Source organism: Enterobacter sp. ENT02 (assembly GCF_019219165.1).
Lineage (GTDB): Bacteria > Pseudomonadota > Gammaproteobacteria > Enterobacterales > Enterobacteriaceae > Enterobacter > Enterobacter mori.
The window spans coordinates 1-113,435 of sequence record NZ_JAHUWD010000009.1; the positions used below are offsets into that span (position 1 = coordinate 1).

General features: G+C 56.7%; 110 protein-coding genes, 1 pseudogene and 1 other annotated feature (1 of these 112 running past the window's edge). Of the genes and pseudogenes, 66 read left to right on the forward strand and 45 right to left on the reverse strand.

Annotation, left to right across the window (positions count from 1 at the left end; genetic code table 11):
- Window positions 1-421 precede the first annotated feature (421 nt).
- Together KW829_RS20110 and mdtD are read left to right on the forward strand one after the other, a co-directional pair.
- Window positions 422-1,129, forward strand: a complete 708-nt coding sequence (locus tag KW829_RS20110; RefSeq protein WP_010426614.1) for a FadR/GntR family transcriptional regulator — start codon at window positions 422-424, stop codon at window positions 1,127-1,129.
- Complete coding sequence (mdtD, locus tag KW829_RS20115; RefSeq protein WP_010426613.1) at window positions 1,126-2,559, forward strand: multidrug transporter subunit MdtD; 1,434 nt, start codon at window positions 1,126-1,128, stop codon at window positions 2,557-2,559. Before KW829_RS20110 ends, mdtD begins: the two co-directional genes overlap by 4 nt.
- On the opposite strand, the gene rbsR is transcribed toward mdtD, so the two are convergent.
- The 7 genes from rbsR to kup form a co-directional block, all read right to left on the reverse strand.
- The gene (rbsR, locus tag KW829_RS20120) at window positions 2,525-3,517 is read right to left on the reverse strand and encodes a ribose operon transcriptional repressor RbsR (RefSeq protein WP_108417221.1); all 993 of its coding nucleotides are present in this window, start codon (window positions 3,515-3,517) and stop codon (window positions 2,525-2,527) included. The genes mdtD and rbsR overlap by 35 nt on opposite strands.
- A gap of 3 nt (window positions 3,518-3,520) precedes the next feature.
- Entirely contained in the window at window positions 3,521-4,450 is a 930-nt protein-coding gene (gene rbsK / locus KW829_RS20125; protein ID WP_089598353.1) for a ribokinase, read from the reverse strand.
- A gap of 106 nt (window positions 4,451-4,556) precedes the next feature.
- Entirely contained in the window at window positions 4,557-5,447 is an 891-nt protein-coding gene (gene rbsB, locus KW829_RS20130) for a ribose ABC transporter substrate-binding protein RbsB (protein WP_010426610.1), read from the reverse strand.
- 27 nt (window positions 5,448-5,474) lie between these two features.
- Window positions 5,475-6,440 carry a ribose ABC transporter permease gene (rbsC, locus tag KW829_RS20135; RefSeq protein WP_006808742.1) on the reverse strand — a complete coding sequence of 322 codons (966 nt, stop codon included), beginning with the start codon at window positions 6,438-6,440 and terminating at the stop codon, window positions 5,475-5,477.
- Window positions 6,441-6,444: 4 nt separating this feature from the next.
- A complete protein-coding gene (gene rbsA / locus KW829_RS20140; protein ID WP_218308904.1) occupies window positions 6,445-7,950 on the reverse strand; it encodes a ribose ABC transporter ATP-binding protein RbsA in 1,506 nt (501 codons plus the stop codon).
- A 7-nt stretch (window positions 7,951-7,957) separates the two neighbouring features.
- A complete protein-coding gene (rbsD, locus tag KW829_RS20145) occupies window positions 7,958-8,377 on the reverse strand; it encodes a D-ribose pyranase (protein ID WP_218308905.1) in 420 nt (139 codons plus the stop codon).
- 196 nt (window positions 8,378-8,573) lie between these two features.
- On the reverse strand, window positions 8,574-10,442 hold the full coding sequence (gene kup, locus KW829_RS20150; RefSeq protein ID WP_172701403.1) for a low affinity potassium transporter Kup: 1,869 nt from the start codon (window positions 10,440-10,442) through the stop codon (window positions 8,574-8,576).
- Between the two features lie 222 nt (window positions 10,443-10,664).
- Between kup and ravA the strand changes: the two genes are divergently transcribed.
- Complete coding sequence (gene ravA, locus KW829_RS20155) at window positions 10,665-12,161, forward strand: ATPase RavA (protein ID WP_218308906.1); 1,497 nt, start codon at window positions 10,665-10,667, stop codon at window positions 12,159-12,161.
- The gene (viaA, locus tag KW829_RS20160; RefSeq protein WP_042719057.1) at window positions 12,155-13,606 is read left to right on the forward strand and encodes an ATPase RavA stimulator ViaA; all 1,452 of its coding nucleotides are present in this window, start codon (window positions 12,155-12,157) and stop codon (window positions 13,604-13,606) included. The genes ravA and viaA overlap by 7 nt, the downstream gene beginning before the upstream one ends.
- Here the strand turns inward: viaA and asnA are convergent, their stop codons facing one another.
- Entirely contained in the window at window positions 13,607-14,599 is a 993-nt protein-coding gene (gene asnA / locus KW829_RS20165) for an aspartate--ammonia ligase (protein ID WP_089598342.1), read from the reverse strand.
- Window positions 14,600-14,750: 151 nt separating this feature from the next.
- Here asnA and asnC point away from each other — a divergent pair, with 151 nt between their 5' ends.
- The 20 genes from asnC to phoU all read left to right on the forward strand — a co-directional run bounded on the left by asnC (window position 14,751) and on the right by phoU (window position 34,669).
- Window positions 14,751-15,209, forward strand: a complete 459-nt coding sequence (gene asnC, locus KW829_RS20170) for a transcriptional regulator AsnC (RefSeq protein ID WP_218308907.1) — start codon at window positions 14,751-14,753, stop codon at window positions 15,207-15,209.
- A 90-nt stretch (window positions 15,210-15,299) separates the two neighbouring features.
- Window positions 15,300-15,749 carry an FMN-binding protein MioC gene (mioC, locus tag KW829_RS20175; RefSeq protein ID WP_089598341.1) on the forward strand — a complete coding sequence of 150 codons (450 nt, stop codon included), beginning with the start codon at window positions 15,300-15,302 and terminating at the stop codon, window positions 15,747-15,749.
- Between the two features lie 374 nt (window positions 15,750-16,123).
- On the forward strand, window positions 16,124-18,013 hold the full coding sequence (gene mnmG, locus KW829_RS20180) for a tRNA uridine-5-carboxymethylaminomethyl(34) synthesis enzyme MnmG (RefSeq protein ID WP_010426601.1): 1,890 nt from the start codon (window positions 16,124-16,126) through the stop codon (window positions 18,011-18,013).
- Between the two features lie 107 nt (window positions 18,014-18,120).
- Window positions 18,121-18,744, forward strand: a complete 624-nt coding sequence (gene rsmG / locus KW829_RS20185; protein ID WP_218308908.1) for a 16S rRNA (guanine(527)-N(7))-methyltransferase RsmG — start codon at window positions 18,121-18,123, stop codon at window positions 18,742-18,744.
- 616 nt (window positions 18,745-19,360) lie between these two features.
- Complete coding sequence (gene atpI, locus KW829_RS20190; RefSeq protein ID WP_008500194.1) at window positions 19,361-19,741, forward strand: F0F1 ATP synthase subunit I; 381 nt, start codon at window positions 19,361-19,363, stop codon at window positions 19,739-19,741.
- An 8-nt stretch (window positions 19,742-19,749) separates the two neighbouring features.
- Window positions 19,750-20,565: a F0F1 ATP synthase subunit A gene (gene atpB, locus KW829_RS20195; protein WP_100167517.1), complete on the forward strand. Its 816-nt coding sequence runs from the start codon at window positions 19,750-19,752 to the stop codon at window positions 20,563-20,565.
- A gap of 49 nt (window positions 20,566-20,614) precedes the next feature.
- Complete coding sequence (atpE, locus tag KW829_RS20200; RefSeq protein WP_000429386.1) at window positions 20,615-20,854, forward strand: F0F1 ATP synthase subunit C; 240 nt, start codon at window positions 20,615-20,617, stop codon at window positions 20,852-20,854.
- A gap of 48 nt (window positions 20,855-20,902) precedes the next feature.
- Window positions 20,903-21,373: a F0F1 ATP synthase subunit B gene (gene atpF / locus KW829_RS20205; protein WP_003862370.1), complete on the forward strand. Its 471-nt coding sequence runs from the start codon at window positions 20,903-20,905 to the stop codon at window positions 21,371-21,373.
- A 14-nt stretch (window positions 21,374-21,387) separates the two neighbouring features.
- Window positions 21,388-21,921 (forward strand): F0F1 ATP synthase subunit delta, encoded by a 534-nt coding sequence (gene atpH, locus KW829_RS20210; RefSeq protein ID WP_010426590.1) that lies wholly within the window; start codon window positions 21,388-21,390, stop codon window positions 21,919-21,921.
- 12 nt (window positions 21,922-21,933) lie between these two features.
- Window positions 21,934-23,475, forward strand: a complete 1,542-nt coding sequence (atpA, locus tag KW829_RS20215; RefSeq protein WP_010426588.1) for a F0F1 ATP synthase subunit alpha — start codon at window positions 21,934-21,936, stop codon at window positions 23,473-23,475.
- A gap of 51 nt (window positions 23,476-23,526) precedes the next feature.
- Window positions 23,527-24,390 carry a F0F1 ATP synthase subunit gamma gene (gene atpG / locus KW829_RS20220; protein ID WP_010426586.1) on the forward strand — a complete coding sequence of 288 codons (864 nt, stop codon included), beginning with the start codon at window positions 23,527-23,529 and terminating at the stop codon, window positions 24,388-24,390.
- A 26-nt stretch (window positions 24,391-24,416) separates the two neighbouring features.
- Window positions 24,417-25,799, forward strand: a complete 1,383-nt coding sequence (gene atpD, locus KW829_RS20225; protein WP_003862362.1) for a F0F1 ATP synthase subunit beta — start codon at window positions 24,417-24,419, stop codon at window positions 25,797-25,799.
- A gap of 20 nt (window positions 25,800-25,819) precedes the next feature.
- Window positions 25,820-26,239 carry a F0F1 ATP synthase subunit epsilon gene (locus KW829_RS20230; protein WP_006177560.1) on the forward strand — a complete coding sequence of 140 codons (420 nt, stop codon included), beginning with the start codon at window positions 25,820-25,822 and terminating at the stop codon, window positions 26,237-26,239.
- 136 nt (window positions 26,240-26,375) lie between these two features.
- A complete protein-coding gene (gene glmU / locus KW829_RS20235; protein WP_218308909.1) occupies window positions 26,376-27,746 on the forward strand; it encodes a bifunctional UDP-N-acetylglucosamine diphosphorylase/glucosamine-1-phosphate N-acetyltransferase GlmU in 1,371 nt (456 codons plus the stop codon).
- 225 nt (window positions 27,747-27,971) lie between these two features.
- Window positions 27,972-29,801: a glutamine--fructose-6-phosphate transaminase (isomerizing) gene (gene glmS / locus KW829_RS20240; RefSeq protein ID WP_010426581.1), complete on the forward strand. Its 1,830-nt coding sequence runs from the start codon at window positions 27,972-27,974 to the stop codon at window positions 29,799-29,801.
- Between the two features lie 276 nt (window positions 29,802-30,077).
- A complete protein-coding gene (gene pstS / locus KW829_RS20245; RefSeq protein ID WP_218308911.1) occupies window positions 30,078-31,118 on the forward strand; it encodes a phosphate ABC transporter substrate-binding protein PstS in 1,041 nt (346 codons plus the stop codon).
- Window positions 31,119-31,246: 128 nt separating this feature from the next.
- Window positions 31,247-32,206: a phosphate ABC transporter permease PstC gene (gene pstC / locus KW829_RS20250; RefSeq protein ID WP_023309793.1), complete on the forward strand. Its 960-nt coding sequence runs from the start codon at window positions 31,247-31,249 to the stop codon at window positions 32,204-32,206.
- The gene (gene pstA, locus KW829_RS20255; protein WP_010426576.1) at window positions 32,206-33,096 is read left to right on the forward strand and encodes a phosphate ABC transporter permease PstA; all 891 of its coding nucleotides are present in this window, start codon (window positions 32,206-32,208) and stop codon (window positions 33,094-33,096) included. Before pstC ends, pstA begins: the two co-directional genes overlap by 1 nt.
- Window positions 33,097-33,143: 47 nt before the next feature.
- Window positions 33,144-33,917 carry a phosphate ABC transporter ATP-binding protein PstB gene (gene pstB / locus KW829_RS20260; RefSeq protein WP_010426574.1) on the forward strand — a complete coding sequence of 258 codons (774 nt, stop codon included), beginning with the start codon at window positions 33,144-33,146 and terminating at the stop codon, window positions 33,915-33,917.
- A 26-nt stretch (window positions 33,918-33,943) separates the two neighbouring features.
- Window positions 33,944-34,669 (forward strand): phosphate signaling complex protein PhoU, encoded by a 726-nt coding sequence (gene phoU, locus KW829_RS20265; protein ID WP_008500182.1) that lies wholly within the window; start codon window positions 33,944-33,946, stop codon window positions 34,667-34,669.
- 85 nt (window positions 34,670-34,754) lie between these two features.
- Here phoU and yieH read toward each other — a convergent pair whose 3' ends face one another.
- Entirely contained in the window at window positions 34,755-35,420 is a 666-nt protein-coding gene (gene yieH / locus KW829_RS20270) for a 6-phosphogluconate phosphatase (RefSeq protein WP_218308912.1), read from the reverse strand.
- Window positions 35,421-35,585: 165 nt separating this feature from the next.
- Here yieH and adeP point away from each other — a divergent pair, with 165 nt between their 5' ends.
- The gene (adeP, locus tag KW829_RS20275; protein WP_143350046.1) at window positions 35,586-36,923 is read left to right on the forward strand and encodes an adenine permease AdeP; all 1,338 of its coding nucleotides are present in this window, start codon (window positions 35,586-35,588) and stop codon (window positions 36,921-36,923) included.
- Window positions 36,924-37,017: 94 nt separating this feature from the next.
- On the opposite strand, the gene KW829_RS20280 is transcribed toward adeP, so the two are convergent.
- The 9 genes from KW829_RS20280 to rpmH form a co-directional block, all read right to left on the reverse strand.
- Window positions 37,018-37,584: an NADPH-dependent FMN reductase gene (locus KW829_RS20280; RefSeq protein ID WP_218308913.1), complete on the reverse strand. Its 567-nt coding sequence runs from the start codon at window positions 37,582-37,584 to the stop codon at window positions 37,018-37,020.
- A 36-nt stretch (window positions 37,585-37,620) separates the two neighbouring features.
- Window positions 37,621-38,367, reverse strand: a complete 747-nt coding sequence (locus KW829_RS20285; RefSeq protein WP_218308914.1) for a 4'-phosphopantetheinyl transferase superfamily protein — start codon at window positions 38,365-38,367, stop codon at window positions 37,621-37,623.
- A gap of 122 nt (window positions 38,368-38,489) precedes the next feature.
- Window positions 38,490-39,461 (reverse strand): HTH-type transcriptional regulator YidZ, encoded by a 972-nt coding sequence (yidZ, locus tag KW829_RS20290; protein WP_218308915.1) that lies wholly within the window; start codon window positions 39,459-39,461, stop codon window positions 38,490-38,492.
- Window positions 39,430-40,605 carry an MFS transporter gene (locus KW829_RS20295; protein WP_218308916.1) on the reverse strand — a complete coding sequence of 392 codons (1,176 nt, stop codon included), beginning with the start codon at window positions 40,603-40,605 and terminating at the stop codon, window positions 39,430-39,432. Before KW829_RS20295 ends, yidZ begins: the two co-directional genes overlap by 32 nt.
- Before the next feature lie 111 nt (window positions 40,606-40,716).
- Window positions 40,717-42,081: a tRNA uridine-5-carboxymethylaminomethyl(34) synthesis GTPase MnmE gene (gene mnmE / locus KW829_RS20300; RefSeq protein ID WP_218308917.1), complete on the reverse strand. Its 1,365-nt coding sequence runs from the start codon at window positions 42,079-42,081 to the stop codon at window positions 40,717-40,719.
- A 72-nt stretch (window positions 42,082-42,153) separates the two neighbouring features.
- Complete coding sequence (gene yidC / locus KW829_RS20305; protein WP_218308919.1) at window positions 42,154-43,794, reverse strand: membrane protein insertase YidC; 1,641 nt, start codon at window positions 43,792-43,794, stop codon at window positions 42,154-42,156.
- Between the two features lie 2 nt (window positions 43,795-43,796).
- Window positions 43,797-44,054, reverse strand: coding sequence for a membrane protein insertion efficiency factor YidD (gene yidD / locus KW829_RS20310; protein WP_001307474.1), 258 nt, complete (start codon window positions 44,052-44,054; stop codon window positions 43,797-43,799).
- Window positions 44,018-44,377 (reverse strand): ribonuclease P protein component, encoded by a 360-nt coding sequence (gene rnpA, locus KW829_RS20315; protein ID WP_010426559.1) that lies wholly within the window; start codon window positions 44,375-44,377, stop codon window positions 44,018-44,020. Before rnpA ends, yidD begins: the two co-directional genes overlap by 37 nt.
- 16 nt (window positions 44,378-44,393) lie before the next feature.
- Entirely contained in the window at window positions 44,394-44,534 is a 141-nt protein-coding gene (rpmH, locus tag KW829_RS20320) for a 50S ribosomal protein L34 (RefSeq protein ID WP_000831330.1), read from the reverse strand.
- 601 nt (window positions 44,535-45,135) lie between these two features.
- Here rpmH and dnaA point away from each other — a divergent pair.
- Genes dnaA through gyrB form a run of 4 tightly spaced genes read left to right on the forward strand, consistent with a single transcriptional unit; the run spans window position 45,136 to window position 51,148 of the window.
- Window positions 45,136-46,530 (forward strand): chromosomal replication initiator protein DnaA, encoded by a 1,395-nt coding sequence (gene dnaA / locus KW829_RS20325; RefSeq protein WP_010426558.1) that lies wholly within the window; start codon window positions 45,136-45,138, stop codon window positions 46,528-46,530.
- Between the two features lie 4 nt (window positions 46,531-46,534).
- Entirely contained in the window at window positions 46,535-47,635 is a 1,101-nt protein-coding gene (dnaN, locus tag KW829_RS20330; RefSeq protein WP_010426557.1) for a DNA polymerase III subunit beta, read from the forward strand.
- Window positions 47,635-48,708 carry a DNA replication/repair protein RecF gene (gene recF, locus KW829_RS20335; protein WP_218308920.1) on the forward strand — a complete coding sequence of 358 codons (1,074 nt, stop codon included), beginning with the start codon at window positions 47,635-47,637 and terminating at the stop codon, window positions 48,706-48,708. The genes dnaN and recF overlap by 1 nt, the downstream gene beginning before the upstream one ends.
- Window positions 48,709-48,736: 28 nt before the next feature.
- Window positions 48,737-51,148 (forward strand): DNA topoisomerase (ATP-hydrolyzing) subunit B, encoded by a 2,412-nt coding sequence (gyrB, locus tag KW829_RS20340; RefSeq protein WP_109081950.1) that lies wholly within the window; start codon window positions 48,737-48,739, stop codon window positions 51,146-51,148.
- Between the two features lie 34 nt (window positions 51,149-51,182).
- Here the strand turns inward: gyrB and KW829_RS20345 are convergent, their stop codons facing one another.
- On the reverse strand, window positions 51,183-52,118 hold the full coding sequence (locus tag KW829_RS20345; protein ID WP_218308921.1) for a LysR family transcriptional regulator: 936 nt from the start codon (window positions 52,116-52,118) through the stop codon (window positions 51,183-51,185).
- Window positions 52,119-52,228: 110 nt separating this feature from the next.
- On the opposite strand from KW829_RS20345, the gene KW829_RS20350 reads away from it, so the two are divergent.
- The 8 genes from KW829_RS20350 (at window position 52,229) to KW829_RS20385 (ending at window position 60,424) form a co-directional block, all read left to right on the forward strand.
- Window positions 52,229-53,254, forward strand: a complete 1,026-nt coding sequence (locus KW829_RS20350) for an NAD(P)-dependent alcohol dehydrogenase (RefSeq protein WP_218308922.1) — start codon at window positions 52,229-52,231, stop codon at window positions 53,252-53,254.
- A 115-nt stretch (window positions 53,255-53,369) separates the two neighbouring features.
- Window positions 53,370-54,182 (forward strand): sugar-phosphatase, encoded by an 813-nt coding sequence (gene yidA, locus KW829_RS20355; RefSeq protein ID WP_172701413.1) that lies wholly within the window; start codon window positions 53,370-53,372, stop codon window positions 54,180-54,182.
- Between the two features lie 226 nt (window positions 54,183-54,408).
- Complete coding sequence (dgoR, locus tag KW829_RS20360) at window positions 54,409-55,098, forward strand: D-galactonate utilization transcriptional regulator DgoR (protein WP_003861109.1); 690 nt, start codon at window positions 54,409-54,411, stop codon at window positions 55,096-55,098.
- Window positions 55,095-55,973: a 2-dehydro-3-deoxygalactonokinase gene (locus KW829_RS20365; protein WP_218308923.1), complete on the forward strand. Its 879-nt coding sequence runs from the start codon at window positions 55,095-55,097 to the stop codon at window positions 55,971-55,973. The genes dgoR and KW829_RS20365 overlap by 4 nt, the downstream gene beginning before the upstream one ends.
- Entirely contained in the window at window positions 55,957-56,574 is a 618-nt protein-coding gene (locus tag KW829_RS20370; RefSeq protein WP_218308924.1) for a 2-dehydro-3-deoxy-6-phosphogalactonate aldolase, read from the forward strand. The genes KW829_RS20365 and KW829_RS20370 overlap by 17 nt, the downstream gene beginning before the upstream one ends.
- Window positions 56,571-57,719: a galactonate dehydratase gene (gene dgoD / locus KW829_RS20375; RefSeq protein WP_089598326.1), complete on the forward strand. Its 1,149-nt coding sequence runs from the start codon at window positions 56,571-56,573 to the stop codon at window positions 57,717-57,719. Before KW829_RS20370 ends, dgoD begins: the two co-directional genes overlap by 4 nt.
- 86 nt (window positions 57,720-57,805) lie before the next feature.
- Complete coding sequence (locus KW829_RS20380) at window positions 57,806-59,143, forward strand: MFS transporter (RefSeq protein ID WP_108417245.1); 1,338 nt, start codon at window positions 57,806-57,808, stop codon at window positions 59,141-59,143.
- A 51-nt stretch (window positions 59,144-59,194) separates the two neighbouring features.
- A complete protein-coding gene (locus KW829_RS20385) occupies window positions 59,195-60,424 on the forward strand; it encodes a DUF3748 domain-containing protein (RefSeq protein ID WP_218308926.1) in 1,230 nt (409 codons plus the stop codon).
- On the opposite strand, the gene KW829_RS20390 is transcribed toward KW829_RS20385, so the two are convergent.
- The gene (locus KW829_RS20390) at window positions 60,421-60,753 is read right to left on the reverse strand and encodes a YceK/YidQ family lipoprotein (protein WP_010426547.1); all 333 of its coding nucleotides are present in this window, start codon (window positions 60,751-60,753) and stop codon (window positions 60,421-60,423) included. The two genes, KW829_RS20385 and KW829_RS20390, sit on opposite strands and share 4 nt — an antisense overlap.
- 248 nt (window positions 60,754-61,001) lie before the next feature.
- Window positions 61,002-61,073 (forward strand) — a sequence feature (ROSE (Repression Of Heat Shock gene Expression) occurs in the 5'-region of heat shock genes and acts as an RNA thermometer to modulate expression.).
- Here KW829_RS20390 and ibpA point away from each other — a divergent pair.
- The 3 genes from ibpA to KW829_RS20405 all read left to right on the forward strand — a co-directional run bounded on the left by ibpA (window position 61,067) and on the right by KW829_RS20405 (window position 64,328).
- A complete protein-coding gene (gene ibpA / locus KW829_RS20395; RefSeq protein ID WP_010426546.1) occupies window positions 61,067-61,477 on the forward strand; it encodes a small heat shock chaperone IbpA in 411 nt (136 codons plus the stop codon). (Overlaps the previous feature by 7 nt.)
- Before the next feature lie 136 nt (window positions 61,478-61,613).
- Entirely contained in the window at window positions 61,614-62,042 is a 429-nt protein-coding gene (ibpB, locus tag KW829_RS20400) for a small heat shock chaperone IbpB (protein ID WP_010426545.1), read from the forward strand.
- Window positions 62,043-62,666: 624 nt separating this feature from the next.
- Window positions 62,667-64,328 carry a putative transporter gene (locus tag KW829_RS20405; RefSeq protein WP_218308928.1) on the forward strand — a complete coding sequence of 554 codons (1,662 nt, stop codon included), beginning with the start codon at window positions 62,667-62,669 and terminating at the stop codon, window positions 64,326-64,328.
- On the opposite strand, the gene KW829_RS20410 is transcribed toward KW829_RS20405, so the two are convergent.
- On the reverse strand, window positions 64,296-65,042 hold the full coding sequence (locus tag KW829_RS20410) for a GntR family transcriptional regulator (protein ID WP_218308930.1): 747 nt from the start codon (window positions 65,040-65,042) through the stop codon (window positions 64,296-64,298). The two genes, KW829_RS20405 and KW829_RS20410, sit on opposite strands and share 33 nt — an antisense overlap.
- A 221-nt stretch (window positions 65,043-65,263) precedes the next feature.
- On the opposite strand from KW829_RS20410, the gene KW829_RS20415 reads away from it, so the two are divergent.
- The 4 genes from KW829_RS20415 (at window position 65,264) to KW829_RS20430 (ending at window position 68,982) form a co-directional block, all read left to right on the forward strand.
- Window positions 65,264-66,886 carry an alpha-glucoside-specific PTS transporter subunit IIBC gene (locus tag KW829_RS20415; protein WP_218308932.1) on the forward strand — a complete coding sequence of 541 codons (1,623 nt, stop codon included), beginning with the start codon at window positions 65,264-65,266 and terminating at the stop codon, window positions 66,884-66,886.
- Window positions 66,883-68,205, forward strand: a complete 1,323-nt coding sequence (locus KW829_RS20420; protein ID WP_108417248.1) for a 6-phospho-alpha-glucosidase — start codon at window positions 66,883-66,885, stop codon at window positions 68,203-68,205. The genes KW829_RS20415 and KW829_RS20420 overlap by 4 nt, the downstream gene beginning before the upstream one ends.
- 92 nt (window positions 68,206-68,297) lie before the next feature.
- Window positions 68,298-68,645: a YidH family protein gene (locus tag KW829_RS20425; protein ID WP_010426540.1), complete on the forward strand. Its 348-nt coding sequence runs from the start codon at window positions 68,298-68,300 to the stop codon at window positions 68,643-68,645.
- Entirely contained in the window at window positions 68,635-68,982 is a 348-nt protein-coding gene (locus tag KW829_RS20430) for a DUF202 domain-containing protein (RefSeq protein ID WP_010426539.1), read from the forward strand. The genes KW829_RS20425 and KW829_RS20430 overlap by 11 nt, the downstream gene beginning before the upstream one ends.
- Window positions 68,983-69,014: 32 nt before the next feature.
- Here the strand turns inward: KW829_RS20430 and dsdA are convergent, their stop codons facing one another.
- Both dsdA and dsdX read right to left on the reverse strand, forming a co-directional pair.
- On the reverse strand, window positions 69,015-70,301 hold the full coding sequence (gene dsdA / locus KW829_RS20435) for a D-serine ammonia-lyase (protein WP_172701420.1): 1,287 nt from the start codon (window positions 70,299-70,301) through the stop codon (window positions 69,015-69,017).
- A gap of 17 nt (window positions 70,302-70,318) precedes the next feature.
- Entirely contained in the window at window positions 70,319-71,656 is a 1,338-nt protein-coding gene (gene dsdX / locus KW829_RS20440; RefSeq protein WP_032662040.1) for a D-serine transporter DsdX, read from the reverse strand.
- 204 nt (window positions 71,657-71,860) lie between these two features.
- Between dsdX and dsdC the strand changes: the two genes are divergently transcribed.
- Both dsdC and KW829_RS20450 read left to right on the forward strand, forming a co-directional pair.
- Complete coding sequence (gene dsdC, locus KW829_RS20445; protein WP_218308933.1) at window positions 71,861-72,787, forward strand: DNA-binding transcriptional regulator DsdC; 927 nt, start codon at window positions 71,861-71,863, stop codon at window positions 72,785-72,787.
- A gap of 84 nt (window positions 72,788-72,871) precedes the next feature.
- Window positions 72,872-73,960 carry a cellulase family glycosylhydrolase gene (locus KW829_RS20450; RefSeq protein ID WP_218308935.1) on the forward strand — a complete coding sequence of 363 codons (1,089 nt, stop codon included), beginning with the start codon at window positions 72,872-72,874 and terminating at the stop codon, window positions 73,958-73,960.
- Here KW829_RS20450 and emrD read toward each other — a convergent pair.
- The 4 genes from emrD to tisB all read right to left on the reverse strand — a co-directional run bounded on the left by emrD (window position 73,863) and on the right by tisB (window position 76,719).
- On the reverse strand, window positions 73,863-75,047 hold the full coding sequence (emrD, locus tag KW829_RS20455; protein ID WP_218308937.1) for a multidrug efflux MFS transporter EmrD: 1,185 nt from the start codon (window positions 75,045-75,047) through the stop codon (window positions 73,863-73,865). The genes KW829_RS20450 and emrD overlap by 98 nt on opposite strands.
- Before the next feature lie 175 nt (window positions 75,048-75,222).
- A complete protein-coding gene (locus tag KW829_RS20460; protein WP_010426533.1) occupies window positions 75,223-76,056 on the reverse strand; it encodes an EamA family transporter in 834 nt (277 codons plus the stop codon).
- Window positions 76,057-76,118: 62 nt separating this feature from the next.
- Window positions 76,119-76,565, reverse strand: a complete 447-nt coding sequence (locus KW829_RS20465; RefSeq protein WP_089598314.1) for a GNAT family N-acetyltransferase — start codon at window positions 76,563-76,565, stop codon at window positions 76,119-76,121.
- A gap of 64 nt (window positions 76,566-76,629) precedes the next feature.
- Window positions 76,630-76,719, reverse strand: coding sequence for a type I toxin-antitoxin system toxin TisB (tisB, locus tag KW829_RS20470; RefSeq protein ID WP_023309830.1), 90 nt, complete (start codon window positions 76,717-76,719; stop codon window positions 76,630-76,632).
- Window positions 76,720-77,241: 522 nt separating this feature from the next.
- Here tisB and ivbL point away from each other — a divergent pair.
- From ivbL to KW829_RS20510, 8 genes are all read left to right on the forward strand, one after another.
- Window positions 77,242-77,340, forward strand: a complete 99-nt coding sequence (gene ivbL / locus KW829_RS20475; protein ID WP_057979964.1) for an ilvB operon leader peptide IvbL — start codon at window positions 77,242-77,244, stop codon at window positions 77,338-77,340.
- A 106-nt stretch (window positions 77,341-77,446) separates the two neighbouring features.
- The gene (ilvB, locus tag KW829_RS20480; RefSeq protein ID WP_089598313.1) at window positions 77,447-79,135 is read left to right on the forward strand and encodes an acetolactate synthase large subunit; all 1,689 of its coding nucleotides are present in this window, start codon (window positions 77,447-77,449) and stop codon (window positions 79,133-79,135) included.
- A 3-nt stretch (window positions 79,136-79,138) separates the two neighbouring features.
- A complete protein-coding gene (ilvN, locus tag KW829_RS20485; protein WP_010426528.1) occupies window positions 79,139-79,426 on the forward strand; it encodes an acetolactate synthase small subunit in 288 nt (95 codons plus the stop codon).
- 82 nt (window positions 79,427-79,508) lie between these two features.
- Window positions 79,509-80,102, forward strand: a complete 594-nt coding sequence (gene uhpA, locus KW829_RS20490; protein ID WP_042714360.1) for a transcriptional regulator UhpA — start codon at window positions 79,509-79,511, stop codon at window positions 80,100-80,102.
- Window positions 80,099-81,604, forward strand: coding sequence for a signal transduction histidine-protein kinase/phosphatase UhpB (gene uhpB / locus KW829_RS20495; RefSeq protein WP_172701428.1), 1,506 nt, complete (start codon window positions 80,099-80,101; stop codon window positions 81,602-81,604). Before uhpA ends, uhpB begins: the two co-directional genes overlap by 4 nt.
- The gene (locus tag KW829_RS20500) at window positions 81,597-82,916 is read left to right on the forward strand and encodes an MFS transporter (protein WP_218308939.1); all 1,320 of its coding nucleotides are present in this window, start codon (window positions 81,597-81,599) and stop codon (window positions 82,914-82,916) included. Before uhpB ends, KW829_RS20500 begins: the two co-directional genes overlap by 8 nt.
- 132 nt (window positions 82,917-83,048) lie before the next feature.
- The gene (gene uhpT / locus KW829_RS20505) at window positions 83,049-84,446 is read left to right on the forward strand and encodes a hexose-6-phosphate:phosphate antiporter (protein ID WP_172701430.1); all 1,398 of its coding nucleotides are present in this window, start codon (window positions 83,049-83,051) and stop codon (window positions 84,444-84,446) included.
- Between the two features lie 162 nt (window positions 84,447-84,608).
- Window positions 84,609-85,613 (forward strand): alpha/beta fold hydrolase, encoded by a 1,005-nt coding sequence (locus KW829_RS20510; protein ID WP_172701431.1) that lies wholly within the window; start codon window positions 84,609-84,611, stop codon window positions 85,611-85,613.
- Here KW829_RS20510 and KW829_RS20515 read toward each other — a convergent pair.
- Window positions 85,601-86,503, reverse strand: coding sequence for a LysR family transcriptional regulator (locus KW829_RS20515; RefSeq protein ID WP_100167488.1), 903 nt, complete (start codon window positions 86,501-86,503; stop codon window positions 85,601-85,603). The genes KW829_RS20510 and KW829_RS20515 overlap by 13 nt on opposite strands.
- Before the next feature lie 99 nt (window positions 86,504-86,602).
- Here KW829_RS20515 and KW829_RS20520 point away from each other — a divergent pair, with 99 nt between their 5' ends.
- The 3 genes from KW829_RS20520 (at window position 86,603) to nepI (ending at window position 88,937) form a co-directional block, all read left to right on the forward strand.
- Window positions 86,603-87,055, forward strand: a complete 453-nt coding sequence (locus KW829_RS20520) for a DUF1198 domain-containing protein (RefSeq protein ID WP_126545754.1) — start codon at window positions 86,603-86,605, stop codon at window positions 87,053-87,055.
- A gap of 98 nt (window positions 87,056-87,153) precedes the next feature.
- The gene (locus tag KW829_RS20525) at window positions 87,154-87,681 is read left to right on the forward strand and encodes an SRPBCC domain-containing protein (protein ID WP_218308941.1); all 528 of its coding nucleotides are present in this window, start codon (window positions 87,154-87,156) and stop codon (window positions 87,679-87,681) included.
- 65 nt (window positions 87,682-87,746) lie between these two features.
- Window positions 87,747-88,937, forward strand: a complete 1,191-nt coding sequence (gene nepI / locus KW829_RS20530; RefSeq protein WP_089598307.1) for a purine ribonucleoside efflux pump NepI — start codon at window positions 87,747-87,749, stop codon at window positions 88,935-88,937.
- A 111-nt stretch (window positions 88,938-89,048) separates the two neighbouring features.
- On the opposite strand, the gene KW829_RS20535 is transcribed toward nepI, so the two are convergent.
- The 6 genes from KW829_RS20535 to KW829_RS20560 all read right to left on the reverse strand — a co-directional run bounded on the left by KW829_RS20535 (window position 89,049) and on the right by KW829_RS20560 (window position 94,970).
- Window positions 89,049-89,954: a DMT family transporter gene (locus KW829_RS20535; RefSeq protein WP_120158990.1), complete on the reverse strand. Its 906-nt coding sequence runs from the start codon at window positions 89,952-89,954 to the stop codon at window positions 89,049-89,051.
- 145 nt (window positions 89,955-90,099) lie between these two features.
- Complete coding sequence (locus tag KW829_RS20540; protein WP_033144328.1) at window positions 90,100-91,479, reverse strand: carbohydrate porin; 1,380 nt, start codon at window positions 91,477-91,479, stop codon at window positions 90,100-90,102.
- Between the two features lie 137 nt (window positions 91,480-91,616).
- Window positions 91,617-91,919: a PTS lactose/cellobiose transporter subunit IIA gene (locus KW829_RS20545; RefSeq protein ID WP_010426515.1), complete on the reverse strand. Its 303-nt coding sequence runs from the start codon at window positions 91,917-91,919 to the stop codon at window positions 91,617-91,619.
- A gap of 5 nt (window positions 91,920-91,924) precedes the next feature.
- Window positions 91,925-93,301, reverse strand: a complete 1,377-nt coding sequence (locus KW829_RS20550; RefSeq protein WP_218308943.1) for a glycoside hydrolase family 1 protein — start codon at window positions 93,299-93,301, stop codon at window positions 91,925-91,927.
- 17 nt (window positions 93,302-93,318) lie between these two features.
- Entirely contained in the window at window positions 93,319-94,644 is a 1,326-nt protein-coding gene (locus KW829_RS20555; protein WP_010426512.1) for a PTS cellobiose transporter subunit IIC, read from the reverse strand.
- Window positions 94,645-94,655: 11 nt separating this feature from the next.
- A complete protein-coding gene (locus tag KW829_RS20560; RefSeq protein WP_010426508.1) occupies window positions 94,656-94,970 on the reverse strand; it encodes a PTS sugar transporter subunit IIB in 315 nt (104 codons plus the stop codon).
- A gap of 293 nt (window positions 94,971-95,263) precedes the next feature.
- Between KW829_RS20560 and KW829_RS20565 the strand changes: the two genes are divergently transcribed.
- Entirely contained in the window at window positions 95,264-96,214 is a 951-nt protein-coding gene (locus KW829_RS20565) for a LacI family DNA-binding transcriptional regulator (protein WP_063957966.1), read from the forward strand.
- A 48-nt stretch (window positions 96,215-96,262) separates the two neighbouring features.
- Here the strand turns inward: KW829_RS20565 and KW829_RS20570 are convergent, their stop codons facing one another.
- The 5 genes from KW829_RS20570 to KW829_RS20590 form a co-directional block, all read right to left on the reverse strand.
- Window positions 96,263-96,559: a YicS family protein gene (locus KW829_RS20570; RefSeq protein ID WP_010426504.1), complete on the reverse strand. Its 297-nt coding sequence runs from the start codon at window positions 96,557-96,559 to the stop codon at window positions 96,263-96,265.
- Between the two features lie 120 nt (window positions 96,560-96,679).
- Window positions 96,680-98,044, reverse strand: coding sequence for an efflux transporter outer membrane subunit (locus KW829_RS20575; RefSeq protein ID WP_218308944.1), 1,365 nt, complete (start codon window positions 98,042-98,044; stop codon window positions 96,680-96,682).
- Window positions 98,044-101,154, reverse strand: a complete 3,111-nt coding sequence (locus KW829_RS20580) for an efflux RND transporter permease subunit (RefSeq protein ID WP_218308946.1) — start codon at window positions 101,152-101,154, stop codon at window positions 98,044-98,046. The genes KW829_RS20575 and KW829_RS20580 overlap by 1 nt, the downstream gene beginning before the upstream one ends.
- Complete coding sequence (locus KW829_RS20585; protein ID WP_029484915.1) at window positions 101,154-102,275, reverse strand: efflux RND transporter periplasmic adaptor subunit; 1,122 nt, start codon at window positions 102,273-102,275, stop codon at window positions 101,154-101,156. Before KW829_RS20585 ends, KW829_RS20580 begins: the two co-directional genes overlap by 1 nt.
- A 148-nt stretch (window positions 102,276-102,423) precedes the next feature.
- A complete protein-coding gene (locus tag KW829_RS20590) occupies window positions 102,424-102,993 on the reverse strand; it encodes a TetR/AcrR family transcriptional regulator (RefSeq protein ID WP_010426497.1) in 570 nt (189 codons plus the stop codon).
- 186 nt (window positions 102,994-103,179) lie between these two features.
- On the opposite strand from KW829_RS20590, the gene KW829_RS20595 reads away from it, so the two are divergent.
- A complete protein-coding gene (locus tag KW829_RS20595; RefSeq protein WP_218308949.1) occupies window positions 103,180-103,599 on the forward strand; it encodes a GNAT family N-acetyltransferase in 420 nt (139 codons plus the stop codon).
- Here the strand turns inward: KW829_RS20595 and KW829_RS20600 are convergent.
- Entirely contained in the window at window positions 103,596-104,243 is a 648-nt protein-coding gene (locus KW829_RS20600; RefSeq protein ID WP_218308951.1) for a TetR/AcrR family transcriptional regulator, read from the reverse strand. The two genes, KW829_RS20595 and KW829_RS20600, sit on opposite strands and share 4 nt — an antisense overlap.
- 93 nt (window positions 104,244-104,336) lie before the next feature.
- On the opposite strand from KW829_RS20600, the gene KW829_RS20605 reads away from it, so the two are divergent.
- The 4 genes and pseudogenes from KW829_RS20605 to KW829_RS22970 all read left to right on the forward strand — a co-directional run bounded on the left by KW829_RS20605 (window position 104,337) and on the right by KW829_RS22970 (window position 107,355).
- Window positions 104,337-105,821, forward strand: coding sequence for an MDR family MFS transporter (locus KW829_RS20605; RefSeq protein WP_218308954.1), 1,485 nt, complete (start codon window positions 104,337-104,339; stop codon window positions 105,819-105,821).
- Between the two features lie 188 nt (window positions 105,822-106,009).
- On the forward strand, window positions 106,010-106,810 hold the full coding sequence (gene nlpA / locus KW829_RS20610) for a lipoprotein NlpA (protein WP_010426489.1): 801 nt from the start codon (window positions 106,010-106,012) through the stop codon (window positions 106,808-106,810).
- A 95-nt stretch (window positions 106,811-106,905) separates the two neighbouring features.
- A pseudogene (locus KW829_RS20615) lies at window positions 106,906-107,208 on the forward strand (MBL fold metallo-hydrolase); the annotation flags it as partial.
- Window positions 107,209-107,229: 21 nt separating this feature from the next.
- Window positions 107,230-107,355 carry an AraC family transcriptional regulator gene (locus KW829_RS22970; RefSeq protein WP_256350693.1) on the forward strand — a complete coding sequence of 42 codons (126 nt, stop codon included), beginning with the start codon at window positions 107,230-107,232 and terminating at the stop codon, window positions 107,353-107,355.
- A gap of 28 nt (window positions 107,356-107,383) precedes the next feature.
- On the opposite strand, the gene KW829_RS20620 is transcribed toward KW829_RS22970, so the two are convergent.
- The 4 genes from KW829_RS20620 to KW829_RS20635 form a co-directional block, all read right to left on the reverse strand.
- Window positions 107,384-108,472 carry an AAA family ATPase gene (locus tag KW829_RS20620; protein ID WP_218308957.1) on the reverse strand — a complete coding sequence of 363 codons (1,089 nt, stop codon included), beginning with the start codon at window positions 108,470-108,472 and terminating at the stop codon, window positions 107,384-107,386.
- Window positions 108,473-108,618: 146 nt separating this feature from the next.
- Window positions 108,619-109,578: a DUF523 and DUF1722 domain-containing protein gene (locus tag KW829_RS20625; RefSeq protein WP_010426475.1), complete on the reverse strand. Its 960-nt coding sequence runs from the start codon at window positions 109,576-109,578 to the stop codon at window positions 108,619-108,621.
- A gap of 102 nt (window positions 109,579-109,680) precedes the next feature.
- Window positions 109,681-110,091 carry a hydroxyisourate hydrolase gene (uraH, locus tag KW829_RS20630; RefSeq protein ID WP_042714413.1) on the reverse strand — a complete coding sequence of 137 codons (411 nt, stop codon included), beginning with the start codon at window positions 110,089-110,091 and terminating at the stop codon, window positions 109,681-109,683.
- A 99-nt stretch (window positions 110,092-110,190) separates the two neighbouring features.
- Complete coding sequence (locus KW829_RS20635) at window positions 110,191-110,916, reverse strand: MerR family transcriptional regulator (RefSeq protein ID WP_010426471.1); 726 nt, start codon at window positions 110,914-110,916, stop codon at window positions 110,191-110,193.
- A 117-nt stretch (window positions 110,917-111,033) separates the two neighbouring features.
- On the opposite strand from KW829_RS20635, the gene KW829_RS20640 reads away from it, so the two are divergent.
- From KW829_RS20640 to KW829_RS20650, 3 genes are all read left to right on the forward strand, one after another.
- Complete coding sequence (locus KW829_RS20640) at window positions 111,034-111,558, forward strand: lipocalin family protein (RefSeq protein ID WP_182401966.1); 525 nt, start codon at window positions 111,034-111,036, stop codon at window positions 111,556-111,558.
- Window positions 111,559-111,636: 78 nt separating this feature from the next.
- Complete coding sequence (locus KW829_RS20645; protein WP_218308958.1) at window positions 111,637-112,635, forward strand: class I SAM-dependent methyltransferase; 999 nt, start codon at window positions 111,637-111,639, stop codon at window positions 112,633-112,635.
- 102 nt (window positions 112,636-112,737) lie between these two features.
- Complete coding sequence (locus KW829_RS20650) at window positions 112,738-113,193, forward strand: GNAT family N-acetyltransferase (protein ID WP_218308961.1); 456 nt, start codon at window positions 112,738-112,740, stop codon at window positions 113,191-113,193.
- Here KW829_RS20650 and KW829_RS20655 read toward each other — a convergent pair.
- Window positions 113,183-113,435, reverse strand: partial view of a virulence RhuM family protein gene (locus tag KW829_RS20655; protein WP_218308963.1) — the 3' end only. Its footprint extends 776 nt past the window's final position; only the last 253 of its 1,029 coding nucleotides appear in the window; the start codon falls outside the window, past its right edge; its stop codon occupies window positions 113,183-113,185. The genes KW829_RS20650 and KW829_RS20655 overlap by 11 nt on opposite strands.

Sequence of the window (113,435 nt, forward strand, 5' to 3'; positions counted from 1 at the left end):
GAATTACGTATGTTCACTCAGAGACTTGGTATTCATTTATTGTCCGAAGACATTAAGAATCCATGTCACTTTGAGTGCCCACACAGATTGTCTGATAAATTGTTAAAGAGCAGTGCCGCTTCGCTTTCGCAGCGGCGCGGGGTGTGCATATTACGCTTTCCCGCTTCAGAGTCAAGCGTTTATTTTCGCTTTTCTCTGCTGACCCGGCGGCGTGTGTGCCGTTGTTCCGTGTCAGTGGAGGCGCATTATAGGGAGTTATTCTGAGGTGACAAGAGGAAATTTAAAAAAAGTTTCTGTCCGTGCTTTTTTTCACCAACGCAGGTGAAATCAAGCTACAAATTGTTCTATTTGATGTATCTGCAACCACAATCACACCCGAGGTGGCATACTTATCAGCATGAATCATTAAGGAATAAAAGCGATGCCCTTAAGCGCACAACAGCTGGCAGCCCAAAAAAACTTGTCATATGTACTGGCAGAGAAGCTGGCTCAGCTGATTTTAGCGGGTAAATATGCCCCGGGTAGCATCCTGCCGGGCGAAATTGAACTGGGAGAACAGTTTGGGGTTAGCCGCACAGCCGTTCGCGAAGCTGTGAAAACGTTAACGGCAAAAGGCATGGTGCTTCCGCGTCCGCGCATTGGCACGCGAGTGATGCCTCAGGCAAACTGGAACTTCCTCGATCAGGAACTACTCTCCTGGTGGATGACTGAAGATAATTTCCATCAGGTCGTCGATCATTTTCTTGTGATGCGCAGCAGCCTCGAACCTCAGGCGTGTCTGCTCGCCGCCACGCTCGGAACTGCCGAACAAAAAGCCCAGCTTAATACCTTAATGGCAGAGATGGCCTACCTGAAAAAACACTTTAACCGCGAACGCTGGGTTGAAGTCGACATGGCCTGGCATGAACATATTTATACGATGAGCGCCAATCCATTCCTGACCTCCTTTGCTTCATTATTCCATTCGGTGTACCACACTTACTTTACCTCTATTACCCAGGATGAAGTGGTGAAGCTGGAGCTGCACCAGGCAATTGTAGACGCCATTCAGGAGAGCGACGGGCAGCGGGCCCTGAGCGCGTGTCAGACATTGCTGGCCGCACCCACCCACCAGCAGGTGACTAAATGACAAAGAAAAAAGCGCGCAGCATGGCCGGATTGCCGTGGATTGCAGCCATGGCGTTTTTTATGCAGGCACTGGATGCCACTATCCTTAACACCGCACTTCCCGCGATAGCCCAAAGCCTCAACCGTTCCCCACTGGCGATGCAGTCCGCTATCATCAGTTACACCCTGACGGTCGCGATGCTGATCCCCGTGAGCGGGTGGCTGGCTGACCGTTTCGGCACCCGTAAGATATTCATGCTGGCCGTGACGCTTTTCACGCTCGGCTCTCTGGCCTGCGCGCTCTCAACCTCCCTCACGGAGCTGGTTATCTTCCGCGTGCTTCAGGGGATCGGCGGCGCGATGATGATGCCCGTCGCGCGTCTGGCTTTATTGCGAGCCTATCCGCGCAGCGAATTACTCCCGGTGCTGAATTTCGTCACTATGCCAGGTCTTGTCGGCCCGATACTGGGTCCGGTACTCGGTGGGGTGTTTGTCACCTGGGCAAGCTGGCACTGGATCTTCCTGATTAATATTCCGATTGGTGTGGCGGGCCTGTTTTATGCCCGCAAATATATGCCGGACTTCACCACGCCAAGACGCAGCTTCGACATGGGAGGCTTTTTCCTGTTTGGCCTGAGCCTGGTGCTGTTCTCCAGCGGGATGGAGCTATTTGGCGAGAAGATCGTCGCGACGTGGATGGCACTCTCCGTTATCCTCGGCGGTATTCTGTTATTCCTTCTTTATATACGTCACGCGCGCCGTCACCCGACACCGTTAATCTCCCTGGGGCTCTTTAACACCCGAACGTTTTCCGTAGGGATAGCAGGCAACATTGCATCACGTCTGGGGACGGGTTGCGTACCGTTCCTGATGCCATTGATGCTGCAGGTCGGTTTCGGCTACCCGGCCCTGATTGCTGGTTGCATGATGGCCCCCACGGCGATGGGTTCGATCCTGGCAAAATCAACCGTCACGCAGGTGCTGCGCTGGTTTGGCTATCGTAAGACGCTGGTTGGGGTGACGGTGTTTATCGGGCTGATGATTGCGCAGTTCTCATTACAGTCCGCCGCGTTGCCGGTCTGGATGCTGATCCTGCCGCTGTTTGTGCTGGGCATGGCGATGTCGACGCAGTTCACGTCGATGAACACTATCACCCTCGCCGACCTGACTGACGAGAACGCCAGCAGCGGCAACAGCGTGCTGGCCGTCACACAGCAATTATCGATAAGTCTGGGCGTTGCCGTGAGTGCGGCGGTGCTGCGGTTTTATGAAGGCTTCGACAGCGCGAATACCGTTGAGCAGTTCCACTATACCTTTATTACCATGGGCGCACTCACCGTGGTGTCGGCACTGGTCTTTATGCTGTTAAAACCGAAAGACGGCCGAAACCTGATTAAAGAACGCCACAAAGAGAAAGCTAAACCGAACCGCGTTCCATCAGAACAGGAGTAAGCTGCAGACGTTGCTGCTGCAACGAGGGCTGCGCCATCCGGTGAATCAACACATCGATGGCCAGCTCGCCCAGTTCATCTTTTGGCTGATGGATCGTGGTCAGCGGCGGCGTCATGTAGCTGGCCAGTTCGATATCGTCGTAGCCAATCACCGCCATATCGTCCGGCACGCGTAGCCCCGCCTGATACAACGCCTGGTAGGCACCAAACGCCATCGCGTCGTTACCAATAAACACCGCCTGCGGGCGCGGCTTTTGCGCCAGCAGTTTCTGCATCGCCTCGAAACCGCCGTTAAATTCAAAATCACCGGTGATCCGATAGCCATCAGGAATAGCAAGCCCCGCCCGTTCCATGGCCGAGAGATACCCTTCCAGACGCAAACGCGCCGGAGTTTTATCCAGCGGCCCCGTAATACAGGCAATGCGAGTGTGGCCTTTATCAATCAGGTGCTGAGTCGCCATATCGCCGCCCAGCAGGGAGTTATCCTGAATCAGATCGCTGGTGCCGTCGAACGGCGCCCAGTCCATCATCACCGTTGGGATAGAAGGATAACGCTGGATGATCTCTTTCGAGGGCTGGTGCGTTTCGGTGCAAAGCAGCAGTAGCCCGTCGACGCGTTTTTGCATCAGCGTTTCCAGGTTGCGGTTCATGCGCTGCTCATCGCCTTCGGTATTGCACAGCACCAGGCTGTAGCCACGCTCGAAGCAGCTGCGCTCCACGCCGCGTACAAGTTCAGAATAAAAAGGGTTGGTACTGGCGGTGATCAGCATACCGATGGTGCGCGTCTGGTTAAGCTTGAGGCTGCGCGCCAGCGCCGACGGCGCATAGTTGAGTTCTTTTATCGCCGCGTCGACTTTTTCCCGGATCGCCTCGCTGACGAAGCGATCGTTATTGATGACGTGAGAGACCGTCGAGGTAGAAACGCCCGCCATGCGGGCGACATCTTTCATTGTGGCCAAGCGTTACCCCTGCTGACTTAAAAATTCATCGATCTCTTTACGCCACGGAACGGAAGGCTGGGCACCCTTACGCGTCACCGCAATCGCGGCGGCGGCATGTGCGAAGCGGATGGCCTCATCCATTGCTCTCCCTTCCAGCAGCGCCGTCACCAGCGCACCGTTAAAGGTATCTCCCGCCGCAATGGTATCGATGGCTTTAACCTTAAAGCCCGGCACGCGACGGCCTTCGCCATTGGCACTTACCCACACCCCGCGGCTACCAAGGGTGATAATCACGGTGCCGATGCCTTTATCATGCAGTGCACCCGCGGCTCGAGCAGCATCGTCATCATTTTCTACGCGGATGCCCGTCAGCTTTTCGGCTTCGGTTTCGTTCGGCGTAATGATGTCCACCAGCGCCAGCAGCTCGTCTGATAATACACGGGCTGGAGCCGGGTTAAGTACGACAGTGGTATGATTTTCATGTGCAATTTTGGCGGCAGCCAACACGCTTTCAACCGGTGACTCCAGCTGCATCAGCAGGGCGTCGGCTCCGCTAATGATTGCACGTTGCGCTTCTACACGCTCCGTTGTCAGCGCAGCGTTAGCGCCAGCATGAATACCGATGACATTCTCACCTTCCGCATTGACGAAAATCAGCGCCACGCCCGTAGATTCCCCTTCGACTACGCTCACTGGCGAAACATCAATGTTGTCGCTCGCCAGCTGTTTGCGTACGCGCTCACCGGTATCGTCATCGCCGGTACAGGCGATAAACGCGATATTCGCCCCGCTGCGTCCGGCGGCGACGGCCTGGTTTGCGCCTTTACCGCCGAAGGCCACCTGGTACTGGTTACCCGTGACGGTTTCACCCGGTGTCGGGAAGGTTTCAAGGTTAAGAATGTGATCGGCATTGATACTGCCAAGGACGACGAGGTTGCCTGCGGTTTTCATGGTTGGGTTGTCCATCTGAGAGCGCCACCGGTGTTACCCGGTGGCGTATGCCACACTTTTCTTTATTGGTGTCCCTCAGGCAGCCAGCGACTGCCTGATTCGCCTTTTACTGCTTGATGACCAGCTTCAGGTCAACCGGGTATTTGGCCTGAACTTTTTCGCCCTTCAGCACTTTGTCGGCAGTTTCAACGCCAGTCGCGCCAATCTGCTCAGGCAGCTGAGCGATGGTCGCAGCCAGTTTGCCATCATTTACTGCTTTTTCACCATCCGGCGTGCCGTCAAATCCGACAACCATCACATCAGATTTACCTGCAGTCTGCAGAGCACGCAGCGCGCCCAGCGCCATTTCGTCGTTTTGCGCGAATACGGCCTGCACGTCAGGATGCGCAGTCAGCAGGTTCTGCATAACGTTCAGACCTTTAGTACGGTCGAAGTCTGCCGGCTGGCTCGCCAGCACGTTGAATTTGTGTGCCGCCACAGCCTGCTGGAAGCCTTCACCACGCTCACGGGCTGCGGAAGTACCGGCAATCCCCTGCAGTTCGATAACTTTCGCGCCTTCGCCGGCTTTCTTCGCGATGTAATCACCGGCGATTTTGCCGCCCAGCACGTTATCAGACGCAATGTGGCTCACTACTTCGCCTTTCGTTGCCTGACGGTCCAGAGTGATCACCGGAATTTTCGCCTGGTTTGCCATCTTCACGGCGTTACCTACGGCATCAGAATCAGTTGGGTTGATCAGCAGAATTTTGGTGCCACGGACGGTTAAGTCCTGAACGTTCGCCAGCTCTTTCGCCGGGTTGTTCTGTGAATCCAGCACCACCAGGTTGTAGCCCAGTTTGTCCGCTTCTTTCTGCGCGCCATCCTTCAGGGAGACGAAGAACGGGTTGTTCAGGGTAGAGACAACCAGCGCGATGGTATCTTTCGCCATGGCGTTAGCACTTACGGTTGCGCTCAGCGCGACTGCAGAAACCAGGGTAGCCAGTTTTTTCATGTTCATATCTAAGATGTCCTGTAGTGTCGTCAGTTACTGTTTTTTGTTGTCTACCAGTACCGCCAGCAAAATCACCACTGCCTTAACGATCATCTGGTAATAGGAGGAAACACCTAACAAATTCAAACCATTATTCAGGAAACCAAGAATCAGTGCGCCGATCAATGTCCCAACAATGCGACCTTTACCGCCCGCAAGACTCGTACCGCCCAGAACCACTGCCGCAATGGCATCCAGCTCATACCCCGTACCTGCCGTCGGCTGCGCAGAAGAGAGGCGCGCCACTTCGATGATGCCCGCCAGTGACGCCAGAAGACCGCACAGGGAGTAAACGATAATTTTAACTTTATTCACGCTGATACCGGACAGACGCGTTGCCGCTTCGTTACCGCCCAGCGCATAGATATAACGGCCCAGACGGGTGTGATGCAGCATGTACCACGCCGCCAGGAAGACGATAGCCATGATCCAGACCGGGGTAGGAACACCCAGCGGGCGGCCGATACCGAACCAGCCAAACAGATCGGCGTTATCGGTAAAGCCGGTATTCACCGGGCTGCCGTTGGTGTACACCATGGTCACACCGCGCAGCAGCAGCATCATCACCAGCGTAGCGATGAACGCCTGAACGCGGCCTTTTGCCACAATCACGCCGGTTACGGCACCAATCGCTGCGCCTGCCGCCAGGGCAGCGGCCACGGCCACCAGCGCGTTGACCTCAATTCCTACAATTGAAGCGGCGATCGCACCGGTGAGCGCCAGCAGGGAACCGACGGACAGATCGATACCCGAGGTCAAAATCACCAGCGTCATGCCGACCGCCATAATGGCGTTCACCGACGTCTGCTGCAGAATATTGAACAGGTTATTAACGGTGAAGAAATTCGGGCTCATGGTCGACACAATCGCGATCAGCACCAGCAGGGCAATCAGCGATTTTTGTTCCATCAGCCATGCCTTCGTGAAATAGCGGCGACCAGAAACAGCCTGGGTAGTCATCTTCTTACTCCTGATTCACGCGATTAAGCTTGCCCACAGCGGCAGCCATCAGAACTTCCTGGGTGGCCTGCTCGCGAGTGAATTCACCGCCGAGATGCCCTTCATGCATGACGATTATGCGATCGCTCATGCCTAATACTTCTGGCATCTCGGAAGAGACCAGAATGATGCTCAGACCGTCGGCCTTAAACTGGTTAATCAGCTGATAGATCTCTTTCTTCGCGCCCACGTCCACGCCGCGGGTTGGCTCGTCGAGGATCAACACTTTCGGGCGCGTCATCAGCCCGCGCGCTATCGCTACTTTTTGCTGATTCCCGCCGGATAAGAGGCCAATCGCCTGCTCCATCGACGGGGTTTTGACGTTAAAGAGGCGGATAAAATCGCTCACTGCCTGCTGCTCGTCTTTATGCTTCAGCGTACCGCCGCTGTGGCTGAAATAGCGCAGCGCGGTCAGGGACATGTTCTCTTTTACCGACATGCCCAGCACCAGGCCGTCGCGCTTACGGTCTTCGGAGATATAGACGATGCCGTTCGCCAGACCATCCTGCGGAGAGCGAGTGACCACTTCATGACCGTCGAGGGTGACATAACCGCTGGTACGCGGCAGTGCGCCGTACAACACTTTCATCAGCTCGGTACGTCCGGCCCCCATCAGACCCGCCACGCCCAGGATCTCGCCCTGGCGCAGGGTAAAGGTCACGTCGTTCACGCCCGGACCACAGAGGTTATCCACCTTCAGGCGGATCTCACCCGGCGCTTTATCCAGATGCGGATACTGATCTTCCAGCTTACGTCCCACCATCATTTCGATAAGCGAATCTTCAGTCATCGTCGCCACTTCGCGCTCGGCAATAAACTGTCCGTCGCGGAAGACGGTGACGTCATCGCAGATTTCGAAGATCTCTTTCATACGGTGAGAGATATAGACAATCCCGCGCCCCTGCGATTTCAGCTCGCGGATCACGCGGAACAGGGATTCAGTTTCGGTATCGGTCAGGGCATCGGTCGGTTCATCCATAATGATGACCTTCGACTCAAAGCTCAGTACCTTCGCGATTTCCACCATCTGCTGATCGCCAATCGAGAGATCGCCCACCAGACGGTCGCTCCTAAAGCGCAGGTTCAGCTTCGCCAGCAGCTTGTCCGCTTCGGCATACATGGTTTTCCAGTCGATTTTGCCGAACCGGTTTACGAACTCGCGGCCCAGGAAGATGTTCTCCGCAATGGTAAGCTGCGGGATCAGGTTAAGCTCCTGGTGGATAATGCCAATACCGGCTTCCTGAGAAGATTTCGGGCCGTTGAAGGTGGTCTCTTTACCCAGCCAGACGAGTGAGCCGGCATCGCGTTGATAGATACCGGTCAGCACTTTCATCATGGTGGATTTGCCGGCGCCGTTCTCACCCACCAGCGCCATCACGCGCCCGGGGTAGACGTTCAGCGCCGCGCCGGAGAGGGCTTTTACGCCCGGGAACGACTTATCGATCCCTTTGAGTTGCAGTAATGCGTCCATGATGGCCTCAGAAGGTGACGCCAGCACAGAGAATGATATTCGCATACGGGGAACACTCCCCGCTGCGAATCACCGCCTGACTGTCTGCGGTTTGTTGTTTGAACTGTTCGTGCGTCGTGTAACGAATTTCTATGGTGTTTCCCTGGTGTTGTTGCAGTTGCTCAATGTGGCCGAGCAACGTTTCGTGGAGTTGCGGATTATATTGTTTGATTTCCGCCGCGAGAATGGCTGCCTCAACCTGCATCTCCGCCGTCACGACTTCCAGTACCTGCATAAACGAAGGAACACCCTGCGTTAACGCCATATCGATACGGGTTGTGCTGCGCGGAACCGGTAAGCCTGCATCGCAAACCACCAGCGTATCGGTATGCCCAAGACGGGAAATAACCGATGAGATTTCTGAGTTGAGAACCGTGCCTTTCTTCATTTTCTTGCTCCACTAGCGAAACGTTTCGCTAAAAATAGTGTAGACGCAAGAGTGTTCAGAAAACCATCATGACGTAACAGATTTGTGATCGACGTCGAAACGTTTCGCTAAATGAAATGTAAAGCAAATTTAGGCGGGGATATTGAGTGTGAGTAGGCCGGGTAAGCGAAGCGCCACCCGGCATTTTCAGCAGGGATTAGATCTCGACCTGCGTTCCCAGTTCAATCACGCGGTTAGGCGGGATCTCAAACTGGTCAGGCGCGCGCAGGGCGTTACGCTGCAGGATGAGGTACAGCTTGCCACGCAGGCGCAGATACCACGGGCGCTTGCCGATGATTAGCGACTCGTGCGACATAAAGAACGACGTCTCCATCATCCGGCAGCTCAGCCCTTCCAGACCGCAGCGGTGGAACACCTCTTCCACGTTCGGCGTTTCGCGCCAGCCGTAGCTTGCCACCACGCGCCAGAAAGTCGGCGACAGCTGCTCAATCTGCACGCGGCGCACGTTGTGGACATACGGCGCATCCTCGGTGCGCAGCGTCAGCAGGATCACCCGCTCGTGCAGCACTTTGTTGTGCTTGAGGTTATGCATCAGCGCGAACGGAATCACGTTCAATGCTCGAGACATATATACCGCGGTACCCGGCACGCGCACCGGCGGGGATTTCTCCAGAGAAGCGATCATCGCCTCAAGAGAATTCCCGTGCTCATGCATGCGGCGCAGCAGGCGGAAACGCTCGCTTTTCCAGGTGGTCATGACAATGAACATCACCAGACCCAACGTCAGCGGCAGCCAGCCACCGGACACTATCTTGTCGAGGTTCGCAGAGAACAGCGGCACGTCGATGCACAGGAAGCCCACAAGAATCATCGCCACGAGGAGTTTATTCCAGTGCCAGTTACGGTACGCCACCGTGGTGGAGAGAATCGAGGTCAGCACCATCGTACCGGTCACGGCAATACCGTACGCCGCCGCCAGGTTACTGGAGTGCTCGAAGCTAACGATGACGATCACCACCGCAAAATAGAGCAGCCAGTTAATGAAAGGAATGTAGATCTGGCCGGACTCCATCTCCGAGGTATGGATGATGCGCATCGGTGAGAGATAACCCAGGCGCACGGCCTGGCGCGTCAGAGAAAACACGCCAGAAATCACCGCCTGAGAGGCAATGACGGTCGCCAGCGTCGCCAGGATCAGCATCGGCACCAGCGCCCAGTCCGGCGCCAGCAGGAAGAACGGGTTCTTAATCGCCTCTGGGTTTGTAAGTAGCAGCGCGCCCTGGCCGAAGTAGTTCAGCACCAGCGACGGCAGCACCACAATAAACCATGCCACGCGGATAGGCAGTTTCCCGAAGTGCCCCATGTCAGCATACAGTGCTTCCACACCGGTAATGGAGAGCACGACGGCACCCAACGCCACGAAGGAAACCACTTTATATTCGAGGAAGAAATGCACCGCCCAGTAAGGGTTCAGCGCATGCAGCACTTCCGGGTTCGCGATAATGCTGCGCAATCCAAGCGCAGCCAGGATCAGGAACCAGGCCAGCATAATCGGCGCAAACAGTTTCCCCACCAGCCCGGTACCGTGCTTTTGGATCACAAACAGCAGCGTCAGAACGATAATGGCCAGCGGAACCACCCAGGCTTCGAGCTGTGGCGCAATAATCTCCAGGCCCTCTATCGCCGAGAGCACCGAAATAGCGGGCGTTATCACCACTTCCCCGTAGAAGAAACTGCCGCCAATCAGCCCGATGATCACGAGCACCGACGTCATTCTGGCAGAGGTATTGCGTCCGGCAAGGGACATCAGCGTCAGGATACCGCCTTCGCCCGCGTTATCTGCACGCATGACGAAAGAGAGATATTTAACGGAAACGACCAGAATCAGCAGCCAGAAGATGAGTGACAGGAAACCAAAAACGGCATCGCGTTCAACACCAAACCCAAACTGGCCGGACAAACATTCACGAAGCGTATACAGCGGGCTGGTGCCGATATCACCATAGACAACCCCGATCGCCGCAAGCGTAATTGCGGGTAACGATTGCTTATTATCAGTGCTCATAGACTAGTCTTTTCGTTTAAATAACAAATGTGTGCCTAGTCCCTTGGCCCACAAAAAGCGCACAGTATGCACGATTCACTGCAAAATCGTACCCCTAAATGCAACCGCATTAATGTAGCGCAAAGTAAATTGCGCCGCACTTCAGTCTATTACCAGCCCTGACCGAAACGTCTATACTCGCTTCAATTGGCCGCCACGACGGCGAAAGGATGCAAAACTATTATGGCTCACTCACACTTATTAGCAGAAAGAATTTCCCGCCTTAGCAGCGCGCTGGAGAAAGGCCTTTACGAGCGTAGCCACGCCATTCGCCTCTGTCTACTGGCGGCATTGAGCGGTGAAAGCGTGTTTTTGCTGGGTCCACCGGGCATTGCCAAAAGCCTGATTGCCCGCAGGCTCAAGTTTGCTTTTCAGAACGCCCGCGCCTTCGAATATCTCATGACCCGCTTTTCCACCCCCGAAGAAGTGTTTGGCCCGCTCTCCATTCAGGCGCTGAAAGATGAAGGGCGCTATGAGCGTTTGACGGCGGGGTATCTGCCAGAGGCTGAAATTGTCTTTCTTGATGAGATCTGGAAAGCAGGGCCGGCTATTCTGAACACCCTGCTGACGGCGATTAACGAACGCCGGTTCCGCAACGGTGCCAGCGAAGAGAAAATCCCGATGCGCCTGCTGGTGGCGGCCTCCAACGAACTGCCTGAAGCCGACAGCAGCCTGGAAGCGCTGTATGACCGCATGTTGATCCGCCTGTGGCTGGACAAAGTGCAGGATAAATCAAATTTCCGCTCCCTGCTGATAAGCCAGCAGGATGAGAACGAGAATCCGGTGTCTGCTTCGCTGCAGGTCACCGATGAGGAGTATCACCAGTGGCAACAGGACATCGGCAAAATCACCCTGCCCGACGCGGTCTTTGAGCTGATCTTCATGCTGCGCCAACAGCTTGATTTGCTGCCTGCTGCACCTTACGTCTCTGACCGTCGCTGGAAAAAAGCGATCCGTCTGTTGCAGGCCAGCGCCTTGTTCAGCGGTCGTGATGCCGTTGCGCCAATCGATCTCATCCTGCTAAAAGACTGTCTGTGGCACGATGCCGAAGGGATGAATTTGATGCAGCAGCAGCTTGAAATATTGATGACCGGACACGCCTGGGGGCAGCAGGCGATGCTCAACCAACTGGGGGCGATTGCCCAGCGGCGCATCCAGCTTCAGCAGCAGCAAAGTGATAAAACCGCGCTGAAAGTGAATCGCCTTGGCGGCATGTTCGCCCGCAAACCGCACTATGAGCTTCCTGCCGATCTGACTGGTACGACGCTCACGCTGCTGCTCCAGCAGCCGCTCAAACTGCACGATATGCAGGTGGTCCACATTACGATTGAGCGCGAAACGCTGGCGCAGTGGCTCGATAAGGCCGGTGAGATCCGCGGCAAACTCAACGGTATTGGTTTTGCCCAGCCGCTGACGATGGAAGTGGATAGCAGCCAGCATCTGGTGATCCGCGATGTCAGCCTGCAAGGTTCGCGTCTGGCGCTGCCGGGCACCGCTTCGGATAGCGTGCCGGAAGAGATCAAGCAGCAGCTGGAAGCGCTGGATACGGAATGGCACCAGCAGCACACGCGCTTCAGCGAGCAGCAAAAATGCCTCTTTATTCATAGCGACTGGTTAGGTCGTATCGAAGCCAGCCTGCAGGACGTCAGCGCGCAGATCAAACAGGCGCGTCAATGCTAACGCTGGACACGCTCAACGTGATGCTGGCAGTCAGCGAGGAAGGGTTGATTGAAGAGGTAGTCATTACCCTTCTGGCCTCTCCGCAGTTGGCGGCTTTCTTTGAAAAATTCCCCAGGCTCAAAAAGGCGATGACCGACGATCTCCCACGCTGGCGCGATAACCTTCGCCAGCGGTTTAAGGAGACGGAAGTTCCGCCTGAATTGACGGAGGAGGTCGCCAGCTATCAGCAGTGCCAACGGCTGTCGACACCGCAGTTTATCGTCCAGCTACCGCAAACCCTTACGCTGCTTGATAAAGTCCACTCTCCGTTTGCCAGCCAGGCGCGGGCGCTGGTTACGGATAACGCCACCTTTACCCCCGCGCTGCATACCCTGTTTTTACAGCGCTGGCGGCTTAGCCTGGTGGTTCAGGCCACAACGCTGAACCAGCAGTTGCTGGATGAAGAGCGTGAACAGCTGCTCAGCGAAGTTCAGGAGCGTATGACGCTGAGCGGCCAGCTTGAAGAGGTGCTGGTAGAAAATGAAAACGCCGCCGGACGCCTCTGGGACATGAGCGCCGGGCAGCTGAAGCGCGGGGACTACCAGCTGATCGTGAAGTACGGCGACTTTCTCACGCAGCAGCCCGAGCTGATGAAGCTTGCGGAGCAGCTTGGCCGCTCGCGGGAGGCAAAATCGGTCCCAAAGAAAGACGCGCCGATGGAAACCTTCCGCACGCTGGTCCGCGAACCGGCCACCGTGCCTGAGCAGGTGGATGGATTGCAGCAAAGCGACGACATCTTACGCCTGCTGCCGACCGAGCTAAGCACGCTGGGGATGACCGAGCTGGAATATGAGTTCTATCGTCGGCTGGTGGAAAAGCAGCTCCTCACCTATCGACTGCATGGGGAATCCTGGCGCGAGAAGGTAAGCCAGCGCCCAGTGGTTCATCAGGACTTTGATGAGCAGCCCCGCGGGCCTTTTATTGTCTGCGTGGATACGTCCGGATCGATGGGCGGGTTTAACGAGCAGTGCGCGAAGGCGTTCTGCCTGGCGCTGATGCGCGTCGCGCTCGCCGATCGGCGCCGCTGCTTCATCATGCTGTTCTCCAGCGAGGTGGTGGGCTATGAATTGACGAACCAGCAGGGGATCGAGCAGGCGATCCGCTTTTTGAGCCAGCGTTTTCGCGGCGGTACCGATCTGGCCAGCTGTTTTCGCAGCATTGTGGAGCGTATGCAGGGTGGTGACTGGTACGACGCCGATGCGGTAGTGATTTCCGATTTCATCGCCCAGCGGCTGCCGGATGACGTGGTGAATAAAGTGAAGGAGTTACAGCGGGTGCACCAGCACCGGTTCCATGCCGTAGCGATGTCCGCGCATGGAAAACCCGGCATCATGCGCATCTTCGATCATATCTGGCGCTTTGATACCGGGCTGCGTAGCCGTCTGCTCAGACGCTGGCGGCGTTAATTAAAGAAGAGAACCGACGCTTTCACGTACCTGCTGCGGCCATACGCCACACTGCACCTGACCGATATGTGGCAGTTGAAGCAGCAGCATGGTCAGACGGGACTGTCCGATACCGCCGCCGATGGTCTGCGGCATTTCACCGCGCAGCAGCGCCTGGTGCCACTCTAATTTGAGGCGATCTTCATCACCAGTAACCGCCAGCTGGCGCTTCAGCGCCTCCGCATCCACGCGGATCCCCATAGAAGAGAGCTCAAAGGCATCTTCCAGAACCGGGTTCCAGACCAGAATATCACCATTCAGACCGGCAAATTCAGATTCACCTGCAGTGCTCCAGTCGTCGTAGTCCGGCGCACGGACGTCGTGACGTTTGCCGTCAGACAATTTCCCGCCGATCCCGATCAGGAACACAGCACCTAACTCTTTAGCAATCGCACGTTCACGACCTTTGGCATCCAGACCCGGGAAGCGGCTCAGCAGTTCCTGACTGTGAACAAAGTGGATCGTTTCCGGCAGGAACGGTGCCAGTCCAAACTCTTTGCTCACTGCCGCTTCGGTGGCTTTGATTCCGGCGTAGATCGCTTCAACGGTAGATTTCAGCGTGCCAACGTGGCGCTCGCCGTCACCCATCACGCGCTCCCAGTCCCACTGGTCAACGTAGACGGAGTGAATTGGGGTGAGGCGGTCTTCGTCGGGACGAAGGGCTTTCATGTGCGTGTAAAGCCCTTCGCCCGCGCTGAAGTCGTGTTGCCCCAGAGTTTGACGCTTCCATTTCGCCAGGGAATGAACCACTTCGAACTGGGCGTCTGGCAGTGTTTTCACTTTCACCTGTACCGCTTTTTCGCATCCAGACAAGTTATCCTGCGTCCCGTCACCCACGCGGCTGAGAATTGGCGCCTGAACTTCAATCAGGCCAAGCTTCTCTTCCAGCTGGCGGGAAAAATGGGATTTAACGAAACTGATCTGGCGTTGTTTTGCAATGTAAGCGGTTTTCATTATTTATACTCCTGCGTCCTGTTGGTACTGATTAAGCAACAGAACCGGCACTTAATTCAATAACACATCAACAAAAAGCCAACTTCACTTTTGATTCGTTAAAATAAGACGCTAGAATAGAGTGATTCATTAATCTTCATAAGAAAAAGCTATGGAAAATTATCAGATCGACAATCTGGACCGCGGCATCCTCGAGGCCTTAATGGCCAATGCACGCACCGCCTACGCCGAACTGGCGAAACAATTTGGCGTCAGCCCTGGGACGATTCACGTTCGTGTAGAGAAGATGAAACAGGGGGGGATCATTACCGGCGCGCGCATTGACGTCAGCCCAAAGCAGCTGGGTTATGACGTCTGCTGCTTTATCGGCATCATTCTTAAAAGCGCAAAAGACTACCCGTCCGCGCTGGCGAAGCTGAACGCGCTGGATGAAGTCACCGAGGCGTACTACACCACCGGGCATTACAGCATCTTTATAAAGGTAATGTGCCGATCCATCGATGCCCTCCAGCAGGTACTTATCAACAAGATCCAAACAATCGATGAAATTCAGTCCACCGAGACGCTGATCTCCCTGCAAAACCCGATCATGCGTACCATCCGCCCCTGATCGGGCAAACTCATACCCACATTTTCCACAGGTAGATCCCAGCTCGCTCACAGCGTACAATGATCGCCTCTTTATCTGAGCGAGCGATCAATGGCGGACATTACCCTTATCAGTGGCAGCACCCTTGGCGGTGCGGAATACGTGGCGGAACATCTGGCTGAAAAGCTGGAAGATGCAGGCTTTTCGACAGAAACCTTGCACGGGCCGTTACTTGAAGATCTCCCGGCTGACGGGGTCTGGCTGCTGATTACCTCCACGCACGGCGCGGGCGATCTCCCGGATAATCTGCAACCTTTATATGACGAACTGCTGGAACAACAGCCTGACCTGTCAAACGTCCGTTTTGGCGCGGTGGGGATCGGCAGTCGTGAATATGACACCTTCTGCGGTGCCATAGAGAAAGTTGAAGCCGCTGTCACCGCGTGTGGAGCAAAACAGCTGGGTGAAACGCTCAAGATCAACATCCTCGATCACGACATTCCGGAAGATCCGGCTGAGATCTGGCTAGCAGATTGGAAAAATTTACTCAAAAACGATTAAAGATCGTGCGAACAGATGTGGATAACTCTGGTTAAAAGCTCGTATTAACCCGTAGTTATCCAAAGAACAACTCTGGTGATGTTTTTGGCCTGTGTATAAAGTCGCGATCTGATCCCAGCTTATACGTTTCAGGATCACCGATCATTCACAGCAAACGATCCTTCCTAACCTGATGATCTTATTTGCCGGATCGGACTTATCCACAACAGACCGCGATCCTAATAAGAGATCACAATAGAACAGATCTCTAAATAAAAAGATCTTCTTTTTAATAGCCCAGGATCCCAATGCTTTCTCGAAAGACTAAAGTTGAGTAGAATCCACGGCCCGGGCTTCAATCCATTTTCATACCGCTTTACGCGAGGCAGACCACCATGTTTTATCAGGATCCTTTTGACGTCATCATCATTGGCGGGGGTCATGCAGGCACTGAGGCCGCAATGGCCGCAGCGCGAATGGGTCAGCAGACCCTGCTTTTGACACACAATATCGACACGCTGGGACAAATGTCCTGTAATCCGGCGATTGGCGGCATTGGGAAAGGACACCTGGTAAAAGAAGTGGATGCACTTGGCGGCCTGATGGCGAAAGCGATCGATCATGCTGGCATCCAGTTTAGGATACTAAACGCGAGTAAAGGGCCTGCTGTTCGTGCGACCCGTGCACAGGCAGACCGCGTGCTTTACCGCCAGGCTGTGCGCACTGCGCTGGAGAACCAGCCGAACCTGATGATCTTCCAGCAGGCTGTTGAAGATCTTATCGTCGAGAACGATCGTGTCGTGGGTGCCGTGACCCAGATGGGTCTCAAGTTCCGCGCAAAAGCGGTTGTGCTGACCGTCGGGACATTCCTGGACGGAAAAATTCATATCGGCCTTGATAACTACAGCGGTGGCCGTGCTGGCGATCCGCCGTCTATCCCACTGTCACGTCGTCTGCGCGAACTGCCGCTGCGCGTCAGCCGCCTGAAAACCGGTACACCGCCGCGTATTGACGCGCGGACCATTGATTTCAGCGTGCTGGCGCAACAGCACGGTGATAATCCGATGCCGGTGTTCTCGTTCATGGGCAATGCGGCTCAGCATCCGCAGCAGGTACCGTGCTACATCACGCACACCAACGAGAAAACCCATGACGTGATCCGCAATAACCTCGATCGTAGCCCAATGTATGCTGGCGTGATCGAAGGTATCGGCCCGCGCTACTGCCCGTCGATCGAAGACAAGGTGATGCGCTTTGCCGATCGTAACCAGCACCAGATCTTCCTGGAGCCGGAAGGGCTGACCTCAAATGAAATTTACCCGAACGGTATCTCCACCAGCCTGCCGTTCGATGTACAGATGCAAATTGTTCGCTCAATGCAGGGCATGGAGAACGCAAAAATTGTTCGCCCTGGCTACGCTATTGAGTACGATTTCTTCGATCCGCGTGACCTGAAGCCAACCCTGGAAAGCAAATTCATTCAGGGTCTGTTCTTCGCGGGCCAGATTAACGGCACGACCGGCTACGAAGAAGCCGCAGCGCAGGGTCTGCTTGCCGGTCTGAACGCCGCCCGTTTCTCTGCCGAGAAAGAGGGCTGGGCACCGGGGCGTTCCCAGGCTTATCTGGGCGTGCTGGTTGACGATCTCTGCACGCTGGGTACCAAAGAACCGTACCGTATGTTTACCTCTCGCGCGGAATATCGCCTGATGCTGCGCGAAGACAACGCCGACCTCCGTCTGACCGAAATGGGCCGCGAGCTGGGTCTGGTGGATGACGAACGCTGGGCGCGTTTTAACGAGAAGCTGGAACGCATTGAGCAGGAACGTCAGCGCCTGAAAACCACCTGGGTGAATCCACAGGCGGAAACCGCTGCCGAAGTGAATGCTCACTTAACAGCGCCGCTGTCACGTGAAGCCAGCGGCGAAGATCTGCTGCGTCGCCCTGAAGTGACCTACGAGAACCTGGTCAAACTGACCGCGTTCGCGCCGGGCCTGGAAGACGCTGAAGCGGCCGAGCAGGTCGAAATCCAGGTGAAATACGAAGGTTATATCGCGCGTCAGCAAGATGAGATCGAAAAACAGCAGCGCAACGAAAACACGCTGCTGCCGGAAATGCTGGACTACCGCCAGGTAACGGGCCTTTCCAACGAAGTGATCGCTAAGCTGAACGATCATAAACCTGTGTCGATCGGCCAGGCTTCCCGTATCTCCGGCGTCACACCTGCCGCGATTTCGATTCTGCTGGTGTGGCTGAAAAAGCAAGGCATGCTGCGCCGCAGCGCGTAATTGACATTGTTTTTGGCGGGTGGCGCTTCGCTGACCCGCCCTACTTATTCGTAGGTCCGGTAAGCGGCAGCGCCACCGGGCGAAAAATCTCTAAACAGGTACCCACCGTGCTCAATAAACTCTCTCGTCTGCTGGATGAAGCAGGTATTTCGCTCACCGATCACCAGAAAAACCAGCTGGTGGCCTATGTCGATATGCTGAACAAATGGAACAAAGCGTACAACCTGACGTCAGTGCGCGATCCCAACGAGATGCTGATACGCCATATTCTCGATAGCATCGTGGTGGAGCCGTATCTGAAGGGGGAGCGCTTTATCGACGTGGGTACAGGACCTGGTTTACCGGGCGTTCCGCTGTCGATTGTTCGTCCTGAGAGCCATTTCACACTGCTGGACAGCCTCGGAAAACGTATTCGCTTCTTGCGCCAGGTTCAGCACGAGCTGAAGCTTGAAAACATCACTCCCGTCCAGAGCAGGGTAGAAGCGTTCCCGGCAGAGCCACCGTTTGATGGGGTGATTAGCCGTGCATTTGCCTCGCTCAACGATATGGTGAGCTGGTGTAAGCATCTGCCTGCGAAGGAAGGGCGTTTTTATGCCCTGAAAGGACTCGTCCCTGAGGACGAAATTGAGCAGCTCCCGGAAGGGTTTGCCGTGGAATCAATTGAAAAATTACAGGTCCCACACCTTGAAGGTGAGCGTCATCTGGTGATTCTTAAGCCAAACAATTTTTAAAAATTAAATAAAAAATTGGGAATTTGTGCTGTTCTTGTTGTGTTAAAAAGCAGCGCATTTCCGGGGATTATTCTGAGCTAAATTTAACCTTGTTGTTACCATGGGTTTTCTTGTAGTTAACGTTGCGGTTATTGTTCACCGTCAAGATAATCAACTGCGAAAATATCAGCCTGCTAAAAGTGAAAAGCGGCAACAAGAAAGCAATGTTAAATTTTTATTAAGAATGTCAATAAAAGGTTTTTGTTGTATACAGGGTTGTTTTGAAAATAGTTGCGATATTTTGTCTTTAATTTCATAAGGATGAAATAATCAGATTTACGTCTTTGATAAATACAACCTTATCGTAAATGTGCATTTTGTGATCTCGTGCACGCTTTCTCGCCAACGTTTTCGCGCTGTTTGCAGTTTTGCCTGAAGGTCAACGCGGACGCCAAAAGTTGAAAAACAGCGGCGGGGAAAAATATTTAAACATTTATTCACCTTTTCGCTACTTAATGTTTGAAATCACGGGTGCGCACCGTATAATTTGACCGCTTTTTGATGCTTGACTCTGAGCCTTAAAGGACGTTTTATACGACACGCGGCATACCTCGAAGGGAGCAGGAGTAAAAACGTGATGTCTGTGTCGCTCTTGAGTAGAAACGTTGCTCGTAAGCTTCTGTTCATTCAGTTTCTGGCTGTGATAGCAAGTGGACTGCTGTTTAGCCTCAAAGACCCCTTCTGGGGCATCTCCGCCGTGTGCGGGGGTTTGGCGGTGGTTCTGCCAAACGTGTTGTTTATGATTTTTGCCTGGCGTCATCAGGCGCATACACCCGCCAAAGGCCGCGTGGCCTGGTCCTTCGCCCTCGGCGAAGTGTGTAAGGTGTTGCTGACCTTTGCTCTACTGGTGATGGCGCTGGCGGTTTTGAAAGTGGTATTCATGCCGCTGATAGCAACGTGGGTTTTGGTGCTGGTGGTACAAGTTCTGGCTCCAGCTGTAATCAATAACAAAGGGTAAAAGGCATCATGGCTTCAGAAAATATGACGCCGCAGGATTACATAGGTCACCATCTGAATAACCTTCAGCTGGACCTGCGTACATTCTCGCTGGTGGATCCACATAACCCCCCGGCCACCTTCTGGACGATCAACATCGACTCCATGTTCTTCTCGGTGGTTTTGGGTCTTCTGTTCCTGGCCATGTTCCGCGGTGTTGCTAAACGAGCGACCAGCGGTGTACCAGGGAAATTCCAGACCTTCGTCGAAATGATCATCGGCTTCGTCCATGGCAGCGTGAAAGACATGTACCATGGCAAGAGCAAGCTGATTGCTCCGCTGGCCCTGACCGTGTTCGTTTGGGTCTTCCTGATGAACCTGATGGACCTGCTGCCAATTGACCTGCTGCCGTTCATCGGCGAGCACATCTTCGGCCTGCCTGCGCTGCGTGTTGTACCGTCTGCGGACGTGAACATCACCCTGTCGATGGCACTGGGCGTGTTTATCCTGATTCTTTTCTACAGCATCAAAATGAAAGGCGTAAGCGGCTTTGTGAAAGAGCTTACCTTGCAGCCGTTCAACCACTGGGCGTTTATTCCGGTCAACCTGATCCTGGAAGGCGTTAGCCTGCTGTCCAAACCTGTTTCACTGGGTCTGCGACTGTTCGGCAACATGTATGCGGGTGAGCTGATTTTCATTCTGATCGCGGGTCTTCTGCCGTGGTGGTCACAGTGGATTCTGAATGTGCCATGGGCCATTTTCCACATCCTGATCATTACGCTGCAAGCCTTTATCTTCATGGTTCTGACGATCGTCTATCTGTCGATGGCGTCTGAAGAGCACTGATTTTTTACCAACACTACTACGTTTTAATTGAAACAAACTGGAGACTGTCATGGAAAACCTGAATATGGATCTGCTGTACATGGCTGCCGCTGTGATGATGGGTCTGGCGGCTATCGGTGCTGCGATCGGTATCGGCATCCTCGGGGGCAAATTCCTGGAAGGCGCAGCGCGTCAACCTGATCTGATTCCTCTGCTGCGTACTCAGTTCTTTATCGTTATGGGTCTGGTGGATGCAATCCCAATGATCGCTGTAGGTCTGGGTCTGTACGTGATGTTTGCTGTCGCGTAGTAGTAGTTTTAAAACCCCAAGCCACAGAAATTAAAGAGGTATTGTGCTGTGAACATGAACGCAACAATCCTCGGCCAGGCCATCGCGTTTATTCTCTTTGTCTGGTTCTGCATGAAGTATGTATGGCCGCCTTTAATGGCTGCCATCGAAAAACGTCAGAAAGAAATTGCTGACGGTCTGGCTTCCGCAGAACGCGCTAAGAAAGATTTGGACCTTGCACAGGCCAACGCGACAGACCAGCTGAAAAAAGCGAAAGCTGAAGCTCAGGTAATCATTGAACAGGCTAACAAACGCCGTTCTCAGATCCTGGACGAAGCCAAAGCTGAAGCAGAACAGGAACGTACTAAGATCGTGACACAGGCTCAGGCTGAAATTGAAGCTGAGCGTAAACGTGCTCGTGAAGAACTGCGTAAGCAGGTTGCGATTCTGGCTGTTGCTGGCGCCGAGAAGATCATCGAACGTTCCGTGGATGAAGCTGCTAACAGCGACATCGTGGACAAACTTGTCGCTGAACTGTAAGGAGGGAGGGGCTGATGTCTGAATTTGTTACGGTAGCTCGCCCCTACGCCAAAGCAGCTTTTGACTTTGCTGTCGAACACCAAAATGTCGATCGCTGGCAGGATATGCTGGCGTTTGCCGCTGAGGTGACGAAAAACGAACAAATGGCCGAGTTGCTGTCTGGTGCATTAGCGCCTGATACCCTCGCCGCGTCGTTTATCGCCGTGTGCGGAGAGCAACTGGATGCCAATGGCCAGAACCTGATTAAGGTTATGGCTGAAAATGGTCGTCTCCGTGTGCTCCCGGATGTTCTCGAGCAGTTTGAGCACTTACGTGCGCTGAGTGAAGCGACTGCCGAAGTCGAAGTGACTTCTGCGACTGAACTCAGTACCGAACAGCTTGCGAAAATCACCGCCGCGATGGAAAAACGTCTGTCACGCAAAGTTAAGCTGAATTGCAAAATCGATAAGTCTGTAATGGCAGGCGTAATCATCCGCTCGGGTGATATGGTCATTGATGGCAGCGTACGCGGCCGTCTTGAACGCCTTGCAGACGTCTTGCAGTCTTAAGGGGACTGGAGCATGCAACTGAATTCCACCGAAATCAGCGAACTGATCAAGCAGCGCATTGCTCAGTTCAATGTTGTGAGTGAAGCTCATAACGAAGGTACTATTGTTTCTGTAAGTGACGGTGTTATCCGCATCCACGGCCTGGCCGATTGTATGCAGGGTGAGATGATTTCCCTGCCGGGTAACCGTTACGCTATCGCACTGAACCTGGAGCGCGACTCCGTAGGTGCAGTTGTGATGGGTCCATACGCTGACCTCGCCGAAGGCATGAAGGTTAAGTGTACTGGCCGTATTCTGGAAGTGCCGGTTGGCCGTGGCCTGCTGGGTCGCGTAGTTAACACCCTGGGTGCGCCAATCGACGGTAAAGGTCCGGTTGAGCACGATGGCTTCTCCCCAATCGAAGTTATCGCACCGGGCGTTATCGACCGTCAGTCCGTTGATCAGCCAGTGCAGACTGGTTATAAGTCCGTTGATGCCATGATCCCAATCGGTCGTGGTCAGCGTGAACTGATCATCGGTGACCGTCAGACCGGTAAAACCGCGATGGCAATCGACGCCATCATCAACCAGCGTGACTCCGGCATCAAATGTGTGTACGTGGCTATCGGCCAGAAAGCGTCCACCATTTCCAACGTGGTTCGTAAACTGGAAGAGCACGGCGCGCTGGCTAACACCATCGTTGTTGTGGCGACCGCTTCTGAATCTGCTGCACTGCAATACCTGGCGCCATACGCCGGTTGCGCAATGGGCGAATACTTCCGTGACCGCGGTGAAGATGCGCTGATCGTATACGATGACCTGTCTAAACAGGCTGTTGCTTATCGTCAGGTTTCCCTGCTGCTCCGTCGTCCACCTGGACGTGAAGCATTCCCGGGCGACGTATTCTACCTCCACTCTCGTCTGCTGGAGCGTGCTTCCCGCGTTAACGCGGAATACGTCGAGAACTTCACCAAAGGTGAAGTGAAGGGTCAAACGGGCTCTCTGACGGCTCTGCCGATCATTGAAACCCAGGCGGGTGACGTTTCTGCGTTCGTTCCGACCAACGTAATCTCCATTACCGATGGTCAGATCTTCCTGGAAACCAACCTGTTTAACTCCGGTATTCGTCCGGCAGTTAACCCGGGTATCTCCGTATCCCGTGTTGGTGGTGCTGCTCAGACCAAGATCATCAAGAAACTGTCCGGTGGTATCCGTACCGCGCTGGCACAGTATCGTGAACTGGCTGCGTTCTCTCAGTTCGCATCCGATCTGGACGAAGCAACCCGTAAACAGCTGAGCCACGGTCAGAAAGTGACCGAGCTGCTGAAGCAGAAACAGTACGCGCCAATGTCTGTTGCTCAGCAGGGCCTGGTGCTGTTCGCGGCTGAACGCGGTTACCTCGAAGATGTGGAACTGGCGAAAATCGGTAGCTTTGAAGCCGCGCTGCTGGCTTACGTCGACCGTGATCACGCTCCGCTGATGCAAGAGATCAACCAGACCGGTGGCTATAACGACGAAATCGAAGGCAAGCTGAAAGCTATCCTCGATTCCTTCAAAGCAACCCAGTCCTGGTAATCGTCCGGCGGCTTGTCTCACGACAAGCCGCCTGGCATTGAGGAGAAGCTCATGGCCGGCGCAAAAGAGATACGTAGTAAGATCGCAAGCGTCCAGAACACGCAAAAGATCACTAAAGCGATGGAGATGGTCGCCGCTTCCAAAATGCGTAAATCGCAGGATCGCATGGCGGCCAGCCGTCCTTATGCAGATACCATGCGCAAAGTGATTGGTCACCTTGCGAACGGTAATCTGGAATATAAGCACCCTTACCTGGAAGAACGCGACGTTAAGCGCGTGGGCTACCTGGTGGTGTCGACCGACCGTGGTCTGTGCGGCGGCTTGAACATTAACCTGTTCAAAAAACTGCTGGCGGATATGAAAGCATGGTCCGAAAAAGGCGTTCAGTGCGATATCGCAATGATCGGCTCTAAGGGCGTTTCTTTCTTTAACTCCGTGGGTGGCAACATTGTCGCTCAGGTGACCGGTATGGGTGATAACCCGTCCCTGTCCGAACTGATCGGTCCGGTTAAAGTGATGTTGCAGGCCTACGATGAAGGTCGTCTGGACAGACTGTATGTTGTCAGCAACAAATTTATTAACACGATGTCTCAGGTTCCAACGCTCACTCAAATGTTGCCTTTACCGGCATCAGAAGATGACGAGCTGAAGCAAAAAGCCTGGGATTACCTGTATGAACCTGATCCGAAACCGCTGCTGGATACCCTGCTGCGTCGTTACGTTGAATCACAGGTTTATCAGGGTGTTGTAGAAAACCTGGCCAGCGAGCAGGCCGCACGTATGGTGGCGATGAAAGCCGCGACCGACAATGGCGGCAGCCTGATTAAAGAGCTGCAGTTGGTATACAACAAAGCTCGTCAGGCCAGCATTACTCAGGAACTCACCGAGATCGTCGGTGGTGCATCCGCGGTATAACCAGGTTAATTCGTAGAGGATTCAAGATGGCTACTGGAAAAATTGTCCAGGTAATCGGCGCCGTGGTTGACGTCGAGTTCCCTCAGGATGCCGTACCGCGCGTGTACGATGCTCTTGAGGTACAGAATGGTAACGAGAGCCTGGTGCTGGAAGTTCAGCAGCAGCTCGGTGGTGGTATCGTGCGTACCATCGCAATGGGTTCTTCCGACGGTCTGCGTCGTGGTCTGGAAGTCAAAGACCTTGAGCACCCGATCGAAGTCCCGGTAGGTAAAGCAACACTGGGTCGTATCATGAACGTATTGGGTCAACCAATCGACATGAAAGGCGACATCGGTGAAGAAGAGCGTTGGGCTATCCACCGCGCAGCACCTTCCTACGAAGAGCTGTCAAGCTCTCAGGAACTGCTGGAAACCGGTATCAAAGTTATCGACCTGATGTGTCCGTTCGCGAAGGGCGGTAAAGTCGGTCTGTTCGGTGGTGCGGGTGTAGGTAAAACTGTAAACATGATGGAGCTGATCCGTAACATCGCGATCGAGCACTCCGGTTATTCTGTGTTTGCGGGCGTGGGTGAGCGTACTCGTGAGGGTAACGACTTCTACCACGAAATGACCGACTCCAACGTTCTGGACAAAGTTTCCCTGGTTTACGGCCAGATGAACGAGCCACCAGGAAACCGTCTGCGCGTTGCGCTGACCGGTCTGACTATGGCTGAGAAGTTCCGTGACGAAGGCCGTGACGTTCTGCTGTTCGTTGATAACATCTATCGTTACACCCTGGCCGGTACTGAAGTATCTGCACTGCTGGGTCGTATGCCTTCAGCGGTAGGTTATCAGCCAACGCTGGCGGAAGAGATGGGTGTTCTTCAGGAACGTATCACCTCTACCAAAACCGGTTCTATCACTTCCGTTCAGGCGGTATACGTACCTGCGGATGACTTGACTGACCCATCACCAGCCACCACCTTTGCGCACTTAGATGCAACCGTGGTACTGAGCCGTCAGATCGCGTCTCTGGGTATCTACCCGGCCGTTGACCCGCTGGACTCCACCAGCCGTCAGCTGGATCCACTGGTTGTTGGTCAGGAACACTACGACACCGCGCGTGGCGTACAGTCCCTGCTGCAGCGTTACCAGGAACTGAAAGACATCATCGCCATCCTGGGTATGGATGAACTGTCTGAAGAAGACAAACTGGTGGTAGCACGTGCGCGTAAGATCCAGCGCTTCCTGTCCCAGCCGTTCTTCGTTGCGGAAGTATTCACCGGTTCTCCGGGTAAATACGTTTCCCTGAAAGACACCATCCGTGGCTTTAAAGGCATCATGGAAGGCGAATACGATCACCTGCCAGAGCAGGCGTTCTACATGGTTGGTTCCATCGAAGAAGCCGTGGAAAAAGCCAAAAAACTTTAACGCCTTAATCGGAGGGTGATATGGCAATGACTTACCACCTGGACGTCGTCAGCGCAGAGCAACAAATGTTCTCTGGTCTGGTCGAGAAAATCCAGGTAACGGGTAGTGAAGGTGAACTGGGTATTTTCCCGGGTCACGCACCGCTGCTCACCGCCATTAAGCCTGGTATGATCCGCATCGTTAAACAGTTCGGTCATGAAGAGTTTATCTATCTGTCCGGCGGCATTCTTGAAGTGCAGCCTGGCAGTGTGACCGTTCTGGCCGATACCGCTATTCGTGGCCAAGATCTCGACGAAGCGCGAGCCCTGGAATCGAAGCGTAAGGCTGAAGAGCACATTAGCAGCTCTCATGGTGACGTGGATTACGCTCAGGCGTCTGCGGAGCTGGCCAAAGCGATCGCGAAACTGCGCGTTATCGAGTTGACCAAAAAAGCGATGTAACACCGGCTTGAAAAGCTCAAAAGCCAGTCTGGATACCAGGCTGGCTTTTTTTTTGCCTTAATTCATGATGAAAAAGATGTAGAATTTTAAGCATCAAACGTTTTTACTTCTCACTCAAACTACCGTCAGGATGCGTATGTCAAACAGTGCGATGAGCGTGGTGATCCTTGCCGCTGGCAAAGGTACCCGCATGTATTCCGATCTGCCTAAAGTGCTTCACACGTTGGCAGGAAAGCCAATGGTGCAGCATGTCATTGATGCAGCAAATGAATTGGGCGCTCGTCAGGTAAACCTGGTCTACGGCCACGGTGGCGATTTACTGAAAAAGACGCTGTGTGGCGACAAGCTCAACTGGGTGCTTCAGGCTGAACAGCTGGGAACTGGCCATGCGATGCAGCAGGCGGCCCCGTTCTTTGCCGATGACGAAGACATTCTGATGCTGTACGGCGATGTCCCGCTGATCTCCGTTGAAACCCTGACCCGCCTGCGTGAAGCTAAACCCCAGGGCGGGATTGGCCTTCTCACCGTCGTACTGGACGACCCGAGCGGCTATGGCCGCATCACCCGCGAAAACGGCAAGGTGACCGGCATCGTAGAACACAAAGATGCCAGCGAAGAACAGCGCCAGATCCCGGAAATTAACACCGGTATCCTGATTGCCAACGGCGCGGATATGAAACGCTGGCTGTCTCAGCTCAACAACAATAATGCGCAGGGTGAATACTACATCACCGATATCATTGCGATGGCGTATCACGAAGGGCGTGAAATTGCTGCCGTTCATCCGGCGCGTATCAGCGAAACGGACGGCGTGAACAACCGTCTCCAGCTTTCCCGTCTTGAGCGTATTTATCAGTCCGAGCAGGCCGAAAAGCTGCTTCTTGCGGGTGTGATGCTTCGCGATCCGGCACGTTTCGATCTGCGCGGCACCCTGTCGCACGGGCGTGACGTTGAGATTGATACTAACGTTATCGTTGAAGGCAACGTCACGCTGGGCAACCGCGTCAAAATTGGCACCGGCTGCGTGATTAAAAACAGCGTTATCGGTGACGACTGCGAAATTAGCCCGTACAGCGTGGTGGAAGATGCCCGTCTGGATGTGGCTTGTACTATCGGCCCGTTTGCACGCTTGCGCCCGGGTGCCGAACTGCTGGAAGGCGCTCACGTAGGCAACTTCGTGGAAATGAAAAAAGCGCGTCTGGGTAAAGGCTCGAAAGCCGGTCATCTGACCTATCTGGGCGATGCGGAAATTGGCGACAACGTGAACATCGGCGCGGGAACGATTACCTGCAACTATGACGGTGCCAACAAGTTTAAAACCATCATCGGTGATGACGTGTTCGTTGGCTCCGATACGCAGCTGGTGGCGCCTGTTACCGTGGGTAACGGCGTGACCATTGCTGCTGGAACAACCGTTACCCGCGATGTGGCCGCGAACGAGCTGGTGTTAAGCCGCGTTCCGCAGGTCAACAAGCAGGGCTGGAAACGCCCGGTGAAGAAAAAGTAACAACAAGGCGGGTGGCGCTACGCTTACCCGCCCTACGATTGAGTAGGCCTGATAAGGCGTAGCCGTCATCAGGCAAACCCGGGTGAGGAGATAAATATATATCTCCCCCCACAAGCAGTACCCATAAAAATAACCCCACTCTCTACAAGGCTCGGGGCGCCCGGAAAGGGTAAATACAGGTCAGCGACAACGCAGGCATCATGCCTAAATTCGGAATCTAAAACTATGTGTGGAATTGTTGGCGCAGTTGCGCAGCGTGATATTGCTGAAATCCTTCTCGAAGGTTTACGTCGTCTGGAATACCGTGGCTACGACTCTGCCGGTTTGGCTGTCGTTGATGCAGAAGGTCATATGACCCGTCTGCGCCGTCTCGGTAAAGTGCAGATGCTGGCCCAGGCCGCGGAAGAACACCCGCTGCACGGTGGTACCGGTATTGCGCATACCCGCTGGGCGACGCACGGCGAACCGTCTGAAGGTAACGCGCACCCGCATGTGTCTGAACACATCGTGGTCGTGCACAACGGCATTATCGAAAACCACGAACCGCTGCGCGAAGAACTGAAAGCGCGCGGCTACACCTTCGTCTCTGAAACTGACACCGAAGTGATTGCTCACCTGGTGCACTGGGAGCTGGAGCAGGGCGGCACGCTGCGTGAAGCGGTACTGCGCACCATTCCTCAGCTGCGCGGTGCCTACGGTACGGTGATCATGGATTCCCGCGACCCGTCTACGCTGCTGGCCGCGCGTTCCGGTAGCCCGATGGTTATCGGTCTGGGCATGGGTGAAAACTTCATCGCTTCTGACCAGCTGGCGCTCCTGCCGGTTACCCGTCGCTTTATCTTCCTGGAAGAGGGGGATATCGCGGAAGTGACCCGTCGCAGCGTGACCGTATTCGATACCAAAGGCGAGCAGGTAAAACGCCAGGAGATCGAATCTAACCTGCAGTACGACGCGGGCGACAAAGGCGCGTACCGTCACTACATGCAGAAAGAGATCTACGAGCAGCCAAACGCCATCAAAAACACCCTTACCGGGCGCATTAGCCACGGTGAAGTGGATCTGAGCGAGCTGGGCGCAAACGCCAACGAACTGCTCGGCAAGGTCGAGCATATTCAGATCGTGGCCTGTGGCACCTCCTACAACTCCGGTATGGTCTCTCGCTACTGGTTTGAATCCCTGGCGGGCGTGCCGTGCGACGTGGAAATCGCGTCTGAATTCCGCTATCGCAAATCCGCGGTGCGCCGTAACAGCCTGATGATCACCCTTTCCCAGTCCGGCGAAACGGCAGACACGCTGGCAGCGCTGCGCCTGTCTAAAGAGCTCGGTTACCTGGGTTCGCTGGCCATCTGTAACGTCCCTGGCTCATCGCTGGTGCGTGAGTCCGATCTGGCACTGATGACCAAAGCGGGTACCGAAATCGGCGTGGCCTCCACGAAAGCCTTTACCACTCAGTTGACCGTTCTGCTGATGCTGGTGGCGAAACTGGCGCGTCTGAAAGGCGAAGATGCTTCCGTTGAGCACGACATCGTTCACGGCCTGCAGGCGCTGCCGAGCCGTATTGAGCAGATGCTGTCTCAGGACAAACGCATTGAAGCGCTGGCTGAAGACTTCTCTGACAAACATCACGCCCTGTTCCTGGGTCGTGGCGATCAGTATCCGATTGCGCTGGAAGGCGCGCTGAAGCTGAAAGAGATCTCTTACATCCACGCTGAAGCCTATGCGGCAGGCGAGCTGAAACACGGCCCGCTGGCGCTGATCGACGCAGATATGCCGGTCATCGTTGTGGCACCTAACAACGAACTGCTGGAAAAACTGAAATCCAACATCGAAGAAGTGCGCGCCCGCGGCGGTGTCCTGTACGTCTTCGCTGATAAAGATGCCGGTTTCGCCAGCAGTGACAACATGCACATCATCGAGATGCCGCACGTTGAAGAGGTGATTGCACCGATCTTCTACACCGTTCCGCTGCAGCTTCTGGCCTATCACGTGGCGCTGATCAAAGGCACCGACGTTGACCAGCCACGTAACCTGGCGAAATCCGTCACCGTAGAATAATCCCTTCAGACTCCACCTTCGGGTGGAGTTTTTTTATGACAATCTGTCATTTTCAGCTATTTTTTCAGTGTCACATAAAGAAAATATTACTGAAAACAGGTTGTCACATTCCTCTTTAAGTTCATGATAAACATATAAAGTTTTACGTAATTTTAAGTGAAATTTTCGTTGTCATAAAACTGTCATAATTCGTACATTTATCTGTCACCTGTTTGTCCTATTTTGCTCATCGTAGCCACTTAAACAATGATTTACGAAATCCTTGCAGGAGACATTATGAAAGTTATGCGTACCACTGTCGCAACTGTTGTCGCCGCGACCTTATCGATGAGCGCTTTCTCTGCATTCGCAGCAGCAAGCCTGACTGGCGCTGGTGCAACCTTCCCTGCGCCGGTGTATGCCAAATGGGCAGATACCTACCAGAAAGAAACCGGTAACAAGGTTAACTATCAGGGTATCGGCTCCTCCGGTGGCGTAAAACAAATTACCGCTAATACCGTAGATTTCGGTGCGTCAGATGCCCCTCTGTCTGATGAAAAACTGAATCAGGAAGGCCTGTTCCAGTTCCCGACCGTGATCGGCGGCGTTGTGCTGGCCGTTAACATCCCTGGCCTGAAGTCAGGCGAGCTGGTGCTGGACGGCAAAACCCTGGGTGACATCTACCTGGGTAAAATCAAAAAATGGGATGACGAAGCCATCACCAAACTGAACCTGGGCGTTAAGCTGCCTTCGCAGAATATCGCTGTGGTTCGTCGTGCTGACGGTTCCGGTACCTCCTTCGTCTTCACCAGCTATCTGGCGAAAGTGAACGAAGAGTGGAAATCTAAAGTCGGCTCCGGCTCTACCGTTAACTGGCCAACCGGTCTGGGCGGTAAAGGTAACGACGGTATCGCCGCGTTCGTACAGCGTCTGCCAGGCTCCATCGGTTACGTAGAATACGCTTACGCTAAGCAGAACAACCTGGCTTACACCAAACTGGTTTCAGCTGACGGTAAACCGGTTAGCCCGACCGAAGAGAACTTTGCTAACGCCGCAAAAGGCGCTGACTGGAGCAAATCCTTCGCGCAGGACCTGACTAACCAGAAAGGTGACGACGCGTGGCCAATCACCTCTACGACGTTCATTCTGATTCACAAAGATCAGAAGAAACCAGAGCAGGGTACTGAAGTGTTGAAGTTCTTCGACTGGGCATACAAAAATGGTGGCAAACAGGCTAACGACCTGGATTACGCCAGCCTGCCAGACAGCGTGGTTGAGCAGATTCGTGCTGCATGGAAAACCAACGTGAAAGACAGCAGCGGTAAAGCGCTGTACTAACAGGATATATTTAACGAAGATGGCGGGTGGCGCTGCGCTTACCCGCCCTACGGTTTAATCTGTAGGCCCGGAAAGCGTCAGCGCCACCGGGCATATTCGTAAAAACGTCTCAAACAGAAGAGTGATTTATGGCTGCAACCAAGCCTGCATTTAACCCTCCGGGTAAAAAAGGTGACATGATTTTCAGCGCGCTGGTCAAACTGGCTGCGCTGATTGTGCTATTGCTGCTGGGCGGCATTATCGTGTCTCTGATTTTCTCCTCCTGGCCGAGCATCCAGAAATTTGGGTTCTCCTTCCTGTGGACTAAAGAGTGGGACGCGCCGAACGATATCTACGGAGCCCTGGTGCCAATTTACGGCACGCTGGTGACCTCGTTCATCGCCCTGCTGATTGCGGTTCCGGTGAGCTTTGGTATTGCCTTGTTCCTGACGGAGCTGGCGCCTGGCTGGCTGCGACGCCCGCTCGGTATTGCTATCGAACTGCTGGCGGCCATTCCAAGTATCGTTTACGGCATGTGGGGTCTGTTCATCTTTGCTCCGCTGTTCGCAACGTACTTCCAGGAGCCGGTCGGTAACGTGCTTTCCGCCATTCCGTTTGTGGGGGCTCTGTTCTCAGGCCCGGCATTCGGTATTGGTATTCTGGCAGCGGGTGTGATCCTCGCCATCATGATTATTCCTTACATTGCGGCGGTTATGCGCGATGTCTTCGAACAGACCCCGGTGATGATGAAAGAGTCAGCCTACGGTATCGGCTGCACCACCTGGGAAGTTATCTGGCGCATTGTTCTTCCGTTCACCAAAAATGGGGTGATCGGGGGCGTGATGCTGGGCTTAGGTCGTGCGCTGGGTGAAACCATGGCGGTCACCTTTATCATCGGTAACACCTACCAGCTCGACAGCGCGTCGCTCTACATGCCGGGCAACAGTATTACCTCTGCACTGGCAAACGAATTTGCGGAAGCGGAATCCGGCCTGCACGTTGCGGCACTGATGGAGCTGGGGCTGATTCTGTTTGTTATCACCTTCATTGTTCTGGCGATTTCTAAGCTGATGATTATGCGTCTCGCCAAAAATGAGGGGGCACGCTAATGGCAACTCTCGAAATGCAAGCTACCGCTGAACTGGCGGAATCCCGCCGCAAAATGCAGGCCAAACGCCGCATAAAAAACCGGATTGCGTTAACGCTCTCTATGGCGACGATGGCATTCGGCCTGTTCTGGCTAGTCTGGATCCTGTTCTCGACGATCGTTCGTGGAATTGACGGTATGTCGCTGGCGCTGTTCACCGAGATGACGCCTCCGCCAAACACGGCGGGTGGTGGTCTGGCGAACGCCCTGGCAGGCAGCGGCCTGCTGATCCTGTGGGCGACGGTCTTCGGTACGCCGCTGGGCATCATGGCGGGCATCTACCTGGCAGAATATGGGCGTAAATCCTGGCTGGCGGAAGTGATTCGCTTCATCAACGACATTCTGCTGTCCGCGCCGTCTATCGTGGTGGGTCTGTTCGTCTACACCGTCGTTGTGGCGCAGATGGAACACTTCTCCGGCTGGGCGGGTGTGATTGCGCTGGCGCTGCTGCAGGTGCCTATCGTCATTCGTACCACCGAGAACATGCTGAAACTGGTGCCGGACAGCCTGCGTGAAGCGGCTTACGCGCTGGGTACGCCGAAATGGAAGATGATCTCCGCGATTACGCTGAAAGCGTCTATCTCCGGGATCATGACCGGTATCCTGCTGGCGATTGCACGTATTGCAGGTGAAACGGCGCCACTGCTGTTTACATCCCTCTCCAACCAGTTCTGGAGTACGGACATGATGCAGCCGATCGCCAACCTGCCGGTGACGATCTTTAAATTTGCGATGAGCCCATTCGCGGAGTGGCAGCAGCTGGCCTGGGCCGGGGTGCTGATCATTACCCTTTGCGTACTGTTGCTGAACATTCTGGCGCGCGTCATTTTCGCGAAGAAGAAACACGGTTAAATTTTTACGGCGCGGCAGCTCGCGGCGCCGAATGAGGAAATGAGTCAATGAGTATGGTTGATACTGCCCCGGGTAAGATTCAGGTTCGTGATTTGAACTTCTACTACGGCAAATTCCATGCCCTGAAGAACATTAACCTGGATATCGCTAAGAACCAGGTCACGGCATTTATCGGTCCCTCCGGCTGTGGAAAATCCACGCTGCTGCGTACCTTTAACAAAATGTATTCGCTCTATCCGGAGCAGCGCGCCGAAGGTGAAATCATCCTGGACGGTGAAAACATTCTGACCCAGGCCCAGGATATCGCCCTGCTGCGTGCCAAAGTAGGTATGGTGTTCCAGAAACCCACGCCGTTCCCGATGTCGATTTATGACAACATCGCCTTTGGCGTGCGCCTGTTTGAAAAGCTCTCCCGTGCCGATATGGACGAGCGCGTGCAGTGGGCGTTGACCAAGGCCGCATTATGGAATGAAACCAAAGATAAATTGCACCAGAGCGGTTACTCTCTCTCCGGTGGTCAGCAGCAGCGTCTGTGCATTGCGCGCGGTATAGCCATTCGCCCGGAAGTGTTGCTGCTGGATGAGCCGTGTTCAGCGCTGGACCCGATCTCAACCGGCCGTATTGAAGAGCTCATCACCGAGCTGAAGCAGGATTACACCGTGGTTATCGTGACCCACAACATGCAACAGGCTGCGCGTTGTTCCGATCATACGGCGTTTATGTATCTGGGCGAGTTGATTGAGTTCAGCGATACGGATGCGCTGTTCACCAGGCCCGCGAAGAAACAAACCGAAGATTATATTACTGGCCGCTACGGTTGATTTGCCTTAGTGCATGTGGAGAAACCATGGACAACCTCAATCTTAATAAACACATTTCCGGCCAGTTCAACGCAGAGCTGGAAAGCATTCGCACCCAGGTGATGACCATGGGCGGCATGGTCGAGCAGCAGCTTTCTGATGCAATTACGGCGATGCACAACCAGGACAGCGAACTGGCGAAGCGCGTCATTGAAGGCGACAAAAACGTCAACATGATGGAAGTGGCTATCGACGAAGCTTGCGTGCGCATTATCGCGAAACGCCAGCCGACGGCGAGCGATCTGCGTCTGGTGATGGCGATCATCAAGACCATCGCCGAGCTGGAGCGTATTGGTGACGTTGCGGATAAAATCTGCCGTACCGCGCTGGAGAAGTTCTCTCAGCAGCACCAGCCGCTGCTGGTGAGCCTGGAGTCGCTGGGCCGCCACACCGTGCAGATGCTGCACGACGTGCTGGATGCCTTTGCGCGTATGGATCTGGACGAAGCGGTGCGTATTTACCGTGAAGACAAGAAAGTCGACCAGGAGTATGAAGGCATTGTGCGTCAGCTGATGACCTACATGATGGAAGATTCACGTACCATCCCAAGCGTACTGACTGCCCTGTTCTGCGCGCGCTCCATCGAGCGTATCGGGGACCGCTGCCAGAACATTTGCGAATACATCTTCTACTTCGTGAAAGGTCAGGACTTCCGTCACGTGGGCGGCGACGAGCTGGACAAGCTGCTGGCGGGTAAAGATCCGAAAGAGTGATGTTTGTGGCGGGTGGCGCTATCGCTTACCCGCCCTACGAGCCTTGTAGGCCGGATAAGCGTTAGCGCCATCCGGCTTTGTTTTTTCAGCGAGTAATATCCCACCCGCGCGCCTTCCACAGTTCCGGCAGCTGCGCCAGATCGGTAAAGGTTGTCACGTTTGGATGCTCGATCGGCTTGTTGTGCGGATCGGCGCAGAAGTAAAACACCTCCATGCCCGCATCAATCCCCGACTGTGCACCCGCAGACGAATCATCCACCAGAATGCAGTTCTCGACGTTGACGTTCATCGCTTTTGCCGCATGGAACATCAGCGCCGGGTCGGGCTTCCAGCGCTGGATATCGTAGCCGCTGAACAGTTTTTCCGGGAAATGGTGCAACATCTCAAGCTTGCCCAGCGAGTGCTGCATTTTGCTGACCGGGCCGTTAGAGACCACACAGATTGGCACCGTCATCGCATCCAGCAACGCGTTAGCCCCGGCGATAACTTCTAGCTCGGAGTCGAACAGGCGTGCGACCTCGGCGCGGTACACCGGTTCCAGAGCGGCTTTCGCCAGATCCACACCGTGTTCCTGGTTAATGATGTCGATGATCTCGTACAGCTTCACGCCCTTAAAGCGTTTGAACACCTCTTCGAGATCGAGCGTAATGCCAAATTCCTGGAACATGGCCACATATGCGCGGGAACAAATGACCTCACTGTCGACCAGCGTTCCGTCGCAGTCGAAAAATACCGCTTCAATTCCGGACATGCCTTTCCCTTTTAACAAGTTTAACGTTTACGTACGGCAGTTTAACGAGACGCAATCGTTGCCGTATAAGCAAAATCAATGAAAAAAGTATCTCATAACCGCCACTATTGTCGCATTTTGGTATAGGATAGCGACGAATTTTCCCTCCTTGTTCGGAAATTGATGATGAGTCAACAACACACAACCCAGACATCTGGTCAGGGTCTGCTTGAGCGCGTGTTCAAACTGCGCGAGCACGGCACAACGGCACGCACCGAAGTGATCGCCGGTTTCACCACCTTCCTGACGATGGTGTATATCGTTTTTGTTAACCCGCAAATTCTGGGCGTTGCTGGCATGGATACCAGCGCCGTCTTCGTGACCACCTGTCTGATTGCCGCCCTTGGCAGCATCCTGATGGGCGTGTTCGCTAACCTGCCGGTTGCGTTGGCACCGGCAATGGGTCTGAATGCGTTCTTCGCGTTCGTGGTCGTTCAGGCGATGGGCCTGCCGTGGCAGGTTGGCATGGGCGCTATCTTCTGGGGCGCCGTTGGCCTGCTGCTGCTGACCATTTTCCGCGTGCGCTACTGGATGATTGCCAATATCCCGGTGAGCCTGCGCGTGGGTATCACCAGCGGTATCGGCCTGTTCATCGGCATGATGGGTCTGAAAAACGCCGGTGTGATCGTGGCGAACCCGGAAACGCTGGTGAGCATCGGCAACCTGACCTCTCACAGCGTGCTGCTGGGCGTGCTGGGCTTCTTTATCATCGCGATCCTGGCTTCCCGCAATATTCACGCAGCTGTGCTGGTGTCCATCGTGGTCACCACCCTGCTGGGCTGGATGCTGGGCGATGTCCAGTATCACGGGATCGTCTCCGCGCCACCGAGCGTCTCTACCGTTATTGGTCACGTTGACCTGGCGGGCTCCCTGAACCTCGGTCTGGCGGGCGTGATTTTCTCCTTCATGCTGGTTAACCTGTTTGACTCCTCCGGTACGCTGATCGGCGTGACCGACAAAGCGGGTCTGGCGGATGAGAAAGGCAAATTCCCGCGCATGAAGCAGGCGCTGTTTGTGGATAGCGTCTCCTCCGTGGCGGGCTCTTTCATCGGGACATCCTCTGTGACCGCTTACATCGAGTCCTCTTCCGGCGTGTCCGTGGGCGGCCGTACGGGTTTGACGGCGGTGGTGGTCGGCATTCTGTTCCTGCTGGTGATCTTCCTTTCTCCGCTGGCGGGGATGGTTCCACCGTATGCGGCCGCAGGCGCGTTGATCTACGTTGGCGTGCTGATGACGTCTAGCCTGGCGCGCGTGAAATGGGAAGATTTAACCGAAGCGGTACCGGCGTTTATCACCGCCGTGATGATGCCGTTCAGCTTCTCGATCACTGAAGGTATTGCGCTGGGCTTTATCTCTTACTGCGTGATGAAGATCGGTACCGGCCGCTTCCGCGAACTGAGCCCGTGCGTGATCGTTGTGGCGCTGCTGTTTGTGCTGAAGATTGTGTTTATCGACGCGAAATAAACAGCAAGCCCTTTTCTAAGAAAAGGGCTTTAGTGTTTGTTCCCTCTCCCTGTGGGAGAGGGCCAGGGTGAGGGCATCAGCCCGCACTTCACCCTTACGCCTTCACCCGCTTAATATAATCCCCAAACGCGGTCAGCTGACCAGAAAGATGGTCACGCGTGCTCTGATCCACCACTTCACCCGTCTGCGGGTCGACCTTATTCTGAATCACACCGCCCATGAACTCCGGCTTGTTCATCACCATCGCATCCAGGAACACCAGGATCTGGCGCAGGTGATACTGGCAGCGCGCGCCGCCAATCACGCCCATCGAGCTGGTCTGGATCAGAACCGGTTTGCCTGACAGCGGCTGTTCAGGCAAACGCGACAGCCAGTCAATGGCATTCTTCAGGCCGCCCGGCACCGAGTAGTTATACTCTGGCGTGACGATGACCACCCCGTCTGCCTGGCGAATTTGCTCCGCCAGCGCCTCAACGCTCTGCGGGAATCCCTCTTCCTGCTGAACGTCAGCATCATAAAGCGGAATATCACCAATGGACGGCAGGGCATTAATTTCCATCCCCGCAGGTGCCAGCTGTGGCAGGGTGCGGGCGACCATCCCGTTAAATGAACCTTTGCGCAGGCTTCCCAGTAACGTAACAACTTTCAACGTATCAGACATGATTACTCCTGTTTCATCATGATGACCCTGAATGGATCAGCTAAGAGTGATTGCTTTTTCTGCCGGTAAACTGGTTAAACGCATCAGGCGCGCGGCGGGCTCGTTGGCGCGCTCGGGCACATCAGGAAGGCTACGCCATCCCTGTTGACTGTCAAATTCCCAGATTTTCATACGTTCGATTGCCGGGGTGACGGCAATGGACCAGATTAACACGTCCTCGGCATCGCTGAGCGCTTCAACCAGCGTGGCTCTCGTGGCACGCAGGCGTCCCGATCCTGGCAGGAGTTGCAACAGGCTGGCATCGTCAGACGCACATCCACAGAGCTTACGAATGCTCTGACGCAGGGTGATGAGTTGGGCTTTGGCTTCAACAGGATCGTTTTGATTGCGTACCCAGAGCTTTTCATTGCTGGAGAGCGGGTAGTCGTTATGCGCATTAGCACCGTGGAAGCTGCGCGTCGCGCGCTGAAGTTCCATATCCAGTCCACAGTCACCCTCGGTAGTGAGCGCGACACCAATAATGTTGCCAGTATAGGCGATGGAAAACCGGGGGAGTTCCGGGTCAGCGAAGACCGGACGACCTTCTGGCTGGATAATAATGTCCGGCAGCTCACTGGTGCCGTAGAGCATGAACATAAGCTCGGCGAGAAGTGCTCTGGAGGCTAAAAACCGCGTCCTGCGGTGCTCCGGAAGCGTGAGCGCTTCACTGTGACAGGCTGAAGAAATTCTGGCCGATACGAGATGTCCGTCTGTAAGTATCCCTCTTGCAAAGTGCGTTGCCATTTTTCGCTCCTTGATAATGGTCGTAATCGGTTAAACGGTTACATGATTATCGCTTAACTTGACTCCTGTTTTAATCAGTAAATCGGCGTAAGAGAAGACTTAGGACCGAACTTTACATTTTCTTAGGCAAAAACAGGACCTGGAGCGGCGTACAGCGCTTTGATTGTCTCACGCAACCAAAGGATTTTGGGGTTATGGCTGTTCCGTTTATGCCAGATCATGGTGAAGGGCACGGTCAGCTTTTCAGCCTGCGCTTCGTCAATGGGAATAGGAAGCGCGATCAGTTTTCGCTGGTGGAGCTGATTGTAGTGATGGCAGTAGTAAGGTGCGGTGGCGATATAGTTATGGTCGGGCTGTGCAGCCATAAACATCGACTGCTCGAAGCCGGGCAGGCTCATGGCGATATTACGCTCGCGCCCCATCTCTCTTAGCACCTCGTCGAGCGCCCAGGTGTCGCTGCGTTCCCAGAAAATGCTGATATGCGGGTAGCGCAGAAAGGTCTCCAGGTTCCACTCCTCCTGGAGCGCTGGATGATCCTCACGCAGATACACGCACGGACGGTCGCTAAACAGGATCTCGTAGTCGATAAACCACGGTAACAGCTTCAGCAGCTCACGGGAGCGCGGGTGCGTTTCGCGCCCGGTGAATCCCAGATCCACCTCTCCACGCGTAATGGCATCCAGCGAATCGTAATCCCAGTGGCGCATCTTCACCGTAGCCTGCGGATAGCGCTGGTTCACCTGCTCCAGCAGGGCGTTAAAGCGGATCAGCATCAACGGCGTTTCGGCGGCCAGCACGAACGTCAGCCCGCCCGGTGAGTCATGGTGAAATTTATCGAGGATCTGATTGCCAATCTGCATCCAGTCAGTCAGATCCTGCTCCAGGCTTACCGTCAGCGGGGTGGGCAGCAGCCCTAACGGCGTTTTCACAAACAGTGGGTCTTCGAACCAGTCACGCAGCTTGGCCAGTGATTTACTCACCGCAGACGGCGTCACGTTCATCCGCTTCGCGGCTTTGGTGACGCTGCGCTCCTGCAGCAAAAGCTGCAGGCAAAGCAGGAGATTAAGATCGAGACTGCTGATGGGCTTCTTCATAATGCGCCGCGGGCTGGATGACCATAAGTAAGGTAATGCAGACAATGCTACAGCCAATCAGAATCCCGATCAGCATATTCAGCGCGTTAAGACCAAGAACGGCAGCCAGCCAAATCCACAGCGATGAACCGCAGACCTGCGCAATGCCCAATACTGAACTTGCCACACCCGCGCGCAGCGAGAACGGCCCGAGCGCCTGGCTCATCGCCACGCCAAAGCCGACGGAAAAACCGGCGCAGATGAGCGTGATGCCCACCAGCATCACCGCGTGCGAACTCGCGGTCGCCAGAATCACGCCTGCGGCAAGGAACAATGCCTGTGAGGCCAGCATTAGCGTGCGCTGGCGAAAAATGTTCAGCGCAAACGGGGTAGAAAATGAGACAGCCATACTGACCATCGCGGTCAGTGCCATCACCATTGAATACTGACCGCGATCGAAGCCCATGGTTTCCATCAGCAAGACAGGGGAAACGTTTACATAGGTCAGGATCACCGCCACGCTTAACGTGGTCACGGCCAGTCGGCTGAGGAAAAAGCGGTTAAGCAGCTTTTCAGCTGGGTGAAGGGTTGCGGTGTGGCCCGTATTCTGCGAGCCGGGATGGGTCTCTTTCAGTACGGTGATAGACAGAATAAAGACCAGCGCACCCATCGCCGCCATGGTCCAGAACAGGCTCTGCCACGGGAATTTCAGCATGATCAGGTAGCCCACTACGGGTGCCAGCACCGGGATGATGCAGGTAATACCGTTCAGCATCGACAGCACTTTTGCGCGGCGCTGGGCGCTTAAGGTGTCGCGCAAAATGGCAAAAGCGACGACGTAACAGCCACCGGCGCCAATGCCCTGAATGAAGCGGCCCGACAGGAACAGGGTGCTGTTTTGCGCCTGTGAGCAGAGAATGGACGCCAGGGCAAAAATGATGGCACCCGTTATCGCGACAGGCTGACGGCCTGCTTTATCCGCAATCTTACCGGCAAACACCATCGACGACGCCATCCCCGCGAGGTAGGCCGAAAACGCGATGTGCAGCTGCGCTTCGCTGGCACCCAGATCGCGGGCGATGTGGGGAAGTCCAACCAGATACATATCAATGCCCGACGGATAAAGCAGAACCAACGCGAAACTACAAAACAGAAAACGAGCCATAAACCCCCCATAGATGCAGGCATGCAGCATAGGGGGTGAAAAGAGATAAGGCGAGTTGCCATTTGGACAATGGTGATTTCCCTGGAGGAAATCACCATTACTGAGCGGGGATTACTTACCGATACAGAAGCTTGAGAAGATCCTTCCGAGAAGATCGTCCGACGTAAACTCCCCGGTGATCTCGCTCAGATTCTGCTGCGCCAGACGCAGCTCTTCCGCCAGCAGTTCGCCCGCCCACGCGCCGATCAGCTGCGCTTTACCCTGAACAAGGTGGTTCGCCGCCTCTTCCAGCGCCTGCAGGTGACGGCGACGCGCCAGGAAGCCGCCTTCCATGCTGGTGTCAAAGCCCATGCTCTGCTTGAGATGGTTACGCAGGTCGTCAACGCCTTCACCGGTACGCGCCGACAGGCGAATCAGTGAGTGACCGTTCACATCGCTGATGCCCAGCGTTTCGCCGGTGACATCCGCTTTGTTACGCACCACGGTGATCGGCAGCTTGGCCGGAAGACGGGCGATAAAGTCTGGCCAGATGTCAGCCGGGTCGACGGCGTCGGTCGTGGTGCCATCCACCATAAACAGCACGCGGTCGGCCTGCTCGATCTCCTGCCAGGCGCGTTCGATACCGATGCGTTCGACCTCGTCGCTGGCGTCGCGCAGACCGGCGGTGTCGATGATATGCAGCGGCATCCCGTCGATGTGGATATGCTCGCGCAGCACGTCGCGGGTGGTTCCGGCGATATCCGTCACGATTGCCGCTTCACGGCCCGCCAGGGCGTTCAGCAGGCTTGATTTACCGGCGTTAGGGCGACCGGCAATCACTACCTTCATCCCTTCACGCAGCAGGCTGCCCTGACGTGCTTCGGCACGCACGGCGTCGAGATTGTTCATCACCTGGTTGAGTTGGGCTTCGATTTTACCGTCAGAGAGGAAGTCGATCTCCTCATCCGGGAAGTCGATAGCCGCTTCGACGTAGATGCGCAGGTGAGTAAGTGCTTCCACAAGGTGATTGACGCGTGCGGAGAATGCCCCCTGCAGCGAGTTCAGGGCGGAGCGGGCCGCCTGTTCGGAACTGGCGTCGATCAGGTCTGCAATCGCTTCTGCCTGCGCCAGGTCGAGCTTGTCGTTGAGGAAAGCACGCTCGGAGAACTCGCCCGGCTTCGCAATGCGCAGGCCAGGCAGGGTCAGAATACGTTTTAACAGCAGGTCGAGGATAACCGGGCCGCCGTGGCCCTGCAGCTCCAGCACGTCTTCGCCGGTAAAAGAGTTCGGGCCGGGGAACCACAGCGCAATGCCCTGATCCAGCGTGGTGCCGTCGGTATCTTTAAACGGCAGGTAATCAGCGTAGCGTGGCTTTGGCAGTTTACCCAGCACCGCTTCGGCCACCTCGCGCGCCTTCAGGCCGGAGATGCGCAGAATGCCTACACCACCGCGTCCCGGTGGGGTTGCCTGGGCGACGATAGTGTCGTTATGGCTCATGGTTGGTCTCGTTCAATACAAATAAAAAAGGCGGTCAATCGACCGCCCTTATTTTAGCGTTAACTTACCGAATCAGGACTTTTTCTTTTCGCGGCTATGCAGGCCACGTTTTTCCAGACCACGGTAAATCAGCTGCTGCTGGATGATGGTCACCAGGTTGCTGACGATATAGTACAGCACCAGACCTGACGGGAACCACAGGAAGAACACGGTGAAGATGACCGGCATAAAGGTCATGATCTTCTGCTGCATCGGGTCGGTCACGGTGGTCGGCGACATCTTCTGGATGAAGAACATCGTCACACCCATCAGGATCGGCAGGATGTAGTATGGGTCCTGTGCAGACAGGTCATGGATCCACAGTGCGAACGGCGCGTGGCGCAGCTCAACGGAGCCCATCAGCATGTAGTACAGTGCAAGGAAGATTGGCATCTGAATCAGCAGCGGGAAGCAACCACCCAGTGGGTTTACTTTCTCTGCTTTATACAGGGCCATCATCTCCTGACTCTGACGCTGTTTGTCATCGCCCAGACGCTCACGCATAGCCTGAATCTTCGGCTGCAGCATACGCATCTTCGCCATGGAGGTGTACTGCGCTTTAGTCAGCGGGTACATGATGCCACGAACGATGAAGGTGATAACGATGATGGAGAAGCCCCAGTTACCCAGGAAGCTGTGGATGAACTTCAGCAGCTTAAACAGCGGCTGAGAGATGAACCACAACCAGCCGTAATCGACGGTCAGATCCAGGTGCGGCGCAACAGCAGCCATTTTGTCCTGGATTTCCGGGCCGACCCACAGGGTGCTTGCCAGCTTACCGGTTTGACCCGGCTGAACCAGAACCGGCTGAGACTTGTAGCCGATGGCGGCAATACCGTTGCCCAGGTTCGCGGTGTAGAAGTTATTCGTACCGTCGTTATTCGGGATCCACGCGGTCGCGAAATACTGCTGCAGCATGGCCACCCAACCGCCTTTGGAGCTGACGTTCAGGTTTTCGTTATCGGCAATGGTGTCGAATTTGTATTTCTCGTACTTCGCATCAGACGTGGAGTACGCCGCGCCGCGGAAGGTATGCAGCGCAAAGTTGCTGCTTCCGGTGTCACGGTGGGACGGCAGATTGATGGACTGCTTCAGCTGACCAAAGGTCGAGATTTCCAGCGGTTTCTCACCGGCGTTCTGTACGCTGTAGCCCACGTTCACCGCATATTCACCGCGTTTCAGGGTGAAGGTTTTGGTGAAGGTGTTGCCCGCGGCGTCGGTATAGGTCATCGGGATAGCGAGTTCGTTCTGACCATCGGCCAGCACAAAGGTATCACTCTCGACGGTATACAGCGGACGCGCGCCGTTAGCCGGGTTATCCGGGCCATCACGACCGGTCAGGCCGCTCTGAGCCTGATACAGGAACTCAGGTGTGGTTTCCAGTAACTGGAACGGTTCGGTAGACTTCAGCTCTTTCGGGTAGGTCAACAGCAGCGCCTGCTCAACATCACCACCACGGGTGTTGATAGTCAGCTCAAGCACATCGGTCTTAACCGTAATCTGTTTCCCCTGGCCACTGGCCGGTACGCCCTGGTCGGCGGCACTCCCCTGGCTGCTCGTCGTCTGCGTGGTCTGCTGCTGGGGTTGAGGATTTTTATCCTGTTCCCATGCTTGCCAGATCATGAAAGAGACGAACAACAAAGCGATGATAAGAAGATTGCGTTGCGAATCCATCGTTAGTGTTCTCTGGTATCAAAGGGTCCTGGAGGGACGGGGTCGTCTCCACCTGGGTGTAAAGGGTGGCATTTTAATACGCGTTTCACCGTCAACCAACTGCCTTTTATCACTCCAAACCTGCGCAATGCCTCAATTCCGTAGCTTGAGCACGTTGGCGTGAAACGGCAATGTGGCCCGAGTAGCGGACTAATCAGGCGCTGATAGACCCGAATGAGGGCTATCAGGACCCGTGAGCCAGGCGACAGTGGCGGCGCCATAATTTTTCCAACGCTTCCGAGAGAGCACGGTTATCGAGGTCGGCAACCCCCCTTTTCGCCACCACCACGAAATCCATAGAAGGCAGTTCGTGTTGACGTAAACGGAAGCTTTCACGCGTCAGACGTTTAATCCGATTGCGTTCATGCGCACGCTTAACATTTTTCTTGGCGACTGTGAGACCGATGCGGGGATGCCCCAGCGAATTTTGGCGGCCGAGGATGGTGATTTGCGGCGTGCCAGCCCGTTGTGGCTGCTGGAAGACGAAAGTGAAATGAGTGGGAGTTAACAAACGTAACTCCCTGGGAAATGCTAGCTTAACCACTCAGGGGTTAGCTTTATTACTTGGAAACGGTCAGACGAGCGCGGCCTTTAGCACGACGACGTGCCAGAACCTGACGACCATTTTTAGTAGCCATACGAGCACGGAAGCCGTGAGAACGGTTGCGCTTCAGTACAGACGGTTGAAAAGTGCGTTTCATGGCGATTTCTACCTAAACTTGAATAAATTCACTGACTTTTGCGTATACCCGAACGAGTTTCGAACGACTAACGCCTCAGCGTGGGTGATTAAAGAGGCCGGATTGTAATAATTGTACACTCCGGAGTCAATTCTCTTTCCTTATTTCCCGCGTATTTCCGCACGTTTTCGCGTGGAAAATGAGCAACGGACGACGCAGGAAGATGAGCATCACGCGCCGGGTCGAGGATTATACGGGCTCCCGAACAAAGCGCAAGGATCGTCCCGGATCTTCGTTAGATCATTTAAGCAATAAATTGTCTGTGCTCATTAATTTTTCCAATATGCGGGCTAAATCGTGGGGCACTCGCGTCAGGATCGTTTACACTTACCCGGTTTCGGATCTTCCTGTGGATAAATCGGGAAGAATCTGTGAGAAACAGAAGATCTCTGGCTCAGTTTAGGCTATGATCCGCGGTCCCGATCGGGATCCCAGGATCCTGGTCAGGATTAAATTGCAGATAGCAATTCGCACATCCCCCTTTTGCACAGGGTCATGTCGATGTGCGCCAACAATCATGAATATTCAATAGTTTTCTTTTATTGTTCGAGTGGAGTCCGCCGTGTCACTTTCGCTTTGGCAGCAGTGTCTTGCCCGATTGCAGGATGAGTTACCAGCCACAGAATTCAGTATGTGGATCCGCCCGTTGCAGGCGGAACTGAGCGATAACACGCTGGCTTTGTATGCGCCAAACCGTTTTGTGCTCGATTGGGTAAGGGACAAGTACCTTAATAACATCAATGGACTGCTGAACGATTTCTGCGGGTCAGATGCCCCACAGCTGCGCTTTGAAGTGGGCACAAAGCCGGTCACCCAAACCGTACGTGAAACCGTGAACGTAGCCGCGCCAGCTCAGGCCGCTCCTGCTCCGGCCCCTCGCGTCGCACCTGCTCGTCAGGGCTGGGATAACGTCCCTGCGCCCGCTGAGCCAACCTATCGCTCTAACGTTAACGTTAAGCACACCTTCGATAACTTCGTTGAAGGTAAGTCGAACCAGCTGGCGCGCGCGGCGGCCCGTCAGGTTGCTGATAACCCCGGTGGTGCTTATAACCCGCTGTTCCTTTATGGCGGTACGGGTCTGGGTAAAACGCACCTGCTGCATGCGGTGGGTAACGGCATTATGGCGCGCAAGCCTAATGCGAAAGTGGTGTATATGCACTCCGAGCGCTTCGTTCAGGACATGGTAAAAGCCCTGCAAAACAATGCGATCGAAGAGTTTAAACGCTACTATCGTTCCGTTGACGCCCTGCTGATCGATGACATCCAGTTCTTTGCCAATAAAGAACGATCGCAGGAAGAATTTTTCCATACCTTCAACGCCCTGCTGGAAGGCAATCAGCAGATCATTTTGACCTCGGATCGTTATCCAAAAGAGATCAACGGCGTTGAAGATCGTCTCAAATCCCGCTTCGGCTGGGGCCTGACCGTGGCGATCGAGCCACCGGAGCTGGAAACCCGCGTCGCGATCCTGATGAAGAAAGCCGATGAAAACGACATTCGCCTGCCGGGTGAAGTGGCGTTCTTTATTGCCAAGCGTCTGCGCTCCAACGTGCGTGAGCTGGAAGGCGCGCTGAACCGTGTGATTGCCAACGCCAACTTCACCGGTCGTGCGATCACCATCGATTTTGTGCGTGAAGCGCTGCGCGATTTGCTGGCATTGCAGGAAAAACTGGTCACCATCGACAATATTCAAAAGACGGTGGCTGAGTACTACAAGATCAAAGTGGCAGATTTACTGTCTAAACGTCGTTCCCGCTCGGTGGCGCGTCCGCGTCAGATGGCGATGGCGCTGGCAAAGGAGTTAACCAACCACAGTCTGCCGGAAATCGGCGATGCGTTTGGTGGCCGTGACCATACGACCGTGCTGCACGCTTGTCGTAAGATTGAGCAGTTACGCGAAGAAAGCCACGACATAAAAGAAGATTTTTCCAATTTAATCAGAACATTATCATCGTGACGCTATGAAATTTACCGTTGAACGTGAACATTTATTAAAACCGCTGCAACAGGTGAGTGGCCCATTAGGTGGCCGCCCAACGCTGCCTATTCTCGGAAACCTGCTGCTTCAGGTCGCGGACGGTACGCTGTCGCTGACCGGCACGGATCTGGAAATGGAAATGATCGCGCGCGTTACGCTGACGCAGCCGCACGACGCAGGCGCGACCACGGTTCCGGCACGTAAATTCTTTGATATCTGCCGTGGGCTGCCGGAAGGCGCTGAAATCGCCGTGCAGCTGGAAGGCGACCGTATGCTGGTGCGTTCTGGCCGCAGCCGTTTCTCGCTCTCCACGCTGCCTGCTGCAGACTTCCCGAACCTGGACGACTGGCAGAGCGAAGTTGAATTCACCCTGCCACAGGCGACGATGAAGCGTCTGATTGAAGCCACGCAGTTCTCCATGGCGCATCAGGACGTTCGTTACTACTTAAACGGCATGCTGTTCGAAACCGAAGGTGAAGAGCTGCGTACCGTAGCCACCGACGGCCACCGTCTGGCGGTCTGTTCTATGCCGATTGGCGACTCACTGCCAAACCATTCGGTGATCGTGCCGCGTAAAGGGGTGATTGAGCTGATGCGTATGCTCGACGGTGGCGACACACCGCTGCGCGTGCAGATCGGCAGCAACAACATCCGCGCACACGTGGGTGATTTTGTCTTCACCTCGAAGCTGGTTGACGGTCGTTTCCCGGATTATCGCCGCGTATTGCCGAAGAACCCGGACAAAACGCTGGAAGCAGGCTGCGACAGCCTCAAGCAGGCCTTTGCCCGTGCCGCGATCCTCTCTAACGAGAAATTCCGCGGCGTGCGCCTGTACGTGAGTGAAAACCAGATCAAGATCACCGCTAACAACCCGGAGCAGGAAGAGGCAGAAGAAATTCTGGACGTCACCTACGCCGGAACCGAGATGGAAATCGGCTTTAACGTCAGCTACGTGCTGGATGTGCTCAATGCGCTTAAGTGCGAGAACGTGCGTATTCTGCTGACCGACTCCGTTTCAAGCGTACAGATTGAAGATGCGGCCAGCCAAAGCGCGGCTTATGTTGTCATGCCAATGAGACTGTAATGTCGCTCACCCGTCTGTTGATCCGCGACTTTCGCAATATCGAAAGCGCGGATCTCGCTTTATCCCCTGGCTTTAACTTCCTGGTTGGCGCAAACGGCAGCGGCAAAACCAGCGTGCTGGAAGCCATCTATACGCTCGGCCACGGCCGGGCGTTTCGCAGTTTGCAGATTGGTCGCGTCATCCGCCACGAGCAGGAATCCTTTGTTCTGCACGGGCGTTTGCAGGGGGCGGAGCGGGAAACCGCCATTGGCCTGACCAAAGACAAGCAGGGCGACAGCAAGGTGCGCATTGACGGCACCGACGGCCATAAAGTGGCAGAGCTGGCGCTGCTGATGCCAATGCAGCTGATTACGCCGGAGGGGTTTACTTTACTCAACGGCGGCCCCAAATACAGAAGAGCGTTCCTCGACTGGGGATGCTTTCACAACGAAGCCGGTTTCTTTAACGCCTGGAGCAACCTGAAGCGCCTGCTAAAGCAGCGTAATGCCGCGTTGCGCCAGGTTACACGCTACGCCCAGCTGCGTCCGTGGGATAAGGAATTAATCCCTCTCGCGGAACAAATCAGCAACTGGCGTGCCGAATACAGCGCAGGTATCGCCGAAGACATGGCCGACACCTGCAAACAGTTTTTACCCGAATTCTCTCTCACCTTCTCCTTCCAGCGCGGCTGGGAGAAAGAGACGGATTATGCCGAGGTGTTAGAGAGAAACTTCGAGCGCGACCGCATGTTGACCTATACCGCGCACGGCCCGCACAAGGCGGATTTCCGCATTCGTGCCGACGGTGCGCCGGTGGAAGATACGCTGTCGCGCGGGCAGCTCAAGCTCCTGATGTGCGCGCTGCGCCTGGCACAGGGAGAGTTTCTCACCCGCGAAAGCGGAAGACGCTGCCTGTACCTGATAGATGATTTTGCCTCGGAACTCGACGACGCGCGGCGCGGGCTGCTTGCCAGCCGCTTAAAAGCCACGCAGTCGCAGGTTTTCGTCAGCGCCATTAGCGCTGAACACGTTATAGACATGTCGGACGAAAATTCGAAGATGTTTACCGTGGAAAAGGGTAAAATAACGGATTAACCCAAGTTGAAATGAGCGAGAAACGTTGATGTCGAATTCTTATGACTCCTCCAGTATCAAAGTCCTGAAAGGGCTGGATGCGGTGCGTAAGCGCCCGGGTATGTATATCGGCGACACGGATGACGGCACCGGTCTGCACCACATGGTATTCGAGGTGGTAGATAACGCTATCGACGAAGCGCTCGCGGGTCACTGTAAAGACATCGTGGTCACCATCCATGCGGACAACTCCGTCTCCGTCACCGATGATGGTCGTGGCATCCCAACCGGTATTCACCCGGAAGAGGGCGTCTCTGCGGCGGAAGTGATCATGACCGTCCTGCACGCAGGCGGTAAATTCGACGATAACTCCTATAAAGTTTCCGGCGGCCTGCACGGCGTAGGCGTCTCCGTGGTTAACGCCCTGTCGCAGAAGCTGGAGCTGGTTATTCAGCGCGAAGGCAAAATTCACCGTCAGCTCTATACCCACGGCGTGCCGCAGGCACCGCTGGCCGTCACCGGCGATACCGACAAAACCGGTACCATGGTGCGTTTCTGGCCGAGCCTCGAAACCTTCACCAACGTCACCGAGTTCGAGTACGATATCCTGGCGAAACGCCTGCGCGAACTGTCGTTCCTGAACTCTGGCGTCTCGATTCGCCTGCGCGACAAGCGTGACAACAAAGAAGACCACTTCCATTACGAAGGTGGTATCAAAGCGTTTGTTGAGTATCTGAACAAGAACAAAACGCCAATTCACCCGAATATCTTCTATTTCTCCACCGAAAAAGACGGTATCGGCGTGGAAGTGGCGCTGCAGTGGAACGACGGTTTCCAGGAAAATATCTACTGCTTCACCAACAACATTCCACAGCGTGACGGCGGTACGCACCTTGCAGGCTTCCGTGCGGCGATGACCCGTACCCTGAACGCCTACATGGACAAAGAAGGCTACAGCAAGAAAGCGAAAGTCAGCGCCACCGGTGACGACGCCCGTGAAGGCCTGATTGCCGTGGTTTCCGTGAAGGTGCCGGATCCGAAGTTCTCCTCACAGACCAAAGACAAGCTGGTCTCTTCCGAGGTGAAATCGGCGGTTGAACAGCAGATGAACGAACTGCTGAGCGAATACCTGCTGGAAAACCCGTCCGACGCGAAAATCGTGGTGGGCAAAATTATCGATGCGGCGCGTGCCCGTGAAGCGGCGCGTAAAGCCCGTGAAATGACCCGTCGTAAAGGCGCGCTGGACTTAGCAGGCCTGCCGGGCAAACTGGCTGACTGCCAGGAACGTGACCCGGCGCTGTCTGAACTCTACCTTGTGGAAGGGGACTCCGCGGGCGGTTCTGCTAAGCAGGGCCGTAACCGTAAGAACCAGGCGATCCTGCCGCTGAAGGGTAAAATCCTCAACGTTGAGAAAGCCCGTTTCGACAAGATGCTCTCTTCTCAGGAAGTGGCGACGCTTATCACCGCGCTGGGCTGCGGCATCGGCCGTGATGAGTACAACCCGGACAAGCTGCGCTACCACAGCATCATCATCATGACCGATGCGGACGTCGACGGCTCGCATATCCGTACGCTGCTGTTGACCTTCTTCTATCGTCAGATGCCTGAGATCGTTGAGCGTGGCCACGTCTACATTGCACAGCCGCCGCTGTACAAAGTGAAGAAAGGAAAGCAGGAACAGTACATTAAAGACGACGAAGCGATGGATCAGTACCAAATCGCGATCGCGCTTGATGGTGCGACCCTGCACGCGAACTCTCACGCCCCTGCACTGGCCGGTGAGCCGCTGGAGCGTCTGGTGTCCGAGTTCAACGCCACGCAGAAAATGATCACGCGTATGGAACGCCGTTATCCGAAAACGCTGCTGAAGGAGCTGGTTTATCAGCCAACCCTGACCGAAGCCGATCTGAGCGACGAGCAGACCGTGACCCGCTGGGTGAACGCTCTGGTGACCGATCTGAACGAGAAAGAGCAGCACGGCAGCATGTGGAAATGCGATATCCAGCAGAACGCCGATAAGCAGTTCGAGCCTATTATTCGCGTGCGTACCCACGGCGTTGATACCGACTACCCGCTGGAACACGAGTTTGTGACCGGTCCGGAATACCGCCGTATCTGCTCGCTCGGCGAGACGCTGCGCGGGCTGATCGAAGACGATGCATTCATCGAACGTGGCGAACGTCGTCAGCCGGTAGCCAGCTTCGAGCAGGCGCTGGACTGGCTGGTGAAAGAGTCCCGTCGTGGCCTCGCGATCCAGCGCTATAAAGGTCTGGGCGAAATGAACCCGGACCAGCTGTGGGAAACTACCATGGATCCGGAAAGCCGCCGTATGCTGCGCGTGACCGTTAAAGACGCGATTGCTGCGGACCAGCTGTTCACGACCCTGATGGGCGACGCGGTTGAACCACGTCGTGCCTTCATCGAAGAGAACGCCCTGAAAGCGGCAAATATCGATATTTAATCGTCGTTATACCGCACGATAACTGGCCGCGCTTTTAGCGCGGCTTTTTTATGGGCGCAGGCATATCCAGTGACATCACGGACGGTAAACGGCTCGCCAGCGTATCTATCGCTATTCTTACCCTCAGCGGCAGATGCGGCGTCTGCTGCCACACCGCATGAACGTCGAAATGCACATCCGGTGCCTGCTTCAGGAGCGGGACGAGCTTACCCTGATGAATATCTTTGACGACCATCCAGCAGGGCAGCCATGCAATGCCGTGTCCGGCCAGCGCAGCGTCGCAGATAGCCTGCAAATCATCCATGTTTAGCGACGATCGGGGGGTAAAGGTGCGCGACGTTCCTTCGCTATCCATCAGCTGCCAGGGCAACACTCTGCCTGCGCTCAAATAGTTAATGGCCGTATGCTGGGGTAAATCATCAACGCTTTGTGGCTGGCCTTTCTTCAGCAGATACTCCGGCGCGGCGCACAGAACCATGCGGTGTTCGCCCAGCCTTCTGGCGACCAGCACGCTGCTGTCCTGAAGCGTGCCGTTACGCACCGCCATATCAAACCCTTCCTCCACCAGATCCACCACGCGGTCGCTGAATGACATTTCAAGCTCAAGCCCGGGGTGTTCCTGCGCCAGCGCGATCAGCAGCGGAGCGACGCACTGGCGACCAAACAGCACCGGCATGGCAATGCGCAGGCGGCCGCTGACCTGCTGTTTTCCGGTTTCAAGCAGCGATTCCGCACCCCGAATCTCCTCCAGCGCCCGCAAGCAGCGTTCATAAAAAAGGGCGCCGTTATCGGTCAGACTCTGGCTGCGGGTGGTGCGGTGAAAAAGACGCACCCCCAGCCGCTCCTCGAGGCGAGCGATGCTTTTTCCTACCGCCGAGCGTGACAAATGCAGACGAATGGCGGCCTGCGCGAAACTTCCCGCCTCAACGGCGGCCACAAAAACAGGAATATCCTTCAGCGTATCGGTCATGGATTGTATCCATTCTGGCGTCAATGAAGAGAAAACTTATCGCCACTGGCGACGCTTAGTCAACGGTAGACTGTCGTTACTAAAGCTCAACTGATGGCAGGAGACAGACAATGACAGAGACAATGCAACGCTGGTCCATGGACGCCCTTGGGCGCGAGAGCCTCAAGCTCATAAAGGAACCCGTTCCACAGCCCGGCCCGGGTGAGATCCGCGTGCGGGTGAATGCCGTTGCGCTTAACTATCGCGATAAAATGGTTGTTGAAGGCACAATGCCGATCCCGCTTTCCTTCCCGTTTACCCCGGCGTCTGACATGGCGGGCGTGGTGGACAGCATTGGAGAAGGTGTTACGCGCTTCAAACCCGGCGCGCGGGTCATCTCAACCTTCTTCCCTGAGTGGATCGACGGTAAGCCGCAGGCGGACGCGCGCAATCTGCCCTATAAAACGTCCGGCGGATACTTCCAGGGCATGCTGGCCGAGTATGTGATTGTGAAGGAAGACGCGCTGGTGGCCTCTCCGGAGACCCTGGATGACGCCGAGGCCAGCACGCTGCCCTGCGCAGGGCTTACCGCCTGGTTTGCGCTGGTGGAACGCGGCCAGCTGCGCGCCGGGCAATCGGTGCTGGTGCAGGGCACGGGCGGCGTGGCGCTCTTTGCTTTGCAAATCGCAAAAGCGCACGGCGCAGAGGTGTTTGTCACCTCGGGAAGCGATGAAAAACTGGCGCAGGCCAAAAAACTGGGGGCTAATCAGGGTATCAATCGTCTGAAGGGCGACTGGGCTGAAAATACGCTGGCGCTCACGCAGGATCGCGGCATCGACCATATTATCGAAACTGTAGGGGGAGAGAACCTGAAGCATTCCCTGCGCGCCGTTGCCGTTCACGGGCGTATCTCCGTGATTGGCGTGCTGGCCGGGACAGAGATTACGCTCTCAGCTGGTGAACTGCTGCTGAAATCCCCCGTCATTCAGGGGATTGGCGTAGGCCACCGCCGGGCGCTGGAAGATTTCGTCCGCGCCGTGGATGTGACCGGACTGAAACCTGTGATCGAACATCGCTACCGTTTTAACGAGCTTGAACAGGCGATTGAACACCTCGATCGCGGCGCGTTTGGCAAAATCGTCCTTACCCGCGAGTAAGTCAGTGCTCCCCGGGATTTGCGTAAAAGGGGTATTTCTGTTGCGCAATGTAGCTCTATTTTTGTGGGCTTAATCGCGTTAGCATGAGGCAGCACTCATTTATCCCGGGGAACTCATGGCTATCAAACTCATTGCAATCGATATGGACGGCACGCTGCTGCTGCCAGACCACACTATCTCTCCAGCCGTTAAAAACGCGATCGCCGCCGCCCGCGCGAAGGGCGTGAATGTGGTCCTGACCACGGGCCGTCCGTATGCAGGCGTACACAGCTACCTGAAAGAGCTGCACATGAATCAGCCTGGTGATTACTGCATCACCTACAACGGTGCGCTGGTGCAGAAAGCCGCAGACGGCAGTACGGTGGCGCAAACCGCACTGAACTATGATGACTACCTGTTCCTGGAAAAACTGTCCCGTGAAGTGGGGTCGCACTTCCACGCGCTCGATCGCAACACGCTGTACACCGCTAACCGCGACATCAGCTACTACACGGTGCATGAATCCTTTGTCGCGACGATCCCGCTGGTGTTCTGTGAAGCCGAGAAGATGGACCCGGCGACCCAGTTCCTGAAAGTGATGATGATCGACGAGCCTGAAATCCTGGATAAAGCCATCGCACGCATTCCGGCGGAGGTAAAAGAGAAGTACACCGTGCTCAAAAGCGCGCCGTACTTCCTCGAAATCCTCGATAAACGCGTTAATAAAGGCACGGGCGTAAAATCGCTGGCCGATGCTTTAGGCATTAAGCCTGAAGAGATCATGGCGCTGGGCGATCAGGAAAACGACATCGCGATGATTGAATTTGCAGGCATGGGCGTGGCGATGGATAACGCCATTCCGTCCGTGAAAGAAGTGGCCAACTTCGTGACCAAATCCAACCTGGAAGACGGCGTTGCCCACGCGATCGAGAAGTTTGTACTGCAGTAACGCTTATTTTTAATCATCAGCCTCGGTTATCAACCGGGGCTTTTTTTTGCGCTGGATTTATTGAATTGTTCTTTTTGTGATCTGGATTGTAGTACAACATTAAATGATTGTACTACATTACCACCACGGCAAAGACGAACGCCCTCACGTTTGTACTGCAAAAGTGAGGTGAAATTCAGCGGTCGCGGTAAAGTAGTGATGGACATACAGAGCACAAGGACTCTCCATGACTCTCAATAAAACCGATCGCATCGTCATCACGCTGGGCACCCAGATTGTGGGGGGCAAATACGTTCCCGGTTCACCGCTGCCAGCAGAGGCCGAACTGTGCGAGGAGTTTGAAACCTCGCGCAACATCATTCGGGAAGTGTTCCGCTCGCTGATGGCGAAACGGCTGATTGAAATGAAACGGTACCGCGGCGCGTTTGTTGCCCCGCGCAACCAGTGGAACTACCTCGATACCGACGTTCTGCAGTGGGTGCTGGAAAACGACTACGACCCAAGGCTTATCGGTGCGATGAGCGAGGTACGAAACCTGGTTGAACCGGCCATCGCCCGCTGGGCGGCGGAGCGCGCAACGTCCGGTGATTTGGCGCAGATTGAGTCGGCTTTAAACGACATGATCGCCAATAACCAGAACCGGGAAGCGTTTAACGAGGCGGATATTCGCTACCACGAAGCGGTGCTGCAGTCGGTGCATAACCCGGTATTACAGCAGCTTAGCGTGGCGATCAGCTCGCTACAGCGAGCAGTATTTGAACGTACCTGGATGGGCGATGAGGCCAACATGCCGAAAACGCTCCAGGAACATAAAGCGCTGTTCGATGCGATACGGCATCAGGATGGCGATGCGGCAGAGCAGGCGGCACTTACCATGATCGCCAGCTCGACACGAAGGCTGAAGGAAATCACATGACATCTCGCTACATCGCAATTGACTGGGGATCGACCAATCTGCGCGCCTGGCTTTATAAGGGCGAGCAGTGCCTGGAGAGCAGGCAATCAGAAGCAGGCGTGACGCGCCTGAACGGTAAATCCCCCGAGGCGGTGTTAGCAGAGGTCACACAAAACTGGCGCGATAGCGCCACGCCGGTGGTCATGGCGGGTATGGTCGGCAGTAACGTAGGCTGGAAAGTCGCGCCTTATCTGCCGGTTCCCGCCCATTTCTCCGCTATTGACGAGCAGTTAACGTCCGTTGGCGACAATATCTGGATTATTCCCGGCTTGTGCGTCTCTCGCGACGATAACCACAACGTGATGCGCGGCGAAGAGACGCAGCTGCTTGGCGCGCGCACGCTTTCTCCTTCTTCTGTCTACGTCATGCCCGGAACGCACTGCAAGTGGGTCCAGGCTGATGCTGAGCAAATCCACGATTTTCGCACCGTGATGACTGGCGAGCTGCACCATTTGCTGCTCAACCACTCGCTGGTGGGAGCCGGTTTGCCGGAGCAGGAAGCCTCGTCAGAGGCGTTTGCTGCCGGGCTTGAACGTGGGATCGCTTCTCCTGATGTTTTGCCGCAGCTTTTTGAGGTTCGCGCCTCGCACGTGCTGGGAAATCTCCCGCGCGAGCAGGTCAGCGAGTTTCTCTCCGGCCTGCTGATTGGCGCAGAGGTCGCCAGCATGCGTGATTTCATCGCGCACGAGCAGGCCATCACCATTGTCGCCGGCGCATCGCTGACGTCGCGCTACGAGCAGGCGTTTCGCGCCGTTGGGCGTGATGTTGCAACGGTATCCGGCGACACGGCATTTCAGGCAGGAATAAGGAGCATCGCTCATGCAGTGGCAAACTGATCTTCCCCTTATCGCGATTTTGCGCGGCATTACGCCCGATGAGGCGTTAGCCCACGTCGGTGCGGTTATCGACGCCGGATTCGACGCAGTAGAAATCCCGCTCAACTCGCCGGAGTGGGAAAAAAGCATTCCGGCCGTGGTGGAGGCCTTCGGCGATAAGGCGCTGATTGGCGCAGGCACCGTGCTGCACCCGGAGCAGGTGGATGAACTGGCGAAAATGGGCTGCAGGCTTATCGTCACGCCCAACATTCAGCCTGAGGTGATCCGCCGCGCGGTGGGTTACGGCATGACCGTCTGCCCGGGATGCGCCACCGCCACGGAAGCCTTTACTGCCCTGGATGCGGGCGCACAGTCGCTCAAAATATTCCCGTCATCGGCTTTTGGACCGGACTACATCAAAGCGTTGAAAGCGGTATTGCCTGCCAGCGTGCCGGTCTTTGCCGTGGGCGGCGTAACGCCAGAAAACCTGGGCCAGTGGATGAGCGCGGGCTGTGTGGGCGCGGGGCTGGGCAGCGATCTGTATCGCGCCGGGCAGTCCGTAGAACGTACCGCACAGCAGGCGGCAGCATTTGTGAAAGCGTATCGAGAGGCAGTGAAATGAAAATAACCAAACTCACCACGTACCGTTTACCCCCTCGCTGGATGTTCCTGAAAATCGAAACCGATGAAGGGGTTGTGGGCTGGGGCGAACCGGTGATTGAAGGGCGCGCGCGCACCGTAGAAGCGGCGGTGCACGAGCTGGGTGAATACCTGATTGGTCAGGATCCGGCACGCATCAACGACCTGTGGCAGGTGATGTACCGCGCGGGCTTCTACCGCGGGGGGCCGATTCTGATGAGCGCCATCGCCGGTATCGACCAGGCGCTGTGGGATATCAAAGGCAAAGTGCTGAACGCGCCGGTCTGGCAGCTGATGGGCGGCCTGGTGCGCGACAAAATTAAAGCTTACAGCTGGGTCGGCGGCGACCGTCCCGCGGAAGTGATCGACGGTATCACGCAGCTGCGCAACATTGGCTTTGATACCTTCAAGCTCAACGGCTGCGAAGAGATGGGCATTATCGACAACTCGCGTGCGGTCGATCGCGCGGTGAATACCGTGGCGCAAATCCGTGAAGCCTTCGGCAACGAGATTGAGTTTGGGCTGGATTTCCACGGCCGCGTCAGCGCGCCGATGGCCAAAGTGCTGATTAAAGAGCTGGAGCCGTATCGTCCGCTGTTTATCGAAGAGCCGGTGCTGGCCGAGCAGGCCGAGTACTATCCTAAACTGGCTGAACAGACCCACATTCCTATCGCGGCGGGTGAACGTATGTTCTCGCGCTTCGAGTTTAAACGCGTGCTCGAAGCGGGCGGCATTGCCATCCTGCAGCCGGACCTCTCTCACGCGGGCGGCATCACCGAATGCTACAAAATTGCCGGGATGGCCGAAGCTTACGATGTGGCGCTGGCACCGCATTGTCCGTTGGGGCCTGTTGCCCTGGCAGCCTGCCTGCACGTTGATTTTGTCTCTCGCAACGCCGTGTTCCAGGAGCAGAGCATGGGCATTCACTATAACAAGGGCGCTGAACTGCTCGATTTTGTGAAAAACAAAGAAGACTTCAGCATGGAAGGTGGTTTCTTTAAACCGTTAACGAAGCCGGGCCTGGGCGTGGAAATTGATGAAGCCAAAGTTATTGAACTCAGTAAAAACGCGCCGGACTGGCGTAATCCCTTGTGGCGTCATGAGGACGGCAGCGTAGCGGAGTGGTGATCGCCCTCCCGTAGGCCCGGTAAGCGAAGCGCCACCGGGCAAAAAAACGTACATACAAAAATATAACCCTCTGTAAATTACAGGGCATGGTGAGCGGCTTCGCTATGCCCAAAATCTGGAGACAGATTGCGATGGATATTCCAGTTACTGCTGCAAAAACCGGGCGTCGCCGCTACCTGACGCTAATCATGATCTTTATTACCGTGGTCATTTGCTATGTCGACCGCGCCAACCTTGCCGTGGCATCGGCTCATATTCAGGAAGAGTTTGGCATCACCAAGGCGGAAATGGGCTACGTCTTCTCGGCATTTGCCTGGCTGTATACGCTCTGCCAGATCCCCGGCGGCTGGTTCCTTGACCGCGTGGGTTCACGTCTGACCTACTTTATCGCCATTTTCGGCTGGTCCGTGGCGACCCTGTTCCAGGGCTTCGCGACCGGGCTGATGTCGCTGATTGGCCTGCGCGCGATCACTGGGGTTTTCGAAGCGCCGGCATTCCCCACCAACAACCGCATGGTGACCAGCTGGTTCCCGGAACATGAGCGCGCCTCCGCTGTTGGCTTTTATACCTCCGGACAGTTTGTCGGCCTGGCGTTCCTGACGCCGCTGCTGATTTGGATCCAGGAGCTGTTGAGCTGGCACTGGGTGTTCATCGTCACCGGCGGGATTGGCATTATCTGGTCGCTGATTTGGTTCAAGGTTTACCAGCCGCCGCGTCTGACCAAAAGCATCACCAAAGCCGAGCTGGACTACATCCGCGACGGCGGTGGCCTGGTGGATGGCGATGCGCCGGTGAAAAAAGAGGCGCGCCAGCCGCTGACCAAAGCGGACTGGAAGCTGGTCTTCCACCGTAAGCTGGTGGGTGTGTATCTGGGCCAGTTTGCGGTCACCTCCACGCTGTGGTTCTTCCTGACCTGGTTCCCGAACTACCTGACGCAGGAGAAGGGGATTACCGCGCTGAAGGCGGGCTTTATGACCACCGTACCGTTCCTGGCGGCCTTCTTCGGGGTACTGCTTTCCGGGTGGCTGGCCGATAAGCTGGTGAAAAAAGGCTACTCGCTGGGCGTGGCGCGTAAAACGCCGATTATCTGCGGGCTGCTGATCTCAACCTGCATCATGGGTGCCAACTACACCAACGATCCGGTGTGGATTATGACCCTGATGGCGGTGGCGTTCTTCGGTAACGGTTTCGCCTCTATCACCTGGTCGCTGGTGTCGTCCCTCGCGCCGATGCGGCTGATTGGCCTGACTGGCGGCGTGTTCAACTTTGTCGGCGGGCTGGGCGGGATCACCGTACCGCTGGTCATCGGCTACCTGGCGCAGGACTACGGCTTCGGCCCGGCGCTGGTCTACATCTCCGCCGTGGCGCTGATCGGCGCGCTCTCCTACATCCTGCTGGTGGGCGATGTGAAACGAGTAGGCTAATCCCTGCGGATGTTTTACCCTGATGCACTCACCGTGCATCAGGGTATCCTCATGAAACAAATCACCTTCACTTCCCGCCATCACCAGCTCACGAATATTAATACCTGGACGCCGGACAGCCAGTGGCTGGTCTACGACGTACGCCCGTCTGGTGTGTCATTTACCGGCGAAACCATTGAGCGGGTCAATGTCGCTACGGGTGAGGTGGAGGTGATCTATCGCGCCACTGACGGCGCGCATGTTGGCGTGGTGACCGTTCATCCCGCACAGGACAAATACGTCTTTATCCACGGCCCGAAAAACCCGGACGCAGACTGGCACTATGATTTTCATCATCGTCAGGGAGTCATTGCCTGTAACGGTCAGGTGAGCAATCTTGACGCGATGGATATCACTGCGCCCTACACCGCAGGCGCGCTGCGCGGCGGCAGCCATGTGCACGTCTTTAGCCCGAACGGGCAGCTCGTCAGCTTCACCTATAACGACCACGTGCTGCACGAGCGCGATCCGAAGCTCGATTTACGCAACGTCGGCGTGGCTGCACCTTTCGGCCCGGTGAACCCGCAGGGGAATCATCCGCGTGAATATCCGGGAACCTTCTGGAGCGTGCTGGTCAGTCGCACCACGCCTAACCCGCAGCCGGGTAGCGATGAAATCAACCGCGCTTATGAAGAGGGCTGGGTAGGCAACAACAGGCTGGCGTTAATCGGCGACACGCTGTCTGAAAAGGGCGAAAAAGTACCCGAGCTGTTTATTGTCGCGTTACCGCAGGACGAGCAGGGCTGGAAACGAGCGGGTGATGCGCCGCTGCAGGGAACGCCAGAGACTCTGCCAGCGCCACCTGCCGGGGTGATGCAGCGTCGATTGACCTTCACTCACCAGAACCGTTATCCGGGGCTGGTGAACGTGCCGCGCCACTGGGTACGCAGTAATCCGCAGGGGACGCAGATTGCCTTTCTGATGCGTGATGAAAACGGTGCGGTTCAGCTGTGGTTAATCTCTCCCGAGGGCGGCGAGCCGCGCCAGTTAACCCATACGGAGAGCGGGATTCAGTCTGCATTCAACTGGCACCCTTCCGGGAACATGCTGGGATGTGTGCTTGAAAACCGGATCGCCTGCTGCGACGCGCAGACCGGAGAGGTGACGTTTTTGACGTCCGATCACGGCAATCCACCGTCTGCGGATGCGGTCGTGTTCTCGCCTGACGGGCGCTCTATCGCCTGGATGGAAGAGACGGACGGTTTCCGCCAGCTGTGGCTAACGGAAACCGCTGAGGACTAACGCGGGGGCATTGCAGCGGGCGGGATGACGGCGTTGGTCGCCAGATTTTCCTGCTCGCTTTTCTCAACGCGTGAGCGCACGGAACTGTCCGTGCGGAACATGTCCCACGGGAGTAGCAGCGTATCGGCGACTGCCGTGAAAGGCATATCCAGGATAACCAGAGATTTGGTTCCCCAGTTTGTGTCGTCATCGGAAATCATGGCCGCACTGGCGCGCGTCCCCGGATATGTTCCTTCTTTACCGCCGGTGTGAGACATCACGCTCGAGCACCCGCAAAGTAATACCACCCCGCTGAACGCTGTCAGCTTTATCAGAACATTTTTCATCATCACTCAGTCATCGTTAATAACACTGCATCGACCTGCAACTCAGGGTTATAGCGAGCCTTACCCTAAATGAATAGCCCGAAAACCCCGCACTGTGGCAGCCATCGCAATTTAACTCTTTGTGCTGTTGTCCCAGTCTAAGCGACAACCCGCAAAGTGCAAAAAAATCTCACATCAATACGCTTGAAAAGCTCGTATCCAGACCCATTTTAAGAATGTGGCCCGATAACGAACTCGCCTGATGGGTGTTCGGGGGCACAAAGGCCTGTCCATGGTGGAAGGCTACATTTTCTCGCTGATTTCAGGAGTTTTATTTATGCGTAACTTCGATCTTTCTCCGCTATACCGTTCTGCAATTGGTTTTGACCGCCTGTTTAACCATTTAGAAAATAACCAAAGCCAGAGCAACGGCTACCCTCCATACAATGTTGAGCTGGTTGACGAAAACCACTACCGCATCGCTATTGCCGTCGCCGGTTTTGCAGAAAACGAACTGGAGATCACCGCGCAGGACAACCTGCTGGTGGTGAAAGGTTCCCATGCGGCCGAGCAGAAAGAACGTACCTACCTTTATCAGGGCATCGCCGAGCGCAACTTTGAACGCAAGTTCCAGTTAGCCGAGAACATTCACGTTAAAGGCGCGAACCTGGTTAACGGCCTGCTGTTTATCGAACTGGAACGTGTGATTCCGGAAGAGAAAAAACCGCGCCGTATCGAAATTAACTAATTACGCGGGTCGCGTGAGCGGCCCACCCAGAATTGCTTGCCGTAACGGGAGCATATGCGAATCCATCAGGATTTGCAGGAACAACTGCGCACAAAATTAAACTGTGCCGAACTCGCTTCTCAGAAGGAGATTTAGTATGCGTAACTACGATTTATCCCCCCTGCTGCGTCAGTGGATTGGTTTTGACAAACTGGCTAACGCCCTGCAAAGCACCACCGAGCAACAGACGTTTCCGCCGTACAATATCGAAAAAAGCGACGATAACCACTATCGCATCACCCTTGCGCTGGCCGGTTTCCGCCAGGACGATCTGGATATCCAGCTTGAAGGCACGCGTCTGACCGTGAAAGGGACGCCGGAAAAACAAGAGACCGAGACCAAATGGCTGCATCAGGGGCTGGTTAATCAGCCGTTTAGCCTGAGCTTTACCCTGGCAGACCATATGGAAGTGTCCGGCGCGACGTTTACCAACGGGCTGCTGCATATCGACCTGCTCCGCAACGTGCCGGAAGCCATCGCGCCGCAGCGTATCGCCATTAGCGAGCGTCCGGCGTTGAATAGCTAATAGTGTGCGGGCTGGTGCCCTCACCCCGACCCTCTCCCACAGGGAGAGGGATCCCCACAAAATAATGCCGGCACAGACGACCCCCTCTCCCTTGAGGGAGAGGGCTGGGGTGAGGGGGAACATACGGCTGTGGAGGTTATTCCGTTCACTTTATGTTCCTTGCTACTCTGCAAGGACATAACCGGTGAACGTGCCAGGGTGGCTCAGTCGCCACCCCCCTGGCGACCCGGGCTCCCGGCGGTAAATCGCCGCTTCGCGGTGCCCTCGGCTTATTCCTTCCGGCTTGTCGGGGACGGGCGGAGGCAACGTCCATGTAAAGCCCGCCCTCTCGGCGCATCCCTGCGCCTCGCCCCGGCCTGCAGGAAACGCCTCAGCGATTTACAGCCGGACCAGGGAGTCGCTGTAAGTCATTAATTTTCCAGAAGCAACATTGACCGCTTCCGGTTAAAAAATTACTGGGGATCCCTCAGCCCACGGGGAGAGGGCGCAAACATAAAAAACGGTCACCTTTGGGTGACCGTTTTGCTTTTACCTTCGGCTTTTTTGTGCGCCATCGCCCATACAATCGCATCCGGCTCTGAGAGAATCCTTAGCATAACTAAGGTTATGCACAGGAAGTGGATCATGAGTGATATCGCGTTAACCGTCAGCGTGTTGGCCCTGGTCGCTGTTGTTGGCCTGTGGATAGGGAATATCAAAATCCGTGGCGTCGGGTTTGGGATAGGCGGGGTACTGTTTGGCGGCATTTTTGTCGGGCACTTTGCCGACCAGCTCGGGCTGGTCCTCAGTGCCGAAATGCTCCACTTTACTCAGGAGTTCGGCCTGATCCTCTTCGTCTATACCATCGGCATTCAGGTCGGGCCGGGCTTTTTTGCTTCACTTCGGGTCTCCGGACTACGGCTCAACCTGTTTGCCCTCGGCATTGTGGTGATGGGCGGGCTGGTCACCGCGATCCTGCACAAAATCTTCGATATCCCGCTGCCCGTGGTGTTGGGCATTTTCTCCGGAGCGGTCACCAACACGCCAGCGCTCGGCGCGGGCCAGCAAATCCTGCGCGATTTGGGTATCGAACCTGGCATTGTCGACCAGATGGGGATGAGCTACGCCATGGCCTATCCGTTTGGCATTTGCGGCATTCTGCTCTCCATGTGGCTGGTACGCGTCCTGTTTCGCGTCAACGTTGAAAAAGAGGCGATGGATCATGAAACCACGCTCACCAACGGCCATATGCCGATCAAAACCATCAATATTCGCGTCGATAACCCCAACCTGAACAATATGGCGATTCAGGACGTGCCGATCCTCAATAGCGCCAACATCATCTGCTCCCGCCTCAAGCGTGACGATATGCTGATGGTGCCCGCGCCCGGCACCGTCATTCAGCAGGGCGATCTGCTGCACCTGGTCGGTCAGCCCGGCGATTTAAACAACGCCCGTCTGGTGATTGGGCAGGAAGTGGATACCTCGCTCTCAACCCGCGGCACCGATATGCGCGTCGAGCGCGTTGTCGTGACCAATGAAAAGGTTTTGGGCAAGAAGATACGCGATCTGCAGGTCAAAGAGCGCTATGACGTTGTGATCTCCCGCCTTAACCGTGCGGGTGTCGAACTGGTTGCCAGCCAGGACGCCAGCCTCCAGTTCGGGGATATCCTCAACCTGGTCGGCCGCCCGTCGTCCATCGACGCCGTGGCGGATATGGTGGGTAACGCCCAGCAAAAACTGCAGCAGGTTCAGATGCTGCCGGTGTTTATCGGTATCGGGCTCGGCGTGCTGCTCGGCTCCATTCCGGTGTACGTGCCGGGCTTCCCGGTCGCGCTCAAGCTGGGCCTGGCGGGCGGGCCGCTGATTATGGCGCTGATCCTCGGGCGTATTGGCTGCATCGGTAAGCTCTACTGGTTTATGCCGCCTAGCGCTAACCTCGCGCTGCGCGAGCTGGGCATTGTGCTGTTCCTGGCGGTAGTCGGGCTAAAATCCGGCGGGGATTTTGTCGATACCCTGGTCAGGGGGGAAGGGATGAGCTGGGTCGGCTACGGCATATTCATCACGGCGATCCCGCTGCTGACGGTGGGAATACTGGCGCGGATGTTCGCCAAAATGAACTACCTGACGCTGTGCGGGATGCTGGCGGGCTCCATGACCGATCCGCCCGCGCTGGCCTTTGCCAACAACCTGCACGCCACCAGCGGCGCGGCCGCGCTCTCCTATGCCACCGTCTATCCGCTGGTGATGTTCCTGCGTATCATCACCCCGCAGCTACTGGCGGTGCTGTTCTGGGGGATAGGCTAGTAAATCTTCCGGGTGGATGCGCCGCAGATGGTAGTCCACCTGGTAATCGCTGGTATTTCGGAACATGACGGAATAGTTGAGGAACTCGCCGCTGTCGCTGTAGGAGAGAGAGGTAATGCGCAGCAGCGGCGTCTGTTCCGGTAGATTCATATAGCCAGCCAGCTGTTTATCCGCCAGCACCGGCGTCAGGCTCTCGTAGTTGCCGCTGATGGTGATCCCGCACTCCTTCTCGATGTAATCAAACTTTGACCCTTCAAGATGCGCCAGAGAGAGGTTGCGAAACAGCTTCACCGGCATAAAGCTGTCCTCCAGCATCAGCGGCTTCCCGTCCACGTAGCGCACCCGCCGGGAAAAATAGATCCGCTCATCCACCTGAATCCGCAGCTGGCTGGCGATGGCGGGTGGGGCGGGCATCACTTCGAACTGCAGCACCTTACTCTGCACCTCTTTTCCCTGCTGACGCAGCACCTCCACCAGCCCGGTCAGGTTGGTGGTTTCGTGGTGAACGTCTTTGCGTGAGACAAAGGTTCCGCTGCCGTGCCGTCGCTCAACCAGACCCCAGTTCACCAGCAGATCCAGCGCCTTGCGGATGGTCATTCGCGCCACGCCAAACTCCTGCGCCAGCGCTTTTTCGCCGGGCAGCGGACTGCCGATGTTGTAGTCCGATGAATTCAGCCGCAGCCGCAATCTGTCGGCGATAGATTTGTAGATCACCAGTAGACCTCTCTGCCCATATTAGTGCGTGGATTGCGTCCTGACATGTCCATGTTTACCGCTAAAAGTAGACCTGATTGGTCAAAATAAAACCATGAATGCGATCACGAATCGCAGCGGCACGCCATGTTCGCGCATCAGTAAGTTCTTATGCTCACCTCAGGCCAGCAAAAAACCATAAAGGCCTCTACCCCTACAGGTTGTTTCATGAGGATTTAAAAATGCTCAGTCAAATACAACGTTTTGGCGGTGCCATGTTTACTCCGGTGTTGCTGTTTCCGTTCGCCGGGATCGTGGTCGGAATCGCCATCATGCTTCGCAACCCGCTGTTTGTCGGCGAAGCCTTAACCGCCCCCGATCATCTTTTCGCGCAGATCGTTCACATCATTGAAGAGGGCGGCTGGGCGGTGTTTCGCAATATGCCGCTGATTTTTGCCGTCGGCCTGCCGATTGGCCTGGCGAAGCAGGCGCAGGGCCGCGCCTGTCTGGCGGTGCTGATTAGCTTCCTGACCTGGAACTACTTCATTAACGCGATGGGGATGACCTGGGGCCACTTCTTTGGCGTCGACTTCTCCGCCGAACCGACGGCAGGTAGCGGGTTGGCGATGATTGCCGGGATCAAAACGCTCGATACCAGCATCATCGGCGCCATTGTGATTTCAGGCATCGTCACCGCCATCCATAACCGCTATTTCGACAAGCCGCTGCCGGTGTTTCTGGGGATTTTCCAGGGCAGCTCCTTCGTCGTTATCCTCGCGTTCTTCGTCATGATCCCCTGTGCCTGGCTGACGCTGCTGGGCTGGCCGAAAGTGCAGATGGGCATCGAGTCCCTGCAGGCGTTCCTGCGCTCTGCCGGTGCGCTGGGCGTGTGGGTGTATACCTTCCTGGAACGTATTCTGATCCCAACCGGATTGCACCACTTCGTCTACGGTCCGTTTATCTTCGGCCCGGCGGCGGTGGAAGGCGGTATCCAGGTTTACTGGGCGCAGCACCTGCAGGCGTTCAGCCAAAGCACCCTGCCGCTGAAAACCCTCTTCCCGGAAGGCGGGTTCGCGCTGCACGGCAACTCAAAAGTGTTTGGCTCGGTGGGGATTGCATTCGCTATCTGGTACACCGCGTCGCCGGAAAACCGCGTCAAGGTGGCGGGCCTGCTGGTCCCGGCTACGCTCACCGCCGTGCTGGTGGGCATTACTGAACCCCTCGAATTCACCTTCCTGTTTATCTCGCCGCTGCTGTTTGCCGTGCACGCCGTGCTGGCAGCCACCATGGCAACGGTGATGTACGCTTTCGGCGTGGTCGGGAACATGGGCGGCGGCCTGCTGGACCAGTTCCTGCCGCAAAACTGGATCCCGATGTTCCATAACCACGCCTCGACGGTATTCACCCAGATCGGCATCGGCATCTGCTTCACCGGGATCTACTTCGTGGTCTTCAAAACGCTGATCGAACGTCTGAACCTGAAAACGCCGGGCCGGGAAGAGAGCGAAATCAAACTCTACAGCAAGGCCGACTATAAGGCGGCGCGCGGGCAAACCACCGCCCCGGCAGCGGCCAGCCAGCAGGTCGGGCAGGCTGCCGGGTTCCTTCAGGCGCTCGGCGGCGCGGCCAACATCGAAAGCATTAACAACTGCGCCACCCGCTTGCGTATCGCCCTGGTCGATATGGCGAAAACCCAAAGCGATGACGTCTTCAAAGCCCTCGGCGCCCACGGCGTGGTGCGACGCGGCAACGGCATTCAGGTGATTGTCGGCCTGAACGTTCCTCAGGTGCGCGACCAGCTGGAATCGCTGATGAAAACTCCTTTAACAAATGAACAAACCACCCTGACAGAGGCTATATCATGAAAAAATTCTCAGTTGTCATTGCAGGCGGCGGCAGCACCTTTACGCCTGGTATCGTCCTGATGCTGTTAGCCAACCGTGACCGTTTCCCGCTGCGCGCCCTGAAATTTTATGACAACGACGGCGCACGTCAGGAAACCATCGCCGAAGCCTGCAAAATCATCCTCAGGGAGCAGGCGCCGGAGATTGAGTTCAGCTACACCACCGATCCGAAAGCGGCGTTTAGCGATGTGGATTTCGTGATGGCGCATATCCGCGTGGGCAAATACCCGATGCGTGAAAAAGATGAAAAAATCCCGCTGCGCCACGGCGTGCTGGGCCAGGAAACCTGCGGACCTGGCGGGATTTCCTACGGCATGCGCTCTATCGGCGGCGTGCTGGAGCTGGTGGACTATATGGAGCAGTACTCCCCGAACGCGTGGATGCTGAACTACTCCAACCCGGCGGCGATTGTTGCGGAAGCCACGCGCCGCCTGCGTCCGAACGCCAAAATCCTCAACATCTGCGATATGCCGATTGGCATTGAAGGGCGTATGGCGCAGATTGTCGGCCTGAAGGACCGCAAAGAGATGCGCGTGCGCTACTATGGCCTGAACCACTTTGGCTGGTGGACGTCGATTGAAGATCTCAACGGCAACGATCTGATGCCGAAACTGCGGGAATACGTAGCAAAAAACGGCTATGTTCCGCCTTCGGAAGATGCGCATACCGAAGCGAGCTGGAACGATACCTTTGCCAAAGCAAAAGACGTGCAGGCGCTGGATCCGGACACCATGCCGAACACCTACCTGAAGTACTACCTGTTCCCGGACTACGTGGTCGCGCATTCCAACCCGGAACGCACCCGCGCCAATGAGGTCATGGATCACCGTGAGAAGCACGTGTTCAGTTCCTGCCGGGCGATTATCGAGGCGGGAAAATCCTCCGCCGGTGAGCTGGAAATCGACGAACACGCGTCGTACATCGTCGATCTGGCAACCGCGATTGCCTTCAACACCCAGGAGCGGATGCTGCTGATTGTGCCAAACAACGGGGCCATCCATAACTTCGATGCCGATGCGATGGTGGAGATCCCGTGCCTGGTGGGCCATAACGGACCGGAGCCGCTCACAGTGGGCGATATTCCACACTTCCAGAAAGGGCTGATGAGCCAGCAGGTGGCGGTGGAAAAACTGGTGGTGGATGCCTGGGAGCAGCGCTCGTACCAGAAACTCTGGCAGGCTATCACCCTGTCGAAAACCGTGCCGAGCGCGTCCGTCGCGAAAGCGATTCTGGATGATCTGATCGAGGCCAACAAAGCGTACTGGCCAGAGCTGCATTAATCGTCCTGACCGGCATCGCCCGATGCCGGTCTCCTTGTCCTTGTCGATTTACGCTATGCTGAAGCCTGCCCGTAGCACGACAAGGAACCTTCATGAAAATTTCCCGCCTCGGCGAAGCGCCGGACTACCGCTTCTCTCTGGCTAATGAGCGCACGTTTTTAGCGTGGATCCGCACCGCGCTGGGCTTTCTGGCCGCCGGTGTCGGCCTCGATCAGCTTGCTCCCGAGTTTGCCACCCCATTAATTCGTGAAGTGCTGGCGCTGCTGCTGTGCCTGTTCGCGGGCGTGCTGGCGATTTACGGCTACCTGCGCTGGCTGCGCAATGAGAAGGCGATGCGTCTGAAGCAGGATCTGCCCTATACGCGCGGGCTGCTGATTATCAGCACGATTCTGCTGACGGTGGCGGGCGTGGTAATGGTGCTGGTGTTCTATGGCGGATAGCCGCAAAGCGCGACGCGAAGCGGACCCCGGTCTGCAGCCGGAGCGGACGTCACTGGCCTGGCTGCGCACGCTGCTGGGGTATGGCGCGCTGATTGCCCTGGCGATTAAGCACAACTGGCACCGCACGGGGGGGCCATTCTGGATCTCAATTATCGTGCTGGCGCTGGTGGCGATTATTTTATGGCGCTATACCCGCAGCCGTAACCTGATGGACGTGGCGCAGGATGACTTTGTACAGCCGAAGGCGGTGCGGGATAAGTTCCTCATCGCCCTGGCCGTGCTGTCGCTGTCACTGCTGTTTGCTGTCACCCACATTCAACAAATTTTGCAGTTATAGGCCGGGTAAGGCGCAGCCGCCACCCGGCATAATTACTTCCCTTTCGCCAGATACTTCGCCATCTCGTCTTCCGGTACCATCCCGCCGCCGGTCGCCCAAACCAGGTGGGTAACGTTGGTATGCGAATGAACGCGCAGCGGCCCAGCCATCCCCGCCAGCGCGGACGGTTCCAGCCGAATGCCTTCCTCCTGCGCCAGCCAGCCGAGCATGTCGTACATGCTCTGGTCGGAAAGCGTATAGAACCCGTTGAGCAGGCGCTCCATCGCGCGGCCCACGAAGCCGGAGGCGCGTCCTACCGCCAGGCCGTCCGCTGCCGTCACGTTATCAATGCCCAGATCCTGCACGGCAATCTCATCGTGCAGGCCGGTGTAGACGCCCAGCAGCATGCACGGTGAGTGCGTTGGCTCCGCGAAGAAACAGTGAACGTTATCGCCAAAGGCCAGCTTCAGGCCAAACGCCACGCCGCCAGGGCCACCGCCGACGCCGCACGGCAGGTAGACGTACAGCGGATGCTCCGCATCCACCACCCGGCCCTGTTCGGCAAACTGCGCCTTCAGTCGCTCGCCCGCCACCGCATAGCCCAGGAATAAGGTGCGCGAGTTTTCATCGTCGATGAAAAAGCAGTTGGAATCGCTTTCCGCCGCCTTTCGTCCCTGCTCTACCGCCACGCCGTAATCCTGCTCATATTCCACGACGATGACGCCATGGCTGCGCAGTTTGGCTTTCTTCCACTCGCGGGCGTCGGCGGACATATGCACCGTCACCTTAAAGCCGATGCGGGCGCTCATAATACCGATGGACATCCCGAGGTTGCCGGTTGAGCCTACCGCAATGCTGTACTGGCTAAAGAATTCCTTAAAGCGCGGCTCCAGCAGAATGCTGTAGTCGTCTTCGAGGCTCAGCAACCCGGCTTCAAGCGCCAGTTTCTCCGCGTGGGTCAGCACCTCATAGATGCCGCCGCGCGCTTTGATCGAGCCGGAGATCGGCAGATGGCTATCTTTTTTTAGCAGCAGCGTGCCGGGAACGGATTTGCCAGACTCTTTCTCCAGCCGCGCCTGCATTGCCGGAATGGCGACCAGCTCGGATTCGATAATTCCGCCCGTTGCCGCCGTCTCCGGGAAGGCTTTCGCCAGATACGGCGCGAAGCGGTTGAGCCGCGCGTGGGCGTCGTCCACGTCGGCTTTGGTCAGCCCGACATACGGCAACCCTTCGGCAAGCGTCGTGGTGCGCGGGTTTAGCCAGGTGGTTTCTTTCAGGGCAACCAGATCCTCAACCAGAGGAAACTGTGCGGTTAAAGTAGTGATAGTTGCGTTTTCCATAGTACGTCTCTTCGCGCTCAGATAATGAAAGAAAGCAGGAATGTGCCGCCAAGTGCAAGCACCGAGGCGATAAAGGTCGCCGTCGTATAGTATTTGAAGGTCTCATTCAGGGTCGCGCCGCAGTATTGCTTCACCAGCCAGAAGAGGGAATCGGTCACGATCGTGCAGCCAATGGCGCCGGAACCGATGGCAATGGTGATGATCTCCGGGCTCACATTCGGGTAGAGCGGCAGCATCGGCGCGACGATCGCCGTGGCGCCCATCATCGCGACCGTGGCGGAGCCGACGGCGGCATGCAGCACCAGCGCCACCAGCCAGGCGAGCAGGATAGGGTGCATGTGCAGGTTCGAGAGAATATGCGCCAGCGAGTCCGCCAGTCCGCTGGTTTTGAGAATGGCGTTAAACGCGCCGCCCGCGCCGATAATCAGCAAAATGTTGGCGATAGAGCCGAAGCCGTGCTCGGTGTGCGTCAGCATTGTGCCCATGCCCATATGCTGGCGGATCCCCAGCAGGTAGTAGGCAACAAACACGGCGATAAACATGGCGGTGATCGGGTTGCCGATAAACTCCAGCAGGGTATACAGCGTGCCCTCTTTTGCCATGTTGAGCTCGGCGATGGTTTTCACCAGCATCAGGGCAATCGGTAGCAGCACCGTGAACAGCGTGGCGCCCAGCGACGGCAGGGTGTGCTCTTCACGTACCTTCAGGTCTGAAAATTCCGCCGGAACCGGTTTAAACGGCAGACGGTTGCCGAGCAGTTTCAGGAACAGCGGGCCGCCGACCAGCGAGGCCATCAGGCCTACCATCAAACCGTAGACAATGACCGTTCCCACGTCCGCACCTAATTTATTGGTCACAAACAGTGCCGCAGGATGCGGCGGCACCACGCAATGCACCGCCATCAGCGCGGTACAGAGCGGAATGGCCAGCTTGAGCAGCGACGTGTGGGTCTTTTTGGCGATGGAAAACGCCAGCGGGATCAACAGTACCACGCCCACTTCCACGAACAGGGTAATGCCGCAGATAAGGCCCACCAGCACCATAATCACGTCCGCTGACAGCCAGCGGCAGCGCTGCAGTGCGATCCCGATGCGCTCGGCCGCGCCGGAGACTTCCATCATTTTGCCGAGAATGGTGCCAAGGCCAATCACCGCCGCCAGGAAGCCCAGCGTACCGCCAATCCCGCTCTCGATGGCATTCACCATATCCAGCGGGCTCATCCCCATCATCGCGCCGACGAAAAAGCTCGCCAGCAGCAGCGCGAGGAACGGGTGAAACTTCAGTTTTACGATGGTTAAAACAATCAACACAATGCTGACCAGCAGCGTTGCCACAACCCAGACCTGCGATCCCATATCTCACCTCACCCTTATGTCATCTGTGGGTATTGGACGAAAAAACGGCGTAGGCTGACAAACGATATAAATTGGCGTTCAGGTGAGCCAGATTGGATCAACTAAGTGACTGCGTTCTAAAAAGTGCACTTAACTCGTATTAGGTTCACATAAATTCATCCTTGAGCGGTATGCTGAGCGCAGATACCACGCGCGAGAATTGTGATGACCGATGCAAATGAAGCCAGAAACCGGCTGTTAAACGGCTGGCAGCTGTCGAAAATGTACACCTTTGAAGTGGCTGCCCGGCATGAGTCCTTCGCCCTGGCGGCGGCGGAGCTGTCGCTCAGCCCCAGCGCGGTGAGCCACCGCATCAACCTGCTGGAAGAGGAACTGGGCATTCAGCTGTTCGTCCGCTCGCACCGGAAAGTCGAGCTGACGCAGGAAGGCAAGCGCGTTTACTGGACGCTAAAATCGTCCCTCGACACCCTGAATCAGGAGATCCTGGATATCAAAAACCAGGCGCTCTCCGGCACGCTGACGGTTTACTCCCGCCCGTCGATTGCCCAGTGCTGGCTGGTGCCCATGCTGGGGGACTTTACCCGCCGCTATCCGTCGATCTCACTCACCATCCTGACCGGCAATGATTACGTTAATATGCAGCGAACGGGCGTCGATCTGGCGCTCTATTTCGACGATTCGCCGCCAAACCACCTCTCACATCACTTCCTGATGGACGAGGAGATTCTCCCCGTCTGCTCGCCGCAGTATGCCCGCGAGCATGAACTGCTGAAAAACCCCGATAACCTCAGCCACTGCACGCTGCTGCACGACCGTCAGGCCTGGAGCAACGATTCCGGTACGGATGAGTGGCTGAGCTGGGCGCAGCACTTTGCGGTGAATATGCCGCCATCGTCGGGTATTGGTTTTGATCGTTCCGACTTAGCGATTATTGCGGCCATCAACCACGTAGGCGTTGCGATGGGCAGAAAGCGGCTGGTGCAGAAACGGCTCGAACGGGGCGAGCTTATCGCCCCGTTTGGCGAAAAGACCCTCAAGTGCCATCAGCATTACTATATCTCGACGCTTTCTGGCCGTCAGTGGCCGAAAATAGACGCCTTTATCGGCTGGCTTCGAGAGCTGGCAGGTTGAAGAATTATTACGCTTTCGCTCTACACCAAATGTGAAAAAGCGTGCTAAATACAGGTAATGCTTTCGATTTATCCAGGGTAAACCGTGTTAAAGCCTTTTATTGCCACTGCGTTGCTGATCTCTTCCTGCTGGGCGATTGCCGCTGAGCCGCCGCTGACGGCTGCCCATTATGCGCAGCAGCTGGGCGTCGGAATGGATGTGGACTGGGCGCGCACCGAGCGCGGCATACGCGAATTCGACCCGCTGGTGGTACGGGATTTTCGTGCAAAAGGCATTACCCACGTGCGCATCCGCGTGGCCGATGAGCCGACGGAAGCGCGGCTGATCCACCTGCGCAAGCTGGTAGAAGCCTGCGAGCAGTATGGCGTGATCCCGATAGTCGCTTATCAGGCTGATGAATATAAAAACGACCCAAAAGCCGATAACGAGAAAGAGGCGATCAACTGGTGGATTGCCGTGGCACACTATTTCGGTCAGAGCTACCCGCTGCTGGGTTTTGATCTCATTTATGAGCCCGCCGACAAGCTTAACCACAACCTCACGTCGCTAAACCGCGTGTATGAAAAAACCATTAAAGCGATCCACGATATTGACCCTCAGCGCATGATCTTTATTGCGCCACGCCTGCGTGCCGCGCCGGAGGATTTATCCAGCCTGAAGCTGCCTGCGCACAGTCAAAACTACCTGCTGGCGGAGTGGCATATTTTCCCGTGGGGGCCGCTGAAAAATAGCGGTAAATACCCGTGGACGTCCGGCACGGCGGCGGAGAAAGCGGCTATCCATAATCGCATCAATACCGCGCTGCGCTGGCAGCAAAAAACCGGGCACGTTAGCTGGGTCGGAGGCTGGGGCGTGGGGGAGTCAAACCACCTCACGCCAACCGCTTCGCAGCTGGCCTTCGCCACCTTTATGGCCTGCGAGCTGCAAAAGGCGAAAATCCCTTATGCGTTGAACGCGGACTTCCAGTTTTACGACGGGGAAGAGGGCGCCTGGCGGCCTGCGCCAGAGCCGTTACTACAGGCGATGATTGCACCCGTCTGTGAAAAGCCCGGCGAGAAGCCGGGCCATCATGCGGTTAAACCGGCTGCTCGTGATGCGGGACACGCGACGCCAGCGGCAGCCAGCACAGCAAAATCAGTAGCCCCATCAGCGTCATCAACAAACCCAAACTAGCCTGCCCGGTCTGCGGCATCATGGCCGAGAGCCAGGCCAGCGCGCCGGAACCGATGTTCTGCAAACCGCCCACCAGCGCACCTGCCGTGCCAGCAAGGAACGGGAACGGCTCCATCGCGCCGCTGGTGGCGAGCGGGAACAGCATGCCCGCGCCGAAGAAGAATAGCGCAGCCGGGATGAGCAGCGTCCAGACCGTCATCACGCCAAACAGCCCCGGGATCCACATCATCAGACCCGCCAGCAGGCAGCTGAGCACCGACTGCCACATCAGGGTTGAGAAGCGTTTGTTCGGGCGTCCGGCAAACCACGCGCCGAAAAATGCCGCCGGGATCGGCAGAATAAACAGAATACTCACGACCATACTGCTCAGGCCCAGCCCCGCGCCCAGCAGCACGCCGGAGCAGGCTTCAAACACCGCAATGCCCGCCAGGCCGCCGATCAGCATCAGCAGGTAGCAGGTAAACGATCCGTTACCGAACAGCGTCTTATAGCTGGTGATGAGCTTCGTGCGCGGCGCGTCCTGCGGGCGCGTTTCCGGCATCCAGCGCGCCATGCTGAAGGTGACAATCACGCAGAGCACCAGCAGGAAGGCGTAGCAGGCGCGCCAGGACCACATCGTGTCCAGCAGGCCGCCAATCAGCGGGGCGAGAAGCGGGCTGACCAGAATACCCATGTTCAACAGGCTGTTGGCATGACGGAGCTGGGTACCCTGATACATATCGCGCGGTAAGGTTCGCGCCATCACCCCGCCGACGCCGGTTCCGACACCCTGTAGGGCGCTTGCGGCAATCAGCACGGTCAGGCTGTGCGTGGTAATGGCAATCACCGTCGCCACCATGAAAATGCTCATGCCCACCAGGATCACTGGGCGGCGCCCGACGCGGTCGGACAGCGGACCGTAAAAGAGTTGCGAAACGCCATAGGTCAGCAGGTACGCTGCCATCACGCTCTGCACTGCGCCCTCGCGGACGTTAAGTTCCTTTGCCATGTCGGCAATCGCCGGAATGTAGATGGTTTGCGCCATCTGACCGACGGCCACCAGTAACACCAGCATCAACAATAAGTTAACGTTCCTTTGTTTTTTCATGTCGCTGAATACTTTTGCCAAAAGAGAAAAATGAAGAATAAGTGACTGCGCATTCCCATAAATGCGCGAAGAATCTACCACAGTGAGATGACAATTTAAGCATTGTCGTGGTGAATGAAAAAACCTGGTAAGGCAGGATTTGTAAACAAGAACGGCAACTAATGTTGCCAGTGATTTACGCCAGGCGCAGCAGAATGGCGCCGCCGGCAATACCCAGTGCCGCCGCGATGCGCAGACCCGCAACCTTCTCTTTTAAAAGGACAAACGCGATCAGTGCCCCAAAGAGTATGGAGGTTTCACGCAGCGCCGCGACCACCGCCAGCGGGGCCTGCGTCATTGCCCAGAGCGCCAGACCGTAAGATCCCATGGTGCCAACACCGCCGAGTAATCCCTTTTTCCAGTGCAGGCGCAGGTAGCCGGACGCCTCGCGCCGACGCGCAACCATCGCCCAGCTTAGCAGGCAGAAGCCGTTCATAAAGAAGGTCCACAGCGTATAGCCCAGCGCGGTGTCGGACAGCCGCACGCCGGTGCCGTCCACCAGCGTGTAGCCTGCGATGAAACAGGCGTTCAGCAGCGCCAGCCAGATCCCTTTGCGTGACTGCATACGGCCATGCATCGCCATAATGAGAATCGACAGGCAGATCACGCCAATGCCGGACCAGGCGAGCCATGAGAGGCTATCGCCGAGCGCCAGCACGCTGATCAGCGCCACCAGCAGCGGGGCGGTGCCGCGCATCAGCGGATAGGTCTGGCTCATGTCAGAGACCTGATAGGTCTTCGCTACCAGCACGGTGTACACCACCTGTAAGGCACAGGAGACAATCAAAAACGGCCAGCTGGCAGCAGATGGCTGTGGAGAAAACGGCAGTAAGACCAGAGCGATAACCGTGGCGGAGCCGCTGACGCTTATTGCGGAATAGAGCTTGTCCGTTCCGGCCTTAACGATGGCGTTCCAGCTGGCATGCAGCAGCGCGGCGAAGAGCAAAATGCAGAATACGGTGAGGGTCATGGCGTATCGGGTGATGAATTGTCACTCAACTGTAACATTCACATCCTGATGCTGCCAGCAGGTTACACCGCACAAAAAAGGCGGTGTGTCACCCGCGGTTCGTCTGAGACCAGCGTAAAACCCGCCTGACGATAGAAACCGTATGCGGCGTCCGGCGCATGGGTATTCAGGAAATCAAACCAGATGCTGGCATCGGCCATTACCACGGTTAAAAGCTGTTTGCCAATGCCCAGCCCGCGACACTTCTCGCTGACGTAGAGATGGCGAATACGTCCGGCGCGCGGCTGCTGGCTGAACGGATCGCGGTTGAGGCCGCACACGCCGACCAGCTTGCCGTTAAGAAACGCACCCAGCAGTTTTTCACCCGGCGCGTTAAAGCGGTTCTCGCCACGCTGCCAGTTCTCTTCCAGCCTGCGCAGCATGTTGAAATTCAATGCGATACTTTCCGCTTTCAGGGCGATATACCCCGGCTCATCCGGTGTGACAGGCTCAATTAACAGACGCGACATAGCATTCCCTCGTTATTAAAGAGGGGCGGTTGCCCGCCCCTCTCAGGTGCGACTTGAACCTGAATTACCGAAGGAATTTCAGGACAGCATCAAGCAGTTGCAGTACTGCAACAATGAGTTTGAGGATAAGTATCACCATATCCACTACGCTCATACGCGTCTCCTTTTGGTTAAAAGGAGCACGATGCTGGCGTACCTTTCCGCCGCCTGTTGCCAGCACCTGGATTGACGTAACACAGTGTGCTCACTTCAGGGGGTTAAGGCACTGACGGCACCACCCGTTTCAGTCAGGACTTCGTTGCGCCGGTAGAACTGCGGCCCCCTCGCTCACTGCGAACACCCTCAGTATAGATAAATACTGTATGTATGAACAGTATTTTATGGACAAAATTTGGAAGGCGATCCATACTCAAAAACGTCAAAATCCGTGCCGGAATTGCGCGTTCCTCTTCGATCGCGTATACTTTTTGCGTTGACGTAACACAGTGTGTTCTGCGGCGACCAACCGCAAAACCCTGATAAAAACCTCGCTTAGGCGGGGTTTTTTGTTTTTATCACTCAACAAACGAAACGTGATCCCTGACGCATTTTTGCGCAGATGAAAATATTTCCATTGTCATGCCCGAAAACCTGTGTTTGTATAAATTCAATCAATGATTCCAAACACAGGTCCCCAATGACTTCATCCATCTTCACTTCGACCCTACTAAAAACTGCGCAACCAGCCGCAGTGGTCGTCGTGCGTGTGGTGGTGGTCGTCGGCAATGCGCCGTAGGGACTGGATCAACACACGAATCCAAAACCCCGCCGGCGCAAACCGGGCGGGGTTTTTCGTTTAAGAGCCTCCCCGGAAAGTCGGCCCAGAAGAAAAGGACTGGAGCATGGCAATTTCGGGCACAACATCCACGAAGACGCGTTTCACCGGCGCGCAGCTGATCGTTCATTTGCTGGAACGACAGGGCATCACTACCGTTGCGGGTATCCCTGGTGGCACGGTGCTGCCGCTGTACGATGCGTTGAGCCAAAGCACGCAGATCCGGCACGTGCTGGCGCGTCACGAGCAGGGGGCAGGCTTTATCGCTCAGGGCATGGCGCGTACGCAGGGCAAACCGGCGGTCTGTATGGCCTGCAGCGGCCCGGGCGCAACCAACCTGGTGACCGCCATCGCCGACGCGCGCCTCGACTCCATTCCGCTGATCTGCATTACCGGCCAGGTGCCGTCCTCGATGATCGGTACCGATGCGTTCCAGGAAGTGGATACCTACGGCATCTCTATCCCCATCACCAAACATAACTATTTAGTTCGCGATATCAGCGAGCTGCCTCAGGTTATCAGCGATGCGTTCCGCATTGCGCAGTCTGGCCGTCCGGGCCCGGTGTGGATAGACATTCCTAAGGATGTCCAGACCGCAGAGATCGAGATAGACGTGCTGCCCGAGCCGGGCGACCGTGCGCCCGCGCCAGAATTCAGCGCTGAGAGCGTGCGCGATGCCGCCGCCATGATTAACGCCGCCAAACGCCCGGTGCTCTATCTGGGCGGCGGAGCGATTAACGCCGCGGATGAAATCCGCCAGTTTGCGGAAAAAGTCAACCTGCCGACCACCATGACCCTGATGGCGCTGGGCATGCTGCCAAAAGCGCACCCGCTCTCTCTCGGCATGCTGGGCATGCACGGCGCGCGCAGCACCAACTACATCCTGCAAGAAGCGGATTTGCTGATCGTTATGGGCGCACGTTTTGATGACCGGGCGATCGGCAAAACCGAGCAGTTCTGCCCGAACGCCAAAATCATTCACGTGGATATCGACCGCGCCGAGTTGGGTAAAATCAAGCAGCCGCACGTGGCGATTCAGGGCGACGTGGCAGAGGTGCTGGCGCAGCTGATCCCGCAGACGGACGCAGCCGACCGCGCCGACTGGCGTAAGCTGGTGGCCGATCTGCAGCGCGAGTTCCCGGGCGCCATCCCAACCGAAGGCGACCCGCTGAGCCACTACGGACTGATCAACGCCGTGGCCGCCTGCGTGGACGACAGCGCGATTATCACCACCGATGTGGGCCAGCACCAGATGTGGACCGCTCAGGCTTACCCGCTGAACCGTCCGCGCCAGTGGCTGACCTCCGGCGGTCTTGGCACCATGGGCTTTGGCCTGCCCGCAGCCGTGGGCGCGGCGCTCGCCAATCCGGACCGCAAGGTCATCTGCTTCTCCGGCGACGGCAGCCTGATGATGAACATTCAGGAAATGGCGACTGCAGCCGAAAACCAGTTAGACGTGAAAATTATCCTGATGAACAACGAGGCGCTGGGGCTGGTGCACCAACAGCAGAGCCTGTTCTACAAGCAGGGCGTGTTTGCGGCGACCTATCCGGGGATGATTAACTTTATGCAGATTGCCGCCGGTTTTGGCCTGCATACCTGCGATCTGAACGCCGAAGAGGATGCCCACGCGGCGCTGCAGGCGGCGATTTCTCGCCCCGGCCCGGCGCTGATCCACGTGCGTATCGACCCTGAACAAAAAGTGTATCCGATGGTGCCGCCGGGTGCGGCAAATACTGAGATGGTGGGAGAATAAACCATGCAGAAACAACATGATAACGTCATTCTGGAACTCACCGTCCGCAACCACCCTGGCGTCATGACGCACGTTTGTGGGCTGTTTGCCCGCCGTGCGTTTAACGTGGAAGGTATTCTTTGTCTGCCGATTCAGGGCAGCGAGCACAGCCGCATCTGGCTACTGGTCAATGATGATCAGCGTCTGGAGCAGATGATGGCGCAGATCGACAAGCTGGAAGATGTCACCAAAGTGGCGCGCAATCAGTCCGATCCCACCATGTTTAACAAAATTGCGGTGTTTTTCGAGTAAATCGCTTAAGGTAAGCGCCTTTCGCTCTTGTAGGCCGGATAAGCGCAGCGCTATCCGGCATTTTCAGACCGCAGGAACACACATGACCACCATCGCCCTTATCGACGACCACCTTATCGTCCGCTCTGGCTTTGCCCAGCTTCTCAACCTCGAACCGGATTTCCAGGTCGTGGCGGAGTTTGGTTCCGGTCGCGAGGCGCTGGCGGGCCTGCCGGGGCGCGGGGTGCAGGTCTGTATCTGCGACATCTCGATGCCGGATCTCTCCGGACTGGAGCTGCTAAGCCAGCTGCCGAAAGGAATGTCGACGATTATGCTGTCAGTCCACGACAGCCCGGCGCTGGTCGAGCAGGCGCTCAACGCGGGCGCGCGCGGCTTCCTCTCTAAACGCTGTAGCCCCGACGAACTGATCGCCGCGGTGCGTACGGTCTCCACCGGCGGCTGCTATTTAACGCCGGATATCGCCATCAAGCTGGCGGCAGGACGTCAGGATCCGCTCACCAAACGCGAGCGTCAGGTTGCGGAAAAACTCGCGCAGGGAATGTCAGTAAAAGAGATTGCCGCAGAGCTGGATCTGTCCCCGAAAACCGTGCACGTTCACCGCGCCAACCTGATGGAAAAACTTAACGTCAGCAACGACGTTGAGCTGGCGCGCCGCATGTTCGACAGCTGGCAATGAGTTCCGCTTTTTCACGGCTGATCGCCGTCGTCGCCAGCTTTTTTATCTTCTCCGCCGCCTGGTTCTGCCTGTGGAGCATCAGCCTGCATCTGGTGGAGCGCCCGGAGCTGGCTGTACTGCTCTTTCCCTTCGGCCTGCGTCTGGGGCTGATGCTGCAATGCCCACGCGGCTACTGGCCCGTTTTGCTGGGCGCAGAGTGGCTGATGCTGGTCTGGTTGGCGCAGGAAGTCGCCCTCGCGCACCTGCCCTTATTGATGACCGGAAGCCTGCTTACGCTTCTCCCGGTTGCGCTGATTTCCCGCTACCGTCACCAGCGCGACTGGCGCACGCTGCTGCGTCAGGGGGCGGCGCTGATTGCCGCCGCGCTGCTGCAGTCGCTTCCGTGGGTCGGCGAGAAGGAGATGCTCAACGCCCTGCTGCTGGCCCTGACCGGCGGCCTGACGCTCGCGCCGACCTGCCTCGTTTTCTGGCACTACCTCACCAGCACTGTCTGGCAGCCGCTCGGCCCGGCGCTGGTTACTCAACCGGTGAACTGGCGCGCCCGGCACCTCATCTGGTATCTGCTGCTGTTTGTGGTGAGCCTGTGGCTACAGCTTGGCCTGCCCGCCGAACTTTCACGCTTTACCCCCTTTTGTCTGGCGCTGCCGATTATCGCCCTGGCCTGGCACTACGGCTGGCAGGGGGCGCTGATCGCCACGCTGATGAACGCCATCGCGCTGATTGCCAGCCAGACCTGGCACGATCATCCTGTGGACTTACTGCTTTCCCTGCTGGCCCAGAGCCTGACCGGGCTGCTGCTCGGCGCGGGCATTCAGCGCCTGCGCGAGCTGAACCAGTCCCTGCAGACCGAACTGGTGCGCAACCGTCGTCTGGCGGAGCGTCTGCTGGAGACGGAAGAGAGCGTGCGGCAGGAGGTCGCCCGCGAGCTGCACGACGATATCGGCCAGACCATCACCGCCATTCGCACCCAGGCGGGTATTGTCCAGCGCCTGGCGGCAGAAAACGCGGGCGTGAAGCAGGGCGGGGCGCATATCGAACAGCTCTCGCTGGGCGTCTATGACTCCGTTCGTCGCCTGCTGGGACGGCTGCGCCCGCGCCAGCTTGATGACCTGACGCTGGAGCAGGCGGTGCGCTCCCTGATGCGCGAGATGGAGCTGGAAAGCCGCGGGATTGTCAGTCATCTCGACTGGCACATCAATGAAGCTACCCTGAGCGAAGGCCAGCGCGTGACGCTGTTCCGCGTCTGTCAGGAAGGGCTGAACAATATCGTCAAACACGCCAGTGCCAGCGCAGTCACGATCCAGGGCTGGCAGCAGGACGAGCGCCTGATGTTGGTGATTGAAGACGACGGCTGCGGCCTGCCGCCGGGCTCCGGCCAGCAGGGCTTTGGCCTTGCGGGCATGCGCGAGCGCGTGAAGGCGCTCGGCGGCACGCTGAATATCTCCTGCACCCACGGGACGCGCGTTAGCGTCAGCCTGCCGTTACGGAGCCACCATGTTTAAAACCCCTGCCAGCGTCGTGCCGATTGGCGATAAAGCGGAAATCGACGCCCGCTACCGCTACTGGCGTCGCCATATCCTGATTACCATCTGGCTCGGCTACGCGCTGTTCTACTTCACCCGTAAAAGCTTTAACGCCGCCGCGCCGGAAATCCTCGCCAGCGGCGTGATGACGCGCACCGATATTGGCCTGCTGGCGACGCTGTTTTACATCACCTACGGCCTGTCGAAGTTCTTCTCCGGCATCGTCAGTGACCGCTCCAACGCGCGCTATTTTATGGGTGTCGGGCTGATCGCCACCGGCGTGGTGAACATCCTGTTTGGTTTCTCCACCTCGCTATGGGCCTTTGCCCTGCTGTGGGCGCTGAACGCCTTTTTCCAGGGCTGGGGCGCGCCGGTCTGCGCCCGCCTGCTCACCGCCTGGTACTCGCGCAATGAGCGCGGCGGCTGGTGGGCGATCTGGAACACCGCGCATAACGTCGGCGGGGCGCTGATCCCGATGGTGGTGGGCGCGGCGGCGCTGCACTACGGCTGGCGCGCGGGGATGATGATTGCCGGTGGCCTCGCGATTGTCGCCGGGCTGTTCCTCTGCTGGCGCCTGCGCGACAGGCCGCAAACCGTCGGCCTGCCGGCGGTAGGTGACTGGCGGCACGACGAGATGGAGATTGCCCAGCAGCAGGAAGGCGCGGGGCTGACCCGCAGGGAGATCCTCACTAAGTACGTGCTGAAAAATCCGTACATCTGGCTACTGTCGCTCTGCTACGTGCTGGTCTACGTGGTGCGCGCGGCGATCAACGACTGGGGCAACCTGTACATGTCCGAGACGCTGGGCGTGGACCTGGTCACCGCCAACTCGGCGGTGACGATGTTCGAGCTGGGCGGGTTTATCGGCGCGCTGGTGGCGGGCTGGGGATCGGACAAGCTGTTCAACGGTAACCGCGGGCCGATGAACCTGATTTTTGCTGCCGGGATTTTGCTCTCCGTCGGCTCGCTGTGGCTGATGCCATTTGCCAGCTACGTGATGCAGGCGGCGTGCTTCTTCACCATCGGCTTCTTCGTCTTTGGCCCGCAGATGCTGATCGGCATGGCGGCGGCGGAGTGTTCCCACAAAGAGGCGGCTGGCGCGGCGACGGGCTTTGTCGGGCTGTTTGCCTACCTCGGCGCGTCGCTCTCCGGCTGGCCGCTGGCACGAGTCATCGACGTCTGGCACTGGAGCGGGTTCTTCGCGGCGATCGCCATCGCGGCGGGGATTTCCGCCCTGCTGCTGCTGCCGTTTTTGAACGCGCAGGCGCCACGCGAGGTGAACGAAGCGTGATGCGTCTCACCTTTTCACCCCGAATAGCGCAAAACTAAGAAATTTTCCCGGTTTTACCTGGACGCTGTCTCAGGCATCTCTCCCGGCTGATTTTTACAATGCTGCAAAAATCAGCTCAGGAGTAACTCAGTCATGCTGGCCTTCTTAAATCAGGTGCGCAAGCCGACCCTGGATCTGCCGCTCGACGTGCGGCGCAAGATGTGGTTCAAACCGTTCATGCAGTCTTATCTGGTGGTCTTTATCGGCTACCTGACCATGTACCTGATCCGCAAAAACTTTAACATCGCACAGAACGACATGATCTCCACCTACGGGCTGAGCATGACGCAGCTGGGGATGATTGGCCTGGGCTTCTCCATCACCTACGGCGTGGGGAAAACCGTTGTGTCCTACTACGCGGACGGCAAAAACACCAAGCAGTTCCTGCCGTTTATGCTGATCCTCTCCGCCATCTGTATGCTCGGCTTCAGCGCCAGCATGGGCACCGGCTCCGTTAGCCTGTTCATGATGATCGCCTTCTACGCCCTGAGCGGCTTCTTCCAGAGCACCGGCGGGTCGTGCAGCTACTCCACCATCACCAAATGGACCCCGCGCCGCAAGCGTGGTTCGTACCTCGGCATGTGGAACATCTCCCACAACCTCGGCGGGGCGGGTGCGGCAGGCGTGGCGCTGTTCGGCGCGAACTACCTGTTCGACGGCCACGTGATCGGCATGTTTATCTTCCCGTCGATTATCGCCCTGATTGTTGGCTTTATCGGCCTGCGCTACGGCAGCGACTCCCCGGAATCCTACGGCCTCGGTAAAGCCGAAGAGCTGTTCGGCGAGGAGATCAGCGAAGAGGACAAAGAGACCGAAGAAAACGAGATGTCCAAATGGCAGATCTTTGTTGAGTACGTGCTGAAAAACAAAGTGATCTGGCTGCTCTGCTTCTCGAACATCTTCCTCTACGTGGTGCGCATTGGTATTGACCAGTGGTCGACCGTGTATGCCTTCCAGGAGCTGAAGCTTTCTAAAGAAGTGGCGATTCAGGGCTTCACCCTGTTCGAAGTGGGCGCGCTGGTCGGCACGCTGCTGTGGGGCTGGCTCTCTGACCTCGCCAACGGTCGTCGCGCGCTGGTGGCCTGCGTCGCGCTGGCGCTGATTATCGCCACCCTCGGCGTGTACCAGCATGCCAGCAACCAGTACGTTTATCTGGCGTCCCTGTTCGCGCTCGGCTTCCTGGTGTTTGGTCCGCAATTACTGATCGGCGTGGCGGCAGTGGGCTTCGTCCCGAAAAAAGCGATCGGCGCCGCCGATGGGATTAAAGGCACCTTCGCCTACCTGATCGGCGACAGCTTCGCCAAGCTGGGTCTGGGGATGATCGCCGACGGCACGCCGATTTTCGGTCTCACCGGCTGGGCAGGCACCTTCGCCGCGCTGGATGCGGCAGCCATCGGCTGTATCGTCCTGATGGCGATGGTAGCGGTGCTGGAAGAACGTAAGATCCGCCGTGAGAATCGTGCGCAGAAGCAGAAATTGAAAGCAGCCTGAGTGTGCAGGTGACTTCTTTGCCCGGCTGACCGCCGGGCTTTTTTATTTCCCTCACGCTTACCTTTACCCCGCTTTACACTCCCGCTCCCCCGTATGCTCTACAGTGTTTTTTGCTGCCGCATTTCGTGCAGCCTTAGCCCTTTTTGCTAACGGAGAGCTTGCATGTTGACCCGACGATTATCCTGCCTCGCGCTGCTGATGGCGCTGGCCTCCCCCGCGATGGCCGCGAATGCCCCTGGCTACGGCGAGAAGCTGGAAGGTTTCGACTATGGCTGGCCGGTAAAGCACTTTACCTTTACCTCGCAAAATCAGTCTCTGGATATGGCCTACCTGGACGTTAAGCCGGAAAACCCCAACGGCCGCACCGCGGTGCTGATGCACGGCAAAAACTTCTGCGCCGGCACGTGGGACGCCACGATCCGCGCGCTTTCGGCGAGCGGATATCGGGTGATAGCTCCTGACCAGATCGGCTTCTGCAAATCCACCAAGCCGGAGCGGTATCAGTACACCTTCCAGCAGCTGGCGGATAACACCCACGCGCTGCTCAAATCGCTCGGCGTCGATCGCGTGACGGTCATCGGCCACTCGACCGGCGGCATGCTGGCGACCCGCTACGCGCTGATGTGGCCGCAGCAGGTTGAACAGCTGGTGATGGTCAATCCGATTGGTCTGGAGGACTGGAAAGCGCGCGGCGTGCCGCACATTACGGTTGACCAGTGGTACCAGCGCGAGCTGAACGTCAGCGCCGACGGCATTCGACAGTACGAGAAAAATACCTACTACGCCGGGGAGTGGAAGCCGCAATATGAGCGCTGGGTGACTATGCTCGCCGGGCTTAACAACGGGCCGGGTAAGACGCGCGTGGCCTGGAACTCGGCGCTGCTCTACGACATGATTTACACCCAGCCTGTTATCTATGAATTTAGTGAGTTAAAGATGCCGGTATTATTGATGATCGGTACGAAGGACAACACTGCCATCGGGAAAGACCTCGCCCCGCCGGAAATCCGCAAGACGCTGGGTAACTATGCGGTATTGGGGAAAGAGACGGCAAAACGTATTCCGCACGCGACGCTGGTGGAATTTAGCGACATGGGCCACGCGCCGCAGATGCAGGATCCTGCACGCTTCCACGAGGCGCTGCTGAAAGGGCTTCAGGCGCGCTGACTCGTCTCCAGCAGCAACCCGCGCAGCCACGCCTGCGCGGGGTTGCGGTGCGTTCTGCCGTGCCAGGCCATGCTTTTGGTAAAGCCGGGCACGGGAACCGGTGTCTCGCAGACAAACATCCCCGTCTGGTTTTCCGCTATACGTGAAGGCACGACGGCAATCATATCGCTGAGAGCCAGCACGTCTGGCAGGACCAAAAAGTGGCTCACCGAGAGTCCCACGTGCCGTGTCCGGCCAATTTTCTCCAGCGCGCTATCGGTTACGCCGCGAAAACCGTCGCCCTCGTAAGAGACCAGCACATGCTCCAGGGCGCAAAATCGGTCTATCGTCAGCGGTTTTCCGGCATCCGGATGGTTGGCGCGCATCATGCAGACGTACCGTTCATCATAAAGCGCACGGCTGTGAAGCTCATCTGGCGTGGTGTGGGGAGTGATAAGCGCTACGTCAATAGCGCCCTGCTCAAGCTGGCTGACAAGGCTACCGGGGGTAACGGGCACCACGCGCACGCGTATGCCAGGCGCCTGTGTCTTAAGGGCGGCGATAAACGGCACCACCACCGCACGCAGAGCGTAGTCGGTCGCGGCAAGGGTGAAGGTGAGACTGGCGGTGAGTGGATCAAAAGCGACGGGCTGCAGCAGCACGTCGATATCCGCCAGAATACGTTTTACCGGCGCCGCGAGTGCTTCCGCGCGCGTTGTTGGCACTATTCCGTGCGGTGCGCGGATAAACAGCGGGTCGTCGAAGTTATCCCGCAGGCGGTTGAGCATGCCGCTCACGGCGGGCTGGGTCAGCGCAAGACGCGCCGCCGCGCGGGTAACGCTGCGCTCGTCCAGCAGAGCATCCAGCGTTTTCAGCAGGTTAAGATCCAGGGTGCGCAGATCTGCTTTCATGGCGATTTTCCACCTCTTTTCCGATCACTATTATGGCGCTGCCCGCTGTCGACGGGCTGCGTTTCCCGCTATGATGAGCGGCTAGTCTAAGGAGAACGCATGGTCTGGATAATGCTGGCAACGCTTGCCGTGGTGTTTGTGGTTGGATTTCGCGTTCTGACCTCGGACTCTCGCCGCGCCATCAAACGTTTAAGCGAGCGCCTGGGAGTCACCCCGATGCCGGTCGAGTCGATGATCGACCAGTTTGGTAAATCCTCCGGGAATGAATTTATCCGCTACCTTGAGCGCCCCGACGAGGCGCATCTGCAAAATGCCGCCCAGGTGCTGCTGATCTGGCAGGTTTGCATCGTCGACGGAAGCGAAGAGAATCTGCATACCTGGCACCGCCTGCTGCGTAAAGCCCGCCTGGCCGCGCCGATCACCGATGCGCAAATCCGCCTCGCGCTCGGCTTCATGCGCGAGATAGAACCCGATCCGCAGGAGCTTAACGCCTTCCAGCTGCGCTATAACCAGCTTTTCCTTCCGGAAGAGGGCGTGTTTTATCTGCACTGATATCACGAAACGTGATGAAGAGTATAAAGCATCGTCATTAGATTTATACCTCTCGCTGGCGCACCCTCTCCTCATCCACTAACACGATGAGGTGAACCATGAAACAATCCGCCATTATCTGGCCGAACGACTACCTGCCAGGCACCACCGATAACTTTGCATCCAACGAAATCATCGTCGCCGGGCTGAGCGCAAAAGAGATTTGGGCGCAGCTTAACGACACTACCCTGTGGCCGAACTACTACAGCAACGCTGAGGACATCCGTTTCCATGACGGCAGCGGTCCGGAACTGAGTGCCAACGCCCGCTTCCGCTTCACGACCTTTGGCTTTCCGGTTGAGGCGCAGGTCACGGAGTATGTTCCGCCCGCTGACGGAGAAGCCGCGCGTATCGCGTGGCACGGCTGGGTGGAGGGCGATGCCAGCTCGCGTCTGGATGTGATCCACGCCTGGCTGTTTGAAGACTTGCCGGGAAACCGCGTCCGTATTCTTACCCAGGAGTCGCAGAAAGGCATCCCTGCGCAGGATCTTGCTCGTACCGTGCCGAATCCGATGATTAACGGGCACCAGGAATGGATCGTCGGGCTGGCGAATGCGGCGATGCAAGAAAAGTTGTCAAATCGTTAAATCCGTCACACTTTTGATGATAAACTGCGCGACTTTTCCGCACGTTTTTATCTTCAGGTGACGCCATGACAGAACATATCCAGCCCACGACCAGACCGCAGACCAAAGAGGTTTCTCGCCCCAACTGGTCGGCGGTTTTCTCCGTGGCGTTCTGCGTCGCCTGCCTGATTACCGTTGAGTTTCTGCCGGTGAGCCTCCTGACGCCGATGGCGCAGGATCTGGGCATTTCCGAAGGCGTGGCGGGGCAGTCCGTTACCGTCACCGCCTTCGTGGCGATGTTCGCCAGCCTGTTTATTACCCAGGTGATTGGCACCATCGACCGCCGCAAGGTGGTCATCCTGTTCAGCGTACTGCTGACGCTCTCCTGCCTGCTGGTCTCCTTTGCTGAAAGCTTCACCCTGCTGCTGCTCGGTCGCGCCTGTCTTGGTCTGGGGCTCGGCGGCTTCTGGGCGATGTCGGCCTCGCTCACCATGCGCCTGGTGCCCGCGCGCACGGTGCCAAAAGCGCTGTCCGTTATCTTCGGGGCGGTCTCTATCGCGCTGGTGATTGCTGCGCCGCTCGGCAGCTTCCTCGGCGGGATTATCGGCTGGCGTAACGTCTTTAACGCCGCGGCGGTGATGGGCCTGCTCTGCATCATTTGGGTGTGGAAAGCGCTGCCGTCCCTGCCGGGTGAAGCGGCGCATCATAAGCAGAACATGTTCGCGCTGCTGAAGCGCCCCGGCGTGATGGCGGGGATGACTGCTATCTTTATGGCCTTTGCCGGGCAGTTTGCCTTCTTTACCTATATACGCCCGGTGTTTATGACCATGGCGGGCTTTGACGTGGACGGCCTGACGCTGGTGCTGCTGAGCTTCGGTATCGCCAGCTTTGTTGGCACCTCGCTGTCGTCGCAGTTTCTGAAACGCTCCCTGAAAGTGGCGCTGGCGGGTGCGCCGCTGGTGCTGGCGCTGAGCGCGGCGGTGCTGGTGCTGTGGGGCAGCGATAAGTGGGTGGCCTCTGCGATTGCGATTATCTGGGGCTTTGCCTTTGCGCTGGTGCCGGTGGGCTGGTCGACGTGGATCACCCGCACGCTGGCCGATCAGGCGGAAAAGGCCGGGTCGATTCAGGTGGCGGTGATCCAGTTGGCGAACACCTGCGGCGCGGCCATTGGCGGCGTGGCGCTCGACCATCTGGGGCTGACGTCACCGCTGGTGATTTCCGGAACCCTGATGCTGCTGACGGCGCTGCTGGTGGCAGGGAAGGTGAAGGCGAAGTAGTAAATTCTCCCCTCACCCTAACCCTCTCCCCGCAGGGGAGAGGGGACTGCTCGGTGCTGTCTTTTCACCCTCGCCCCTTTGGAGAGAGGGCCGGGGTGAGGGGACATCAGGCTACGCCGATGCCTTAACCCTTCTACGCGAATCCATCGAAATCAGCACCACCGACGACACAATCAGCAGCGTCCCCAGCCAGTCCGGCAGGGTGAACGCCACGCCCAGCAAAATCACCGACAGCAGCGCGCTGCTCAGCGGCTCGGCGCAGCTCAGAATGCTCGCCTTCGGCCCGCCGATCATCTGCGCGCCTTTCAGATACAGGCTGAACGTCAGCGCCGTGCCAATCACCACCAGATAGAAAAAGGCCAGCAGCAGGCTGCCGTCAATCACGAACGTGGTCCCGCGCCCGGCGTAGAACGGCGTCAGCATTAACCCGGCAATCAACATGCTCCAGCCGACAATCGGCAGCGTGCCGTAGCGGGCGATAAGCGTCGACGGGTACGTCGTATAAAACGCGGCGGCAAACGCCGAGGCGATACCGAAGAATAGCGCGGCAGGCGAGATGGAGAGCGAGGTTGGGTCGCCGTGGGTGACCAGCAGAAAGGTACCGACAAGCGACGTTAAAATGGCCGACAGCACAAACACGCCGGGACGCTTTTTCCGCGCCAGGGCGAACCACGCCACGATGATGGTCGGGGACAGAAACTGCAGCACGGTGGCGGTCGCAGCGTTGGATTTTTCAATCGTCAGCAGAAAGGTGAGCTGCACGGTGAGCGCGCCGACGAGCGAGAAAATCAGCAGGCTGAGGGCGTCTTTGCGATGCTTGATGACCGAGAAAATTTTGTCGCCGTGAACGAAGGAGAGCGTCAGCAGGATCACGCCGGTAAACAGCAGGCGAACCATGGTCAGGTAAGGCGAAGAAATGTGGCTTTTCTCCATGATGTACTGTGCGCAAACCCCCGAGCTGCCCCATAAAACGGCGGCGATCAGGACGTTTAGCATCCCTTTACGTGTGGAACCCATGTTCTCCCCTGCGATGTTGTCGTTAATTCGGCCAACAGCATAGCATGGTTGTGTGCGGCCTGATGCCCTCACCCCGGCCCTCTCCCACGGGGAGAGGGAGCAAACACTCAAAACGGCAACGTTGCGTTGCCGTTTTGCTTTTACCTTAGAACCACGCCTCCCACATCGCGCCGACGTTGAAGTCGTCGAGAGTTTCGTCTTTGGTGTTGTTCACGCGCGCGGTGCGCTCGTTATCCACTTTGCCGCCGGTCACGTAGAAGCGCAGCATCGGACGGAACTCCGGCCCCATGGCGATGGACATGTTCTGCGACAGGGTCAGCTTCCAGCCCTTGTTATCGCCGCCGTTGTCGTAATCAACGTGCTGCCAGCCCGCTTCCAGCCAGGTGGAGTGAACGTCGTTCCACCAGTGCATTGGGCGCACGATGGCATTGTAGTTCTTACGGTTGTCGGTCTTATCACGGCTGTTGTCGTAGTCGTGGAAGGCGAGGATGTACTCCACCTGCGTCGCCTGGGTGAATTTGTACAGCCCTTCGAAGCTGGCGTAAACCGTGGTCAGATCCTCGGTTTTGTTGAACACGCTGTTGTCCGCGTTATCGGAGTAGCGGGCAATCACCTTGTTCACACCGCTATCGTTGGTGTGGCTCAGCACCACGCCGCCCTGCCAGGCGTTCAGACGTTCATCGCTCTCCACCGCCTTGGAGTCAAAGCCGTAGTTGGCGTACAGCTCCATGTCGATCGGGCCGAGCTTCATGCCGTGGATTTTTGAGGTCGCGGCGTAGTTACCTTTATCGCCCGTGCCGGAACCGCCGGTACAGGTGATGCGCGACGGGTTGGCCTCATCTTCCATCACTTCCGGACTACAGGATTCCACCGCCGCCACGGCGGCCACGTCGAACTGCACGCCGCCGATGTCGAAGTTCTTCACCCCGGCGCCCTGGCCGTCGTGGTTCATCCAGAAGTAATCGTTGATGCCCTGCTGCGGACGCTGGTGGAAGTCACGACCGGCCCAGAAATAGGCATTCGGGTTGGAGGCCATAATGTTGGTTACGCCCGCGTAGGCTTTTTTCAGGTTAACTTCGTCGCCCCAGTGGTCGATCATCACGTTAACGTCCCAGATGGCGCCGTTTTCACCCTTGAAGGCCTTGGAGAGCTGGAATTCCCCGCCGTTGCCTTCGTTACCCAGACGACCAATGGCGGACGCGCCGTTGTAGGAGCCGTCCACTGCCACGTATTTCTGGTCGGCGGCCTGGAAGTGCGCGCCGTAGCGAGCGTAGCCGGTAAATTTAATGCCGAACGGAATCGCCATATCCGGGGACTGCGCCGCGCTTTGCGGCTCGGTCACCACGTCCGCTTTTTTCGCGACCGCCGCATCCATTTTGGCCTGACGTTCGGCCAGGGCTTTATCCACCGCTTTTGCCACAATGGCGTCGATTTGCTCCTGCGTGAATTCTTGTGCGAGCACGGAAATTGGGCAAAGCGCGGCGATAACCGCCATGGTTAATGGAAGTTTTTTAATCGTATTCATGGTTATCTCAATATAGTTTAATTTTATTCAGACAATAACCATCCCGCTCCGATCTGACAGAGTATGTCGCTATCATCAGAACAAGTGGAATTCTATTTAAGGTACAGAGGTATTACAGTAATTTATTTCGCCATAGGCTATCTCTGATATAAATGAATAATTTCTTCGGATAATTCACGCGCTAATAAGGAATTCATTAAATGATCCTGCGCGTGCACCATGATTAACGTCATCGGCTGGCGTCCTTCGCCCGCATCCTGCTCGATCAGTTTGGTCTGCATCTTGTGTGCCTGGCGCGAATAGCCGTCGGCTTCGCGCAGCAGGCTTTTGGCCTCGTCAATGTTGCCCTGACGCGCCGCGTGCAGTGCTTCAAAGCACAGGCTGCGGGACTGCCCGGCGTTGACGATAATTTCCATTACGGCTTCTTCTAGTGCGATCATCATCATTACTCTTTATCAAAGCTATTATTTAAGGCGGTGGCGGCAAACCACTCCCCGCTTTTCTTAATGGCGCGCTGCTGCGTCTTTAAATCGAGCTGGATAAATCCGTAGCGATTTTTATACGCGTTACACCACGACCAGTTATCAATAAACGTCCACATATGGTAACCAAGACAATTGCACCCTTCGCTAATACCCTTATGCAGCCAGGCTAAATGCTCAGAAATAAACTCGATGCGGTATTGATCGTTAATCTGGCCATTTTCAATAAAGCGCTGCTCATTTTCGACGCCCATGCCGTTTTCAGAAATAAAGCAGCGTGGGTTGCCGTAATTGTCGCGCAGGTTAACCAGAATATCGTAAATACCCGGCTCGTAGATTTCCCAGCCGCGGTACGGGTTCATCTTGCGGCCCGGCATCTCGTAGTTATCAAAGAACCACTCCGGCATAAACGGCGCCTGCGGGTTCACCGCGCTGTCGCGGCACTTCACGCGACGCGGCTGATAGTAGTTCACGCCGAGCAGGTCGATTTTCCCTTCCGCAATCAGGAAACCGTCTTCCGGTTTACAGGCGGGTAATTGATCGTAGGATTTCAGCAGCGCCACCAGGTCTGCCGGGTATTCACCGCGCAGAACCGGGTCAAGGAAGCTGCGGTTAAACATCAGGTCTGCGATGTGCGCCGCCTTCACGTCTGCCGGATTCTGCGAACGCGGGTATGACGGCGTCAGGTTCAGCACGATGCCAATCTCCCCCGCGTAATGCCCGGCGCGGTAGGCTTGCACCGCCTTCGCATGGGCCAGCACGGTGTGATACGCCACGGTGGCTGCCCGACGAAAATCCACCACGTTCGGATAGTGGAAGTCGTACAGATAACCGCCTTCTACCGGCACGATCGGCTCGTTGAAGGTAAACCAGTGCAGCACGCGATCGCCAAACAGCTCGAAGCACATCTGCGCATAGCGGGCGTATGCGTCCACCACGTCGCGGTTTTCCCAGCCGCCGATCTCCTGCATCGCCATCGGCATGTCGAAGTGGAACAGGGTGATAAACGGCGTGATGCCCTGCTCATTCAACTCATCAATGACCTGATTGTAAAAATTGACCGCTTCCGGGTTCACTTCACCGATACCGTCGGGGATCAGGCGCGCCCAGCTAATCGAGGTGCGAAAGCTGTTGTGGTTCAGCTGCTTTAACAGCTGAATGTCTGTTTTCCAGTGCTGATAAAACGTGGAGGTCTGCTGCGGCCCCACGCCGTTGTGAAAACGGTTCGGCTCGCGGGCAAACCAGTAATCCCATGTGGTTTCGCCCTCTCTTGCCCCTTCGGTCTGGAGAGCGGAGCTTGCGCTGCCCCACCAGAAGTTATCGGGAAATGCGTATTTCATGACTCTTCCTCTTTGACTTAATTGCTGGCGGCTTCAGCGTTACCGACGGTCGCCTGAGCTTTCTGCTCTTCGTTTTTGATGAGCGTACGCTCATAGGCGCGCAGGAATGGCAGGTACATCAGCGCGGACATCACCATACAGACCAGGCACATCACCACCGGACTGAGCGCCCAGTTCGCCGCCCATGACGCACCAATCGGTGCAGGGGTGGTCCACGGGGTTAACGAGACGACCTGTGCCAGCCAGCCGAGCTTGGTTGCGCCGTACGCCAGGCAGGCGTTGACCAGCGGAACGAACACGAACGGGATAAACAGCATCGGGTTCATGATGATCGGCGCGCCGAATAGAATCGGTTCGTTGATGTTAAAGAAGCTTGGCACCACGCCCATTTTGCCGATGGTGCGCAGATGGGTCACGCGGCTGCGCAGCAGCAGGAATGCCAGCGGTAGCGTGGAGCCTACGCCGCCAATCAGCAGGTAGTGATCCCAGAAGCCCTGCAGGTAAACGTGCGGCAGCGCCGCGCCAGCCGCCAGCGCCGCCTGGTTTGCGGAGAGGTTAGCCATCCAGAACGGGTTCATAATGCCGGTGACAATCAGCGAGCCGTGGATACCCGCAAACCAGAAGATCTGGCACAGCAGCACGGAGAGCAGAATGGCGGGCAGGGAGTCAGAGGCGGACACCAGTGGTTCCAGCAGGTGCATGATCGCCTGGGGAATGATCATTCCGGTCTGCGCTTCAATGAACAGGTTCAGCGGGTGCAGCGTGCCGATCACCACCATCACCGGGATCAGGATCTCAAACGAACGCGCCACGCCGGTCGGGACTTCTTTCGGCAGGCGAATGGTCACGTTGTTCTGCTTCAGCCACGCGTAAACGCGGGTGGCGTAAATTGCGGTGATCAGCGCGGTGAAGATGCCCTGACCGGAGAGATACTGGGTCGAGATTTTGCCGTCGGCATAGGGTGCGGCGACCAGCAGGAAGGCCATAAAGGCCAGCAGGCCGGACATCACCGGGTCGAGGTTGAACTGACGCCCCAGGCTTGCCCCAATCCCCACCGAGATGAAGAAGGTCATGACGCCCATGCTGAGGTTAAACGGCAGCATCAGCTGCTCGCGATAGGTCTGGGAGAAATCCAGCCAGCCGCGGGCAAAGCTGTTGGTGGTATCCGCCGAAAACGGCGGGAAGATGAACACCAGCATAAACGAGCCGATGATCATAAACGGCAGCGCGGCGGTAAATCCGTCGCGTATTGCAATCACATACTTTTGCTGACCCAGCTTCGCGGCCAGCGGGGTAATTGACTGCTCAATCACCGCGACCATGGATTGATATAACGAACTCATGTGAACACCTTTTAGTGTGCCGCTTCGATGAGCGACAGAGCATAGTCCAGTACTTTATCGCCACGCTGCATGCCGTAGTCCATCATGTCGATGGGCTGTACCGGAATGCCTTGCGTCGCCGCCTTGTCTGAGAGTGTCTTTAACATGTATTTCACTTGCGGTCCGAGAAGGACAACCTGGTATTGCGGAAACTGCGTATCAAATTCGGAAACACCGTACGCATCAATCTTCACCGGCAAACCACGTTCTTTCGCGACATCGACCATTTTGCTGACCAACAGGCTGGTGGACATCCCGGCAGAGCAGCACAGCATAATCTTGAACATCGACAACCATCCTCTAAATGTAAAAAGTTATTGCGGAGATGATTGGACATCATACGGAAACCGGTTTCCATTTATAAAAGACAGAAGTGTGACAACCATCAAGAAGCTGTGCTTATGGGGCTTATTACCACGATCTGCATCACGGAATTTGGCTGTTGTGACGTCATTTTGAGTGGAAACGGAAAATCGGTTTCCATGAAAAACGGAAACGGATATACTCCGTTCTGGCTATAATGTGAGCCGTAGCGGTAATGGAATTTGCAGGCGTGAAGTTGGCCTGCCAGGGGAGAGAGATGTCTACAATCAACGATGTATCACGTCTGGCCGGGGTGTCCAAAGCCACGGTATCACGGGTGTTGAGCGGGTCACGCGGCGTGAAGGAAGCCAGCCGTCAGGCCGTTCTGAAAGCGGTGGATGAGCTGAATTATCGTCCTAACGTGATTGCACAATCACTGCTAAGCCAGTCGACGGGCTGTATTGGCGTGATTTGCGCGCAGGAAAACATTAACCAGACCACCGGTTATCTCTACGCGCTGGAGAAACAGCTCAGCCAGCATCAAAAACATCTGCTGCTGCGCTTCGCGCATAGCAAAGCGGAAGTGATGCACGCCCTTGAAGAACTCTCCTGCGGGCTCTGTGATGATATCCTGGTGATTGGCGCCCGTTTTCCGCTGGACGTGGATATGGAAAACGTCATTCTGGTCGACTGTATGGAGTCTGATAACGCCAACAGCATCCAGTTCGATCATGCGTTTGCCGCCGAAACCGCCTGTAACTACCTCACCAGCCAGGGGCGTCGCCAGATTGCGCTGATCCACCCGCACGGCAGCGGTTTTGCCGACCAGGTGCTGCTCGGCTACAAGCATGCGCTGGAGAAAAATTTCCTGCCCTTTAATCGCAACCTGGTCTTTATGGATGCCACCTCCTCATCCGTTGCGCTGCAGGAGCTGCTGAACAACGCCAGCACCCTGAATTTCAACGCGCTGCTGGTGGCGGACGAGCAGGAAGCCCAGCGGGTGATCCCGCAGCTGCAGGCGTTTAACAAATCGGTGCCGGACGACATCATGGTCTTCAGCCTGGGCGGATCGCTGCATCTGCCGGGTATTCCGGTGATCCCGGCGATTGAATATTCCATGGACGCCATGGCGGCGCGGATTGTGAGCTGGCTGACGGAGAAAACGCAGATGCTGGGGTCGTACGTGCTGCGAGGGGATTTAATTATTCCGGACGTGCGGAAACGTTAAACGTGTGATGTAGGCCGGGTAAGCGCAGCGCCACCCGGCGAGCAGCATTCAATAGTCTTCCATGCAATCCACCTGACTGACGGCATCCCAGTAGGCGTCCAGATTGTCGCGCTTCACGGCGGTGATGGCGTTTTTGATCAGCAGCTGGTTGGCCTCCGACGACAAAATCATTGCCTGCCAGGCCTTATCGCTCTGCTTTTTCTGTGGCGTGCAGGTTTTCTTCACATCTTTCAGAACCTGCTGTTTTATCTGGGCATCTTTCGCCGGATCGTCCTTCTCCTGAGCGTGGACAAACGCGGCGAACAACAGGCAAACGAGCAGGCAAACCAGGTGCGCAGCTTTCATCGAAATCTCCAGTTAACGTCACATGCTTCCCATGAAATATATCGTTACATTCAGTGTAGCGATTCCAGCCGAAAGTATGATTTTCTCTTTTCTGCGCATGAGAATCGCCCACCGATGAGGTTACTGGATCCCGCCGCCCAGCGACTGCCACAGTGTGATGCGGTTTTCCAGGTCGGTTTGCTGCAGCGCAATCAGCGATTCCTGCGCCGACCACAGCGACCGCTGCGCGGTAAGCACCGTCAGATAATCCCCCGCGCCTGCCTTATAGCTGCGCGTTGCCACATCCAGCGTTTTTTGCTCCGCCGCCACGTATTCGCGCTGGGCATCCAGCTGCTCGCCCAGGGTTTCACGCCGCGCCAGCGCGTCGGCCACGTCCTTAAACGCGCTCTGGATGGCTTTCTCGTAGGTGGCAATCAGTCCCTTCTTCTCCGCTTCCGCGTAGCGCAGCTGGGCCAGGTTGTTCCCGCCGCTAAACAGCGGCAGGGTGATGGACGGTGCAAACGACCAGACCTTCATCCCGTGGCTGAACAGGGAGGAGAGCGAATCGCTGCCGACGCCCGCGCTGGCGGTGAGCGAGATGGTCGGGAAGAAGTTGGCGCGCGCCGCGCCGATGTTGGCGTTGGCGCTCAGCAGGTTATGCTCGGCCTCCTGAATATCCGGGCGACGCAGCAGCGCGCTGGAGCTGACGCCCGCCGGGATCAGCGTGATGGCATTATCGCTCAGGCTCTCCAGCGTGCCGGGCAGCAGGTTCTCCGGCACCGTATCGCCCGCCAGCAGATTAAGGGCGTTTTTGTCCTGCATCACCAGCGTCTGGTAGCTCGCCACGCTGGCGCGCGCCTGCTGGTAAACCGCCATCGCTTCACTGACGTCCGTTGCCGCCGCCACGCCCACCTCACGCTGGCGCTTCACAATCTTGAGCGAGTTCGCCGCGCTCTCCATTGTGGATTTCGCCAGCGCCAGGTTGCTGTTATCCGCCGCCAGCGTCACCCAGGCCGTGGTCAGCTCGCTAACCATCGTCAGGCGCGTATTCTGCGCGGTGAATTCGCTGGCAAGCCATGTTTCACGCGCGGCGCGGGAGAGGCTCTGGTTGCGGCCAAACAGATCCAGCTCGAAGCTGGAGACCGCGCCGTTGGCTTCGTCGCTGGTGGTCACGCCACTTGCCAGCGTGCGGCTGCGGGTGTGGCTCAGCTCGGCGTCTACCGTCGGGAACAGGGACGAGCGCGTTTCACCGTACTGGGCGCGGGCGGCGTCGATATCCGCAATCGCTTTTTGCACGTCACGGTTGCTGTTAAGCGCCATCGTCACCACGCTTTTCAGCCGCGCGTCGTTCATCACCTGCTGCCACTGGCTCACCACGGCGGTGGCTTCGCCGTGCGCGCCGGGTAAGGTTGCCGGGACGGGGGCGTCCGGGCGTTGATACGTTGGGTCTAACGACACACAGCCTGCGCTCAGCAGGGCTAACGCTAAAATAGATACACGAAACATTATGACCTCCGGTTTGCGTGCTTACCGGAGAACAGACGTTTCACCAGTACAAAGAATAAGGGGACGAAGAAGATCGCCAGCAGCGTTGCGGCCAGCGTCCCACCGATAATGCCGGTACCAATTGCCACGCGGCTGTTGGCACCTGCCCCGGTTGCCACGGCCAGCGGCGTAACCCCTGCGATAAACGCCAGCGAGGTCATGATGATCGGACGCAGACGCGTCTGAGCGGCACGCAGCGCGGCGCGCGTCAGGGAGTATCCTTCCGCGACTTTGGCTTCGGCAAATTCCACAATCAGGATGGCGTTCTTCGACGACAGGCCGATGGTGGTCAGCAGCGCCACCTGGAAGTAGACATCGTTGTTCAGGCCGCGCAGGGAGGCGGCGACGGCTGCGCCCAGCACGCCAAGCGGGATCACCATGATGACCGAAATCGGTACTGACCAGCTCTCATACAGCGCTGCCAGGCACAGGAACACCACGAGAATGGAAAGGGCATAAAGGCTCATCGCCTGACCGCTCGCCAGTTTTTCCTGCAACGACAAACCGCTCCACGCCCAGGTGCTGCCGGACGGCAGGCTGTTTGCCAACTGCTCCATTTTGCTCATCGCCGTGCCGGAGCTGGCGCCGCTGGCGTTTTCGCCCTGAATCTCATACGCCGCCGAGCCGTTGTAGCGTACCAGGCTTTCCGGGCCGTACTCCCAGCGGGTGGTGGCGAACGCGGAGAACGGGGTCATGGTGCTGTCGCTGCCGCGCACATACCATTTGTTGAGATCCGACGGCACGGCGCGATAGTCGCTGTCGCCCTGGATGTAGACCTTTTTCACTCGGCCGCGATCGATAAAGTCGTTCACGTAGGTCCCGCCCCAGGCGCTGGAGAGGGTGTCGGTGACGTCGCTCAGGGACAGCCCCAGCGACACGGCCTTGTTGTTGTCGATATCAACCTGAAGCTGCGGCATCTGCGGCAGATCGTTGGCGCGCACGGCGTGCAGCGAGCTGTCCTGGTTGGCTTGACCAATCAGCTGGTTACGCAGTTTCAACAGCGCGTCGCGGTCGGTGCCGCCGCTGGCCATCAGCTCAAAGGTAAAGCCGTTGCTCTGGCCCAGACCGTCCACCGCAGGCGGCGTCATGGCAAAGATGGTCGCATCGCGGATGGTGCTCAGCTCCTGCGTGGCGCGCAGGGCGATGGCCTGAGCGGTATTCTCATCGCCTTTACGCTCTGACCAGTTTTTCAGGGAGACAAACGCCATCCCGGCGTTCTGGCCGCTGCCGCTGAAGCTGAAGCCTTCAATGGTGAAGATCACGTTGGTGTTGGCTTTCTCTTTGGTGAGGAACCACTCGCGCACCTGGCGGCTGACGTCGGCGGTACGCACCGTCGTCGCGCCGGCTGGCAGGGTGTACTGCACCATGATTTCGCCCTGGTCTTCCGTTGGCAGGAAGCTGCCCGGCAGCTTAAGCATGGCGAAGCCCATCGCGCCACAGAGCAGGGCGTAGATGACCAGCATGCCGCCGGAGCGGCGCAGGGCCCGCAGCACCTTGTTCTGATAGCCATGCTCGGTCCTGCTGTAGAAGCGGTTAAACGCGCCGAAGAAACCTTTCTTGTGCGGAGCCGTGTGGCTCAGAATTGAGCCGCAGAGCGCGGGCGTCAGGGTCAACGCCACCACCACGGAGAGGAACATCGCCGAAATGATGGTGACCGAGAACTGACGGTAAATCACCCCGGTGGAGCCGCCGAAGAAGGCCATCGGCAGGAATACCGCAGAGAGCACCAGCGCAATGGCGATCAGCGCACCGGAGATTTCGCCCATCGATTTTTCGGTGGCTTCGCGGGCGGGAAGGCCTTCGTCGCGCATAATACGCTCGACGTTTTCCACCACCACGATGGCGTCATCCACCAAAAGCCCAATCGCCAGCACCATCGCAAACAGCGTCAGGGTATTGATGGAGTAGCCGAACAGCGCCAGCACGCCGAAGGTGCCCAGCAGAACAACAGGCACCGCCAGCGCCGGGATCAGCGTCGCGCGGATGTTTTGCAGGAACAGGTACATCACCACCACCACGAGGATAATGGCTTCGAACAGGGTCTGAATCACGTCCTCAACGGAGATCTTAATGAACTCTGTGCTGTCTTTCGGGTAGGCCACGTCGTAGCCTTCCGGCATCGACTTTTTGAACTCAGCAATCTTGTCTTTTACCGCCGTCGCAGTGTTGAGCGCGTTCGCACCCGGTGAAAGCATGACCGCCATACCCGCCGCCGGGTGGCCGTTGAGCTTCGCGGTGGCGGTATAATCTTCGCTGCCCATCTCCACGCGGGCGACGTCGCTGATGCGCACGACCGCGCCGTTGGACTGGCTCTTCACAATGATGTTTTTAAACTGATCCACCGTCTGCAGGCGCGACTGGGCGCGGACGGTGGCGGTCAACTGCTGGGCGTTTGACGAAGGCAGTGCGCCGATTTTACCGGCGGAAACCTGCACGTTCTGGGCTTCAATCGCGCTCTGCACGTCGGACGGCATCAGCGAGTAGGACGCCAGCTTCGCCGGGTCGAGCCAGATGCGCATGGCGTATTCCGCACCGAACACCTGCAGGCTGCCAACGCCCTCCACGCGCGCCAGCGGATCCTGCATATTGCTCACCAGCCAGTCGGCGATATCCGAGCTGCTGGCGGTGTCGGTTTTATCGTACACGCCCATGATCAGCAGGAAGTTGCTCTGCGATTTCTCGACGGTAATGCCGGATTGCTGCACCTCGGTCGGCAGGCGAGATTCCGCCTGCTGAACCTTGTTCTGCACCTGTACCTGCGCGGTGTCAGGGTCGGTTCCCTGCTCGAAGGTGACGTTGATGCTTACTGACCCGTCCGAGCTGCTGGTGGAGGTGAAGTAGAGCAAGTTATCCAGCCCGGTGAGCTGCTGCTCGATCACCTGCGTCACGCTGTTTTCCAGCGTCTGCGCGGAGGCACCGGTGTAGGTGGCGGAGATCTTGATCGACGGCGGGGCGACGTCCGGGTACTGCGCGACCGGCAGCGAGCGGATAGCGAGCATCCCGGCGAGCATGATAAGAATGGCGATAACCCAGGCAAAGACCGGGCGACGCACGAAGAAACGGGAAAACATCAGGCGTTTCCTCCACTGGCTTTCATCTCTTCGGCTTTCACTTCCTGCCCGGCGGTCACCTTGTCGGTGCCTTCCACAATCAGCTTATCGCCCGCCTTCAGGCCGCTCAGCACCAGCCATTTGTCGCCGTAGGTGTCGCCCGTCTCCAGCTGACGCTGCTCGACCTTGTTGCTGGCATTCACCACCAGCGCGGTAGCGGTGCCTTTGGCATCGCGGGTGATGCCCTGCTGCGGTGCCAGGATCGCGTCGTTCATGATGCCTTCATCCACTCTGGCGCGGACAAACATCCCCGGCAGGAGCTGATGCTGCGGGTTCGGGAAGACGGCGCGCAGCGTGACGGAGCCGGTTGATTCATCCACCGCCACTTCGGTTAACGCCAGGCGGCCTTTTTCACCGTAGGTGCTGCCGTCTTCGAGGATTAACGACACGCTTAGCGTATCGCTATTGGTGGCAAGGGTTTGCTTGCGTAAACGCAGCAGATCGGCGCTGGAACGTGTGAGATCGACGTACATGCTGTCGAGCCCGCGAATGGTGGCGAGGGCGGTATCCTGCTGAGCGGTCACCAGCGCGCCGGGGGTGACGGAGGAGATGCCGATACGTCCGGCAATCGGTGCGGTCACGGTGGTCCAGTTGAGGTTAATGCGCGCGCTTTCCTGCGCGGCCTTCTTTGACTCGACGCTGGCCTTGTCCTGTGCGCAGGTGGACTTCGCGTCCTCTGCATCCTGACGTGACACGCCGTCATCTTTCACCAGCTGCGCATAGCGCTGGGCCTTCTGGCAGTCGGCCTGCACCAGCGCCTGCGCCTGCTTTAGCGCCGCGGCGGCTTCATCGTAGGCGGCGCGGTAGCTGGAAGGGTCAATTTGATACAACGCCTGTCCGGCCTTGACCGTATCGCCTTCGGTGAACAGCCGCTTCTGGATAATGCCGCCTACCTGCGGGCGCACTTCGGCGCTCATGGCGGCGGTGGTACGGCCCGTCAGCTCGCTGACGACGGAAACAGGCTGGCTCATGAGCGTGACAATCCCCACATCCGGAAGAGGACGCTGGGGAGCAGATGTTTGCGCATTATCGCACCCTGTCAGGAGGAGTAATGCCGCGATGGAGGTTGTTATGGTTTTCATAATCTTTTTCCAGGGTGAACGATGCCTGCCCTGTTAATCGCTTAACAGGGAGGAGGGCTATTTAAAGGCACAGCGATACCGCATCTCTGGCTGAGCCAGAAATGTAAAAAAGGGGAATTACTTATTCCCGCTAATTATTCATATGCGATTACTTCGCAGAGAAAAGCATATTTAAAATATCCTGATAAAGAGGTTCTAATTGTTCTGACGGTACTTTTAACGGCGCGAGTCGACGGTAAATCGTTCCTTCGATCATCACGGCGGTAATCTCCACGCAGCAGCGAATATGCTCATCGCTCAGGTGGGGGAACTGCTTTTTCAGGTGCGCGCAGGCGTTGGTGAACATGCGCGATTCGGCTTCGATCAGCATGGCAGCAACCTGAGGATTACGCGTGGCCTCGGCGGACATTTCCAGCATCAGCGCATCGTCATCCTCGTTGAGCGTTTGCCGCCAGGCGAGAGCCTGCGGCATCCCTTCAACCAGCGTTTTGCCCTGCATCTCCTCGATGCGCGAGTCGATGATGCGGCGGATCATCTCTTCGATAATCGCGTCTTTGTTGCTGAAATAACGGTAAATTTGTCCGACGCTGAGCTTTGCCTCGCTGGCAATCTGCGACATGCTGGCGGCGTGAAACCCGCTGGCGCGAAAGCAGCGGCGCGCGGCGGTGATGATCTCGTCCTGGCGCAATTTTTGTCGTTCTTCCAGCTTTGTGCTCATCGTCGGCTACCGTGTAAAAGTGAGAATGATCGTTCTCATTATACGTTTTAGGTGCGTATTGGAAAGGCTTTTTTTATTTTCATATTGAATGAATATTTCCTGGATTAAACAATGGAGGAAATAAGGAGTTTTTATGAAGGTTAAGCTGTGAGATATTCAGATTGCGCTGAAAATAAGGAGAACAATATGCAGTTGAGCATTACTAAAAAAGTTACATCCGAAGAGAAAGAAGAGTTATTAACGGGGCTGAGAGCCTATAACGGGCAGTTTTTAGATCTGGCGAACTTCAGCGGGGATATTGGCGTTTACGTGCGGGACGAAAAAGGGATCATGCTCGGCGGGCTAATTGGGGTGCGTAAAGGCGACTGGTTAAATATTGATTTTCTGTGGGTCAGCGATAGCGTGCGCGGTTCCGGCGTCGGCAGCGAGCTCATCAAAACGGCAGAAGATGAAGCCCGACGCCAGGGCTGCAAGCACGCGCTGGTCGATACCGCCAGCTTCCAGGCACGCCCGTTCTATGAAAAGCAGGGCTACCGGCTGCAAATGTCTTTGCAGGATTACCCCTATGCAGGCATGCAGCGCCACTATCTGGCAAAGGCGCTTTAACCGCCGATCCCGGTGCCGATTACGGCAAGCGCATGACGGACAATGATTTCCGGCGAGAGGGATTTTAGCCTCTCGTCATTGCGCATGCGTGAGAACGGCACCAGCACCAGGCTCAGCAAGGTGGTAAACAGCAGCTCCGGTGCCAGCGCCTGATTCAGCTTCCCTTCCTGCTGCCAGCCTTTGAGGGTGGCAAGCGTCGCCTGATACTTCTTGTCACCAAACCGCGCCTGAAGATGGGTGCGCAGGACCGGCATTTCGCCAATCACCTCCTGCATCCACAGCGGTGCAAACCAGGGATACTGTTCCGCCAGTTCGGCCAGCACCTTAACCATTTCCGTCAGGGCGTTCACCGGCGAATCCCGGTTATCGGCGAAAATCGTCCCGATCCGCTCGCGTAACGGCAGGAAACGCTCCTCAATCATCGCATCCAGCAGTTGCTCTCGGGAGTTGAAGTAATAGTGCAGCATCGCGGGCGTGACGCCCGCCTCTTTGGCAATGGCGTTGAGTGAGGTATTGGCGATCCCCTGACGGGAAAAGAGGTTCAGGGCGATATCCAGCAGCTCTTCGCGGCTGGCGGTGACGCGTTTACCCCCGCGAGGGCGGCCGGGGCGACGCGGTTCAGAATTGTCTTTTAATGCTGGCATGACCACGGTGCCTCTTGATCTTATTCATCACTTCCACAAATATTAATTATGCGATTAATTAATTTCAAGCGATCTCTTATGGAATCCGACGTCATGAACCCACCCGCGCAAAAAGCGCCGTCGATTAAGCTGCTGTTCAGCGCGCTGCTGCTGGTGATGCTGCTTTCTGCGCTTGATCAAACCATCGTCTCTACGGCGCTGCCTACCATTGTCGGTGAGCTGGGCGGCCTGGATAAGCTCTCCTGGGTAGTGACGGCCTATATCCTCAGCTCCACCATCGTGGTGCCGCTGTACGGTAAATTCGGCGATCTGTTTGGTCGCAAAATTGTCCTGCAAATCGCCATTGTGCTGTTCCTCGTGGGCTCCGCGCTGTGCGGGCTGGCGCAAAACATGACCCAGCTGGTGCTGATGCGAGCCCTGCAGGGGCTGGGCGGCGGCGGCCTGATGGTGATTAGCATGGCCGCCGTGGCGGACGTGATCCCGCCAGCCGATCGCGGGCGCTATCAGGGGCTGTTTGGCGGTGTGTTTGGCCTGGCGACGGTCATCGGGCCGCTGATCGGCGGGTTTATCGTCCAGCACGCATCCTGGCGCTGGATTTTCTACATCAACCTGCCGCTGGGGCTGTTTGCGCTGCTGGTAATAGGCGCGGTATTTCACGGCAGCGCGCGGCGCAGCAAGCACGAGATTGACTATCTGGGGGCGATTTACCTCAGCATGGCGCTGCTGTGCATCATCCTGTTTACCACCGAAGGCGGCACCGTTCGCCCGTGGAGCGACCCGCAGCTGTGGTGCATTCTGGCCTTTGGCCTGACGGGCATTGCCGGGTTTATCTATGAGGAGCGGCTGGCGTGGGAGCCGATTATTCCGCTGTCGCTGTTCCGCGACCGCAGCTTCCTGCTCTGCAGCCTGATTGGCTTTATCATCGGCATGTCGCTGTTTGGCTCAGTGACCTTCCTGCCGCTGTACCTGCAGGTGGTGAAAGACGCCACGCCAACGCAGGCCGGTTTGCAGCTCATTCCGCTAATGGGCGGGCTGCTGCTGACCTCGATTATCAGCGGGCGGATCATCAGCCGTACCGGGAAATATCGCCTGTTCCCGATCCTCGGCACGCTGCTCGGCGTGGTGGGGATGTTTTTACTGACGCGCATTTCAATCACGTCGCCAACCTGGCAGCTTTATCTGTTCACCAGCGTGCTGGGCATGGGGCTGGGACTGGTGATGCAGGTGCTGGTGCTGGCGGTGCAAAACAGCGTGTCGGCGGATCAATACGGCGTAGCCACCTCTGGCGTCACGCTCTTCCGTTCCATTGGCGGGGCCATTGGCGTTGCGCTGTTTGGCGCGGTATTCACGAATATTCTGCAATCGGGGCTGATGGACAGCCTTCCGGAAGGCGCGGAACTGCCGCGCGAGCTGAACCCGACCGCCATCCACCATCTGCCTGACGCTCTGAGGCTGGACTACCTTGATGCCTTCGGCTCGGCCATTCATGCGGTATTCCTGCTGGCGGCAGGGATTATGGTGCTGGCGTTTGCGCTGTCGTGGTTTTTACAGGAAGCACCGCTGCGTCGGCAGGCGTGATGCCCATCGCCCGGTGGCGCTTTGCTTACCGGGCCTACAACACCTCCGCGCGTAGGCCGGGTAAGCGCAGCGCCACCCGGCAATAGGCCGCATATAACTTATCCTTCTTATTGATTCCTTTTCGTTTTTTAGCGCGCCGTCGCGTTGTCGATATAGTCTTCAAAACGTCTAACAAAAGGAACTGTCTCGTGAAACTTCGACTGGGTGCGCTTCTCCTGACTGGCCTGCTGCTCGCGGGCTGTGACCAAAGCAGCAATGATGCCAAACACATTAAGGTCGGCGTGATTAACGGTGCCGAGCAGGACGTGGCGGAGGTCGCTAAAAAGGTGGCAAAAGAGAAATACGGTCTGGACGTGGAGCTGGTGGGCTTTAGCGGATCGCTGCTGCCCAACGATGCCACTAACCAGGGGGAGCTGGATGCCAACGTCTTCCAGCACCGCCCGTTCCTCGCAGAAGATAACAAGGCGCACGGCTACAAGCTGGTTGCCGTTGCAAACACCTTCGTTTTCCCGATGGCTGGCTATTCCCGCAAGATTAAATCGGTGAATGAACTGAAAGACGGCGCAACGATTGCCATTCCTAACGACCCAACCAACCTCGGTCGCGCGCTGCTGCTGCTGCAAAAAGAGAAGCTGATTGCCCTGAAGCCGGACGTTGGCCTGCTGCCGACGGCGCTGGATATCACCGCAAACCCTAAAAATCTGAAGATTATGGAGCTGGAAGGCGCGCAGTTGCCGCGCGTGCTGGACGATCCGAAGGTGGATGTCGCCATTATTAGTACCACCTACCTCCAGCAAACCGGCCTGTCGCCGGTTCATGACAGCGTCTTCATTGAAGATAAAAACTCGCCGTATGTGAACATTGTCGTGACGCGTGAAGACAATAAAAATGCGGAAAACGTGAAGGAATTCATACAGTCGTATCAGTCGCCTGAGGTGGCAAAAGCGGCCGAAACGATCTTCAACGGCGGCGCGGTGCCAGGCTGGTAAGTTTGGCCCAATTCCATCGATCATCGCCCTTTAGCCCACATCGTAACGCGTGGTCACGGGCTATTCTCCTTATCACACCCACCGGAGGATAGCCCATGAACATTACTCAGATTCGCAATGCCACTCAGCTGATTACCTACGCGGGAAAACGTTTTTTAGTTGCCCCCATGCTCGCGCCGAAAGGGGCTTACCCCGGTTTCCCGGGCACGGCGCATGCAGATATTCGTAACCCGACCGTTGACCTGCCTGTTGAGGTTACTACGCTGCTCGATGCCGACGCGGTGATTGTCACCCACACGCATGACGATCATTGGGATCAAACCGCCATTGCACAGATCGCCAAAGACAAACCGATTTATGTACAAAACGACAGCGACGCCGCGCTACTGCGCAGCCAGATCCTGCTTGAAGCCGGAAATATGCCGATTGAGCGCGTGGCTGAGCTAGTGGGGTTTAATTCCGCCGTCACCTGGCGACAGCAGTTTAAGGCGCGTTTTGGGGTGAGTCCGGCGGAGTGGCGGAGGACCTTTCGGACTCATTCGTAGGCCGGGTAAGCGCAGCGCCACCCGGCGTTTACCCCAGCCTCTCCACCTTCGTTTCCCCTTCCACCATCGACAGCTGATACAGCGAAAACGATCGCTGTTTCTCAATTAAATTCGCCAGCTCCGGCGAGTGGCTGGTCAGCCAGATCTGCGAGTAGCGGCTGGCCTCTGCGATTAAGCTCGCCAGCGCGGGCAGCATCTGCGGATGCAGGCTGTTTTCCGGTTCGTTCAACGCGATAAAGGCCGGTGGACGCGGGCTTAATAGCGCCACCGCCAGGCACAGAAAACGCAGAGTGCCGTCGGAAAACTCCGCCGGTTCCAGCGGTCTGCTCAGCCCTTCACGCTGCATCATCATGCGAAAACGCCCACCGGTGTTGTCGCTGTAAAACACGCAGCCGGGGAAGGCCTGGTCGAGAATGCGCATCAGCAGCAGCTCGTCGCCAATTTCCACTATGGTCTGAAACGCCGCCGCCAGGTTTGCCCCGTCGCTGGCCAGCACCGGGGAGCGGAAACCGACCTGAGGCGCGCGCATGGCCGAGCCGGATGAGACGGAAAACTCATGGTAAAAGCGCCAGTTACGCAGGGACTCGCGCATCTGCGACACTTCCGGGTAGAGATGCGGCTCGCCAAGCTGGCCGAACACCGATTCGTTTTCGTAAAGCGTGCCGCTGTGGGTCACTTTCTCGTGATGCACGTTATTCAGAAACACTGCCTGATTCCTGCGCTTCATCAGCTGTGACGACGGGCGGCGGTATTGACCACTCAGCCAGATGGACTCTTCTTTGATCACCGGATCGAGTTGAAACTGCGAGGGGTAAGGCAGTTTTTCGACAAAGCCTACCTGCAGCTCGTATTCGTAGGTTTCGGTTTCAACGGCCAAATTCATCCGCCGCAGCTGGTCGCTGCGGGTTTTGCCTGCCCAGAAGACTTTTAAAATCCCACCCTCGTTCGCCAGTGCCTGCGAAAACTGCCCCTGCGCGGCGCTGTGCATCAGGTGGATCGCTTTGTAGATATTTGATTTTCCGGTGCCGTTTGGGCCAAAGACGATGTTGAGCTGTTCCAGCTCCAGTGACATTTCGCGAATCGAGCGGTAGTTTTGAATGTGCAGGGTGGTGATCACAGGCAGTCCCTTTTTTGCGTTACTGGCCTGTATATAATTACAGTATTTTGCGTGGAATGCAAAAAAGAGACGACAGTGAGGATGTCGTCTAAACGGGGTACTGCTTTGGGCCTCTATGGGTCAAACGGGCCTTCGCATTTTTATCGTCAGGTTACTGCCAGACGCAGACCCAAATCATCAGGATAGGGATCAAAGTAGTTTTGCGTCATCAGATACCGGTCAGGATATTCGGCCATATAGTGTTTCAGCAGCGTCAGCGGCGCGAGGATGGGCAGCAGCCCGTCGCGATAGTGCAGGATCACATCGCGCAGTTCGACGCGCTGGCGGCTGTTCAGCTGGTTACGGAAATAGCCCTGAATATGCATTAGCACGTTGGTATGGTTTTTCCGCGAAGCGGGCTTTTTCAGGATCGTCATCAGCTTTTCGCGGTACGCCACGAAGAAAGCGTCCAGATCTTCCCATTCATGCAGCGACGCAACGAACGGGCCAATCTCGCGGTAGCCCGCCTGGTGGTGCGCCAGCAGCTGCAATTTATAGCGGCTGTGGAAATCCAGCAGCGCGCGGCGCGTCAGGCCTTGAGCACGCAGCGTGTTCAGCTCGTGCAGGGCAAATACCCGCTCGATAAAGTTTTCCCGCAGCACTGGGTCGTGCAGCCGACCGTCTTCCTCCACGGGCAGCCACGGGTAGGTTTCAAGCAGGGCGGCGGTGAACAGCCCGACACCCTCCTTGCGGCCCCGGTTGCCGTTTTCATCATACAGCCGCACGCGTTCCATGCCGCAGCTTGGCGATTTCGCGCAGACGATAAATCCCGACAGATCGCCGATTTTTGGCAGATAGTCCGCCGTAAAGTCGGCCATTTTCTGCGTAATATCATCATGGGGCGGCTTGCTGAAGCGGAGCTGCGTTTCGCCGCTGTCCGTCAGCGTCAGGCGTATGGCCGGGCGAGGCGTTGGCAGGCCAATCGCCATTTCCGGGCAGACGGGCCTGAAACTCACCCACTGGGCCAGTTCATCCATGACAAAGCCCATACGCTTGTGTCCGCCGTCAAAGCGAACGGCAGACCCGGTCAAACATCCGCTAATACCGAGCACAGGTTTTGTTGTCATGGTGTGGTCCTCCCGTTCTTCTCTTTAAAACTTACACAACATGACTAATTTGTCCAAGTATTAGCGGAATTATTTTTTATTTTCCTTTAAAATCAACGTTGATTAACTGCCCTTATAAGTTGAATAACCGTACTGGCTCAGCAGGAGAGGGATGTGCAGCTTTTCGTTGGTGCGGGTTACGGTGAACAGCACCGGGATCTCCGGGAAGAAGGAGTCCAGCTTCTTCCCGTGGAAGTAATCTGCGGTTTTAAAGGTCACTTTATAGACGCCGGGCTGCATATCCTGATCCTGCGGATAAAGCGATTTGATGCGGCCGTCATGGTCAGTTTTGCCGCTGGCAATTGGGGTCCATTTGTCCTGCTGCTGTTTTTCCAGCGTGACGGTAACGTCCGATGGCGGCATCCCGGTTTGCTGGTCAAGAATGTGTACGCTCAGCGTGCCGGCAGGGGCGCTAAAGGCGGCAGGAGCAAAGGCCAGGGTAGTCAGCATCAGCAGAGAGGCAGTTTTTTTCATTGTGTTTTCCTGTGGGGTTGTCGGTCACAGGAAAACGTTAGCATTTGTGGCGCGGGAAAATATTCAACTTTTCGTGAAGATTCCCACAGGAGAAAATGATTAGAGGATAATCACTTCAAGCGATACCTGCTGCTGCCACTGCTCGATCTGCTTTTTGCGCGCGGCGGTGAGTTTACCGCGCGTGACCAGAAGCCAGTGGCGGTCCGGGAAAATCTCCGGGGCCAGCGTGGCGGGCGGCGTGGGTAAAATATCGATACGGTGGCCTTGCCCGGTGCGGGTTAAGGCTTCGAGCCAGACTTCGCACGGGTCATTCAGGTACCAACCGCTGAGCAGGATGTTGTCGCCCGGCGCTTTTTTGTCGCCTTCCAGGCAAAACGAGGTGTAGGCGATGATGATGCCGTCGAGGATCTCCCGCAGGGTCATGGCGGCGGCGACGTTTGCCGATACCTGACTGCGTAGCGGACGCAGCACGTTCGCGACCAGTTCTGGTCTTGGGTACTCGCGTCCTGCGTCGTAAATCATCTGGCGCAGGGACTCGATTTTGCCGTCCTGCAGGCGCTGTAACATGGTCTGCTGCAGCGTGAGCCAATTGTTGGTCAGGCGCGACGTAGGGCGCTCCAGCAGCGGTTTGACCTGGCCAATCGGGACGCCTTTTTTTACCCAGTCGAGGATTTTTAGCGCCTGCTGGACGTCCTCATCGCTGTACTGGCGGTGGCCGCCCTCCGTGCGCTGAGGCTTGAGTAAGCCGTAGCGCCGCTGCCAGGCCCGCAGCGTGGTGGCGGTGATCCCGCTGAGTCTGGCGAATTCGCCGATGGAGTAAGCCATGTCCGTGTCCAGAGTTGAGGAATACTCTCAATATACTACGAATTTTCGCGGACGGGATGAAGCGCCGCCGCGGTGCACTACACTTAATTTCCAACCGTGCAAATGAAAGGAATTCTCATGAAGCTATGGCCTGTTGTGACCGGTGTTGCCATTGCCCTGACGCTGGTAGCCTGTAAATCCCCCACCCCGCCGAAGGGCGTGCAACCCATTTCCGGTTTTGACGCCAGCCGCTATCTTGGCAAATGGTACGAAGTCGCTCGCCTGGAAAACCGCTTTGAACGCGGCCTGGAGCAGGTTACCGCCACCTACGGCAAGCGCAGCGACGGCGGCATCAGCGTGCTTAACCGCGGCTACGACCCGGTGAAGAACAAGTGGAATGAGAGCGAGGGTAAAGCCTACTTTACCGGCGAACCGACCACGGCCGCGCTGAAGGTGTCCTTCTTCGGCCCGTTCTACGGCGGGTATAACGTGATCAAACTGGACGATAAGTACCAGTACGCGCTGGTCAGCGGCCCGAACCGCGACTACCTGTGGATCCTGTCGCGCACGCCAACCATCCCGGATGCGGTGAAACAGGATTACCTGAACACCGCGCGCGGTCTGGGCTTCCAAACCGATCAATTGGTGTGGGTGAAGCAGTGAAGATCGTGCTTTCTTCGTAGGGTATTACTGGCTCGCCTGGATAGACTTCCGTTAAAAGCCTAACGGAGGAAAGACGACATGAACTGGCAGCCTTTTCGCGGCGATGCACCGGAAAATATGACGATTTTCAGTGCGTCCTTTCCCGACGTCAGCGATCGGTGGCCGATGAAAGACGATACCGTCCGGGAGATAAATGCCATCGATCGGGGACTGAAAGCCGATCCGGCGCTCCGCCCTCCTTTTGTTGAATGGGAAGAGGGCGGCCAGGCAGTGCTTGTCCCGCAGAACCGCTATTCCGAACAAGCCTTTCGCAACCGTCCGGCGCTCACCGCGTGGCGAACCCGGCTGGTTCCCTCTGCGCTGGCACTTTTTGTGGTGCAAAATCCGCTGGAAGAGCGTCTTCCCGAAGGGACGAAAATGGACAGCGACAGCCGCCAGTGGTTTATTCACGCCAATGATGCCATCGGCGTGCGCTCCCGCGCCCGCGTGCTGGCCGCGCTGGTGGAAAAATACATTCACAACGAAAGTGAAAATAACTGGGTCAGCCTGGCGAGCGGGGCCGCCATCCCGGTGCTGGAAGCGCTCCGCAATGCCGAACTTGATGGTCAGCACGTGTATCTCACGCTGGTCGATAAAGATGCCGTCGCCCTGAGTTGGGCCGAAACCATGGCGGCGCAGGAAGGGATTGTGGTGGGCGAACAGCTAACCCTCCTCAGACGCGACCTGCTCCATACGCTGGTGCGTAACGAGGACCTGCTGCTGGAGCTGGGCGAGCATCAGGCCGAACTGGTTGATGCGTTGGGGATTTTCGAATACTTCAACGATACCGATGCGGTGATTTTTCTACAGCGCGCGCTGCGGCTGGTCAAGCCCGGCGGCGCGGTGATTGTGTCGAACATGCTCACCAGCAGCCCGCAAATTGACTTTGTGCTGCGGGGGATCGGCTGGGAGGATATTTATCCGAGGTCGTTACAGCAGCTTCAGGATATCCACCTCGCGGCGGGCGTGCCGGTGGAAAACGTCACCGTGGTGGTTCCGAAGGACGGGGTGTATGCGGTGATGGAGGTGAGGGTTTAGCACAATCGGTTCCCTCTCCCTGAGGGAGAGGGTTAGGGTGAGGGGGGAACAGACCGCAAAGCGTGGCTTGAAATAGTTCGGTTTTCCAATCATGATCCCCCCATGAAAATAGAAACCGCACTCCCCTCACACTTCAAACGTCTGGTCGCGATCTGGGAATCCTCCGTTCGCGCCACCCATCACTTTTTACAGGAAAGCGATATTGCGGCGCTGCGTCCGCTATTGCTCAACGCGTATCTGCCAAACCTCACCGTCGTGATGGCCCGCGATGATGCAGGCGTTATTCACGGCTTTTTAGGCGTGGATGAAAACCGCATTGAAATGCTGTTTGTTGACGATGTGAGCCGCGGGAAGGGCGTCGGGAAATTGCTGCTGCAACACGCCATCACAGCGTTCGGCGCGAACGAGGTGGACGTGAATGAGCAAAATCCGCAGGGCGTCGCGTTTTATCGCCATATGGGGTTTGAGCAGGTCGGGCGCTTGGAACTGGACGGGCAGGGGAATCCGTTTCCGTTGTTGCATATGAAGCTGAGCAGGAATATCGGGATTAGCGCTTAGCCTTCTTATCCCATTTTAATAAGCCGATAATATCTTTCTCACCTTCGGCTTCTTTCAGCAGGCGCTGCTTTTTTTCAAACTCAATGTATTCTGAGCACGCCTTTTCATCAGCCGCTTTCTTGCTGATTTTGCCTGCTCCTTCTAAAACGTCCCGATCATTGAATTGCAGGAACTGATCGAGCTTGGTTTGCCAGTCTCGTAAAAATACCTGCTTGCGGCGTTTGGCCTGATCTTCGGCAAAA

What these genes read in the sequence shown, in the direction of transcription:
- KW829_RS20110 (WP_010426614.1), top strand. Translation starts at nt 422, where the DNA reads ATGCCCTTAAGCGCACAACAGCTGGCAGCCCAAAAAAACTTGTCATAT.
- mdtD (WP_010426613.1), top strand. Translation starts at nt 1,126, where the DNA reads ATGACAAAGAAAAAAGCGCGCAGCATGGCCGGATTGCCGTGGATTGCA.
- rbsK (WP_089598353.1), bottom strand. Translation starts at nt 4,450, where the DNA reads ATGAAAACCGCAGGCAACCTCGTCGTCCTTGGCAGTATCAATGCCGAT.
- rbsB (WP_010426610.1), bottom strand. Translation starts at nt 5,447, where the DNA reads ATGAACATGAAAAAACTGGCTACCCTGGTTTCTGCAGTCGCGCTGAGC.
- rbsC (WP_006808742.1), bottom strand. Translation starts at nt 6,440, where the DNA reads ATGACTACCCAGGCTGTTTCTGGTCGCCGCTATTTCACGAAGGCATGG.
- rbsA (WP_218308904.1), bottom strand. Translation starts at nt 7,950, where the DNA reads ATGGACGCATTACTGCAACTCAAAGGGATCGATAAGTCGTTCCCGGGC.
- rbsD (WP_218308905.1), bottom strand. Translation starts at nt 8,377, where the DNA reads ATGAAGAAAGGCACGGTTCTCAACTCAGAAATCTCATCGGTTATTTCC.
- kup (WP_172701403.1), bottom strand. Translation starts at nt 10,442, where the DNA reads ATGAGCACTGATAATAAGCAATCGTTACCCGCAATTACGCTTGCGGCG.
- ravA (WP_218308906.1), top strand. Translation starts at nt 10,665, where the DNA reads ATGGCTCACTCACACTTATTAGCAGAAAGAATTTCCCGCCTTAGCAGC.
- viaA (WP_042719057.1), top strand. Translation starts at nt 12,155, where the DNA reads ATGCTAACGCTGGACACGCTCAACGTGATGCTGGCAGTCAGCGAGGAA.
- asnA (WP_089598342.1), bottom strand. Translation starts at nt 14,599, where the DNA reads ATGAAAACCGCTTACATTGCAAAACAACGCCAGATCAGTTTCGTTAAA.
- asnC (WP_218308907.1), top strand. Translation starts at nt 14,751, where the DNA reads ATGGAAAATTATCAGATCGACAATCTGGACCGCGGCATCCTCGAGGCC.
- mioC (WP_089598341.1), top strand. Translation starts at nt 15,300, where the DNA reads ATGGCGGACATTACCCTTATCAGTGGCAGCACCCTTGGCGGTGCGGAA.
- mnmG (WP_010426601.1), top strand. Translation starts at nt 16,124, where the DNA reads ATGTTTTATCAGGATCCTTTTGACGTCATCATCATTGGCGGGGGTCAT.
- atpI (WP_008500194.1), top strand. Translation starts at nt 19,361, where the DNA reads ATGTCTGTGTCGCTCTTGAGTAGAAACGTTGCTCGTAAGCTTCTGTTC.
- atpB (WP_100167517.1), top strand. Translation starts at nt 19,750, where the DNA reads ATGGCTTCAGAAAATATGACGCCGCAGGATTACATAGGTCACCATCTG.
- atpE (WP_000429386.1), top strand. Translation starts at nt 20,615, where the DNA reads ATGGAAAACCTGAATATGGATCTGCTGTACATGGCTGCCGCTGTGATG.
- atpH (WP_010426590.1), top strand. Translation starts at nt 21,388, where the DNA reads ATGTCTGAATTTGTTACGGTAGCTCGCCCCTACGCCAAAGCAGCTTTT.
- atpA (WP_010426588.1), top strand. Translation starts at nt 21,934, where the DNA reads ATGCAACTGAATTCCACCGAAATCAGCGAACTGATCAAGCAGCGCATT.
- atpG (WP_010426586.1), top strand. Translation starts at nt 23,527, where the DNA reads ATGGCCGGCGCAAAAGAGATACGTAGTAAGATCGCAAGCGTCCAGAAC.
- atpD (WP_003862362.1), top strand. Translation starts at nt 24,417, where the DNA reads ATGGCTACTGGAAAAATTGTCCAGGTAATCGGCGCCGTGGTTGACGTC.
- KW829_RS20230 (WP_006177560.1), top strand. Translation starts at nt 25,820, where the DNA reads ATGGCAATGACTTACCACCTGGACGTCGTCAGCGCAGAGCAACAAATG.
- glmU (WP_218308909.1), top strand. Translation starts at nt 26,376, where the DNA reads ATGTCAAACAGTGCGATGAGCGTGGTGATCCTTGCCGCTGGCAAAGGT.
- glmS (WP_010426581.1), top strand. Translation starts at nt 27,972, where the DNA reads ATGTGTGGAATTGTTGGCGCAGTTGCGCAGCGTGATATTGCTGAAATC.
- pstS (WP_218308911.1), top strand. Translation starts at nt 30,078, where the DNA reads ATGAAAGTTATGCGTACCACTGTCGCAACTGTTGTCGCCGCGACCTTA.
- pstC (WP_023309793.1), top strand. Translation starts at nt 31,247, where the DNA reads ATGGCTGCAACCAAGCCTGCATTTAACCCTCCGGGTAAAAAAGGTGAC.
- pstA (WP_010426576.1), top strand. Translation starts at nt 32,206, where the DNA reads ATGGCAACTCTCGAAATGCAAGCTACCGCTGAACTGGCGGAATCCCGC.
- pstB (WP_010426574.1), top strand. Translation starts at nt 33,144, where the DNA reads ATGAGTATGGTTGATACTGCCCCGGGTAAGATTCAGGTTCGTGATTTG.
- phoU (WP_008500182.1), top strand. Translation starts at nt 33,944, where the DNA reads ATGGACAACCTCAATCTTAATAAACACATTTCCGGCCAGTTCAACGCA.
- yieH (WP_218308912.1), bottom strand. Translation starts at nt 35,420, where the DNA reads ATGTCCGGAATTGAAGCGGTATTTTTCGACTGCGACGGAACGCTGGTC.
- adeP (WP_143350046.1), top strand. Translation starts at nt 35,586, where the DNA reads ATGAGTCAACAACACACAACCCAGACATCTGGTCAGGGTCTGCTTGAG.
- KW829_RS20280 (WP_218308913.1), bottom strand. Translation starts at nt 37,584, where the DNA reads ATGTCTGATACGTTGAAAGTTGTTACGTTACTGGGAAGCCTGCGCAAA.
- KW829_RS20285 (WP_218308914.1), bottom strand. Translation starts at nt 38,367, where the DNA reads ATGGCAACGCACTTTGCAAGAGGGATACTTACAGACGGACATCTCGTA.
- yidZ (WP_218308915.1), bottom strand. Translation starts at nt 39,461, where the DNA reads ATGAAGAAGCCCATCAGCAGTCTCGATCTTAATCTCCTGCTTTGCCTG.
- KW829_RS20295 (WP_218308916.1), bottom strand. Translation starts at nt 40,605, where the DNA reads ATGGCTCGTTTTCTGTTTTGTAGTTTCGCGTTGGTTCTGCTTTATCCG.
- mnmE (WP_218308917.1), bottom strand. Translation starts at nt 42,081, where the DNA reads ATGAGCCATAACGACACTATCGTCGCCCAGGCAACCCCACCGGGACGC.
- yidC (WP_218308919.1), bottom strand. Translation starts at nt 43,794, where the DNA reads ATGGATTCGCAACGCAATCTTCTTATCATCGCTTTGTTGTTCGTCTCT.
- yidD (WP_001307474.1), bottom strand. Translation starts at nt 44,054, where the DNA reads ATGGCGCCGCCACTGTCGCCTGGCTCACGGGTCCTGATAGCCCTCATT.
- rpmH (WP_000831330.1), bottom strand. Translation starts at nt 44,534, where the DNA reads ATGAAACGCACTTTTCAACCGTCTGTACTGAAGCGCAACCGTTCTCAC.
- dnaN (WP_010426557.1), top strand. Translation starts at nt 46,535, where the DNA reads ATGAAATTTACCGTTGAACGTGAACATTTATTAAAACCGCTGCAACAG.
- recF (WP_218308920.1), top strand. Translation starts at nt 47,635, where the DNA reads ATGTCGCTCACCCGTCTGTTGATCCGCGACTTTCGCAATATCGAAAGC.
- gyrB (WP_109081950.1), top strand. Translation starts at nt 48,737, where the DNA reads ATGTCGAATTCTTATGACTCCTCCAGTATCAAAGTCCTGAAAGGGCTG.
- KW829_RS20345 (WP_218308921.1), bottom strand. Translation starts at nt 52,118, where the DNA reads ATGACCGATACGCTGAAGGATATTCCTGTTTTTGTGGCCGCCGTTGAG.
- KW829_RS20350 (WP_218308922.1), top strand. Translation starts at nt 52,229, where the DNA reads ATGACAGAGACAATGCAACGCTGGTCCATGGACGCCCTTGGGCGCGAG.
- yidA (WP_172701413.1), top strand. Translation starts at nt 53,370, where the DNA reads ATGGCTATCAAACTCATTGCAATCGATATGGACGGCACGCTGCTGCTG.
- dgoR (WP_003861109.1), top strand. Translation starts at nt 54,409, where the DNA reads ATGACTCTCAATAAAACCGATCGCATCGTCATCACGCTGGGCACCCAG.
- KW829_RS20365 (WP_218308923.1), top strand. Translation starts at nt 55,095, where the DNA reads ATGACATCTCGCTACATCGCAATTGACTGGGGATCGACCAATCTGCGC.
- KW829_RS20370 (WP_218308924.1), top strand. Translation starts at nt 55,957, where the DNA reads ATGCAGTGGCAAACTGATCTTCCCCTTATCGCGATTTTGCGCGGCATT.
- dgoD (WP_089598326.1), top strand. Translation starts at nt 56,571, where the DNA reads ATGAAAATAACCAAACTCACCACGTACCGTTTACCCCCTCGCTGGATG.
- KW829_RS20380 (WP_108417245.1), top strand. Translation starts at nt 57,806, where the DNA reads ATGGTGAGCGGCTTCGCTATGCCCAAAATCTGGAGACAGATTGCGATG.
- KW829_RS20385 (WP_218308926.1), top strand. Translation starts at nt 59,195, where the DNA reads ATGAAACAAATCACCTTCACTTCCCGCCATCACCAGCTCACGAATATT.
- KW829_RS20390 (WP_010426547.1), bottom strand. Translation starts at nt 60,753, where the DNA reads ATGATGAAAAATGTTCTGATAAAGCTGACAGCGTTCAGCGGGGTGGTA.
- ibpA (WP_010426546.1), top strand. Translation starts at nt 61,067, where the DNA reads ATGCGTAACTTCGATCTTTCTCCGCTATACCGTTCTGCAATTGGTTTT.
- ibpB (WP_010426545.1), top strand. Translation starts at nt 61,614, where the DNA reads ATGCGTAACTACGATTTATCCCCCCTGCTGCGTCAGTGGATTGGTTTT.
- KW829_RS20405 (WP_218308928.1), top strand. Translation starts at nt 62,667, where the DNA reads ATGAGTGATATCGCGTTAACCGTCAGCGTGTTGGCCCTGGTCGCTGTT.
- KW829_RS20415 (WP_218308932.1), top strand. Translation starts at nt 65,264, where the DNA reads ATGCTCAGTCAAATACAACGTTTTGGCGGTGCCATGTTTACTCCGGTG.
- KW829_RS20420 (WP_108417248.1), top strand. Translation starts at nt 66,883, where the DNA reads ATGAAAAAATTCTCAGTTGTCATTGCAGGCGGCGGCAGCACCTTTACG.
- KW829_RS20425 (WP_010426540.1), top strand. Translation starts at nt 68,298, where the DNA reads ATGAAAATTTCCCGCCTCGGCGAAGCGCCGGACTACCGCTTCTCTCTG.
- KW829_RS20430 (WP_010426539.1), top strand. Translation starts at nt 68,635, where the DNA reads ATGGCGGATAGCCGCAAAGCGCGACGCGAAGCGGACCCCGGTCTGCAG.
- dsdA (WP_172701420.1), bottom strand. Translation starts at nt 70,301, where the DNA reads ATGGAAAACGCAACTATCACTACTTTAACCGCACAGTTTCCTCTGGTT.
- dsdX (WP_032662040.1), bottom strand. Translation starts at nt 71,656, where the DNA reads ATGGGATCGCAGGTCTGGGTTGTGGCAACGCTGCTGGTCAGCATTGTG.
- dsdC (WP_218308933.1), top strand. Translation starts at nt 71,861, where the DNA reads ATGACCGATGCAAATGAAGCCAGAAACCGGCTGTTAAACGGCTGGCAG.
- emrD (WP_218308937.1), bottom strand. Translation starts at nt 75,047, where the DNA reads ATGAAAAAACAAAGGAACGTTAACTTATTGTTGATGCTGGTGTTACTG.
- KW829_RS20460 (WP_010426533.1), bottom strand. Translation starts at nt 76,056, where the DNA reads ATGACCCTCACCGTATTCTGCATTTTGCTCTTCGCCGCGCTGCTGCAT.
- KW829_RS20465 (WP_089598314.1), bottom strand. Translation starts at nt 76,565, where the DNA reads ATGTCGCGTCTGTTAATTGAGCCTGTCACACCGGATGAGCCGGGGTAT.
- tisB (WP_023309830.1), bottom strand. Translation starts at nt 76,719, where the DNA reads ATGAGCGTAGTGGATATGGTGATACTTATCCTCAAACTCATTGTTGCA.
- ivbL (WP_057979964.1), top strand. Translation starts at nt 77,242, where the DNA reads ATGACTTCATCCATCTTCACTTCGACCCTACTAAAAACTGCGCAACCA.
- ilvB (WP_089598313.1), top strand. Translation starts at nt 77,447, where the DNA reads ATGGCAATTTCGGGCACAACATCCACGAAGACGCGTTTCACCGGCGCG.
- ilvN (WP_010426528.1), top strand. Translation starts at nt 79,139, where the DNA reads ATGCAGAAACAACATGATAACGTCATTCTGGAACTCACCGTCCGCAAC.
- uhpA (WP_042714360.1), top strand. Translation starts at nt 79,509, where the DNA reads ATGACCACCATCGCCCTTATCGACGACCACCTTATCGTCCGCTCTGGC.
- uhpB (WP_172701428.1), top strand. Translation starts at nt 80,099, where the DNA reads ATGAGTTCCGCTTTTTCACGGCTGATCGCCGTCGTCGCCAGCTTTTTT.
- KW829_RS20500 (WP_218308939.1), top strand. Translation starts at nt 81,597, where the DNA reads ATGTTTAAAACCCCTGCCAGCGTCGTGCCGATTGGCGATAAAGCGGAA.
- uhpT (WP_172701430.1), top strand. Translation starts at nt 83,049, where the DNA reads ATGCTGGCCTTCTTAAATCAGGTGCGCAAGCCGACCCTGGATCTGCCG.
- KW829_RS20510 (WP_172701431.1), top strand. Translation starts at nt 84,609, where the DNA reads ATGTTGACCCGACGATTATCCTGCCTCGCGCTGCTGATGGCGCTGGCC.
- KW829_RS20515 (WP_100167488.1), bottom strand. Translation starts at nt 86,503, where the DNA reads ATGAAAGCAGATCTGCGCACCCTGGATCTTAACCTGCTGAAAACGCTG.
- KW829_RS20520 (WP_126545754.1), top strand. Translation starts at nt 86,603, where the DNA reads ATGGTCTGGATAATGCTGGCAACGCTTGCCGTGGTGTTTGTGGTTGGA.
- KW829_RS20525 (WP_218308941.1), top strand. Translation starts at nt 87,154, where the DNA reads ATGAAACAATCCGCCATTATCTGGCCGAACGACTACCTGCCAGGCACC.
- nepI (WP_089598307.1), top strand. Translation starts at nt 87,747, where the DNA reads ATGACAGAACATATCCAGCCCACGACCAGACCGCAGACCAAAGAGGTT.
- KW829_RS20535 (WP_120158990.1), bottom strand. Translation starts at nt 89,954, where the DNA reads ATGGGTTCCACACGTAAAGGGATGCTAAACGTCCTGATCGCCGCCGTT.
- KW829_RS20540 (WP_033144328.1), bottom strand. Translation starts at nt 91,479, where the DNA reads ATGAATACGATTAAAAAACTTCCATTAACCATGGCGGTTATCGCCGCG.
- KW829_RS20545 (WP_010426515.1), bottom strand. Translation starts at nt 91,919, where the DNA reads ATGATCGCACTAGAAGAAGCCGTAATGGAAATTATCGTCAACGCCGGG.
- KW829_RS20550 (WP_218308943.1), bottom strand. Translation starts at nt 93,301, where the DNA reads ATGAAATACGCATTTCCCGATAACTTCTGGTGGGGCAGCGCAAGCTCC.
- KW829_RS20555 (WP_010426512.1), bottom strand. Translation starts at nt 94,644, where the DNA reads ATGAGTTCGTTATATCAATCCATGGTCGCGGTGATTGAGCAGTCAATT.
- KW829_RS20560 (WP_010426508.1), bottom strand. Translation starts at nt 94,970, where the DNA reads ATGTTCAAGATTATGCTGTGCTGCTCTGCCGGGATGTCCACCAGCCTG.
- KW829_RS20565 (WP_063957966.1), top strand. Translation starts at nt 95,264, where the DNA reads ATGTCTACAATCAACGATGTATCACGTCTGGCCGGGGTGTCCAAAGCC.
- KW829_RS20570 (WP_010426504.1), bottom strand. Translation starts at nt 96,559, where the DNA reads ATGAAAGCTGCGCACCTGGTTTGCCTGCTCGTTTGCCTGTTGTTCGCC.
- KW829_RS20575 (WP_218308944.1), bottom strand. Translation starts at nt 98,044, where the DNA reads ATGTTTCGTGTATCTATTTTAGCGTTAGCCCTGCTGAGCGCAGGCTGT.
- KW829_RS20580 (WP_218308946.1), bottom strand. Translation starts at nt 101,154, where the DNA reads ATGTTTTCCCGTTTCTTCGTGCGTCGCCCGGTCTTTGCCTGGGTTATC.
- KW829_RS20585 (WP_029484915.1), bottom strand. Translation starts at nt 102,275, where the DNA reads ATGAAAACCATAACAACCTCCATCGCGGCATTACTCCTCCTGACAGGG.
- KW829_RS20590 (WP_010426497.1), bottom strand. Translation starts at nt 102,993, where the DNA reads ATGAGCACAAAGCTGGAAGAACGACAAAAATTGCGCCAGGACGAGATC.
- KW829_RS20595 (WP_218308949.1), top strand. Translation starts at nt 103,180, where the DNA reads ATGCAGTTGAGCATTACTAAAAAAGTTACATCCGAAGAGAAAGAAGAG.
- KW829_RS20600 (WP_218308951.1), bottom strand. Translation starts at nt 104,243, where the DNA reads ATGCCAGCATTAAAAGACAATTCTGAACCGCGTCGCCCCGGCCGCCCT.
- KW829_RS20605 (WP_218308954.1), top strand. Translation starts at nt 104,337, where the DNA reads ATGAACCCACCCGCGCAAAAAGCGCCGTCGATTAAGCTGCTGTTCAGC.
- KW829_RS22970 (WP_256350693.1), top strand. Translation starts at nt 107,230, where the DNA reads ATGCCGATTGAGCGCGTGGCTGAGCTAGTGGGGTTTAATTCCGCCGTC.
- KW829_RS20625 (WP_010426475.1), bottom strand. Translation starts at nt 109,578, where the DNA reads ATGACAACAAAACCTGTGCTCGGTATTAGCGGATGTTTGACCGGGTCT.
- uraH (WP_042714413.1), bottom strand. Translation starts at nt 110,091, where the DNA reads ATGAAAAAAACTGCCTCTCTGCTGATGCTGACTACCCTGGCCTTTGCT.
- KW829_RS20635 (WP_010426471.1), bottom strand. Translation starts at nt 110,916, where the DNA reads ATGGCTTACTCCATCGGCGAATTCGCCAGACTCAGCGGGATCACCGCC.
- KW829_RS20640 (WP_182401966.1), top strand. Translation starts at nt 111,034, where the DNA reads ATGAAGCTATGGCCTGTTGTGACCGGTGTTGCCATTGCCCTGACGCTG.
- KW829_RS20645 (WP_218308958.1), top strand. Translation starts at nt 111,637, where the DNA reads ATGAACTGGCAGCCTTTTCGCGGCGATGCACCGGAAAATATGACGATT.
- KW829_RS20650 (WP_218308961.1), top strand. Translation starts at nt 112,738, where the DNA reads ATGAAAATAGAAACCGCACTCCCCTCACACTTCAAACGTCTGGTCGCG.